General features: G+C 65.2%; 120 protein-coding genes, 2 tRNA genes and 1 riboswitch (1 of these 123 cut by a window edge). Of the genes, 83 read left to right on the top strand and 39 right to left on the bottom strand.

Annotated elements, in window-relative coordinates; all coding sequences use genetic code 11:
- From parE to QRO95_RS01805, 3 genes are all read left to right on the top strand, one after another.
- A protein-coding gene (gene parE / locus QRO95_RS01815) for a DNA topoisomerase IV subunit B (RefSeq protein WP_019338185.1) crosses the window boundary here: on the top strand, positions 1–351 show its 3' end. Its footprint begins 1,539 nt before the window's first position; the window shows 351 of its 1,890 coding nt (coding positions 1,540–1,890); its start codon lies beyond the left edge, outside the window; the stop codon is at positions 349–351.
- A gap of 147 nt (positions 352–498) precedes the next feature.
- Positions 499–1,077 (top strand): GNAT family N-acetyltransferase, encoded by a 579-nt coding sequence (locus tag QRO95_RS01810; RefSeq protein WP_285301538.1) that lies wholly within the window; start codon positions 499–501, stop codon positions 1,075–1,077.
- 109 nt (positions 1,078–1,186) lie between these two features.
- Positions 1,187–2,683 (top strand): S10 family peptidase, encoded by a 1,497-nt coding sequence (locus QRO95_RS01805; RefSeq protein ID WP_285301537.1) that lies wholly within the window; start codon positions 1,187–1,189, stop codon positions 2,681–2,683.
- Positions 2,684–3,058: 375 nt separating this feature from the next.
- On the opposite strand, the gene QRO95_RS01800 is transcribed toward QRO95_RS01805, so the two are convergent.
- Positions 3,059–4,180, bottom strand: a complete 1,122-nt coding sequence (locus QRO95_RS01800; RefSeq protein ID WP_049421504.1) for an inorganic phosphate transporter — start codon at positions 4,178–4,180, stop codon at positions 3,059–3,061.
- A gap of 13 nt (positions 4,181–4,193) precedes the next feature.
- Positions 4,194–4,820 carry a DUF47 domain-containing protein gene (locus tag QRO95_RS01795; RefSeq protein ID WP_004152833.1) on the bottom strand — a complete coding sequence of 209 codons (627 nt, stop codon included), beginning with the start codon at positions 4,818–4,820 and terminating at the stop codon, positions 4,194–4,196.
- Between the two features lie 292 nt (positions 4,821–5,112).
- Between QRO95_RS01795 and QRO95_RS01790 the strand changes: the two genes are divergently transcribed.
- Positions 5,113–6,417, top strand: a complete 1,305-nt coding sequence (locus QRO95_RS01790; RefSeq protein WP_253144642.1) for a hemolysin family protein — start codon at positions 5,113–5,115, stop codon at positions 6,415–6,417.
- Entirely contained in the window at positions 6,401–7,060 is a 660-nt protein-coding gene (locus QRO95_RS01785) for an exopolysaccharide biosynthesis protein (protein WP_032128944.1), read from the top strand. Before QRO95_RS01790 ends, QRO95_RS01785 begins: the two co-directional genes overlap by 17 nt.
- Positions 7,061–7,152: 92 nt before the next feature.
- Here QRO95_RS01785 and QRO95_RS01780 read toward each other — a convergent pair whose 3' ends face one another.
- The 4 genes from QRO95_RS01780 to QRO95_RS01765 form a co-directional block, all read right to left on the bottom strand.
- Complete coding sequence (locus tag QRO95_RS01780) at positions 7,153–7,650, bottom strand: pyridoxamine 5'-phosphate oxidase family protein (RefSeq protein WP_285301536.1); 498 nt, start codon at positions 7,648–7,650, stop codon at positions 7,153–7,155.
- Positions 7,651–7,718: 68 nt separating this feature from the next.
- Positions 7,719–8,714: an LLM class flavin-dependent oxidoreductase gene (locus QRO95_RS01775; protein ID WP_043402145.1), complete on the bottom strand. Its 996-nt coding sequence runs from the start codon at positions 8,712–8,714 to the stop codon at positions 7,719–7,721.
- Between the two features lie 172 nt (positions 8,715–8,886).
- Positions 8,887–9,654, bottom strand: a complete 768-nt coding sequence (locus QRO95_RS01770; protein WP_285301535.1) for a sulfurtransferase — start codon at positions 9,652–9,654, stop codon at positions 8,887–8,889.
- A 310-nt stretch (positions 9,655–9,964) separates the two neighbouring features.
- Positions 9,965–10,330: a DUF6164 family protein gene (locus QRO95_RS01765; RefSeq protein WP_132809777.1), complete on the bottom strand. Its 366-nt coding sequence runs from the start codon at positions 10,328–10,330 to the stop codon at positions 9,965–9,967.
- Between the two features lie 70 nt (positions 10,331–10,400).
- On the opposite strand from QRO95_RS01765, the gene QRO95_RS01760 reads away from it, so the two are divergent.
- Positions 10,401–10,835: an FKBP-type peptidyl-prolyl cis-trans isomerase gene (locus QRO95_RS01760; RefSeq protein WP_049421508.1), complete on the top strand. Its 435-nt coding sequence runs from the start codon at positions 10,401–10,403 to the stop codon at positions 10,833–10,835.
- Complete coding sequence (locus tag QRO95_RS01755; RefSeq protein WP_285301534.1) at positions 10,822–12,069, top strand: TIGR03862 family flavoprotein; 1,248 nt, start codon at positions 10,822–10,824, stop codon at positions 12,067–12,069. The genes QRO95_RS01760 and QRO95_RS01755 overlap by 14 nt, the downstream gene beginning before the upstream one ends.
- Positions 12,070–12,177: 108 nt before the next feature.
- Here the strand turns inward: QRO95_RS01755 and QRO95_RS01750 are convergent, their stop codons facing one another.
- The 4 genes from QRO95_RS01750 to QRO95_RS01735 form a co-directional block, all read right to left on the bottom strand.
- Positions 12,178–12,639 carry a GNAT family N-acetyltransferase gene (locus QRO95_RS01750; protein WP_285301533.1) on the bottom strand — a complete coding sequence of 154 codons (462 nt, stop codon included), beginning with the start codon at positions 12,637–12,639 and terminating at the stop codon, positions 12,178–12,180.
- Positions 12,640–12,799: 160 nt separating this feature from the next.
- Positions 12,800–14,422 (bottom strand): FMN-binding glutamate synthase family protein, encoded by a 1,623-nt coding sequence (locus tag QRO95_RS01745; protein ID WP_049420983.1) that lies wholly within the window; start codon positions 14,420–14,422, stop codon positions 12,800–12,802.
- A gap of 55 nt (positions 14,423–14,477) precedes the next feature.
- The gene (locus tag QRO95_RS01740; RefSeq protein WP_285301532.1) at positions 14,478–15,764 is read right to left on the bottom strand and encodes a nucleotide sugar dehydrogenase; all 1,287 of its coding nucleotides are present in this window, start codon (positions 15,762–15,764) and stop codon (positions 14,478–14,480) included.
- A gap of 142 nt (positions 15,765–15,906) precedes the next feature.
- Complete coding sequence (locus QRO95_RS01735; protein ID WP_032128935.1) at positions 15,907–16,341, bottom strand: BLUF domain-containing protein; 435 nt, start codon at positions 16,339–16,341, stop codon at positions 15,907–15,909.
- A 132-nt stretch (positions 16,342–16,473) separates the two neighbouring features.
- Here QRO95_RS01735 and QRO95_RS01730 point away from each other — a divergent pair.
- A tRNA-Leu gene (locus tag QRO95_RS01730) sits at positions 16,474–16,560 on the top strand.
- Between the two features lie 23 nt (positions 16,561–16,583).
- Here the strand turns inward: QRO95_RS01730 and hemN are convergent.
- Complete coding sequence (gene hemN, locus QRO95_RS01725; RefSeq protein ID WP_132809774.1) at positions 16,584–17,993, bottom strand: oxygen-independent coproporphyrinogen III oxidase; 1,410 nt, start codon at positions 17,991–17,993, stop codon at positions 16,584–16,586.
- A gap of 44 nt (positions 17,994–18,037) precedes the next feature.
- The gene (locus QRO95_RS01720) at positions 18,038–18,478 is read right to left on the bottom strand and encodes a group III truncated hemoglobin (protein ID WP_032128934.1); all 441 of its coding nucleotides are present in this window, start codon (positions 18,476–18,478) and stop codon (positions 18,038–18,040) included.
- Positions 18,479–18,657: 179 nt separating this feature from the next.
- On the opposite strand from QRO95_RS01720, the gene QRO95_RS01715 reads away from it, so the two are divergent.
- Together QRO95_RS01715 and QRO95_RS01710 are read left to right on the top strand one after the other, a co-directional pair.
- Positions 18,658–18,945, top strand: coding sequence for a hypothetical protein (locus QRO95_RS01715; RefSeq protein ID WP_010486039.1), 288 nt, complete (start codon positions 18,658–18,660; stop codon positions 18,943–18,945).
- The gene (locus QRO95_RS01710; protein ID WP_285301531.1) at positions 18,942–19,991 is read left to right on the top strand and encodes a 4Fe-4S dicluster domain-containing protein; all 1,050 of its coding nucleotides are present in this window, start codon (positions 18,942–18,944) and stop codon (positions 19,989–19,991) included. The genes QRO95_RS01715 and QRO95_RS01710 overlap by 4 nt, the downstream gene beginning before the upstream one ends.
- A 1-nt stretch (position 19,992) precedes the next feature.
- On the opposite strand, the gene QRO95_RS01705 is transcribed toward QRO95_RS01710, so the two are convergent.
- Positions 19,993–20,229, bottom strand: a complete 237-nt coding sequence (locus QRO95_RS01705; protein WP_032128931.1) for a hypothetical protein — start codon at positions 20,227–20,229, stop codon at positions 19,993–19,995.
- Between the two features lie 353 nt (positions 20,230–20,582).
- The gene (locus tag QRO95_RS01700; protein WP_032128930.1) at positions 20,583–20,792 is read right to left on the bottom strand and encodes a hypothetical protein; all 210 of its coding nucleotides are present in this window, start codon (positions 20,790–20,792) and stop codon (positions 20,583–20,585) included.
- A 111-nt stretch (positions 20,793–20,903) separates the two neighbouring features.
- On the opposite strand from QRO95_RS01700, the gene QRO95_RS01695 reads away from it, so the two are divergent.
- Together QRO95_RS01695 and crcB are read left to right on the top strand one after the other, a co-directional pair.
- Entirely contained in the window at positions 20,904–21,305 is a 402-nt protein-coding gene (locus tag QRO95_RS01695; protein ID WP_010486043.1) for a transcriptional regulator, read from the top strand.
- 22 nt (positions 21,306–21,327) lie between these two features.
- A riboswitch (Fluoride riboswitch) is annotated at positions 21,328–21,391 on the top strand.
- 82 nt (positions 21,392–21,473) lie between these two features.
- Positions 21,474–21,866, top strand: coding sequence for a fluoride efflux transporter CrcB (crcB, locus tag QRO95_RS01690; RefSeq protein ID WP_032128929.1), 393 nt, complete (start codon positions 21,474–21,476; stop codon positions 21,864–21,866).
- A gap of 3 nt (positions 21,867–21,869) precedes the next feature.
- On the opposite strand, the gene QRO95_RS01685 is transcribed toward crcB, so the two are convergent.
- Positions 21,870–22,703: an AraC family transcriptional regulator gene (locus QRO95_RS01685; RefSeq protein WP_285301530.1), complete on the bottom strand. Its 834-nt coding sequence runs from the start codon at positions 22,701–22,703 to the stop codon at positions 21,870–21,872.
- Positions 22,704–22,799: 96 nt separating this feature from the next.
- Entirely contained in the window at positions 22,800–23,312 is a 513-nt protein-coding gene (locus QRO95_RS01680; protein WP_285301529.1) for an ATP-binding protein, read from the bottom strand.
- Between the two features lie 261 nt (positions 23,313–23,573).
- Between QRO95_RS01680 and QRO95_RS01675 the strand changes: the two genes are divergently transcribed.
- The 3 genes from QRO95_RS01675 to QRO95_RS01665 all read left to right on the top strand — a co-directional run bounded on the left by QRO95_RS01675 (position 23,574) and on the right by QRO95_RS01665 (position 25,822).
- Positions 23,574–24,650: a S9 family peptidase gene (locus QRO95_RS01675; RefSeq protein ID WP_285301528.1), complete on the top strand. Its 1,077-nt coding sequence runs from the start codon at positions 23,574–23,576 to the stop codon at positions 24,648–24,650.
- A gap of 88 nt (positions 24,651–24,738) precedes the next feature.
- Positions 24,739–24,939 (top strand): hypothetical protein, encoded by a 201-nt coding sequence (locus QRO95_RS01670; protein ID WP_032128925.1) that lies wholly within the window; start codon positions 24,739–24,741, stop codon positions 24,937–24,939.
- Between the two features lie 118 nt (positions 24,940–25,057).
- Positions 25,058–25,822 (top strand): thioesterase family protein, encoded by a 765-nt coding sequence (locus QRO95_RS01665; protein ID WP_107432310.1) that lies wholly within the window; start codon positions 25,058–25,060, stop codon positions 25,820–25,822.
- 15 nt (positions 25,823–25,837) lie between these two features.
- Here QRO95_RS01665 and QRO95_RS01660 read toward each other — a convergent pair whose 3' ends face one another.
- A complete protein-coding gene (locus tag QRO95_RS01660) occupies positions 25,838–26,107 on the bottom strand; it encodes a hypothetical protein (RefSeq protein WP_032128923.1) in 270 nt (89 codons plus the stop codon).
- 123 nt (positions 26,108–26,230) lie between these two features.
- Positions 26,231–26,935: a helix-turn-helix transcriptional regulator gene (locus QRO95_RS01655; protein WP_049399948.1), complete on the bottom strand. Its 705-nt coding sequence runs from the start codon at positions 26,933–26,935 to the stop codon at positions 26,231–26,233.
- Positions 26,936–27,040: 105 nt separating this feature from the next.
- On the opposite strand from QRO95_RS01655, the gene QRO95_RS01650 reads away from it, so the two are divergent.
- Positions 27,041–27,682 carry a flavin reductase family protein gene (locus QRO95_RS01650; protein ID WP_049420990.1) on the top strand — a complete coding sequence of 214 codons (642 nt, stop codon included), beginning with the start codon at positions 27,041–27,043 and terminating at the stop codon, positions 27,680–27,682.
- Between the two features lie 10 nt (positions 27,683–27,692).
- On the opposite strand, the gene QRO95_RS01645 is transcribed toward QRO95_RS01650, so the two are convergent.
- The gene (locus tag QRO95_RS01645; protein WP_285301527.1) at positions 27,693–28,214 is read right to left on the bottom strand and encodes a GNAT family N-acetyltransferase; all 522 of its coding nucleotides are present in this window, start codon (positions 28,212–28,214) and stop codon (positions 27,693–27,695) included.
- 107 nt (positions 28,215–28,321) lie between these two features.
- On the opposite strand from QRO95_RS01645, the gene QRO95_RS01640 reads away from it, so the two are divergent.
- Positions 28,322–28,726 carry an NUDIX domain-containing protein gene (locus QRO95_RS01640; RefSeq protein ID WP_285301526.1) on the top strand — a complete coding sequence of 135 codons (405 nt, stop codon included), beginning with the start codon at positions 28,322–28,324 and terminating at the stop codon, positions 28,724–28,726.
- Positions 28,727–28,803: 77 nt separating this feature from the next.
- Here the strand turns inward: QRO95_RS01640 and QRO95_RS01635 are convergent.
- A tRNA-Cys gene (locus tag QRO95_RS01635) sits at positions 28,804–28,877 on the bottom strand.
- A 471-nt stretch (positions 28,878–29,348) separates the two neighbouring features.
- A complete protein-coding gene (locus tag QRO95_RS01630; protein ID WP_003098996.1) occupies positions 29,349–29,849 on the bottom strand; it encodes a DUF305 domain-containing protein in 501 nt (166 codons plus the stop codon).
- Positions 29,850–30,299: 450 nt separating this feature from the next.
- Here QRO95_RS01630 and QRO95_RS01625 point away from each other — a divergent pair, with 450 nt between their 5' ends.
- From QRO95_RS01625 to QRO95_RS01575, 11 genes are all read left to right on the top strand, one after another.
- Complete coding sequence (locus QRO95_RS01625; RefSeq protein WP_003098991.1) at positions 30,300–31,046, top strand: hypothetical protein; 747 nt, start codon at positions 30,300–30,302, stop codon at positions 31,044–31,046.
- 118 nt (positions 31,047–31,164) lie between these two features.
- Positions 31,165–31,377, top strand: coding sequence for an AlpA family transcriptional regulator (locus QRO95_RS01620; protein ID WP_003090093.1), 213 nt, complete (start codon positions 31,165–31,167; stop codon positions 31,375–31,377).
- Positions 31,378–31,419: 42 nt separating this feature from the next.
- Complete coding sequence (locus tag QRO95_RS01615) at positions 31,420–32,295, top strand: ParA family protein (RefSeq protein ID WP_003098988.1); 876 nt, start codon at positions 31,420–31,422, stop codon at positions 32,293–32,295.
- A complete protein-coding gene (locus QRO95_RS01610) occupies positions 32,279–32,548 on the top strand; it encodes a hypothetical protein (RefSeq protein WP_003050422.1) in 270 nt (89 codons plus the stop codon). Before QRO95_RS01615 ends, QRO95_RS01610 begins: the two co-directional genes overlap by 17 nt.
- Positions 32,541–34,220 (top strand): ParB family protein, encoded by a 1,680-nt coding sequence (locus tag QRO95_RS01605; RefSeq protein WP_003098985.1) that lies wholly within the window; start codon positions 32,541–32,543, stop codon positions 34,218–34,220. The genes QRO95_RS01610 and QRO95_RS01605 overlap by 8 nt, the downstream gene beginning before the upstream one ends.
- 14 nt (positions 34,221–34,234) lie before the next feature.
- Positions 34,235–34,795: a DUF2857 domain-containing protein gene (locus QRO95_RS01600; RefSeq protein ID WP_003090097.1), complete on the top strand. Its 561-nt coding sequence runs from the start codon at positions 34,235–34,237 to the stop codon at positions 34,793–34,795.
- Positions 34,796–34,798: 3 nt separating this feature from the next.
- Complete coding sequence (locus QRO95_RS01595; RefSeq protein WP_008264646.1) at positions 34,799–36,037, top strand: STY4528 family pathogenicity island replication protein; 1,239 nt, start codon at positions 34,799–34,801, stop codon at positions 36,035–36,037.
- 429 nt (positions 36,038–36,466) lie between these two features.
- The gene (locus tag QRO95_RS01590; protein ID WP_003098981.1) at positions 36,467–37,258 is read left to right on the top strand and encodes a PFL_4669 family integrating conjugative element protein; all 792 of its coding nucleotides are present in this window, start codon (positions 36,467–36,469) and stop codon (positions 37,256–37,258) included.
- The gene (locus QRO95_RS01585; RefSeq protein ID WP_003098978.1) at positions 37,255–37,782 is read left to right on the top strand and encodes a DUF3158 family protein; all 528 of its coding nucleotides are present in this window, start codon (positions 37,255–37,257) and stop codon (positions 37,780–37,782) included. The genes QRO95_RS01590 and QRO95_RS01585 overlap by 4 nt, the downstream gene beginning before the upstream one ends.
- 73 nt (positions 37,783–37,855) lie before the next feature.
- A complete protein-coding gene (locus tag QRO95_RS01580) occupies positions 37,856–38,296 on the top strand; it encodes a single-stranded DNA-binding protein (protein WP_003098976.1) in 441 nt (146 codons plus the stop codon).
- 283 nt (positions 38,297–38,579) lie between these two features.
- Complete coding sequence (locus tag QRO95_RS01575) at positions 38,580–40,610, top strand: DNA topoisomerase III (protein WP_003116834.1); 2,031 nt, start codon at positions 38,580–38,582, stop codon at positions 40,608–40,610.
- Positions 40,611–41,333: 723 nt separating this feature from the next.
- Here the strand turns inward: QRO95_RS01575 and QRO95_RS01570 are convergent.
- Entirely contained in the window at positions 41,334–41,969 is a 636-nt protein-coding gene (locus tag QRO95_RS01570) for a cation transporter (protein ID WP_003098972.1), read from the bottom strand.
- Positions 41,970–42,386: 417 nt separating this feature from the next.
- Between QRO95_RS01570 and QRO95_RS01565 the strand changes: the two genes are divergently transcribed.
- Positions 42,387–42,590 carry a hypothetical protein gene (locus tag QRO95_RS01565; RefSeq protein ID WP_023657334.1) on the top strand — a complete coding sequence of 68 codons (204 nt, stop codon included), beginning with the start codon at positions 42,387–42,389 and terminating at the stop codon, positions 42,588–42,590.
- A gap of 12 nt (positions 42,591–42,602) precedes the next feature.
- Positions 42,603–42,977: a DUF3703 domain-containing protein gene (locus QRO95_RS25355; protein WP_055312603.1), complete on the top strand. Its 375-nt coding sequence runs from the start codon at positions 42,603–42,605 to the stop codon at positions 42,975–42,977.
- A 67-nt stretch (positions 42,978–43,044) separates the two neighbouring features.
- On the opposite strand, the gene cadR is transcribed toward QRO95_RS25355, so the two are convergent.
- Positions 43,045–43,443 (bottom strand): Cd(II)/Pb(II)-responsive transcriptional regulator, encoded by a 399-nt coding sequence (gene cadR, locus QRO95_RS01560; protein ID WP_003098965.1) that lies wholly within the window; start codon positions 43,441–43,443, stop codon positions 43,045–43,047.
- Positions 43,444–43,534: 91 nt separating this feature from the next.
- On the opposite strand from cadR, the gene QRO95_RS01555 reads away from it, so the two are divergent.
- The 25 genes from QRO95_RS01555 to QRO95_RS01435 all read left to right on the top strand — a co-directional run bounded on the left by QRO95_RS01555 (position 43,535) and on the right by QRO95_RS01435 (position 65,690).
- The gene (locus QRO95_RS01555) at positions 43,535–46,447 is read left to right on the top strand and encodes a heavy metal translocating P-type ATPase (protein WP_003098961.1); all 2,913 of its coding nucleotides are present in this window, start codon (positions 43,535–43,537) and stop codon (positions 46,445–46,447) included.
- A gap of 3 nt (positions 46,448–46,450) precedes the next feature.
- The gene (gene lspA / locus QRO95_RS01550; protein ID WP_003098955.1) at positions 46,451–46,951 is read left to right on the top strand and encodes a signal peptidase II; all 501 of its coding nucleotides are present in this window, start codon (positions 46,451–46,453) and stop codon (positions 46,949–46,951) included.
- Positions 46,952–47,287: 336 nt separating this feature from the next.
- Positions 47,288–47,599 (top strand): hypothetical protein, encoded by a 312-nt coding sequence (locus QRO95_RS25350; RefSeq protein ID WP_003108988.1) that lies wholly within the window; start codon positions 47,288–47,290, stop codon positions 47,597–47,599.
- 298 nt (positions 47,600–47,897) lie between these two features.
- Positions 47,898–48,149, top strand: a complete 252-nt coding sequence (locus QRO95_RS01540) for a hypothetical protein (protein ID WP_005408894.1) — start codon at positions 47,898–47,900, stop codon at positions 48,147–48,149.
- A 21-nt stretch (positions 48,150–48,170) separates the two neighbouring features.
- A complete protein-coding gene (locus tag QRO95_RS01535) occupies positions 48,171–48,563 on the top strand; it encodes a hypothetical protein (RefSeq protein WP_003098949.1) in 393 nt (130 codons plus the stop codon).
- A gap of 213 nt (positions 48,564–48,776) precedes the next feature.
- Positions 48,777–49,514 (top strand): hypothetical protein, encoded by a 738-nt coding sequence (locus QRO95_RS01530; protein WP_003098947.1) that lies wholly within the window; start codon positions 48,777–48,779, stop codon positions 49,512–49,514.
- Positions 49,515–49,610: 96 nt separating this feature from the next.
- Positions 49,611–49,889 carry a hypothetical protein gene (locus QRO95_RS01525; RefSeq protein ID WP_003108989.1) on the top strand — a complete coding sequence of 93 codons (279 nt, stop codon included), beginning with the start codon at positions 49,611–49,613 and terminating at the stop codon, positions 49,887–49,889.
- A 287-nt stretch (positions 49,890–50,176) separates the two neighbouring features.
- Positions 50,177–50,989: a hypothetical protein gene (locus QRO95_RS01520; protein WP_006226009.1), complete on the top strand. Its 813-nt coding sequence runs from the start codon at positions 50,177–50,179 to the stop codon at positions 50,987–50,989.
- A 141-nt stretch (positions 50,990–51,130) separates the two neighbouring features.
- Positions 51,131–51,484, top strand: coding sequence for a DUF3085 domain-containing protein (locus tag QRO95_RS01515; RefSeq protein ID WP_006226010.1), 354 nt, complete (start codon positions 51,131–51,133; stop codon positions 51,482–51,484).
- A 366-nt stretch (positions 51,485–51,850) separates the two neighbouring features.
- Positions 51,851–52,780: a DUF3577 domain-containing protein gene (locus QRO95_RS01510; RefSeq protein WP_006226011.1), complete on the top strand. Its 930-nt coding sequence runs from the start codon at positions 51,851–51,853 to the stop codon at positions 52,778–52,780.
- Between the two features lie 58 nt (positions 52,781–52,838).
- Positions 52,839–53,528, top strand: coding sequence for a DUF3275 family protein (locus QRO95_RS01505; protein ID WP_006226012.1), 690 nt, complete (start codon positions 52,839–52,841; stop codon positions 53,526–53,528).
- Between the two features lie 94 nt (positions 53,529–53,622).
- Positions 53,623–53,949 (top strand): hypothetical protein, encoded by a 327-nt coding sequence (locus tag QRO95_RS01500; protein ID WP_006226013.1) that lies wholly within the window; start codon positions 53,623–53,625, stop codon positions 53,947–53,949.
- 102 nt (positions 53,950–54,051) lie between these two features.
- Entirely contained in the window at positions 54,052–54,393 is a 342-nt protein-coding gene (locus QRO95_RS01495) for a hypothetical protein (protein WP_006226014.1), read from the top strand.
- A 104-nt stretch (positions 54,394–54,497) separates the two neighbouring features.
- Entirely contained in the window at positions 54,498–55,148 is a 651-nt protein-coding gene (locus QRO95_RS01490; protein ID WP_008266552.1) for a hypothetical protein, read from the top strand.
- A 40-nt stretch (positions 55,149–55,188) separates the two neighbouring features.
- Positions 55,189–56,322: a DUF6094 domain-containing protein gene (locus tag QRO95_RS01485; RefSeq protein ID WP_285301542.1), complete on the top strand. Its 1,134-nt coding sequence runs from the start codon at positions 55,189–55,191 to the stop codon at positions 56,320–56,322.
- A gap of 50 nt (positions 56,323–56,372) precedes the next feature.
- Positions 56,373–56,693: a hypothetical protein gene (locus tag QRO95_RS01480; RefSeq protein ID WP_003116818.1), complete on the top strand. Its 321-nt coding sequence runs from the start codon at positions 56,373–56,375 to the stop codon at positions 56,691–56,693.
- Between the two features lie 89 nt (positions 56,694–56,782).
- Positions 56,783–57,088: a hypothetical protein gene (locus QRO95_RS01475; RefSeq protein ID WP_235646609.1), complete on the top strand. Its 306-nt coding sequence runs from the start codon at positions 56,783–56,785 to the stop codon at positions 57,086–57,088.
- A gap of 136 nt (positions 57,089–57,224) precedes the next feature.
- Complete coding sequence (locus QRO95_RS01470) at positions 57,225–59,504, top strand: helicase-related protein (protein ID WP_008268369.1); 2,280 nt, start codon at positions 57,225–57,227, stop codon at positions 59,502–59,504.
- 138 nt (positions 59,505–59,642) lie between these two features.
- Positions 59,643–60,242 (top strand): PilL N-terminal domain-containing protein, encoded by a 600-nt coding sequence (locus QRO95_RS01465; protein WP_003098890.1) that lies wholly within the window; start codon positions 59,643–59,645, stop codon positions 60,240–60,242.
- The gene (locus tag QRO95_RS01460) at positions 60,239–60,883 is read left to right on the top strand and encodes a hypothetical protein (RefSeq protein ID WP_003098888.1); all 645 of its coding nucleotides are present in this window, start codon (positions 60,239–60,241) and stop codon (positions 60,881–60,883) included. The genes QRO95_RS01465 and QRO95_RS01460 overlap by 4 nt, the downstream gene beginning before the upstream one ends.
- A 12-nt stretch (positions 60,884–60,895) precedes the next feature.
- Positions 60,896–61,633, top strand: a complete 738-nt coding sequence (locus QRO95_RS01455; RefSeq protein WP_003098886.1) for a TIGR03759 family integrating conjugative element protein — start codon at positions 60,896–60,898, stop codon at positions 61,631–61,633.
- A complete protein-coding gene (locus tag QRO95_RS01450) occupies positions 61,615–62,205 on the top strand; it encodes a transglycosylase SLT domain-containing protein (protein ID WP_003109780.1) in 591 nt (196 codons plus the stop codon). Before QRO95_RS01455 ends, QRO95_RS01450 begins: the two co-directional genes overlap by 19 nt.
- The gene (locus QRO95_RS01445; protein ID WP_285301525.1) at positions 62,202–62,750 is read left to right on the top strand and encodes an integrating conjugative element protein; all 549 of its coding nucleotides are present in this window, start codon (positions 62,202–62,204) and stop codon (positions 62,748–62,750) included. The genes QRO95_RS01450 and QRO95_RS01445 overlap by 4 nt, the downstream gene beginning before the upstream one ends.
- A gap of 4 nt (positions 62,751–62,754) precedes the next feature.
- Entirely contained in the window at positions 62,755–64,944 is a 2,190-nt protein-coding gene (traD, locus tag QRO95_RS01440; protein ID WP_004350569.1) for a type IV conjugative transfer system coupling protein TraD, read from the top strand.
- Positions 64,941–65,690, top strand: a complete 750-nt coding sequence (locus QRO95_RS01435) for a TIGR03747 family integrating conjugative element membrane protein (protein WP_003153644.1) — start codon at positions 64,941–64,943, stop codon at positions 65,688–65,690. The genes traD and QRO95_RS01435 overlap by 4 nt, the downstream gene beginning before the upstream one ends.
- A 40-nt stretch (positions 65,691–65,730) precedes the next feature.
- On the opposite strand, the gene QRO95_RS01430 is transcribed toward QRO95_RS01435, so the two are convergent.
- From QRO95_RS01430 to QRO95_RS01395, 8 genes are read right to left on the bottom strand one after another with little or no spacing between them, the layout of a single operon-like run.
- A complete protein-coding gene (locus tag QRO95_RS01430; protein WP_003153642.1) occupies positions 65,731–68,355 on the bottom strand; it encodes an AAA family ATPase in 2,625 nt (874 codons plus the stop codon).
- A 9-nt stretch (positions 68,356–68,364) separates the two neighbouring features.
- Complete coding sequence (gene nucC / locus QRO95_RS01425; protein WP_003050273.1) at positions 68,365–69,090, bottom strand: CBASS effector endonuclease NucC; 726 nt, start codon at positions 69,088–69,090, stop codon at positions 68,365–68,367.
- Positions 69,091–69,128: 38 nt separating this feature from the next.
- Positions 69,129–70,031 carry a CBASS oligonucleotide cyclase gene (locus QRO95_RS01420; protein WP_003153640.1) on the bottom strand — a complete coding sequence of 301 codons (903 nt, stop codon included), beginning with the start codon at positions 70,029–70,031 and terminating at the stop codon, positions 69,129–69,131.
- On the bottom strand, positions 70,031–70,531 hold the full coding sequence (cap7, locus tag QRO95_RS01415; protein WP_003090159.1) for a type III CBASS phage resistance system CD-NTase-associated protein Cap7: 501 nt from the start codon (positions 70,529–70,531) through the stop codon (positions 70,031–70,033). Before cap7 ends, QRO95_RS01420 begins: the two co-directional genes overlap by 1 nt.
- Positions 70,528–70,998: a type III CBASS phage resistance system CD-NTase-associated protein Cap8 gene (cap8, locus tag QRO95_RS01410; protein WP_003153638.1), complete on the bottom strand. Its 471-nt coding sequence runs from the start codon at positions 70,996–70,998 to the stop codon at positions 70,528–70,530. The genes cap7 and cap8 overlap by 4 nt, the downstream gene beginning before the upstream one ends.
- Positions 70,995–71,909 carry an AAA family ATPase gene (locus QRO95_RS01405; RefSeq protein ID WP_003050256.1) on the bottom strand — a complete coding sequence of 305 codons (915 nt, stop codon included), beginning with the start codon at positions 71,907–71,909 and terminating at the stop codon, positions 70,995–70,997. The genes cap8 and QRO95_RS01405 overlap by 4 nt, the downstream gene beginning before the upstream one ends.
- 17 nt (positions 71,910–71,926) lie before the next feature.
- The gene (locus tag QRO95_RS01400; RefSeq protein WP_003153636.1) at positions 71,927–72,502 is read right to left on the bottom strand and encodes a PIN domain-containing protein; all 576 of its coding nucleotides are present in this window, start codon (positions 72,500–72,502) and stop codon (positions 71,927–71,929) included.
- The gene (locus QRO95_RS01395) at positions 72,499–72,969 is read right to left on the bottom strand and encodes a helix-turn-helix domain-containing protein (protein WP_003050245.1); all 471 of its coding nucleotides are present in this window, start codon (positions 72,967–72,969) and stop codon (positions 72,499–72,501) included. Before QRO95_RS01395 ends, QRO95_RS01400 begins: the two co-directional genes overlap by 4 nt.
- A gap of 203 nt (positions 72,970–73,172) precedes the next feature.
- Here QRO95_RS01395 and QRO95_RS01390 point away from each other — a divergent pair, with 203 nt between their 5' ends.
- The 16 genes from QRO95_RS01390 to QRO95_RS01315 all read left to right on the top strand — a co-directional run bounded on the left by QRO95_RS01390 (position 73,173) and on the right by QRO95_RS01315 (position 87,227).
- The gene (locus tag QRO95_RS01390) at positions 73,173–73,556 is read left to right on the top strand and encodes an RAQPRD family integrative conjugative element protein (protein WP_003090167.1); all 384 of its coding nucleotides are present in this window, start codon (positions 73,173–73,175) and stop codon (positions 73,554–73,556) included.
- Entirely contained in the window at positions 73,553–73,786 is a 234-nt protein-coding gene (locus QRO95_RS01385) for a TIGR03758 family integrating conjugative element protein (protein WP_003050225.1), read from the top strand. Before QRO95_RS01390 ends, QRO95_RS01385 begins: the two co-directional genes overlap by 4 nt.
- Positions 73,787–73,802: 16 nt before the next feature.
- Positions 73,803–74,162: a TIGR03745 family integrating conjugative element membrane protein gene (locus tag QRO95_RS01380; protein WP_003153634.1), complete on the top strand. Its 360-nt coding sequence runs from the start codon at positions 73,803–73,805 to the stop codon at positions 74,160–74,162.
- Positions 74,163–74,174: 12 nt separating this feature from the next.
- Positions 74,175–74,573 carry a TIGR03750 family conjugal transfer protein gene (locus tag QRO95_RS01375; protein WP_003153632.1) on the top strand — a complete coding sequence of 133 codons (399 nt, stop codon included), beginning with the start codon at positions 74,175–74,177 and terminating at the stop codon, positions 74,571–74,573.
- Positions 74,570–75,262, top strand: coding sequence for a PFL_4703 family integrating conjugative element protein (locus QRO95_RS01370; RefSeq protein WP_004350603.1), 693 nt, complete (start codon positions 74,570–74,572; stop codon positions 75,260–75,262). Before QRO95_RS01375 ends, QRO95_RS01370 begins: the two co-directional genes overlap by 4 nt.
- On the top strand, positions 75,259–76,170 hold the full coding sequence (locus tag QRO95_RS01365; protein WP_004350604.1) for a TIGR03749 family integrating conjugative element protein: 912 nt from the start codon (positions 75,259–75,261) through the stop codon (positions 76,168–76,170). The genes QRO95_RS01370 and QRO95_RS01365 overlap by 4 nt, the downstream gene beginning before the upstream one ends.
- A complete protein-coding gene (locus QRO95_RS01360) occupies positions 76,160–77,578 on the top strand; it encodes a TIGR03752 family integrating conjugative element protein (RefSeq protein ID WP_004350605.1) in 1,419 nt (472 codons plus the stop codon). Before QRO95_RS01365 ends, QRO95_RS01360 begins: the two co-directional genes overlap by 11 nt.
- Positions 77,559–77,999, top strand: a complete 441-nt coding sequence (locus tag QRO95_RS01355; protein ID WP_003149753.1) for a TIGR03751 family conjugal transfer lipoprotein — start codon at positions 77,559–77,561, stop codon at positions 77,997–77,999. Before QRO95_RS01360 ends, QRO95_RS01355 begins: the two co-directional genes overlap by 20 nt.
- Positions 77,999–80,890: a conjugative transfer ATPase gene (locus QRO95_RS01350; protein ID WP_011516996.1), complete on the top strand. Its 2,892-nt coding sequence runs from the start codon at positions 77,999–78,001 to the stop codon at positions 80,888–80,890. The genes QRO95_RS01355 and QRO95_RS01350 overlap by 1 nt, the downstream gene beginning before the upstream one ends.
- A gap of 24 nt (positions 80,891–80,914) precedes the next feature.
- The gene (locus QRO95_RS01345; protein ID WP_003149757.1) at positions 80,915–81,679 is read left to right on the top strand and encodes a thioredoxin domain-containing protein; all 765 of its coding nucleotides are present in this window, start codon (positions 80,915–80,917) and stop codon (positions 81,677–81,679) included.
- Between the two features lie 175 nt (positions 81,680–81,854).
- The gene (radC, locus tag QRO95_RS01340) at positions 81,855–82,349 is read left to right on the top strand and encodes a DNA repair protein RadC (protein ID WP_003149760.1); all 495 of its coding nucleotides are present in this window, start codon (positions 81,855–81,857) and stop codon (positions 82,347–82,349) included.
- Positions 82,350–82,513: 164 nt separating this feature from the next.
- Positions 82,514–82,960, top strand: coding sequence for a TIGR03757 family integrating conjugative element protein (locus QRO95_RS01335; protein ID WP_004350615.1), 447 nt, complete (start codon positions 82,514–82,516; stop codon positions 82,958–82,960).
- A complete protein-coding gene (locus QRO95_RS01330) occupies positions 82,957–83,907 on the top strand; it encodes a TIGR03756 family integrating conjugative element protein (RefSeq protein ID WP_004350617.1) in 951 nt (316 codons plus the stop codon). The genes QRO95_RS01335 and QRO95_RS01330 overlap by 4 nt, the downstream gene beginning before the upstream one ends.
- 9 nt (positions 83,908–83,916) lie before the next feature.
- Entirely contained in the window at positions 83,917–85,311 is a 1,395-nt protein-coding gene (locus QRO95_RS01325) for an integrating conjugative element protein (protein ID WP_003149765.1), read from the top strand.
- Positions 85,308–85,664: a hypothetical protein gene (locus QRO95_RS01320; RefSeq protein ID WP_003149767.1), complete on the top strand. Its 357-nt coding sequence runs from the start codon at positions 85,308–85,310 to the stop codon at positions 85,662–85,664. Before QRO95_RS01325 ends, QRO95_RS01320 begins: the two co-directional genes overlap by 4 nt.
- A 15-nt stretch (positions 85,665–85,679) precedes the next feature.
- Entirely contained in the window at positions 85,680–87,227 is a 1,548-nt protein-coding gene (locus QRO95_RS01315) for a conjugal transfer protein TraG N-terminal domain-containing protein (RefSeq protein ID WP_004350620.1), read from the top strand.
- 15 nt (positions 87,228–87,242) lie between these two features.
- On the opposite strand, the gene QRO95_RS01310 is transcribed toward QRO95_RS01315, so the two are convergent.
- From QRO95_RS01310 to QRO95_RS01300, 3 genes are all read right to left on the bottom strand, one after another.
- Positions 87,243–87,602: a DUF3742 family protein gene (locus tag QRO95_RS01310; RefSeq protein WP_003149770.1), complete on the bottom strand. Its 360-nt coding sequence runs from the start codon at positions 87,600–87,602 to the stop codon at positions 87,243–87,245.
- Positions 87,603–87,675: 73 nt separating this feature from the next.
- Positions 87,676–88,308 (bottom strand): RES family NAD+ phosphorylase, encoded by a 633-nt coding sequence (locus QRO95_RS01305; RefSeq protein WP_003149772.1) that lies wholly within the window; start codon positions 88,306–88,308, stop codon positions 87,676–87,678.
- 12 nt (positions 88,309–88,320) lie between these two features.
- Positions 88,321–88,947, bottom strand: coding sequence for a hypothetical protein (locus QRO95_RS01300; protein WP_003149774.1), 627 nt, complete (start codon positions 88,945–88,947; stop codon positions 88,321–88,323).
- A 315-nt stretch (positions 88,948–89,262) separates the two neighbouring features.
- Here QRO95_RS01300 and mobH point away from each other — a divergent pair, with 315 nt between their 5' ends.
- The gene (gene mobH / locus QRO95_RS01295; protein ID WP_004350623.1) at positions 89,263–91,155 is read left to right on the top strand and encodes a MobH family relaxase; all 1,893 of its coding nucleotides are present in this window, start codon (positions 89,263–89,265) and stop codon (positions 91,153–91,155) included.
- 47 nt (positions 91,156–91,202) lie between these two features.
- Here mobH and QRO95_RS01290 read toward each other — a convergent pair whose 3' ends face one another.
- Positions 91,203–92,345 (bottom strand): AraC family transcriptional regulator, encoded by a 1,143-nt coding sequence (locus QRO95_RS01290; RefSeq protein ID WP_023120494.1) that lies wholly within the window; start codon positions 92,343–92,345, stop codon positions 91,203–91,205.
- Between the two features lie 264 nt (positions 92,346–92,609).
- Between QRO95_RS01290 and QRO95_RS01285 the strand changes: the two genes are divergently transcribed.
- Positions 92,610–93,404: a crotonase/enoyl-CoA hydratase family protein gene (locus QRO95_RS01285; RefSeq protein ID WP_004350627.1), complete on the top strand. Its 795-nt coding sequence runs from the start codon at positions 92,610–92,612 to the stop codon at positions 93,402–93,404.
- A 59-nt stretch (positions 93,405–93,463) separates the two neighbouring features.
- On the opposite strand, the gene QRO95_RS01280 is transcribed toward QRO95_RS01285, so the two are convergent.
- From QRO95_RS01280 to QRO95_RS01270, 3 genes are all read right to left on the bottom strand, one after another.
- Positions 93,464–93,835 carry a DsrE family protein gene (locus tag QRO95_RS01280; RefSeq protein ID WP_003149783.1) on the bottom strand — a complete coding sequence of 124 codons (372 nt, stop codon included), beginning with the start codon at positions 93,833–93,835 and terminating at the stop codon, positions 93,464–93,466.
- Between the two features lie 110 nt (positions 93,836–93,945).
- Complete coding sequence (locus tag QRO95_RS01275; RefSeq protein ID WP_004350630.1) at positions 93,946–94,323, bottom strand: carboxymuconolactone decarboxylase family protein; 378 nt, start codon at positions 94,321–94,323, stop codon at positions 93,946–93,948.
- A 76-nt stretch (positions 94,324–94,399) separates the two neighbouring features.
- Entirely contained in the window at positions 94,400–95,626 is a 1,227-nt protein-coding gene (locus QRO95_RS01270; protein WP_004350634.1) for an MFS transporter, read from the bottom strand.
- A 152-nt stretch (positions 95,627–95,778) separates the two neighbouring features.
- Here QRO95_RS01270 and QRO95_RS01265 point away from each other — a divergent pair, with 152 nt between their 5' ends.
- The 10 genes from QRO95_RS01265 to lnt all read left to right on the top strand — a co-directional run bounded on the left by QRO95_RS01265 (position 95,779) and on the right by lnt (position 107,893).
- Positions 95,779–96,087: a helix-turn-helix transcriptional regulator gene (locus tag QRO95_RS01265; RefSeq protein ID WP_227492951.1), complete on the top strand. Its 309-nt coding sequence runs from the start codon at positions 95,779–95,781 to the stop codon at positions 96,085–96,087.
- A gap of 22 nt (positions 96,088–96,109) precedes the next feature.
- On the top strand, positions 96,110–96,637 hold the full coding sequence (locus QRO95_RS01260; protein ID WP_004350638.1) for a rhodanese family protein: 528 nt from the start codon (positions 96,110–96,112) through the stop codon (positions 96,635–96,637).
- A gap of 187 nt (positions 96,638–96,824) precedes the next feature.
- Positions 96,825–97,703, top strand: a complete 879-nt coding sequence (locus QRO95_RS01255) for an MBL fold metallo-hydrolase (protein WP_003149790.1) — start codon at positions 96,825–96,827, stop codon at positions 97,701–97,703.
- A 48-nt stretch (positions 97,704–97,751) separates the two neighbouring features.
- Complete coding sequence (locus QRO95_RS01250) at positions 97,752–99,422, top strand: bifunctional protein tyrosine phosphatase family protein/NAD(P)/FAD-dependent oxidoreductase (protein ID WP_004350643.1); 1,671 nt, start codon at positions 97,752–97,754, stop codon at positions 99,420–99,422.
- A 518-nt stretch (positions 99,423–99,940) separates the two neighbouring features.
- Entirely contained in the window at positions 99,941–101,497 is a 1,557-nt protein-coding gene (locus QRO95_RS01245) for a cbb3-type cytochrome c oxidase subunit I (RefSeq protein ID WP_003149798.1), read from the top strand.
- Positions 101,494–102,135, top strand: coding sequence for a cbb3-type cytochrome c oxidase subunit II (locus QRO95_RS01240; RefSeq protein ID WP_003149800.1), 642 nt, complete (start codon positions 101,494–101,496; stop codon positions 102,133–102,135). The genes QRO95_RS01245 and QRO95_RS01240 overlap by 4 nt, the downstream gene beginning before the upstream one ends.
- 8 nt (positions 102,136–102,143) lie before the next feature.
- Positions 102,144–102,950: a cytochrome c gene (locus QRO95_RS01235; protein ID WP_023120493.1), complete on the top strand. Its 807-nt coding sequence runs from the start codon at positions 102,144–102,146 to the stop codon at positions 102,948–102,950.
- On the top strand, positions 102,934–104,031 hold the full coding sequence (locus QRO95_RS01230; protein WP_004350647.1) for a c-type cytochrome: 1,098 nt from the start codon (positions 102,934–102,936) through the stop codon (positions 104,029–104,031). Before QRO95_RS01235 ends, QRO95_RS01230 begins: the two co-directional genes overlap by 17 nt.
- Positions 104,012–106,270, top strand: coding sequence for a cation-translocating P-type ATPase (locus tag QRO95_RS01225; RefSeq protein WP_011517003.1), 2,259 nt, complete (start codon positions 104,012–104,014; stop codon positions 106,268–106,270). The genes QRO95_RS01230 and QRO95_RS01225 overlap by 20 nt, the downstream gene beginning before the upstream one ends.
- 87 nt (positions 106,271–106,357) lie before the next feature.
- A complete protein-coding gene (gene lnt / locus QRO95_RS01220) occupies positions 106,358–107,893 on the top strand; it encodes an apolipoprotein N-acyltransferase (RefSeq protein WP_023120491.1) in 1,536 nt (511 codons plus the stop codon).
- Positions 107,894–108,046: 153 nt separating this feature from the next.
- Here lnt and QRO95_RS01215 read toward each other — a convergent pair.
- The coding region (locus tag QRO95_RS01215; RefSeq protein WP_285301524.1) for an ATP-binding protein at positions 108,047–109,375 on the bottom strand (1,329 nt) is incomplete at its 5' end.

Here is a 109,375-nt window from a genome sequence, read left to right as displayed (position 1 = left end):
GATGCCGGCCACGTGTTCGTGGCGATGCCACCGCTGTTCCGCATCGATGTGGGCAAGCAGGTGTTCTATGCCCTGGACGAAGAAGAGAAGCGCTCGATGCTGGACAAGATCGAACGCGAGAAGATCAAGGGCGCGATCAACGTCACCCGCTTCAAGGGCCTGGGCGAGATGAATCCGCCACAGCTGCGTGAATCGACCATCCACCCCGACACCCGCCGCCTGGTGCAGCTGACCGTGGACGACGGCGAGCAGACCCGTTCGCTGATGGACATGCTGCTGGCCAAGAAGCGCGCCTCCGACCGCAAGGGCTGGCTGGAGAGCAAGGGCGATCTGGCTTCGCTGGAAGTCTGACCCGACGCGGGGCCGGATCCGTTTCCTGCAGGGAAACGGCTCCGGCCCCATCGCCCGGTAATGCCGGTTCATGTGCCCTTGGCATTACGCCCCCATCGGCAAACCCGGCGGCGCCATAATGCGCGTCCATCTGTGTGGACCATCGTATTGGCCAGCCACTCGCTGCTGTTCCCGGGCCTGCCGCTGCACAGCGCGCGCCTGGTCCTGAGCCCGATCCGCCGCGACGATGCGGCCGCCCTGTTCGCGATCCAGTCCGATCCGGACGTGATGCGGTTCTGGAACCACCCGGCGTGGACACGACAGGCCGAAGCGCGCGCGCAGATCGACGATGACCTGGCGGCACAGGCCACCGGCACCCAGCTCAAGCTGGCCGTGCGCGAAACACTGGATGGCCCGTTGCTGGGCATCTGCGTGGTGTTCGCCCTGGATCGCGATGCCGCTCGTGCCGAGATCGGCTACCTGCTGGCCCCCGACAGGCAAGGCCAGGGCTACATGCACGAAGCGCTGCAGCATCTGCTGGACTACCTGTTCCAGACTCTGCGCCTGCATCGCGTGGAAGCCGAAGTCGACCCGCGCAACCGGCCCTCGGCACACGTGCTTGAACGGCTGGGCTTCCACCTGGAGGGCGTGCTGCGGCAGCGCTGGCGCATCCAGGGCGAACTGTCCGATTCGGCGGTATACGGCCTGCTGGCCGACGACGAACTGCGCACCACCCTGCCCGCTTGACCCAATCTGGCCACTGGCGGCCTCGACGCGCGGCCATGCCTTTGGACACATACGACATGCCCTCCACCGGCCTAGCATCGGAACCCCCTTCCGCTGCCGATCCGGTGCCATGAAGTCCCTGCTGCACACTGCCGCGCTCTGCGTCGGCCTGCTCATCGCCCCAGCCAGCGTGCTGGCCGCGCCCGACGCCGAGGCCAAGCCCGATCCGAAAGACGACAAGACCGAAGCGCCCGCGCTGCCCGCCGATGCGTCAGCCCGCCAGAGCATGCGCCTGGCCGGCCGCACCCTGGACTACACCGCCACCGTCGGCACCCTGCCGGTGCGCGATGCCAAGGGCAAGGTGATCGCCGATGTGGTGTTCACCGCCTATACGATGCCGGGCAAGGACCGGCCGGTGACCTTCGCGCTCAATGGCGGCCCGGGTGCATCTTCGGTCTACCTCAACATGGGCGCGATCGGGCCCAAGGTGGTCACCTTTGGTTCGGAGGGTGACAGCGCATCGGCGCCGGCCACCCTGCACGACAACCCCGGCACCTGGCTGGACTTCACCGACCTGGTGTTCATCGACCCGGTCGGCACTGGCTTCAGCCGTGCACGCATCGGCGATGACGAAGCGAAGAAGCAGATGTACAACCCCAGCGCCGACATCGAATACCTGTCGCGCTCGATCTACGACTGGCTGCTGCGCAACCAGCGCATGGGTGCACGCAAGTACCTGACCGGCGAGAGCTACGGCGGCTACCGCGGCCCGCGCATCACCCACTTCCTGCAGACCCGCCTGGGCGTGGCGATGAACGGCCTGGTGCTGGTGTCGCCGTACCTGAGCCCGACCCTGGAAGACAACGCCGATGTCTCGCCGATGGCGTGGATGCAGACGCTGCCGTCGATCGCTGCAGCGCACCTGGAGCGCCAGGGCAAACTGACCGATGCGGCGATGCGCGACGTGGTGGAATACACCCGCGGCGACTACGCCACTGCGCTGATGAAGGGCCGCAGCGATCCGCAGGCGACCGAGGCGATGCTGCGCCGGGTGACCGAGCTGACCGGGCTGGACCCGCAGTTCGTGCGCCGCGCCGGTGGCCGACTGGAGACGCAGGCCTATCTGCGTGAGGTGTTCCGCGACAAGGGCACGCTGGGCAGCCGCTACGACTCCAACGTGACCGCGTTCGATCCGTTCCCGAATGATCCGGAACAGCGCGCCAACGATCCGCTGCTGGACAGCATCATCGCGCCGACCACCACGGCGATGGTCGACTTCGTGACGCGGGTGGTTGGCTGGAAGGTGGATGCACGCTACCAGGCGCTGAACTACGACGTGAACCGGCTGTGGGACCGCAACGGCGAGCTGCGCCAGGGCGCGGTGACCCAGCTGCGGCAGGCGGTGGCGATCGATCCGCATCTGCAGGTACTGATCGTGCATGGCTGGAATGATCTGTCGTGCCCGTTCATGGGGTCGATCCTGACGGTGGACCAGATGCCGGCGATGGGCAGCAATCCGGACCGGGTGCAGGTGCGCAGTTATCCGGGCGGGCACATGTTCTACAGCCGGGCGGACAGCCAGGCGGCGTTCCGCAGGGATGTGCAGGCGTTGTTCCAGCGCAACTGAGGGTGGTGGTGGTGGCCGGGCCTGCGGCCCGGCACCCGCTGGGGATCAACTGCCACTGCAACAGCAAGAGCTGGCATTCCGTGGGTTGGCGGGGTGGGATGGGCAGGCGGGGGACGGCAAAAACTGCTCCTGCGTGCCTCGTAGAGCGCCATCCATGGCGCTCTGCGCCCCCGCCTGCCCATCCCACCCCGCCTTCGACAGTTTCCGTGCGCTGTTGGTGGGTGCCGACCGTTGGTCGGCACGAGGGCGGATCCCTGTTTCTGCTCTGGTAGGTGTCGACCTTGGTCGACACGATGTGTCCGGAAGAATTCTCTGCCCATGAAAAAAGCCCGCCGGTATCCGGCGGGCTTTTTCGTGTGCACCTTGGCGCGGCGATCAGGTCCAGCCGAACAGCTCGAACAGCTTCAGGATCAGGTACGCGCAGCCGCCGGCGGCCGGGATGGTCAGGATCCAGGCCCAGACGATGCGTTCGATGACGCCGAACTTCAGCGAGCGCGGGTTCTTGGCGAAGCCGACGCCCATGATCGCGGTGGAGATGCTGTGCGTGGTCGAGACCGGCATGCCGAAGTGGGCGGCCAGGGTCAGGATGGTGGCCGAGCTGGTCTCCGCGGCGAAGCCGTGGATCGGGTGCAGCTTGACCATCTTGTGGCCCAGGGTCTTGATGATCTTCCAGCCGCCCGAGGCGGTACCGGCGGCCATCACCACCGCACAGGTCAGCACGATCCACATCGCGATGCCGTCACCGGCGCTGGCGTCCGGGTGCATGAAGGCCAGCCACGACGGCAGGTCATCCAGCGCACCGGTGGCCTCGGCACCGATCAGTGTCATCGCGATGATGCCCATGGTCTTCTGCGCGTCGTTGTGGCCGTGGGCGAAGCCCATGTAGGCCGCCGAGGCGATCTGCGCCTTGCCGAAGAAGGCGTTGACGATGCGCGGGCGGGCCAGACGACCGATGGCACCACCGATCCTGGCCAGCCCGGCGATCAGGCCCCACAGCAGCACCATCACCACGATGCCGAGCAGGAAACCGGCGATCGGCGAGGTGATCATCGGCACGAACACCTTCCACAGCAGGCCCTTGTTCTGCGCCCAGCTGCCCAGGCGCTCGGACCAGATCAGCGCGTCCCAGTTGTTGTGGGCAGCGGCCAGGCCGGCGCCGCAGAGGCCACCGATCAGGGCGTGCGAGGACGAAGACGGCAGCCCCTTCCACCAGGTGATCAGGTTCCAGATGATGCCGCCCAGCAGGGCGCACAGGATCACCTGCGGGGTGACGTCGACCACGTTGGTGTTGAGCAGGCCCGAAGCGATGGTCAGCGCCACCGCGGTACCGGTCAGTGCACCGATGAGGTTCATGAAGGCGGCCAGCATCACCGCCCAGCCGGGCGAGAGCACCTTGGTCGCCACCACGGTGGCAATGGAGTTGGCGGTGTCGTGGAAGCCGTTGATGAACTCGAAGACGAGCGCGGCCAGGATCACCACCAGGACAAGGGTCAACATGCGGCGGCGTCCGTCAGCTGTTCTTCAACACGATCTGGTACGCCACCACGCCGGCCTCGCGGCAGCGGTCGATGGCCTTTTCCAGGATCTCGAAGAATTCCTTCAGCAGGAACATCTGCAGGTTGTCCAGGCGGCCCGAGTAGATGTCGCGGTACAGCTCGAGCATCAGGCGGTCGGCCTCGTTCTCCAGCGAACGCAGCTTCTCGTTGAGCGCGGTCATCCGGTCCAGGTTCATGTGGCGCAGGTCGGCCACCATCTCCACCACCACGCCGGCAGCCTGTTCCAGCATCGCCGCGCGCGGCGCGAAGTCGATGTGCTCCAGGTGGGTCGTGGCCAGCGAATAGCGATCGGCGAACTTCTCGATCTGCTTCGGGATCTTGTACAGCGCCGAGCCCAGCGCTTCGATGTCTTCGCGCTCGATCGGGGTCATGAAGCTGTCCACCAGCGCCTGGCTGATCTTGTCCGAGGCCGCGCGTTCGCGCAGGCGGGCCAGCTTGAACGCGTCCAGCGCGGGCTGGCGGTCGGCCTCGCGCAGCATGGAATGCAGCGCCTTGGCGGCGTCGGAAGCCGCGACGGCAGCCTCATCGAGCAGGGTGTAGAACTGTTTGCCGGAACCGAAAATGGTCTGCAGAGAGAACATTGAGAAACCTGTCAGCCGTCGCGGGAAGGACGGCACCAGACGGAATTATGACGGCTAGATGACCATCACGGGTATCCCTGCCCCCTTCCGGGGCTCTGGAAGCCCCAACCTGAACAGGCGGTTGCCACCCTGCCACGCCCCTTTGCTAAGATGCCAGCGCGCCTTCGGGCGCACCTTATGGACGACGACCCTTACCCCCCTGCGCCGCGCCGGACCCTGTTCCTGAGCGCCAGCCGCCATCGCAAGCACCCGCCCTCCCTGCCACCAACCGGGGACGACGCCCGTGTTTGAAATGATCCTGATTGTCTTCGCGCTTGTTCTGCTGAACGGCTTCTTCGCCATGTCCGAGATGTCGGTCATGACCTCGCGCAAGAGCCGCCTGAAGCAGATGGCCGCCACCTCCAAGCGTGCCGCCAAGGCGCTGGAGCTGTCGGAGAAGCCGGAGAGCTTCCTGTCCACTGTGCAGATCGGCATCACCGTGATCGGCGTGCTGACCGGCTACCTCGGTGGTGAAGCACTGGGTGAAGCCTTCGCCGGCTGGATCCAGGGCCTGATGCCGGGCTTTGCCTACGCCGGCAACGTCGGTACCACGCTGGCGGTCAGCCTGATCACCTTCATCACGCTGATCTTCGGCGAACTGGTGCCCAAGCGCCTGGCACTGACCCGCTCGGAGGCCATTGCCGGCCTGGTGGCGATGCCGATGAGCTGGCTGGCCAAGCTGGCCCTGCCCTTCGTCTGGCTGCTGTCCAGGACCACCCAGCTGGTGCTGCGCCTGTTCGGCCTGGGCAAGGATGAAGTCGCCTCGGTGACTGAAGAAGAGATCCGCATGCTGGTGGCCGAGAGCCACGAGGCCGGTGTGATCGACGCCCACGAGCGCGACATGATGAACCGCGTCATGCGCCTGGGCGACCGCACCGCCGACAGCCTGATGACCCCGCGCAACCGCATCGCCTGGCTGGATACCCAGGCTGGGCTGGAGCGCAACCTGGAAATCATGGCCGAGCACGAGTTCTCGCGCTACCCGGTGCTGCGCGACAACGACATGGACGTGGTCGGCGTGCTGGAACTGAAATCGCTGGCCACACGCATGGCGCGTGGCGACAACGCGCTGTTCCAGACCCTGCGCGAACCACTGTACGTGTCTGAATCGACCCACGCGATGAAGCTGCTGGAGATCTTCCGCGAGGAACAGCAGTCGATGGCGCTGGTGGTGGACGAGTACGGCGAGATCCAGGGCCTGGTGACCATCAGCGACCTGATGGGCGCCGTGGTCGGCCGCCTGCAGGCAGTGGAAAATGCCGACGAAGATGCGCTGGTGGTGACCCGCGAGGACGGCTCGCTGCTGGTGGACGGCTCGCTGCCGATCGAGGACCTGCGCGAGCTGATCGGCAGCAACGATCTGCCCGATGCCGAGGATGGTGACTACTACACGCTGGCCGGCATGTGCATCCACTACTTCGGCCGCATCCCGCACGCGGGCGAGTACTTCGACTGGGCCGGCTGGCGCTTCGAGGTGGTCGACCTGGATGGTGCGCGGGTGGACAAGCTGCTGCTGCGCACGCTGTCCGACGAGCAGGCCGATGAGCTCACCGCCTGAGGCCGGCCAGGGTCCGGGCGTTGAGCGCCCGGCCTACCGTAACGAGGGCATCCGCACCCTGCTGGAGATGTTCGCCTCCGGCGACCCGGCCGAGCACATGCCGCTCGGCCAGATCCTGTGCAACCTGCAGCAGAGCGCGTTCGGCGTGTTCCTGTTCGTGGCGATCCTGCCGTCGTTCATCCCGATCCCGGGCATGGGCGGCGCGGTCAGCGGCCCGCTGGTGATCCTGATCGGCCTGCAGATGCTGTTCTGCCTGCGCCGGCCGTGGCTGCCTGGCTTCATCGCCCGCCGCGGGCCCAAGCGCGGCACCATGCACCGTTTCCTGGACCGCATCGACCGCCCGCTGCGGCGATTGGACAAGATGCTGAAACCGCGCCTGCCGCAGCTGCTGACACCGCTGCCGGCGCATGCCTTCAGCGGCCTGCTGCTGGTGTTGCTGGGCCTGCTGCTGTCGTTACCGATTCCGTTCACCAACTTCCTGTTCGGCTTCCAGCTGCTGCTGTTCTCGCTGGCACTGCTGGAACGCGATGGCGCGCTGATGCTGTTCAACTGGATCGCGGCGCTGGCGGCGATCGCGTTCTTCGGTTTCAGTTCGGGGCAGCTGGTGGGCTACACGGTGGAACTGTTCCAGCGCTGGTTCTGAGCCGGAATCCGGTAGAGCCGGCTGCTGGCCGGCTGCCACGTTTCCAGGTTTGCCGGCCAGCGGCCGGCACTACCAATACCGGACATCGGCCATCACCGAAGGTCGATGAATCCGTTGTCGGCCAACGCCGCCGGTTCGTCCTGCACGGCTGACAGCACGAAACTCAGCGCTGTGCCCAGCAGCGTGCCCGGTCCATCCCAGTACTCGGCCGAGTCGGCGCGCACCTGGATCAGGCGCAGGTTCGGGTCGTCCTTGCCGCCCGGGAAGAACAGCTTCATCGCTGGCGACCACAGTTCCTCGATCTTCGCGCGATCATCAACCACGCGCGCGCGCCCGGCCACCGACACATAGGTGTTCTTCGATGGCGAGGAATAGGCCACGTTGACGCGCGGGTCGAGCGCAATTTCGGCCACCTTCGGGCTGTCGGCAGTGATGACGAACCACAGATCACCGTCGAAGGTGACCTGCTGGGTGGCCAGCGGCCGGCTGTAGAGGCGGCCGTCGACGCCGGTGGTGGTAAACATCGCCACCTCCACGTCCTTGATCAGTTCTGCCAGTTGGGCAATGTGTTCGGCGCGGGTGTCGGCCATGTGGGGGCTCCTTCGATATGAGCCCCCATCAGACGCGGTTCGGCCGCAATGGGCCGTGACGCAATTGTTCAGCCCGCGTGGCGGGCGTGCCAGGCCTGCATCGCCAGTTCGAACGAGCGCAGGCGCGCACGGTGGTCATACAGGTTGGCGGTGAGCATCAGTTCGTCCGGCTTGTGGCGCTCGACAAACGCGGCGATGCCTTCCGCCACCTGCTGCGGATCCCCCAGCACGGTGCAGGCCAGTGCCCGCTCCACGCCCAGCTTTTCATGCGGCTCCCAGAAGGACTCGATGTCGTCGATAGGTGCCGGAATCTTGCCTGGCCGACCTCGACGCAGGTTCACGAAACTCTGCTGCTGGCTGGTGAACAGGCGCCGAGATTCGGCCTCGCTGTCGCTGGCGACAACGTTCAACGCCAACATCGCATGTGGCTGCTTCAGCGTGGCCGATGGGCGGAACTCGCGGCGGTACACCGCAAGGGCTTCGTCCATCACGTCGGGCGCGAAGTGCGAGGCGAATGCATACGGCAGGCCCATCGAGGCGGCCATGCGCGCACCGAACAGGCTGGAACCGAGGATCCAGGTCGGCACCCGCAGGCCACCACCCGGAACCGCCTGCACCGCCTGCCCGGGCTGTACCGGTTCGAAGTAATGCAGCAGCTCGCGCACGTCCTGCGGGAACTGGTCGGCGCTGTCGAAATAGCGGCGCAGTGCACGCGCGGTCGGCTGATCGGTGCCCGGTGCACGGCCCAGGCCGAGGTCGATGCGGTCCGGATACAGCGAGGCCAGCGTGCCGAACTGCTCGGCCACCTGCAGCGGCGCATGGTTGGGCAGCATGATGCCGCCGGCACCGACGCGGATGCGCTTTGTGCCACCTGCCACGTGACCGATCAGCACGGCGGTGGCCGCGCTGGCGATGCCGGGCATGTTGTGGTGTTCGGCCAGCCAGTAGCGGCGGTAGCCCAGCGCATCGGCGTGCTGGGCCAGTTCCAGCATGTTGGCGAAGGCAGCGGTGGTGTCACTGCCCTCGCAGACCGGGGCCAGGTCAAGGATCGACAACGGGATCATCAGCAGTTTTCCGTCACAGGATCCCCCATGCATGGGGTCGGTCGGGCGCGGCGGCCAGTGACGGTGGCGGGATGCTGATTCCCGTGGGGCAGGTGTAGAGCCGAGCCCATGCTCGGCTGCTGGTGGACCACGAAAGGCAGCCGAGCGTGGGCTCGGCTCTACAGGAAGCAGGTCAGAACGCGCTGGGGCGCGGCTCGGCCAGCGGCTGGTCGACCATCGGCTTCAGCTCGGCATCCAGCGCCACGCGCTCGTCGAACACGAAGCAGCGGCCTTCGTAACCTTCGCCGCCCACCTCCTCGAAGTAGCCGAGGATACCGCCGTCGAGCTGCAGCACATTGTCCATGCCATCGTTGACCATCCACAGCGCGGCCTTCTCGCAGCGGATGCCGCCGGTGCAGAAACTGACCACGGTGCTGTCCTTCAGCGCTTCGCGGTGCGGCGCCAATGCCTCGGGCAGGTCGGTGAACTTGTGGATGGGCAGCACCAGCGCATCCTTGAAGGTGCCGTACTCCACTTCCTGCAGATTGCGCGTATCGAGCATGACCACCGGCTTGCCGGCGTCATCATGCCCCTGCCGCAACCAGCGCTGCACGGTAGCCGGATCGACCGCCGGTGCACGCGGATACTCCAGCGGCTGGCCGTCATCACGGCGGAAGCTGATGATCTCGTCCTTCACCTTGGCCTTCAGCCGCGCGAACGGCTGATGCTCGCTCAGGCTGGTCTTGACCCGCATATCGGCAAAGCGCGCATCGGCATGCAGCGCGGCATAGAAACTTTCGACCGCCTCCGGCGCACCCGCCAGGAACAGGTTCAACCCCTCGCCCGCCACCAGGATCGTGCCGCGCAGCTGCGCCGCCTCGGCACGCGCCAGCAGCTGGTCGCACAGGGCCTGGGGGGCGTCGATGACGGCGAAATGATAGGCAGCGGTATTGGCGATCATCCCGCCATTTTAGCGCCTCCCGCCCACACAGACAGATTCAGGGGGTCAGAGCCCTCTGCGCGGCAGAGGAATCCGACCCCCGGCAGGTACCCAGAACTTGTCAGAGGCAGGGCGGTGTGGGCAGGCGGGACCGTTGGCGCCATGGATGGCGCCATCGAGCCCCCATGGACGGGTTTACGGCGTGTCCCGCCTGCCCACACCGCCCTGCCCACCACGGATTGCCTGCTGTTGCTGTTGCTGTTGCTTTTGCTGTTGCCGGCCAGCGGCCGGCACTAGCGGGTGCCGGGTGCAACCCGGCCAGAAGCCCCCCTTACCCCCGCAACAGCACGAACGGCAGCAGCACCAGCGCCGCCGCACCGGCCATCGCCACCAGCACCAGCACCACATATACCGGTCGGCGCCGGAACAGGCTACCGAAGGTCTCCGCCGTCCCCTCCCGCAACGCCTGCTCGCGCTCGGCACGGATGCGCGGCCCGCGTTCGGCCTGGTACTCGGCCATCAGCGCCTTCGCACGCGGATGATCGGCGTCCTCGCGCAGCCACAGGCCGCCGTTGGAAATGCCCCAGGGGCTGGGTTCGGTGCGATACCAGGCGATGCCGTGCTGGTCGAGCAGCGTGCAGACATCGGCGTATTCGTCGTCGCCGACATTGCGCAGATTGAGCAGGAGTTTTGCCATGCCCCCATGATACCCGGCGCCGATGCGCTACCCTTGCCGCCCTCGCCCTGCGCCCTTCCGGAGTCGCCCGATGCGCCGCCTGCTGCTTCCCCTGCTGCTGTCCCTCGCCGCCGTTGGCTGCTCGACCGAACCGTCCGGCCCGCCGCCGGGTGGCACTCTGACCACCTTCGAGCGCATCGATACCGTCCCGGGTACCGGCGCCGAAGCCGTTGCCGGCAACAAGGTCACCGTGCACTACACCGGCTGGATCTACGACAACCGCACCGAAACCAAGCACGGCAAGACCTTCGACAGCTCGGTCAGCCGTGGCGAACCGTTCACCTTTGCGCTCGGCGCCGGCCAGGTCATCCGCGGCTGGGATGAGGGCGTGGCCGGCATGAAGGTCGGCGGCAAGCGCACGCTGATGATCCCGCCGGACTACGGCTACGGCGACCGCCGGGTTGGCCCGATCCCGGCCGGCTCGTCGCTGGTGTTCGATGTCGAGCTGCTCGATGTCAAACCGTAATACCGCAACGCCTCCACGGGTCGCCGTCATCGGCGGCGGCCCGGCCGGCCTGTTCGCCGCCGAGCGCCTGCGCGCCGCTGGGTTGCAGGTGGACCTGTACGAGGCCAAGGGTTCGCCCGGCCGCAAGTTCCTGATCGCCGGCAAGGGTGGGCTCAACCTCACCCATTCCGATCCGCGGCCGCTGTTCGACAGCCGCTACCGCGAGCAGGCCTCTACCGTGGGACGCTGGCTGGACGGCTTCGACGCGCAGGCGCTGCGCGACTGGGCTGCCGGCTTTGGCGTGGAGACCTATGTGGGCAGCTCCGGCCGCGTGTTCCCGGTCGACCGCAAGGCAGCCCCACTGCTGCGCGGCTGGGTGCGCCGCCTGAAAGAACAGGGTGTGCGCCTGCACGCCAACCACTGCTGGATCGGATGGAGCGACGACGGCGCCCTGCGATTTGAAACCGAAGACGGCGCCGTTGAAGTGCATGCCGATGCTACCGTGCTGGCCATGGGCGGCGGCAGCTGGCCGCAGCTGGGCAGCGACGGCGCCTGGGTCTCGCCACTGCAGGCACGTGGCGTGGACATCGCACCGCTGCAGTCGGCCAACTGCGGTTTCGACGTGGACTGGACGCCGTTCTTCGCCCAGCGCAATGCCGGCGCACCGTTGAAGCCGGTGATCGCGCACTGGGTCGACCTGGCCGGACAGCCGCAGTCGCTGCAGGGCGAATGCGTGGCCAGCGAGTACGGCATCGAAGGCAGCCTGATCTACGCATTGGCCGCAGACCTGCGTGAGACCATCAACCGCGATGGCCACGCGATGCTGTGGCTGGACCTGGTGCCGGGCCGCGATGAAGCACGCCTGCTGGCCGACCTGTCACGCCCGCGCAAGGGTCGCAGCTTCGGCGAGCACCTGCGCCGCCAGGTCGGCCTGGATGCAGTGAAAGCCGCACTGGTGTTCGAGATGCTGGGCAAGGAAGCGGGCAACGACCTGCCTGCCGTGGCAGCTACGCTCAAGCGCCTGCCCCTGCGCCTGCTGCGCCCCCGGCCGATGGCCGAGGTGATCAGCACCGCCGGTGGCGTGCGCCTGGATGCGCTGGATGATGGCCTGATGCTGCGGGCAGTGCCCGGCGTGTTCTGTGCCGGCGAGATGCTGGACTGGGAGGCGCCGACAGGTGGCTACCTGCTGACCGCGTGCTACGCCAGTGGCCTGCGTGCTGCGGAAGGCGTGATCGGGTGGCTGGCGGCGCGTTGACACCTGCGTTGTAGAGTCGAGCCATGCTCGACTGCTTTTGATTCAGGCGATAGAGCAGTCGAGCATGGCTCGACTCTACAAAAAACATCGAGCAAACTCGACGCTACATCACCACGGCCGGCGCATGCTCACCGAGGCCAGCGCCACGCCGCTGGGATGCGGGTAAGTCTCTTCGCGCACGCTGACAAAGCCCTGCCGTTGATAGAACGGCACGGCGTTGAGCGAGGCCGACAGCACTACCTCACGATCACGATCGGCCATCGCCAGCAGGCGCTGCATCAGCGCCTGGCCGATGCCCTTGCCGCCGCGATCCGGATCGACAAACAACGCATCAACCTCGTTGGCATCGGTATCAAACACGCCGAACCCGAGCAGGACACCCTGCCCGTCCTCGGCCACCACGCAGCCCCCCTGCGACAACAGCCGCGCGTACTGCGACGGTGGCGGCGAGGCAGACCAGGGCGCGATGACCTCGGGAGGGTAATGGCTGCTGCAGATCTCGCGCACGCAGCGCGTACGCAGGGCCCACAGCCTGGCCACATCATCCATGGTGCCGGTCCTGAACTGCATGACGCCTCCTTGTAGAGCCGAGCCCATGCTCGGCTGTTCTTCGTTCCAACATCGCGATGTCTGATTGAAAGGCAGTCGAGCAAGACTCGACTCTACAGAATCGTTAATCTCGACGCCTGATCGAAAGGCAATCGAGCATGGCTCGACGCTACAGCAACGGTTACCGCGACTTGCTGGCGCGCAGCGCCTGGATCTTCGGCGGCGGCTGGAACGAGTCGCTGCGTGCATCGGCCCAGAACGCATGGAACACCGCATGGTCGGGCACCTTGTGCAGCAGTTCGCCTGGTTCCAGGTAGCGGTACAGCGAGGCCAGTGAACGGATTTCCACCGGTGAGACGCGGCGCAGGATGTGCTCCGGCCCCAGCTCGGCCGGATCGTTCAGGCCCGCCGCACACAGCAGCTCCTTCAGGGCGTGCAGCGTGTGCTCGTGGTAGCTGTACACACGGGTGGCCTTGTCCGGTGCATCCAGATGCTTCCAGCGTGCAGGGTCCTGGGTCGCGATGCCGGTCGGGCACTTGTCGGTATGGCAGCTCAGTGATTGGATGCAGCCCAGCGCGAACATGAAGCCTCGGCCGGCATTGCACCAGTCAGCCCCCAGCGCGATGGTCCGCGCGATGTCGAACGCGCTGGTGATCTTGCCGGCCGCACCGATGCGGATGCGATCGCGCAGATCCAGGCCGACCAGAGTGTTGTGCACCAACAGCAGCGCTTCGTGCATCGGCACGCCGACATGGTCGACGAACTCCGCCGGTGCCGCACCCGTGCCACCCTCGGCGCCGTCGACCACGATGAAGTCCGGTAGCAGCCCGGTTTCCTGCATCGCCTTGGCAATGCCGAACCACTCCCACGGGTGGCCGATGGCCAGCTTGAAACCGACCGGCTTGCCACCGGACAGCTCGCGCAGGCGTGCAACGAACTGCAGCAGCTCGACCGGCGTCGAGAACGCCGAGTGACGCGACGGCGACACGCAGTCCACACCCATCGGCACGCCACGCGTCACCGAGATCTCGGCGGTCACCTTCGGCGCCGGCAGCACGCCACCGTGGCCGGGCTTGGCGCCCTGCGACAGCTTGATCTCGATCATCTTGACCTGATCATGGGTGGCATTGGCAACGAAGCGTTCCTCGCTGAAACCGCCCTTCTCGTCACGGCAACCGAAGTAGCCCGAGCCGATCTCCCACACCAGGTCGCCGCCCATCTCGCGGTGGTAGGGCGAGATCGAACCTTCGCCGGTGTCGTGATAGAAGCCACCGCGGCGTGCGCCTTCGTTCAGCGCGCGGATGGCATTGGCCGACAGCGAACCGAAGCTCATCGCCGAGATGTTGAACACGCTGGCCGAATAAGGCTTGGCACAGTTCGGGCCGATCAACACACGGAAGTCATGCTTGGCGATGGCGGTCGGTGCCAGCGAATGGTTGATCCACTCGTAATCCACCGCATAGGTGCTGCGCAGGGTGCCGAACGGCACCGTGTCCATCTCGTTCTTGGCGCGCTGGTAGATCAGTGCACGCTGCTGGCGCGAGAACGGCACGTCTTCCAGGTCGCTCTGCACGAAGTACTGGCGGATCTCCGGGCCGATCGATTCCAGCCCGTAGCGGAAGTGCGCCATCACCGGATAGTTGCGGCGCAGCGTGCTGCGTTTCTGCAGCAGGTCCCAGGTCCCCAGCGCCACCATCGCGGCAGTCAGGCCGACGCCCCAGTACCAGGCCGGCCAGATCGTGGCCAGCCACAGGCATATCGGGAACATCAGGATGGCGAGCAGGTAGACGATATACCGGTGCATGGCTTTCCTCGGTTGCAACTGCCCCCGAGTCTACCGCGCCGCCCGCTGCCAAGGCTTACAAGCGATCGTCAACCACGTTGCGCGGCCAGGCCGATTTCACGTCGTAGACCAGGCCTCCCGGCGCCAGCAGGCCCCGGATTGCGGATTCATCCATCGCCTTGAAACGGGCGTGGGCCACCGCCAGCACCACCGCGTCATAACACCCCGCCCCGGGATCGGCCAGCCAATCCAGGCCCTCGCCGGTCAGCGCCGCCGGGCCGACCCAGGGGTCGCTGACCTCCACCTGCGCACCGGCATCGCGCAGGCGTTGCGCCAGCTCCAGCGCGCGGCTGTTGCGCAGGTCCGGGCAATCCTCCTTGAAGGTCACGCCCAGTACCAGGATGCGTGCGTCCGCCGGCGCACGGCCACGCTCGGCCAGCATCGCCAGCACCCGCGCCGCCACGTGCTCGCCGACGCGGTTGTTGACCTGTCGTGCGGTGTGGATCAGGTCCGGGTGATAGCCCACGCTCTCGGACTTGTGCAGCAGATAGTACGGGTCCACGCCGATGCAGTGGCCGCCGACCAGCCCCGGCCGGAACGGCAGGAAATTCCACTTGCTGCCGGCGGCGTCCAGTACGTCCTGGGTATCGATGCCCAGCCTGTCGAAGATCAGGGCCAGCTCGTTGACCAGCGCAATGTTGACGTCGCGCTGGATGTTCTCGACCACCTTGGCCGCTTCGGCCACCCGCATCGACGGTGCCGGGAAGGTACCGGCGGCGATGATGCGCTGGTACAGACCATCAATCACCGCGGCAACTTTCGGTGTCGAGCCGGAAGTGATCTTGCGGATGTCGGCCAGGCGCCGCTGGCGGTCGCCGGGGCTGACCCGTTCCGGGCTGTAGCCGCAATAGAAATCTTCGTTGAAGCACAGGCCGGAGCCCTGCTCCAGCAGCGGCACGCACACTTCCTCGGTGGTACCGGGGTAGACCGTGGACTCGTAGATCACCAGGTCGCCGGCGCGAAGATGACTGGCAATCAGCCGTGTCGCCGAACGCAGGGGCTCCAGGTCGGGCTGCTCGTAAGCATCGATCGGGGTCGGCACGGTGACGATGTAGACGTTGCAGGCATCGAGCAGTGCAGGATCGCTGCCGTACTGCAGCAGCTGCGCACTGGCCAGCTCGTCGGATTCCATTTCCAGCGTGTGGTCCTGGCCGTTGCGCAGCTCGGCGATGCGACCGGCATCGATATCGAAACCCAACGTCGGCCACTGCCGGCCAAACGCCACCGCCAACGGCAGGCCGACGTAGCCCAGGCCGATCACCGCAAACAGGGGTGCGCTGGCCGCCGCTACCGGCGCACTCATCGGCACATCCCGCGCAACGGATGCGATCGCACATACGCTGCCATGGCCTCGGCCAACACACTCATCTGCTGCACCACTCCGGAAAACCTGCGCCAGAAAGGCTACAGCCTACCGGCCCCGGCGCCCTGCCGCCAAGGCGGGCTCAGGACCCCAACGCCACCGCGGCCGGTTCCAGTTCGCCGTCGGCGCCGGTCCAGGCCTGCAGCAGGCGCTCGAATCCACCGCTGCCAAGCAGGAAGCCGGGCCACGCGGCGTCGACGATCTGTGCCAGCAGCTCCGGTTCGATCCGCCGCGTGCCCATCGACCAGCGCGGAAATGCGCGCTGCACTACGGGGGCACGGCACAACACTTTCAGCTGCCCGTGGCTGCGCGCATTGAGGATGCGCTGGAACACCGAATCGATGCCGTCCTCCGGGCCCTCGAGATACTGCAGGAAGCGCGCTCCGTCGAACATCAGCACACCGGTGACACCGGCTACACGATTGAATGCCGTGGCGTCGGCCAGCAGGCGGTCAAGATCGGTTGTCTGCAGATCGGCGCGGGCCTCACTGGCATAGGCAATCGCGTGCAGCGACATCAGGTGGCTCCCCCCCCTGGGAACGATGGCAGGGACTATGACATGAATGCGATCGACAGTTAAGCACGCCGCGGCCATGATGCAATCCGGTTGCGGAACCGCAGGTGGGCTACAATCGGCGCCGCGCTGCAGGCCCGGATGGCGAAACTGGTAGACGCATCGGACTTAAAATCCGCCGGGGGCAACCCCATGCCGGTTCGATTCCGGCTCCGGGCACCACACGCACGCAGCACATCCCGCTTTCAGATCGCCCGCGAATAACGTGGTTGCTCGTGCGCGGCACGCAGATACGGGTCAAAGCACATCGCAAGCAACCGCAGCAGCGGTCGCCCGGGTTCACTGGCACGCACCACGCCATCGCGGTATTCGGCCAGGCCGTCTTCCTGCAGCCGCTGTACCGAACGCAGGTCCTCGGCGAAGTACTGCTCGAAATCCACGCCGTGACGCTGCCCCAGCAGCACGCCATCCACCTCGCCCTGGCACATCAGCTGCTGGATCAGTTCCGCGCGCAACTGGTCGTCGGCACTCAACGCCACGCCGCGCCAGACCGGCAGCTGGCCCTGGTCCACCGCGTCCTCCCACGACGGCAGGTCGCGCGGATTCTGGCTGTAGGTGGCACCGATGTGGCTGATCGCACTCACGCCCAGGCCGAGCAGATCGGTATCGGCATGGGTGGTATAGCCCATGAAGTTGCGATGCAGCTGGCCGGCGCGCTGCGCACGCGACAGATCCTCTTCCGGCAACGCAAAGTGATCCATGCCGATGTACTGGTAGCCCGCCGCGGAGAGCTTCTCCACCGCCAGGCCCAGCAGCGCCAGCTTGTCTTCCGGTGACGGCAAGCGGCTTTCGTCGATCTGCTTCTGCGCGCGGAACAGATGCGGCAGATGCGCGTAGCCGTAGACCGCCAGGCGGTCCGGGCGCAGCGCCAGCACCAGCTCGAGGGTGCGACCGAAGCCTTCCAGGCTCTGTCCCGGCAACCCATAGATCAGATCGACGTTGACCGAACGCATGCCGCTGTCGCGGCAGGCACGCAGGATGTCCAGCGTCTGTTGCACGCCCTGCACGCGGTTGATCGATTCCTGCACCTGCGGATCGAAATCCTGTACGCCCAGGCTGGCCCGGTTGAACCCCAGCCGCGCCAGCATGGCGACGTCGCGGGTGTCGATGAAGCGCGGATCGAGTTCGATCGAGAAATCGCGCTGCGGCGAATCACTGAAATCGAAGCGCCGGCGCAACCCTTCCACCAGCGTGGTCATCGCTTCGGCATCGAGGAAGTTCGGCGTACCACCACCCAGGTGCAGCTGGATCACCTCGCGGCCGTCATCGAACTGCGGCGCCAGCAGGTCGGCCTCGGCCAGCACGCGTGAGACGTAGCTGTGGCCACGACCGCGATCACGGGTGATCACCCGGTTGCAGCCGCAGTAGAAGCAGGGACTGGAACAGAACGGCACATGCACGTACAGCGACAGCGCACGGGCCAGCTGGTTGCTGTCGGCGATCGCCTGGCGCAGCGCCGGCGCGTCGAAGCCATCATGGAAATGCGGCGCGGTCGGGTACGAGGTGTAGCGCGGGCCCGGCCGGTCGTGCCGGCGCAGAAGATCGGGGTCGAAGGTCCAGGCCAGGCCACCAGCGGCGGGAGAGAACGTGTCCATGCCGCCAGCATCGCGCCGGGCGGCCTGCGCCGCCTTGACCCAGATCAATCCTTGGCAGGGATGCCCAGCACCGGCAGGCCGACCTGCGGCCAGCGCAGCATCTGGTAGCGCTTCCAGAAGGTGTCACCGATGCGCGCGGCCACGTCGTTGGCCAGCTCCTGCATCGGCGGGTTGTTGCATTCGGCGGTGGTGATCCGGAACAGCACCAGCCAGCGGTCGAACAGGTCCTTGTCCAGCTCGATGGCCATGTGCTTGGACATCGGCGAGCCCTTGAACCGGCGGGTGCCGCGCAACATCGCCGACCAGAAGTCGACCAGCTGCGCCAGGTGCTCGGGCCAATCGTGGACGTGCGCGCCGAACACCGGCCCCAGCCGCTCTTCCTCGCGCACGCGCGCATAGAAGTCGTGAACCAGGCGGGTCACTTCCTGCTCGGTGCACAACTCGGGCGAGGCGACGGGGAGGACAGGCGGCGGTGTTGCGTTCATCGGGGTACCCAAAGCGTGCCGGCAGTGTGCCGCAGCCGGCCATCACCACCGTTGATCCAGATCAATGTCGGCGCAGTCCGCTGCGCCTAGGCTGGCACGCTTGCAGGAAGCATGCCCTGCGGATGCGGCGCCGACCCTGGCGAAGTATACGCGCCGCCCACTTTTCGATCCGGGACAGCATGAACAGACCTTCTCCCAACCGCCGCCAGCGGCTGATCCAGCAGTGGGGCGCCATCCTCTGGCCCAGCTTCATCGCCGCCGGCGTGGCCAGCGTAGTGTTCTTCGCCTTCGTCGATCCATTGCGCCTGCAGGCCATCAGTTTCCCGGGCACCGCAATCAGCCGCGAACTGGGTTACACGGCGGGATTCTTCATGTTCTGGTCGGTGACGGCACTGTCCAGCGCGGTCACCTGGTACCTGCAGCGGCCCATGCCGAGCGATGACGACGACGAGCTGCCGCTGGGATGAGCACGTCATGTACCCGGACTCCCCGTCCCTGGCACTGGCGCGGCACGCTCAGCGCCGCCCTGCTGGCGCTGTTCTACGCACTGCCGTGGCTGCGCTGGGAGGGCCGCCAGGCGCTGCTGCTGGACATCAACGCGCGGCGATTCGACCTGTTCGGCTGGACCCTGTGGCCCGGCGACGTCGGCGTACTGATCGGCCTGCTGGCGGTACTGGCCGTCGGCCTGGCGCTGCTTACCCACCTCGCCGGACGCATCTGGTGCGGCCATGCCTGCCCGCAGACGCTGTGGCGGCGCGCCTTCGACTGGATCGCCCGCAGCGCGGCCCGCATGCTGCCGGCACCTGCTGTACGCCCGGTCACCCAGCTGGCCTGGGGGCTGCTGTCAGTGTGGACCGGCATTACCTTCGTCGGCCTGTTCAGCCCGATCACCGGCTTGCTGGCCGCCGCGCCAAACGCTGGCTGGAGCGGCTGGGAAACGTTCTGGGTACTGTTCTATTCCGCTGCCACCTGGGGAAACGCCGGTTTCCTGCGCGAGCAGGTCTGCCGTTCGCTGTGCCCGTTCGCACGCATGCAGCCACTGCTGACCGATCCGCATACGCCGCGCATGCTGTACGACGCCCGTCGCGGTGAGCCGCGCGGGCCACGTCCATCCGGGCTCGGCGGGGTGCTGGGCCGTGGCCGCGGCCTGCTCGACCCGACCACTGCGCAGGACTACGTATTCCGCGCCGCGCATCCGCTGCTGGCTGGACCGATGCCGACCTTCAGCGCCGACCGTCTGGGTGATTGCACCGATTGCGCGGCCTGCGTCATTGCCTGCCCGATGCAACTGGACATCCGACAGGGACCGCAAGCCGATTGCCTGGCCTGCGGTGCCTGCCTGGAGGCCTGCGCACAACAGCAGCACCGGGCCGGTTTCGGTCCGGCGCTGGTGCGCTACTGCAGTCCGCAGGCAATGGCCGGACAACCGAAGCGCCTGTGGCGACCCCGGACGTTGGCGCTGCTGTCCTTGTTGCTGGCGCTGCTTGCCTGCGGCGCCTGGCGCCTGCTCTGAATCAACGCGACCCGCTGGCGTGCGGCGGCACAAGCTGCGCACGCCGGACGATGCCCAGCTGTTCGATGATCAGCGCCATTTCGTTGGTGACTTCGGTACGCTCGGTCCCCTGCGGGACCAGACGGTCCAGCACCTGCTGGTAGGTATCCCAGAACGCCGGACCGCATCCGTGTTTGTGGTAACTGGCTTCCAGTTCGCGGCGTACCCGTTCAGCCAAGCCATGCATGCCGTATTCCATACGACCTCCGTTGGACTTGTTCTGCATTGTTGACGGTCTACCGACTCACTTGCGTGCTACTGAAAGACTCCCAGGCTTCACGCTTGGTTGACTCCAATTAGTCATAGATTTCACGACAGGTCAATTACATGCAGCGACTTTCGTGATTGAAATTATTAATCGTTCACGAAACTACATACGGGACCCCGGGGCCCCCGGATGGGGTGAAGCCGACAGGCCGCGGGAACCATGGACCGATGACTCCAGTAGATGGCGCCGATTGTGACCCTCAGATCGATCGATCTTGCCTATTTTGCTAAGCATACTTAGCAAATTGCGCTTAGCGTGCTAAATGCGACAAAAGGCGGCGCAAGTCAGATGGATTCGCCCGCCGACGCTTCTGTCGTGGGGAACAGGTTCGGATAGCGCTGATGCAGGATGTACTGCCGCAGGGCCGGAATCGGGAAATCCTTCGGCCATTGCGACACTGCGGAACGGCTGATGCCAAAGAAGCGGGCCAGTTCGGCATCGGTCTGGAATCCCAGCCGGGTGCGCACCTGCCGCTTGCTCCAGAATTCGGTCACGGTCGGTCCTTCTGTTAACCAGACTGATTCTTGCGACAAGGCTTCTTCGCAATCCACGCGTTAAGCTGGCTTGCATAGATGAATACTCTCGGCCAACGACTCGCGGCAGCCATGAAGAAAGCCGGGCACCCACGCCCGGCCGATCTGGCACGCGCCGCCAAATCAACGACAGCAACCATCAGCAACTGGCTCAACGACCACGTGAGCGCCTCGCACGTGAAAGCCGAACAGCTGTTCCGCATCGCCGATGCGGCCAAGCTGGACGCACGCGAGCTGCTGTACGGGGTCAGCGGGCTCGGCGTCGGTGAGCCTGGCAGTGCCTACATCCCCAGCCAGGCCCATCTGGATGTCTGGCAGGACGCCTACGAGCTGGTCAGTCACCTGGTGGCCGAGAACGGGCTGGAGATCGACCATCGCCGCCATGCCGCGTTGGATCTGCTCGCGTTCGAACTGCTGATGGATGGCTTCAGCCGCAGCAAGGTCGCCCGCGTGCTGACGACCTCGATGACGTGAATGCACCGCCGCTGGTAGCATGGACCGCGATGGGGATGGGGCTCCCCCGATAACCGCCTGAGAAGGCTGATGGCTCCTGCCAGGACGAACCCGGTGTTCGTCGACGGCAGGTCGTGCCTGCCCTCGGCGTTCGCCATTGACCCTGCGAACCCGCATTCGAGGCACGCCATGCAAACACTGAACAATTATTTCCTGGTCTTCGTCGGAGGCGGCATCGGTGCCTGCCTGCGCCATGCCTGCAACCTGATCGGCGCGCGGGTGGCCGTCGGCAGTCCCTGGCCCTGGTCGACCTTCCTGATCAACGTCAGCGGCGCCCTGCTGATGGGCGTGGTGGTCGAGGTCTTCGCGATGCGCAATGGCGCCTCGCCGCAGCTGCGCCTGCTGCTGGCCACCGGCATCCTCGGCGGCTACACCACGTTTTCCACCTATGCGCTGGAGATCGGCCTGCTGCTGCAGCGTGGCCAGCATGGGCTGGCGGCACTGTATGCCGGCGGCTCGGTGGCACTGGGCCTGGCCGGCCTGTTCGGTGGGATGAAGCTGGCCCGGCTGGTGCTCGGCTGACGCTCAGGCCGCACTGGCACGGGCCTGTCCCCGCCATTCCCGCGGCGACTGCCCGGTGTGCGCCTTGAACGCGCGCGACAGCGCCGCTTCGCTGCCATAGCCCACATCATCGGCAATCCGCTTCAGCGGCCGCCCCTGGCGCAGTGCCTGCTGCGCCAACCCCACCCGCCAGCCCTGCAGGTACTGGCCCGGCGTGGTGCCCATCGCCTCGCGGAAGCTGGCGGCGAACACGCTGCGTGACATGCCGGCCACTTCGGCCAGGTCCTCCAGCGTCCACGCCTGCGCCGGCGCTTCATGCATCGCCACCAGCGCCAACCGCAGCCGCGGATGACCCAGCCCGGCGAACAGGCCGCCACGCATCTCGCCGCCTTCCATCAGCTGGCGCAGCACCTGGATCATCACCACCTCGAACAGCCGGTTGACCATCGCCGCCCGCCCGCAACGCTGCTCGAACGCTTCTTCGAACAGCAGTTCCAGCGCCGCGTTGCCGCCATACAGATCGGCCAGCGGCAGGCAGATGAAATCCGGCAGTGCCGCGCTGATCGGATTGAGCGGGCCACCTTCGAAATGCAGGTTGGCGCAGGCCATGTCGGCGCCGTGCTGCGGGTCGGTACTGAAGCGGTGCGGCATCGGCCGCGGATACAGCAGCAGGCTGGGCACCTCGACCTGCACAGTCTGCTGGCCATGACTGACCTGCAGCGGGCCGCGCCGCACCAGATGCAACTGGCCGGCCTCATCCTCCCCCTGCAGGGTGTTGATGCCGCACAGCGCGCCGGCATGGAACACCGAGGCGGTGACCGCGAAGCGTTCGAGCAGGATGGCGAGACGATCGACCATGACGGGACTCCGGGTCAAGCGAGGCGAGCTCAATGCGACAGATCGTATCGGAATCGCCACCTTAATGGTCGACTGAACGGCGCCCTCTCCGCGCCCTCAAGCATCTTGTGCATGACGGATCACCACGAAGCCCTCCTCCGGCGCAGGTGCCACGAAGTGGCGGGTGATCTGATCGAAGGCTTCGTCGCTGGCCTGGAACGGGTGCTCGCCGCGCGCGTTGCGGGCATGCAGCCGCGCCTTGCAGATGGCGTCGGCAACATCGAGAAAATGCAGCTGGTGGGCAACACCGGCCGACTCGAACAGTTCTCGGCCCCATGCACGGGCGGCCCGCGTATTGAACGGAACGTCGAGCACGACCGAAACGCCGACCTGCAGGATTGCGCATACATGCTGCATCAGCGCTCCGCGCAGCGCGGCCGCGCGCTGCAGGTAATCGGCAACGGAGTGGATCTGGTCGGGATACAGCGCGGCCAGCCAGGCGTCCTCGCTGATCAGCACATGACGTGGCTGCGCCGCCAGCTGCTGCGACAGGGTGGATTTGCCGGCACCGATCTTGCCGCACACCAGGTGCAGGGTCGGCGCATTGTCGGTCGATGAAAGATGATGCATCTGCGTTCTCCTTGATGGATTCCAGTACCCGGGAGAGCGCCGCATGCAACCCGCCTTCCCGGGCGGGTTGCATGGCCGTGGCGACCGCGCGCTATCCCGCCTTCCCGTGGGGAATGCGGATAATCGACGCGGTGCTGTGCAGGACCATGCCACCAGCGTAGAGCGCAGCCTGGCCGGCGGGCAATCCCCTGCGGCAGTGCAGCGCGCGCAAGGTTTTGCGGGGATCTATGCTCGGCGCCATTCCCGCATGGAATGACCACGATGCGACCCTTGCTTCGATGCGCCCTCGCCCTCGGCCTTCTGCTGCCTGCGGCATCGCTGCTGGCCGCGCCACCCACGGCACCACGCATGCTCAGCGGCGAGCTGCAGGGCGCCCCCTGGCGGCTGGACGTGCCGGCTGACTGGAACGGCGACCTGGTGATGCTGGCGCACGGCTACGAGCCGGTGGGCGTGCCACGCACTACGCCGATGACCGCCAATGACAGCACCGCAACGCTGCTGTCCGCAGGCTACGCCGTCGCGCAGAGTGCCTACGCCAGCCAGGGCTGGGCAGTGGCCGATGCGATCACCGACATGGAGCGCCTGCGCCAGCACGCGCTGGGCGAACTCAAGCGCGTGCGCCACACCTGGCTGCTCGGATTCTCGATGGGCGGCGCGGTGACACTCGCCAGCCTCGAGCGCTTCCCGCAGCACTACACCGGCGGCGTCTCGCTGTGCGGTGCCAATCTCAGTGGCGAACAGATCGCCGCAGATCTGCTGACCACGCTGGTCGCCTTCGATTACTTTTTCCCCAACGCTGCAGGCCTGCCGGCCACCGGACTGGCTTCGCATGAAGCGGCCGTGCTGCCGCAGGGAGTGCTCTATCAGGGCATCGCCGACGCGCTGCAACGGAATCCCCAGCATGCCGACATGCTCGCCAAGCGACTGCAGGTCGCTCCGGATGCACTGGCCGGGACAATCAGCCTGCACACGCTGGTCCTGCATGAACTGGCCACGCGCAGCGGTGGCATGCCGGCCGGCAACCTTGGTGTGGTGTACAGCGGATTCGGTGACGACGCCGCGTTCAATGCCGGAGTGCAGCGCATCGCTCCCGTGCCTGCGGCACAGGCCGATGTCCGCGCGAAGCTGGCACTGAGCGGCGCGTTGAAGCGACCGCTGGTGGTCCAGTTCAACAACAACGATCCCACCATCGTGCCGCACATGCAGGCGATGTATCCGCAGATGGCCGCACAGGGCGGCGCGCGACCATTGCCGCGCGTGCTCCCGCCGGTGGGCGAAGGGCATTGTGGCTTCTCTGAAGCACAGGTTGTCGACGCCTTGAAGGCAATCCAGCGTTGAGCTCAACGTGTCGCAGCGCATCAGGGGCGCACCATAAGGACTGCTATGGTGGCCGGGCCCATTGACGGGCACACAAAGGACTGACGTGATGATCAAGACGACCTTGAAGACCGTGATGTTCCTTGGCATGGCCGTGACCGGGCTGGCCTTCGCCGCAGGCCCCTGTGAATTCTGCAGCCAGCAGTACGAATATTGTCTGCGCGCGACCTCAGGCCCACTGGCCAAGACACCCGCAGAATGCCTGGCCCAGTACAAGATGTGCCGCGAAATGGATTGCCAGTCCTCCTGACCGGCATCCGGCCGGCTCCTGCGGGAGCCGGCTCAGCCGGCCACGCTGCCAAACGCTTACGATGCAGGGACCCGCGCAGCATCTGCCGCCGCCCCTCCCTGCTGACACAACGCATACGATGGCCTTCTTCGAACGACTGAGCGACACCCGCTACCTGCCGACCGAACACACGGGCGGCGCCTGGAACATCCGCGAACAACACATCGCACCTGCGATCGGGCTGCTGGCGCACCACCTGGAACGCGACGCCGCAGCGCGTGGGCACGGTTTTCTGATCGCGCGCCTGTCCTACGACATCCTCGGCACCATTCCGATCGAAGCGATGGAGGCCCACGTACAGGTGCTGCGCGGTGGTCGCACCATCGAACTGGTCGAAGCCACGCTGCGCCATGACGATCGCCCGGCGCTGCGCGTGCGTGCATGGCTGATGCGCCCGAACGATACGCAGGCCATCGCCGGCACGCCGATCACCGGCATTGCTCCGCCGGAATCAATGCCCGCGTGGGACCCAGGTACGGTCTGGCCAGGTGGTTTCATCAAGAGCGTGGAGATCCGCCGACATGATCAGGGGCCCGGCCGTGCCACCTACTGGGCGCGCGCGAAGCACGCGCTGCTGGACGGCGAGCCGGTCAGTCCGCTGGCCCGTGCCGCCACCCTGTTCGATCTGTCCAATGGCATGGCCGTGCGCGCCGATCCGAAGGAGGTCGCCTTCCCCAACCTCGATCTGACCGCGCACCTGTTCGGCATGCCCGAAGGCGAGTGGCTGGGCTTCGACACGTCGGTGTCGTTTGGCCACCAGGGTCTCGGCTTGACCAGCACCGTGCTGCACGATGCGCGCGGTCCGATCGGCATGCTCGGCCAGGCACTGACCGTACGCCCGTGACCCCAAAGGGCGGCGTCAGCCGCCCAGCGTACCCATGGTGAAGGTGTAGCCGGAGCTCATCAGGAATTCGCGCATGCGCATCTCCGCGCGCCGCGGTGAGGCGAGGTTGGCCGGTGCATACAGCGCGTAGACCACGCCCGCGCCTTCGATGGCTTCACGCCGCACGCCACAGTGGCGGGTCTCCGAAGCAATCACCCATCCATCCTTCAGCCGATCCGGTCCGATCGACTGGCCGTTCATCAGGCGGAACGTCAGCCAACGTACTTCCACAGAAGATTTGCTCATTGCCGGCATACCGCCAGCGTGCCGCGATCGTTCATGTCCTTGCTCGCCATTGCAGCTCCCTAAGACTTGGAACTCGACCATAGCGCCTTGCCATGTCGTGGGCGAATGAGACTGGAGGGGCCCTTATGTCGCCAGGCCGAACCGCGTCCACAGCGCTTCGCGCCCCGGCTGCGTCAGGCGCAGTTCGCGTCGACCCTCAACCCGCCGAAGCCAATCGTTCTTCACGAAGCTGTCCAGCATCGCCTCGCCGACCAGTCCAGCCAGATGCGGGCGCCGCTCGGTGCAGTCCAGGCATCCTCGGCAGTAGCGCGCAGGCTTGACCGTCACGGGAAGCCGCAGCAGCTCTGCCAGCGGCTGGCCGAGCTCCTGCAGGAACGCTGCGCCCTCCACACTCACTTGCCAATGCGCCTGGTGCGGGACCAGGTGTCCTGCCTGCAACAAGCGGTCGGTGATCGCCACCGCATGCACACCGGCCAGATGCCGGTAGCAGGAACGCGCCTGGCGCAACGCCGGCATGCTGCGTGATGCCTCAGCGGTGCAGGACGGCGTGCGGTCCGCAACGCGCAGGATGCCCTCCAGCATGTCGGCGACTTCGTGCGAGGCCAGCCGGTGATAGCGATGGCGCCCCTGCGCGACAGCGACCAGCAGGTCGCCCTCGACCAGCCTGCGCAGATGCGTGCTCGCCGTCTGCGGTGTTACCCCAGCCACGCGTGCCAGCTCCGTCGCGGTATACGCACGCCCATCCATCAACTGCAGCAGCATGGATGCGCGCGCCTGGTCGCCAACCAGGGCACCGACGCTGACAAGGGAACCGGAGGTGTGGACCATGCCCGCATTGTGGCACGCCGTTGCAGGCCGACAGTTCGATGCAGGCCGAAGCGTCGGCACCCGCTGCCACGGCACAGTGGCCACCCCGATAGTGCAAGGCCTGCCGTGAAAACCGCTCCGATTCCCCGCCGCCGCATCACCCCTTCGGTCCTGTACCCGGGCACGCCTGTGTTGCTGATGACCACGCTGAACGACGACGGCAGCAGCAACATCAGTCCGTTGTCTTCGTTCTGGGCCCTGGGCAACCGGGTAGTGCTGGGCCTCGGCGTGCAGGGTCAGGGCTATCGCAACCTGCAGCTGCGCAACGAGTGCGTACTGAACTTCCCATCCTCCGCGCAGGCCGCACAGGTCGAGGCCATCGCGCGCGCGACAGGCTGCGACCCGGTGCCCACTGCCAAACAGGCGATGGGCTACGTGCACGTCCGCGACAAGTTCGCGCTGGGGGGCTTCAGTGCGGTCGCCTCGACGCACGTCGCGCCAGAGGCGATTGCCGAGTGCCCGCTGCAGGTGGAAGTCAGCGAGATGGCGATGCACCCGCCCGGCGAGGATGACGGTCAGGGCTTCGTGATCGTCGAAGGACGGATCCGTTGCGTGCATGCGCACGAAGCGATCACCGTGGCTGGCACCCAGCACATCGATGTCGCCCACTGGAAACCGTTGATCTATCTGTTCCGCCACTACCTGAGCGTGGGTGAACCAGTCGGGCGCAACTTCCGCGCGCAGACGCCGGTCCACGATCCGGCGTAGAGCGGGTGATTCAAGGTGCCGGCGATGGTGGGTGGCTGGTCACTGAAATCCAGTACGACACCATGTCCACATAGCGGCCGTCGCGCTTCACCGCGCGCGGCTCGACGCCGGATTCGGTGAAACCCAGCGATTCATACAGCGCTCGCGCGGCGGCGTTGTCCGCCAGCACCGTGAGAGTGAGCGATTCGATGCCTTCCGCGCGCGCAGCCGCGAACGCGGCAAGAAGAAGCTGACGGGCGATACCCTGGCCTCGATGGCCAGCACCCACATGGACACTGTGCACTTCCGCCGTATGCCGTCGCGCCATCCGCACCGGGCGTACGTAACGCAGGAAACCCACCAGCATGCCGTCCACGAACGTGCCGAAGTAGCGCGTACCAGGATCGCCAAGCTGGGCGCGCATCACGTCCGCCGAGTCATTCTGCGCCTCGGCCAGCGTGGACAGGAACGCCGCAGGCGACTCGCGAAGGGCCTGCAACCGTGCTTGCCAGAGAATATCGGCGTCGTCAGCGCCGAGTTGCCGGAGAAGCATGCGACACACCTGTGAGCTTGTTGATGCACAGGTGCCCAGCCTAGCGCGGGTTCGCCTGATACGGCGTGCATGCAAGAATGAAGACAGCTCCTTCTTCACTCTCCGCCATGACTGAACTTCAGATTCCCCGCGTTGGATGCGGCGCCGTCGTCCGTGATGCCGACGGCCGCATCCTGCTGATCCAGCGCGGACGCGATCCGGAGCGCGGGCACTGGGGCCTGCCCGGCGGCAAAGTCGACTGGATGGAAACGGTGGAGGCTGCCGTGGTCCGCGAAACTCGCGAGGAGACGGCGTTGGAAGTGACGCTGCTGCGCCTGCTGTGCGTGGCCGATCATTTCGAGCCGGCGCTTGCGCAGCACTGGGTCGCGCCGATCTTCGAGGCTCGGGCACCTGCCGGTGCCGAGGCCTCCATCCAGGAGCCGGGTGTGCAGACCGGCCTGGGCTGGTTCGCGCGGGATGCCCTGCCCCAGCCGCTGACCCAGGCCACGGTGCAGGCGCTGGCCAGGCTGTAGCGGATATCGATCCGGACGCAGGTTAGCTGGCATCCAGACAAACAAAAAAGCCCTGACCGGAGTCAGGGCTTTTCAATTGGAGGCCTCAAGCGGAATCGAACCGCTGTAAACGGATTTGCAATCCGGTGCATAGCCACTCTGCCATGAGGCCAACGTACTGCGCGCCAGGAACGGAGCCCTGACAAGACAAAACCCCATGATGGGGCCTGTCGGAACATGGAGCGGGAAACGAGTCATGCACTAGAGCGCTAAGTCTCTGTTTCCCAATCACTTTCTCCACTGTGGTGATCAGCGAAGAACTCAATTATAGCCTTGTTTTTCGCCCTCGGCAACAAAGTTCATCCAACCACTTCCACCAGCGTCCAAGGATGATCCATCCACCCGTCGTTACGCCTGATGCGTCCAGCTGCTGAGCGGGTTCGCTATCGAACTCCAACTTGCGACGATCATGACTTGCGCTCGCTCCGCAGGCAGCGCGGGGTGGTGTCGCGTGGACTACCTGGCACCTGGACGGCTGTAGGACACAACCGCCGGCATCGGAACACCGCAAGTACTCATCTTTACATCGCTGCGGCTAACTTCGCCGGAGCGCAACGCGGCGCCAGTGTAGTGGCAGCCAGCCTCAACGAAGGCGTGCAGCAATCCGGTTCATCTGCTCGATCTCCGCGCGCTGGCCATCGGAAATCGCTTGGCATAGGTTGACGAGTTCCGGATCTGAGAGCTGCGCCTCGCGGCACATGAGGATCGCTCCCGAATGGTGCGGGACCATAGACGCGATGAACTGTCGATCGCCGATTCCGGTTTGAGCACGGGTAGCGGCAAAAGAACCGAGTGTGAGAACGGCAAACAAGCCGTACAGCACGAGATTGAGCCGCCGGTTTGGAAACATGCCGGGCATTGTCGCTAGCATGAAGATGCCCATTGGCGCCCACATAGTGACCGCCATGTAGAGCATGTTGAGATTGTTTCTGAAGTCCCTGGCGCCGTCGATCATGCTGAACATTACGAAGTACATGACGACGAGGCCCAACACCATGTTCACCCAGAACTTGGCGTATGGTCGGCCGTGCTTACCCATCTGACCGGATGTGTGATGTTGATGTTCATGGGAATGTTCAGCCATCTCCGTCTCCTATGTGCTGGGGCAACCTGGCAGGGTCACTGGTACTGCGGCAGATACTTTGTCGATATATCAGCATGTGGAGCGATGCATCACTAACCGCTGATTTCCAGTCCCCAACTGGACGTAGGGGCGTCGAACGCTTCAACTCGCTGGTCTTGAACCGTCTGGATATCAGACCATACCAAATCGGTCTTGATGGGCTTTGCGCCACCTATGACGCTGGTACCGTGAGCGCCAATATCGAGCTTGCGTCCTCATCGCTCGATGGGCCGGCAACTGATCGATTCTTGCATATCAAGCAAGACAAGGCCACCTGCGGCGGACGCCAATGGCCTCCTCCGCCTTCGCTTAGGGCATCGCCTCAAGCGTCCGTCGCAGGCCATAACGACACAACAGCCCTTGGGCAAGAAAGGAGCCGGTGATGTAGCGCACCCGAAAGGAGACGAAGACATGCACAAGGACATTTCAACATCAAAGGTGTTCTATCGTCCCATCGAGGCGGCCATCCGATGGGCTGGGTTGCTGCGGTATCTCCCGATGATCCTGGCCACGATCGCGTCACCGCGTGTCCTGCCTCGGTCGCTGAACTGCCCTCGATGGAATGAGTGCCGGCTGCACTCGGAACGTATCTATGACGGCATCCTCAACGGAGAGCTGCCCTACGGCAAGAACGGGATCACGCTCAATGATCCGAACCTGCTCAATTCTCTGGATCTGACTGTTCGCCATGTCGATCTAAAACGCTGGATGCGCACCCACTATCCCGAGCACCGGCCAGGATTTCTGTTCAGCCGTGGCGAACGCATGGCGCATCCTTTCATCACCATGGAAACAGGACAGGCGATCCTCGTGGAGCGGCTGGCCCTTCAGGCCGCGCTTGAACAAGCCCGACGTGAGATGCGAGAACTGCAGGAGCAGCACGACACGCTACTCAAGCAATCCTCGGTGCTGTTGGCATCCAAGCAATGCGAGATCAGCGAACGGGCGGAAACGACCTATCTCAACATCATTGGAGGGATGTTGACGCTGATGCTGAGCCAGTCGCCTTCAGGCGTGCCCTATTCCAGCTTCAAAACGCAGGAGGCCCTTGTCTCTGCATTGGTCGCCCACTACGGCGGCACCATGGGCATCACTGAGCGCACCTTAAACGGAAAGTTCGCCAACGCTAAGAGGTACGTTCGTAGCGCAAGCGCATGAGGTTATCCAGCTTGTATGTGCAATCGCGGAGATTGCATTTGCAATGTCTTTCCGCAGCCAGGTCTATTGAATAGAGGTCACGCCAACAAACGCCACCGAGCGTTCAGGAGTGACCGCCATGTCGCAGACCCCTGTACTCCCGCCGAACGAGCGCCGCATCCTGCGGCTCGATGAAGTCGAAGCGAAGTCCGGCTTCAAACGCGCCCACATCTACAACCTGATGAAGAAGCGCCAGTTCCCTCAGGCGCTGCGCCTGGGCGTGCGCGCTGTCGGCTGGGATTCGATCGAAATCGACCAGTGGATCGCCGAGCGCCTCAACCACCGGACCTGACCCGCTCTCCCGCGGACTTCCCATTCCCAGCCGGAGAGCGCCATGCAGGTCGTGTCCATCATTTCAACGAAGGGCGGCGTCGGCAAGACCACGACGGCCGCCAACCTGGGCGGGCTCGCCGCGGACGCGGGCCTGCGCGTGCTGCTGCTCGATCTCGACGTGCAGCCCACCTTGTCCTCCTACTACGAACTGACCCAGCGCGCGCCGGGCGGCATCTATGAGCTGTTGGCCTTCAACGAGCGCGACCTTGGCCAGCTCGTGTCCCGCACGATCATCGCGGGCCTGGACCTGGTGCTGTCCGACGACCACCGGGGCGAGCTGAACACGTTGTTGCTGCATGCGCCGGATGGCCGCCTGCGGTTGCGGCATCTGCTGCCAGCACTTGCTCCCCTCTACGACCTGGTGCTGATCGACACCCAGGGCGCGCGTTCCGTGCTGCTGGAGATGGCGGTGCTCGCCTCCGATCTCGCGCTGTCGCCCGTCACGCCGGAGATCCTCGCGGCACGCGAGCTGCGGCGCGGCACCATGCAGTTGCTCGAAGACATTGCGCCGTACCGGCACCTGGGCATCGAACCGCCGCCGCTGCACTTGCTCATCAACCGCGTCCACCCGGTGTCCGCCAACGCACGGCTGATCCAGCAGGCCTTGCGCGACCTGTTCCAGGACAGCGCCGGCATCCGCGTGCTCGCCACCGACGTGCCGGCCATAGAAGCGTATCCACGTGCCGCAACGCGCGGCCTGCCGGTGCATCGGGTCGAGCACCGCCAGCCGCCCGGCAGAGTCGCCCCTGCCGCGCTCGACACGATGCGCGCGCTCGCCAGCGAGTTGTTCCCGCAATGGCAGGACCGACTGGCTCAAGTATCCGGCCGCCCGCAGCGACCTCTTGATCCTGGGAGGCCCCATGGCGAACGCACATGAGCTGGCCCGCGGCCACAAGCGGCTGCGCGCCCTGATCGAGTTCGCGGTCGGTGAGGGCTGGCACGTCAAGCGCACGCCGGGCGGGCACCTCAAGTTCACCAAGGCCGGCTGCGCGGCGATCTACACGAGTTCGACAGCGAGTGACCACCGGGCCGAATTGAACGCCCGTGCGCAGATCCGCCGCGCCGAGCGAGAGGCCCGCATGGCGCCGGCCGGCGGTCGTGGGGACTGCGAGGGGTGCGGCCATGGCTGACATGACCTCGCAGGACATGGCAGGCAAGCTGCTCGCGGCCGGCTTCGAGCGCAGCGGCCCAGCGGCTACGGCCTTGAGCGACCCGATCGCGGACACGCCCATGGTCGTGACGCTGGACCAGTTGCGGCCCTACGACCATGACCCGCGCATGAAGCGCAACCCGGCTTACGAGGAAATCAAGGCATCCATCCGCGAGCGCGGCCTGGACGCGGCGCCGGCCATCACGCGCAGGCCCGGCGAGGACCACTACATCATCCGCAACGGCGGCAACACGCGACTGGCGATCCTGCGCGAACTCTGGTCGGAGACCAAGGAAGAACGCTTCTTCCGCATATCGTGCCTGTTCCGACCATGGCCGGAGCGCGGTGAAATCGTCGCGCTGACCGGGCATCTTGCCGAGAACGAACTGCGCGGCGGCCTCACGTTCATCGAGCGCGCGCTCGGCGTCGAGAAAGCACGGGAGTTCTACGAGCAGGAGAGCGGCGCCGCCCTGAGCCAGTCGGAACTGGCCCGCCGCCTGGCGGCCGATGGCTTCCCCGTCCAGCGGTCGCACATCACCCGCATGGCCGACGCGGTGCGCTACCTGCTGCCCGCCATTCCCACTGTGCTCTATGGCGGCCTGGGGCGCCACCAGGTCGAGCGGCTGTCGGTCATGCGCACGGCCTGCAAACGCACCTGGGAGCACTACGCCAAGGACCGTTCGCTGCCGCTGGACTTCGACAGTTTCTTTCAGGAGGTGCTGGCGCAGTTCGACACGCAGGGCGACGAGTTCGCGCCGCAGCGCGTGCAAGACGAGCTGATCGGCCAGATGTCCGAGCTGCTGGGCATCGGCTACGACGTGCTGGCGCTGGACCTGACCGAATCGGAAAGCCGCCACCGGGCGCTGGTCAGTGACCCGACGCCACCTGCGGCGCAGCCGGCGTTGCCTTCGCCCACCGCCGGCACGCCGACTCCGCCGGGCGCAGCATCGTCCATCGCCACGCCTGCAGCGGCGGCCGGTCCTCCACCCGCCAGCCCTCCGGCGTCCGAGCCCACCTTGCGCCACGACGACACGGCGGTTGGCGAAGCGGCCACGGGAAGCCAGCCGGCCGCACCGGGCGATCTGCTTCGCGAGCACATCGTCTCGCCAGCACCGACGACAGAACGGCTCCAATCGATCCAGCGCATGGTCGCCGACCAGTTGGGCGATGCGCTGCCGCCCGACTTCTCGGCGAGCGTGCTGCAGTCCATCCCGGTGCAACTCGGCGGACTCTATCCGATCTCCGACGTCTGGTACATCGACGCCGGCCTGGACACGCCCGATCGGCTGCGCATCCACATCGCGCAGTTCGCGCGCGAGATCGCCGGGGAGGCAGGCCTGGACGAGTGCATCGAGGATCGCGCCGATGGCATCGGGTTTGCGTGCCGCGCCCGCGGCCAAGCCCCGTCGCCGCTCGGCCGCGCGGTGCTGACGCTGCTCACTTCCCTGACGGGTCAGCCCGTCGCCGAAGCGGGCCTGGACGGCGCGCAGCTCGCCGCCGACCTGCCGACCCTGTTGCACGGCCAGAGCCAAGGCCATGGCAGCGGCGCAAGGCGCTTGAGCGACACGGCGTTGGTCAAGCTCTTTCGGCTGCTGCGCCTCGCCCGGCGTCTGCTGGACCTGGAAGCCGGCACCACGGCGCCCGGGACGTGAGCGAGGGAGGCCGCATGTCCACATCGCATCCGCTCAACCAGGCCGTGATTGCCCAGGCGCTGTATGACCTTCGCAACGGCCAACTGCGCCGCTGCAAGGCCATGGGCTTCGGCGAGGCCGAGCTGGATGCGCTCAAGCACCCCGCGCTGATCAGCGTGCTGGCCAACGCCAGCGTCTCGTGGTGCTCGGTCACGGTCAACCGCGAAGTGCTGCAGCGCCTGCTCAACCAGGCACAGGACGTGGAGAAGGAAATCGCCACGGTCGATCGCATGCTGCGGCTGGGGGCCAGCACGGAGATGGTCAGCCGCTTCTATGGCCTGACCCATCAGGAAGTCGCCCTGCGGCGGGAGATCCTCGGCCTGCCCAAGCGCAAGGGGCGCCACCCCGTCCTGGACGAGACCCAGGACACCGAACTGTGGCGGCAATGGAAAGCCGTGACCAGCAGCAGGAACGTCGATCTGGAGGACGAGACCTCGATTCTCGATGCGGCCATGGACCTGGCCGAGGGCATGTCGCTGCCGCTCTCGGTGGTCTGGGCCGCGATCAGGAACTGGGTCGATCAGGGATTGGGCTAGGCCATGGCCGTGGACGACACCGCCCCACGAGCCCAGCGCCCTGGCCCCATCGCACTCGCCGACCTGTTCGACGCTGCGCTGAAGGACCTCGCGCCCAAGTCCAGCTCTGGCGCTCCCGCGTCCCTGCCTGCTCCAACGCCCACGCCTCCTACGTCCGGCGACGCCTTCCTGTTCAGTGGCAATCGGCACGGGAGCGTGCCGCGGCGGCTGTTCCTCGACCGCCGCCTGACACCGCTGGAGCGCAACGCCTGGCAGGTGTTCCGATTGATGCTCAACGACGATGGCGTCACGGCATTTCCCACCTATGAGCAGTTGCGCCCCTGGCTGGCGTCGATGCCCTGCGCAGGCCAGGCCTCCCATGAGACCGTGGCGCGGGCGCTGACGCTGCTGCGCCTGACGCGCTGGCTGAGCCTCGTGCGACGACGGCGCGACCCCAAGACCGGTCGCATCCTCGGCAACCTCTACGTCCTGCACGACGAACCGCTGACGCCGTTCGAGGCGATGCAACTCGACGCCGACTACCTGGCCCTGGTCAGCCAGTCGCTGGGGCATTCGGCCAAGGCCGTCCAGGTGGTGGGACTCAACACCCTCCAGGAGATCGCGGACGACCCGATGCTGTCCGGACGCACCTTGCCGTCGCGGCTGCAAGTGCTCGCCGAGCGCCTGGCCGACCAGGGCATCACCGCCTCCGAAAGTTATCCACAGGAGGATGCGGTCCACGATTCCGAAGAAGGGCCCGCGAGCCTTCTTCGGAATGGCGATCGCCCATCTTCGGAATCCGAAGCAGGGCCGAAACCCGCGCCAGACGGCGCTCTTCGGAATTCGAAGCAGGACCGTACAGTACGTAGTAGTCGTATTGATGAAGTACGTACTACCGCGCAGGCGCGTGCGCTGGGCGACCTGCAATGGCCCAAGCGCTTCGCGGAACTGAAGGCGGAACAGCAGGCCGGAGCCAAGATGGCGTTGCAGCAGGTGGACGCTGCCCTGCGGCAGGCCGTGCTGGACGAATGGGCCGCACGGTGCGGCAAGCATGGCATCCGCAACCCCGCCGGTTATCTGTTCGGCATCATCCAGCGCGCCATGCGCGGCGAGTTCAATGCCTGGGCCAAGCAGACCGGCCCGGCACCGCCAACACCATCGGCGGCGCGAGCGCCACCAACCGAGCCGCCGCGCAACGTCGTGCCGCCCGAGGTGGCCCGGCAGCACATCGAGCGCCTGCGCGATCTGCTGCGCAAATCCTGAGCACAGGGCTTGTCAAAGCCGTGAAGTAGATCTCCATGGCGGTCGGCAGAAACGGTCCCCTGGGGACGGCTGTGCGGTGAAGCGCCGGGCGACGGCGCGACATGCTGCGCAAAACCTGAGTAGAGCGCATGCAAGACCATGAAGCAGACCTCCATGGCGCTCAACGGAACGGTCCCCTGGGGACGGCTGCGCGGCGAAGGATCGTGTCGAACGGCAGCGCGACGTGCGGTGCAGCACGCATACCGTCAACAACCGAGGACGGGAACGCCGATGTGAGTGCCCATCTGCGGAGCGGTCCCCAGGGGACCGTTGCGCGCTGCGCCGCCAGCGCGCACAGAACCGGGGGTCGGCTCATTTCGGTTTGTTGACTGACTGCCTTCCGCTGCATGCGGATGCTGGCGGCTCCCTGTCCACCAGCGAGCGATCACCATGGCAACCAGCAACGAACCATTGCAACTCAACCTCGGCTCCCTGCGCAGCGCGATGTCGCTGACGCTGCACACCCACCACGCCTCGCGCATCTGGCATGGCCGCGCCGCCGCCGAGGGGCGACCGGGCATCGTCGGCCTGAACGGCTACATCGCCGTCATGAACAAGATGAAGCGCGGCTCGGAGCAGGACGACCCATACAGCGACTGGTGGATGCTTCGCATCGAAGACAAGCTCGACCAGACCAGGACCACGCTGCAGACGCTGCGCGACCAGGTGGACCAGGCCCTGGCCGGCGTGCCCGCCGCGTTGACCCTGGGCGAGAACCTCAACGTGCAGCCCGTCAAGCTTCCGCTGTTCGTCAATGCGCAGTTGGGCTTTGCCGCCGTCTATCTCCTGGCCGACTACGACGACATCGCGCGCAAGCTGATCCTCGCCCACCACACCGCGCTGATCGATCGCTCGACGTTGGAGCGCTGGCTCAACGAAGGTGCCCACGCGCTGCGCAGCCTGTTCAGCCTGGCCCAGCAATACCGCTACTCGGGCTGCACCCGCGACGACTTCGCGGCCAAGAACGCCGCAGCTCGGGCAGCATTGGAGAAGTTCGGCGAACTGCCGCAGGACGTGCTCGAAGGCATGCGCCGCTCGAAGTTTGCGCCGCCCGTCGTGCGCCGTGGTCTGCAACAGCGTGGTGATAGCGCTGCCGCAGCCGCATCTCCCACCGACGAAGGCGCTGCCGCCGATTCGGCCGAGGCCAAGTCCACAGCCGCCGGCGAGGACGAACCGGCATGAGCGACCCGAACCGCGAACCGCGCTACTTCCGTCGTCTGGAACAGCCAGCCTTCATGCGGCTGGAACACGCGGCCTCTCTAAAAGGCCTTTTAAAGCCTTTTAAAGGTAAAGGGGACTTCGAGGCCTGGGCCAGCCAGTGCTTCGCCATGCGCGACGAGTTGATTGCCCTGGCGCAGCGACAGGTGCTGCCACAGGCGTGCGGGCATCCCTTCCACCTGCTTCCCGTCGAGCTGGCCCAGCAGACCACTGGCGCAGGCACGACCTTTCTTCGCTGGCGCAAGCACGATCGATCGGCCATGGGCGTGGCGTTGTGGCAGGAGCTGATGGCGAGCCCCAGCACGCCGGTCAACCTGCTGCACGACCTGCACGAGATCGAACTGCAGCGCGTCATGCTGAACATGCAGATCAGCCTGCTGCACACCCTGGGCAGGCAAGCACAGGAATGCGCCAGCAAGGCCGCGCAGGCGGACAACACCTACCTGCGCCGGCTCGCGTCCGTTCCTGCCGCAGTGCGCGATCGGTGATTGCGCCTGCCATCCGAGCACGCGCCCGAGCCCAACGAGGCACGGGTATTTCAACCACCACGGAGATTCCAACATGAGCACACAATTCATCGGCGAGGGCAACATCGGATCGCCTCCCGAGTACCGCGAATTCCCCAATGGCAACGACGATCCTCGCCGGTTGCTCCGGCTGAACGTGTACTTCGACAACCCCGTCCCCACCAAGGGCGGCGAGTTCGAGGACCGCGGCGGCTTCTGGGCGCCGGTGGAACTCTGGCACCACGACGCCGACCGCTGGCAGCAGCTCTACCAGAAGGGCATGCGGGTGCTGGTCGTCGGCCGCATGGAGCGCGACCCCTGGACGGACAACGAAGATCAGCCGCGTGAGACTTGGCAGGTCAACGCGCGCAGTGTCGGCATCCTGCCGTACCGCATCGAGTCTGTGGCCCTCAGCCCGAAGCCACAGGAGGCAGAGCCGAAGCCCCAGGCCACCCAGGAATCGACGGCGCCGAAAGAGACCAAGCGCAGGAAGTGATCGGGCATGGAGGGCGGCTGCCGCAGTGCTTCGCCGCCCTCCATGCGCTGCGAATTATCCCCAGGGGATAGCTCCACCAACGTCCACCGAGTTCCACGCGCGCTCCCGGAAATCGCGGCTCTCGGCCCGCACACTTCCGGCCACGCACCTTCCCCGCACTCGCCATTTCATCGGCGTGAAAGCGGTCGCTGCCGCATGCGGCTTGTTTGCTGCTGCCAGGGGCTGCGCTCGGCATCCTCGATCCCAGCAACTCCATGAACAACAGGAATCGGGATGGACGGATATGCGGCTGTTCTTGTGCGAGAAGCCCTCCCAGGGCAAAGACATTGGCCGGATTCTCGGCGCCACGCAGCGCGGTGAAGGCTGCCTCAACGGTTCCGGCGTCACGGTCACCTGGTGCATCGGCCATCTCGTGGAGGCGGCGCCGCCCGAGGCCTACGACGAGCAGCTCAAACGATGGTCCGTTGAGCAGTTGCCCATCATTCCCCAGCACTGGCGGGTCGAGGTCAAACCGAAGACCGCCACGCAATTCAAGGTCGTCAAGGCGCTCTTGGCGAAGGCGACTCACCTGGTTATCGCCACCGATGCCGACCGCGAGGGCGAATTGATCGCCCGCGAGATCGTGGAGCTTTGCGGCTACCGCGGCCCCATCGAACGCCTGTGGCTGTCGGCGCTCAACGATGCGTCCATTCGGGCGGCACTGGGCAAGCTGCGGCCTTCGGCCGAGACGCTTTCGATGTACCACTCGGCGCTGGCGCGCTCCCGTGCGGATTGGCTCGTGGGCATGAACCTGAGCCGGCTGTTCACGGTGCTGGGGCGACAGGCGGGTTACGACGGCGTGCTGTCGGTCGGCCGCGTACAGACCCCGACGCTCAAGCTCGTTGTGGACCGCGACCGCGAGATCGCGCGCTTCGTGTCCGTACCATACTGGGCCATCGCCGTGTCCCTGTTCGCAGGCGGTTCGACTTTCGCCGCGCAATGGGTTCCACCCGATGCGTGCACCGACGACGCAGGCCGCTGCCTGCGGCAGCCGGTCGCACAGCAGACCATGCAGCAGATCCGCGCTGCGGGCAGTGCCCACGTCGTGTCGGTGGAGACTGAGCGTGTCCGCGAAGGCCCGCCGCTGCCGTTCGACCTGGGCACCTTGCAGGAAGTGTGTTCCAAGCAGCTTGGGCTGGACGTGCAGGAAACCTTGGAGATTGCCCAAGCCCTGTACGAGACGCACAAGGCCACGACGTACCCCCGCTCGGACTCCGGCTACCTGCCCGAGAGCATGTTTGCCGAAGTGCCCACCGTTCTCGACAGCCTGCTCAAGACCGATCCCTCGCTGCGCTCGATCATGGGCCAGCTCGACCGCTCGCAGCGCTCGCGCGCCTGGAACGATGGCAAGGTCACGGCGCACCACGGCATCATCCCGACGCTCGAACCGGCGAAGCTCTCCGCCATGAGCGAGAAGGAACTGGCCGTGTACAGGCTCATCCGGTCGCATTACCTGGCGCAGTTCCTCCCTCACCACGAGTTCGACCGCACTGTGGCCAAGTTTTCGTGCGGGGGGCAGAACCTGGCGGCCACGGGCAAGCAGGTTGTCATCCCGGGTTGGCGCCAGGTGCTCGCCGAGCCGCAGGCCGAAGACGGTGATGGCGAGGGCGATACTGCGGTCCGCGCCCAGGTGCTGCCCGCGCTGCCGAAACTGTATGAGGGCCTGGCATGCCAGGTGGCCGACGTCGATCTCAAGGCACTCAAGACGCTGCCGCCCAAACCGTACACGCAAGGCGAGTTGGTCAAGTCCATGAAAGGCGTCGCCAAGCTGGTGTCCGATCCCCGCCTGAAGCAGAAGCTCAAGGATACGGTTGGCATCGGCACCGAAGCGACGCGGGCCAACATCATCGGCGGCCTGATCGCTCGCGGCTACCTCGTGAAGAAGGGGCGCGCCATCCGCGCCTCGGATGCGGCTTTCACTTTGATCGATGCCGTGCCTGCGGCGATTGCCGACCCTGGCACCACCGCCGTCTGGGAACAGGCGCTCGACATGATCGAGGCCGGACAGCTCACCCTGGACGTGTTCATCGGCAAGCAGGCCGCGTGGATTTCGCAGTTGATTGCGCAGTACGGCAGCGCCTCCCTGTCCATCAAGGTTCCCCAAGGGCCGGCATGCCCGCAGTGCGGCGCACCCACGCGCCAGCGCAGCGGCAAGAGCGGCCCGTTCTGGTCGTGCAGCCGCTACCCGGACTGCAAAGGCACGCTGCCAGTCGAATCCGGCAGCTCCAAGCGCGGCGCCTCGCGCCCGCGCCGTAGCGGCCGCAAAGGCTCCTGACCGCCCCCGTTCCCCGTGAGCCGTGCCCGCCTTCGGCGGCGTGGCCCCTGTCCCGCACTCCGCCGCATGCCCTGCGGGACGCCCAGCGCGCAACGCCTTCTTGATCCGTGTGCGCGTCCCGCCCAGCCGTCCCCGGCCGCGGGACCTGAAGGTAGCTTCTCTGCGAGCCGCACCACGCGCGTTCTGTTGATCTGCGTTTCTTCCGCCCTCTGCGAAGGGTCTCCCGGTGGCTTGCCAGGCTGCACGAGCCACCGGGAGACCCTTCGTGGTCAGCGGTAATCGGTGCCGGTGCCCGCCGGTGCAAAAACGGGCTCCCTTTGTGCGCGGATGTGCGCCAGACGATGCCGGCCCCAGCCACGACATGGGCCGGGTGTGATTGCTTGATGAGCAGACGGTTCTAGCGACGACCGGGCCTGCCAATCAGCCCACGGGTGGTTCCTCTTTTCTCCCGAGCCGAAGGCCGTTGGGCCTTCGGCGCCATTCTCCTGCCCATCAACGTCCCGGCCCGGCCATTGGCCTGGGCCACACGAACAGGAGAGACGACATGCACCCTCAACCTTGCGCACCGCTGCTGTACGGCAGACGGAGGTCGAGAACGGCATGCCCGCCTATCGCGCGGCCATCGCCAATGGTACGCTCGGCTGCAGCCGAGGCCGTAGCCCAAAGGCTGGACTACCTCTTTTGCAGAGGTAAACCTCGGGATGAACTGGGCGAAAACATGCCTTATGTGCCCGCCTTACGGCGAGCTGTTTCCGATGCTTCGCGCAGGATTTCCCGCCCCCCATTCGCTGCGATTGCGGCCACGATGACGCCCAGCACCAGATCCGGGATGTTCGACCCGAACCCCATCACCAGCACCCCGGACAGCACAATCGCACCATTGACGATGGAGTCGTTGCTGGTAAAGATCGCTGACGCCTTGAAGTTCACATCTTCCCCGCGATGGCGGCGCAGTAGTCTGAGGCACACTAGGTTCAAAGCCGCGTTCAGCGCGGCCATGGCCATCATGGCTGGGCCGACAGGCTCTTCCCCTCCAGCGAAGCGGCGTAGGACTTCCAACAGCAGCAGCGCGGCCAGGCCGATTAGCAAGAAACCCGACAAGCGGGCCGCGCCCACCTTGACCGTTGCCGCACGACCGACGGCATACAGGCTAACCGCATAGACCGACGCATCGGCGAGGTTGTCCAACCCGGCGCCCATCAGCGCCGTAGAGCCAGCCCAGATGCCAAGGGCAATGCCGGCGGCGGACTGCGTCAGGTTGATCAGCAACACAGTCAGAAGAATCTTTCGGTCCTTCGCATCGCTCGCATCTAGGCGGCCCAACTCGTCGTTTTCGTGATTTCTGTGGTTTTCAGCCATGCATTGTTCCTTCCAAATCGATGGATGCTGAAGCCTGTAGCGGCTGGAGAGTCAAGGCGCAGATGCAACGAACTTGCCACAGGGTCTTCCCGGACGCCCTTGACTCTACCGTAGCTAGAAGGTTTTCCAATCCAGTCAGAGCTTTAGGACAGAACAGATGAGCACCAATGCGCCCCCTTCATTGCGACTGTCATCCGGTATGGCTGCTATCCACTGATCCGTGGCGCCACTGCGGTTGTGCTCTTCGGCGAGCTCGCGACCGGCCGGCCGTCTTTTCCGACGGAGCTACTCACAGTGATCGTCGCGCTCGCTTGTGCCGCCTTGCTAGAGGGCGGGCGGCCTTTCCACTCCCCGTTGAGCCAGTAGCGGCGTTCCAAGCTGTGGTTGGCCGTCGGCGCATGGCTCGGCTTCTTGGTCGTGCATCTGGCCTTCCAGCACTCCAATCTGGGATACCGGGTCGGGCCGTTGGGATTGTTGATCGGGGTGGCTGAAGCCCATCGCTGGCATCACAAGCGTGAGCACGAAGACGCCCAAGTCAACTACGGCGATTTCTGGATGCCCGGGGGCCACTTGTTCAGCGCTTTCCGGTCGCAAAAGCACACGCTGGGCGCCAAAGAGTGACACTCAAGAAAGATGGACTTTCCAATGGACTACGGCCCGCAGCTTGTCTATCCCTTCCGGAGCCGGCCAGCAGCGGCAAACGCTTGCGCTGCTGGCTATACGATCTTGCCCACGTCGCATTCTTGCGCGAGTCGGGCCTTGCGGCTTCTTGCGAAGCGATCGCGAGTTGCGTGGCGTGCCCATGAGTCGGGCCGCGTCGTGGCGCACTGCTACCTTGGCCTGCACCTGCACCTGCGCAGCCACGCCGCGATGCTCGGTCTGGCCTGGAGAACCCGTAAGGTGGCGGAGATTGCGGCGCGCAGGTCGTCCGGCTCGCGCTGGCTCCTGTGGGCCACGCCCTCGGTCGCACGCCGTCTCAAAACGTCAGAACCGCGCGCTTTCGCATGATGGAGCGCGGCACGTGGCTCTCAGAACTGGACCCGATCACTTCCAGCACCGATGACACGCTCGAGCTTCAGGCGGGCTCGGCCAAGCTGTTGAGAATGCCGCACTCGCGCGAGGTTCGGGCGCTATCGCAGGAGCGTCGCAGATCCATTAACTCGCGCTCCAAGGCGCGCAATTCCTTCATCTTGGTCCGCACTTGCGCGATATGAGCGTCGACCAGCGCGTTCACCTCGCCGCAGCCCAACTCTGGCCGATCCCGTAAGTTCAGCAGTTGACGGATCTCATCCAGCGTCATGTCCTTCGCCCGGCAGCGGCGGATGAACAGCAAGCGCTGCAAATGGACTTCGTCATAGAGCCTGAAGTTGCCCTCGCTACGTGCAGGCTCGGGCAGCAAGCCTTCTGACTCGTAAAAGCGCACGGTCTGCACCAAGCAATCTGCCTTCTTGCCCAGTTCACCGATCCGCATCATGGTTGCTTCCTATAAAAAACTTGACTCTATATCTACTAGAGGTTTTCTAATGATGGCATCCGGGGAAAACCTTGTCAATGAAGAGCGATCTATGAACAAAGAACCTTCCAGCCCATGCGCCTGCTCCGGCGGCAATGGCCAACAGACGGCGTGCGCCAGTGAGCAGGCCAGCACTGAAACCACCGTTTTCCACGTGAGCAACATGGATTGCCGCAATGAGGAAGCACTGGTGCGGCGAACGCTGGAGGGCATGCCCGGTGTCGAGCGGCTCCTGTTCGATCTTCCGCAGCGTTTGTTGACCATTTCGCACCGCGAAGTCTCGGCCGATGCCTTGGAGCAAGCGCTGAATTCGGTGGGCATGAAGGCTCAGGCTGTCCGAGACGCCGCCGTGTCGACCACCTACCGCATCGAGAACATGGACTGCCCGAGCGAGGAGAAACTCATCCGCTCGCACCTCGGGGCAGTCGAGGGAATTCAGGACCTCGACTTCGACCTCGCTGAGCGCACCCTGTCGGTGAAACACCTCGCTCAGGCACGCGCGCAGATGGAGCAGGTCCTGGCCTCGATCGGCATGCGCGCCAAGGAGCAGACCTTCGGCCACACGGGGCCGATCGAAGCCGCGGCTGTGATCCCATCCTCGGCCCTGCAGCAGCAACCAACCGCTGCCGTTTCCGCGCCGCCGATCGGCGAGCGGGTGACGTACCGGATCGAGAACATGGATTGCCCGACGGAAGAAGCGCTGATCCGCGACCGGCTGGGCAAGCTGCCGGGTGTGACCGCGCTCGACTTCAATCTGATGCAGCGTGTGCTGGGAGTCCAGCACACGCTGGCGACCTCAGCGCCGATCGAGAAGGCGCTTGCTTCCATTGGAATGCAGGCTGCGCGGCAGGACATGCAGACAGCCACCACGGTACTTCGCATCGCGAAGATGGACTGTCCGACCGAGGAAAGTCTGATCCGCGGCAAGCTGCAAGGCATGCCGGGCGTGCAGGGAATGGATTTCAACCTGATGCAGCGCACGCTCACGGTTCGGCACACACCCGACGCGATCAAGCCGGCAGTCGAAGCCATCGAATCGCTGGGCATGGAAGCCGAGGTCCAGAGGACTGATGAGCCGCGCGATGCCCCGGTGGCCGCGCACAAGACCAATTGGTGGCCGATGGCGGTTTCGGGCGTTGCGGCGGTGGCCGCCGAAGGCGTGTACTGGGTCAACGACGGCAATCATTGGGCCGTGATCGTGCTGGCACTGGTTTCGATCTTCACCGGCGGCCTCAGCACCTACAAGAAGGGCTGGATCGCGCTGAAGAACCTCAACCTGAACATGAACGCCCTGATGGCCATCGCGGTCACCGGCGGCATGGCGATCGGCCACTGGCCGGAGGCCGCCATGGTCATGTTCCTGTTCGCGTTGGCGGAAGTGATCGAGGCGAAGTCGCTGGACCGCGCCCGCAACGCCATTCGGGGGCTGATGGACTTGGCGCCCGAGACCGCGACCGTGCGGCAGGCCGATGGCTCATGGACAGAGCTGCCGGCCAAGGAGGTCGCAAAGGGCGCGGTGGTCCGCGTGCGTCCTGGCGAGCGCATCGCACTGGACGGCCTGATCACCTCGGGTCGATCGGCCATCAACCAGGCGCCCATCACCGGCGAGAGCCTGCCCGTCGAGAAGGCCGAAGGTGACCAGGTCTTCGCCGGAACCATCAATGAGACCGGCTCTTTCGAATACAAGGTGACCGCAGGCGCCAGCGACTCGACGCTCGCGCGCATCATCCATGCCGTGGAGTCCGCGCAGGGCAGCCGTGCGCCCACGCAGCGCTTCGTCGACCAGTTCGCCCGCGTCTACACGCCGGCGGTGTTCGCGGTGTCCGTGCTGGTTGCCGTCGTGCCGCCGCTCGCCTTCGGCGGCGCATGGTTTGACTGGGTCTACAAGGCCCTGGTACTGCTGGTGATCGCCTGCCCCTGCGCTCTGGTCATCTCCACGCCGGTCACCATCGTCAGCGGCTTGGCCGCTGCCGCCCGACGCGGCATCCTGATCAAGGGTGGCGTCTACCTGGAGGGCGGGCGCAAGCTCAAGGCGTTGGCCCTGGACAAGACCGGCACACTCACACATGGCAAGCCCGAGCAGACCGACTTCGTGCCGCTGATCGGCGAGGCGCAGGAAGTTGCCGCCTGGGCCGCAAGCCTCGCGGCACGCTCGGACCATCCTGTGTCTCAGGCCATCGCCCGCAAGGCGAACCGTGACGGCATCGCGCTGCACGAGGTCGACGACTTCGCGGCGCTGCCTGGCCGCGGCGTGCGCGGCCGCGTCGCCGGGCGCATGTTGCACATGGGCAACCACAGGCTCGCCCAGGAGCTGGGCCTGAGCGAAGCGACGCTCCAGGCTCGGCTGGAGACCCTGGAGCGCCAAGGCAAGACAGCGATCCTGCTGATGGACGATGCGACCGTGCTCGGCATTTTTGCAGTGGCCGACACCGTGAAGGAAACCAGCCGTGAGGCGGTGGCCGACCTGCAGGCGCTGGGTGTGCGCACGCTGATGCTGACGGGGGACAACCAGCACACGGCCGCGGCCATCGCTGCCCAGGTCGGAATCTCTGAAGCCCGTGGTGACCAACTGCCCGAAGACAAGCTCAAGACCATCGAAAGCCTGGTCGGCGGCGAGGGCCAGGTGGGCATGGTGGGCGACGGCATCAACGATTCGCCCGCGCTCGCCCGTGCCGACATCGGCTTCGCCATGGGCGCGGCCGGCACCGACACCGCGATCGAAACAGCCGACGTCGCCCTGATGGACGACGACCTGCGCAAGATCCCCGCCTTCATCCGGCTGTCGCGTAGCACTGCGGCGATCCTCACGCAGAACATCGTTCTGGCCCTTGGCATCAAGGCGGTGTTCCTTGCGTTGACGTTCACAGGGCATGCCACCATGTGGATGGCTGTGTTCGCTGACATGGGGGCAAGTCTTTTGGTTGTCGTCAATGGGCTGCGCCTCCTGAAGTTCAAGGCGGCATGAACAATGGATGAACCATCTCTTCGCAAGACGCAGTGGTACTCACTCGCGATCGTTATATTCGCCGGCGATCAGGCAGCTAAGAGCTACATTGACGCGACAACTCCCTTGGGTTGGTCGCACGAGGTGGCGTCATTCTTCAACCTAGTTCACGCTCTCAATCCCGGCGCGGCGTTCAGCTTCCTTGCTGGCGCGGGCGGCTGGCAGCGGTGGTTTTTTCTGGCGATCGCGTTCGCAATATCGGCATGGCTCGCATGGCTGCTCTCCCGGCCGCTGCGCAAAACGGAAGGCCTTTCGTACAGCCTCATTCTGGGCGGCGCATTGGGCAACGCGTTCGACCGCGCCACGCGCGGGCACGTTATCGACTACATCGACTTTCACCTGCACGGCTGGCACTGGCCCGCCTTCAACATCGCTGACATGGCCATCGTGGGCGGGGCGATCGCGCTGGTGGCCCAGTCGTTCATGAGCGTGGAGAACCCGGCCGCCACAAAGGAGTCCCAGTGACATTGGGACGATCCGGAAATTCGCAATGCACACGGTGCAGGACACCAATCTGAAGAGAACGGCCCCCAGCATGAGCGGCCGCGGCTTGGCCCTCATGCTAGCGCCCACCGCCGCTTTTGCTGCAACGCCCTGTTGCGATGGCGGCGATTGCTGCAACGACGTCGCAATGCCTTGCTGTGAATAAACAGCACGCAAGCCAGTTGACCTGGCAATTATGAAAGTCCATCACGGCGATGCTGGCATTTTTCGTTCCAATGAGCCGTCACGGAGAGGTGATGATGAAGCTATGCCGGGATCCTGCAAGCTTTAGGACGGTCTTCTTTACCGCATAGCGATATGCTGATGTCACCCGTTCGCCTCGCCTGGCAAGTACAAGTAGTTCGTCGCGGTTTTCTGGCCGTGTCCGCCCGCTTCGCTGGCCCTTTTGCCCCAAACAAGCGCAATCATGCCTGCGTTACCACCAAAGTTCGCCCCCGCCAGTTGCTGTTCCTAAAGGGCATCAAGCTCAACGCCATCGCCGACCGGCCAGCGTATTTCGCATCGCTGCGTGCCCGTCGGGGCCAGCCCATCGTCATCCTCGCAGAGCTGGGACCGGACGAGGCATTCGCCCTGTGGAAGCAGCATGTACTGGGCGACAGGCCTCGCTGACCCAGTTTCGCCTCATCCTCCTGACAGCCCCGCACTTATTGCGGGGCTTTCTTTTTTCCGCGTTCGCCAATCGGGGCTGTTGCAAATGCCGATTTCCGGCTGACGCGGCTCGCCTCGCGCATGAAGCTGCCCGCATGTGTCGCTGATTCGTCAGCACCATGCCAGCAGCCAGAGTTTCCAGGCTGCCGCGGATTCTTTCCGCGCTACCCGCCAGTCCGCCATCGCATCGAGTCTGCGGACGCGCGTCACCCGTGACGCCGATGCTTTTTTCTCAACCGCGTGCGGGAGCTGCCATCCCGTGAGGGACGAGGCCCCGCTTTTTCCAAGGAGCCCGTCCACGTCCCAGCAAGCCTCTTTCGGCCAGTTGGCCTTGATCCATTGCGGCAAGTTCCTGCCGCTCGAAATCCTGCATAGCGCCGCCGGCCACTACATCGGCACGCGCGATACAGAAGGTCCCGTTTCGCGGGAATCCTGCCAGTACTTCCGCAGCTATGCCGCGGCTCAACGTGCCCTCGAAAGAGGCGGCGGGTCCCAGCTCGCCACACCCTGATCCAACTGGAGGAACCACGTCATGAACCAGCTTTTGCCCCAGGAAGTCGTCGATCAGATCATGCGGGAAGAGCAGCATTTCGCCGCCGCGCCCCAAGCCTTCTTCGAGGTCTGGAAGCGCGGCGTCGAGATCGCAGGCCCGCAATGGTTTGGCGACGGCACGCGCGAAGGCCTGAACCAGGCAAAGAGCAAGTGGGATCTGCGTCCCGACATGCTGCGTGCCAACGACGCACTCGGCGTCCTGAGCAGCGGGGAACGCATGTTCCTGTCCGCCATGTTCAGCTTCTACAACGCGCGCGAGGGCGGTGCCATGCTCAAGCGCTGCCACTTCCAAGGACTGTCGGACTTCGATGGTCTCGATCTGCAACGCCGCAAGGTCATCGCCGATCTGTTGGTGAACTACAGCGGTTGGTGAGCCGGTCTGCGGCATACCACCGTCTTTTTGTTCACTGCCCATGAGGGACATGCGTCCACGCGGCCATGTCCCTCGATTTTTCTTCCGTCAGCCTGCGCCGATTGGCCCAAAGCCCTCGATCAGTGCCGCCTGACGCTTTTTCCACTTTCAACCCACCGGGGTTCAATTCCCGGTGGCGGGAATTGGCTCCATTATTCAATCTGGAGAAATTCCATGACCCAGAATCCCAATCCCTTTGTACGCGGCTACTGGAATCTGAGAGTCGTCCGAACGCTGTGCATCTGCTACGGGGACGGAAGCCCGCATGTCTGGCGATCCATCCACACGAGCCAAGCGCATCTTTCCGACAACGACCTGATCTCATCGCCTTGCATCGTCACCAGCGACTTCGCGTTGATCAAAAGCGGCACTGACGCCATCAGCGACGAGCTGATTGCTGAATGTGATGCTGTTGAAGGCATCAACGGCGAAGGCGTGGTGGGCGCCGTGGTCTATGCCATCCATGGCGACGACCTCGACGGCCGCCCGGTCCATGTCGGTGATACCTATTCGGCCGAAGCCGCGCGAGACGTGGTGCAGCGGTTGAGTTTCGAGACCGGCTATTACAGCCGGTGCTGGGAAGTCAGCAGCGCGCACATCTGCCAGGAAACCGGCCAGTACCTCGCCAACCTGGCAGACCTCGCCACGCCGGAGGCTTTTCTGTTCATCGCCTTTCGGGTTCCGTACAGCCCGGCGATTGGCGTCAAGCTGATCTCCACGCCCTGGACAGACAAGAACCTGGAATATGCCGAGGGCATCAGTGCTGAGCAGCTTCGACAGGAGCACCGCGACAAGGGCATGCCTGACGACCTGGCGAACATCCTTGAACTGGCCGGCCAGGCAGATGTGCGCATCCTCATCCTCGATGCCGACGCACCCGCGCTACTGGGCTTGCCACTGGCCGAGACCTAGCAGACACGCGACGCGCAAGCCTTCCCCTTTATCCCCCATATGCCAGCCCGCCTCCCACCAGGAGCCGGGCTGGTTCAATTCCATAGGAGCAATCTCATGTTCCCCGATCTCATCTTGCCCACGCCCGACTTCGAGAATCAGCTTGGAGCCTGCGTCAACGCCATGAGCCAGGACGACGCCATCGGCCAGATCCTGGTGTTCGAGCGCATGAGCGGTACGCTGCACATGCGCCATATCGACAGCGCCGATCTGGTGGACACCGACATTGACGACTACGAAATGGTCGTATTCGACGGTGGCAACACAAGCGGCGACACGTGGAAGCACGTGTTCTTCCCGCGTCAGCGAGAACACTACTTCGTGTACGAAGCCTGACCCCCAAGCCCCTTTCGAGGGGCTTTTTCTCGCCCGCAGCGCTGGAAAGCGGGTGCGATGGGGTGCCGTTTCCTGCAAGCGGGCCGCTTACTCCCGGGCCATTCTTGCCCCATGTTCGTCGGCGTTGCCGACACATGCCCAGGCAGCCAAGACCTTCAAGGCTGCAAGCACGGGAAGCCGTGCTGGTCGATGTTTTCCACGGACGTACCGCGTCCATCCACACCACCCACAAGGGACCTCTCCCTTGCGGGCGGGGAATCCCTTGTTTCTTCCTCAAGGAGATTCCCATGGACCGTTCCCTCATCAAATCCATGATGCCTTCGCTAGTCGCAGGCCACGTGCCCCGCAACGTGCGGTCGTTCAAGTACCGCGTGTTCGACGATCAGCCGCAATCTTCGACATTGGGCTTCGCCGTCGACCCCCAGCCCTTCGACGGGAAGGTAGTCGCCATCACCGACGATGCCATCGTCGTCAAGCTCAAGCCGAGCGAGTTCGCTGTGCTCGATTCCAAGCTGGTGACCACCGTCCCCGACGAAGGCGCCAAGGTGCATGTCCAACCCTACGCACGGCGCCGTTTCGATGGGCTGCGGGCGGACACGCCGGAAGAGCGCACCGAGATGACGTCCGACGGCATTCCCTACACCGTCAAGACGCACATCCTCGGCTCCGCGCCGGCCAAGCTGCCCATTCCCGAGCCGCAGTGCATGGAGCTGGGTCAGCTCATCCAGCAGTTGGAGGAAATGCCGGCGCCCGATGGCTTCCGGCGCATCACCCACATGCTGGTCGATGCGGGTGCCCGGGATTTCACCTGGGTCGATCCGACGCCGTCCAAGATCATCGAGACGCCTCCGGCGATCAGCTTCACGGTCTCGACCGCGAAGTTCGAGGGCCGGGTGACGGTGCTGTACGACCGAGGCGGCGACACCTACGTGGTGGAGCTGCATCGCGACGGCGAATTGGTCGATCGGCATGACGAGGTGTATTTCGACATGCTCGGCGAAGTGCTGGAGCGACTCATCGACGACGGACGTTGGCGCCTGATCGATGTGAGCGTGATCGACGCCAAGGCTACCCGGCAGCGCCAGGCGGTGCCGGCATGACGCCGGAAACTGAATCCTGCCGGTTCTACGGCTGACCCGTGGGTCCCGCCACGAAGTTTCGCCCATGGGCCATGTGCCCACAGGCCCTCCATCCATGCGGATGGAGGGCCTTTTCTCTATTCCACATAGGAGATTTCAACCATGTCACTGCGATTCAAAGGCTCCGACCTGCGCCCCGTGCTGACCGAGGCCATCGCCAGCCAATGCCGCGTCATCCTGGTCAAGGACCAGGGCGTGTACTTCCTCGCCGAGCAGGGAGAGCGCCGCCCGGATGGGCGTGTGAAGCTGCTGGCCTATGCCGTCGGCTGCAACCCGGATACCGACCCGTTCGACGACTGGTGGGAACTGGCGCGCGCCGAACTGGGCGGCGACGACTTCGGGGAGTACTTCGACCCGAAGGACGGCGTATTCACGCGCATCCTGCACACCGAAGACGACCTGATGCTGTCGGCCACCGCCACACATCTGTCGCTGGAGGTGGTGCCTCCCGCATAGCGCGGCAACCGCCACTCGACTCTCGCAGCCCCCCACACCGGGGGCTTTCTTTTGCGCTGAGCCGGGCTGCGTGGACAAAGGGAAACGCGCGGGTGCCAATTGATTGCTGTCGCGCGCGCGAGGCCCGGCCATGCTGACCCCATGCCTGCTGACGCTGTCAGCGACATGCCAGGCAACCATCGGTCCTCGAGGTTGCGGCGCAGTTTCCACTGCGTGACCGAGCCAGCTCGCACCGCATCCATCCGCGAGCGGCCACCAGTCCCTGGTGGCGGATGCTTTCGCCTTATCAACCCACCGCGGGGTTACGCACCTTTCCCCGCATGCGTGGGCTCGGTGTGTCTCCGCTTTTCCCTATGGAGATTCACCATGAACACCACTTCCAACGAGAAATCGTATTTCGACCTCCACACCTCGGGCATCGGCTACCTCCAGCGTGTCCGTGAGGTGCCCGTCAGGGGCGGCCGCCGTGCGCAGCCCTTCCTGGCCTGCACCATCGCCGCGCTGGTCGGCCCCGCCAGGGACCCGAGCTACCGCTACTTCGACGTCAAGGTCTCGGGTGCCGAGGCCAAGAAGCTCGTTCAGCGCTACATCGGCGTTGACGATTCCAAGCAGCGACCGCTGGTGCGCTTTCGCCTCGGCGACCTCTGGGGCGATGCCTACATCCGCGACAAGGGCGAACAGAAAGGCCAGGCCGCCGCATCCCTCAAGGCGCGACTGCTCAAGGCCGAGCTGATCGAGCGGGCCGAACTGGCTTCGATCGAGCAGCACGAGTTGATCACCCGTGGCATCGGCTACCTCAACCGTCCGAAGGACGTCACCCCCAAGGATGGTGACCCGTTCCTGTCGTGCTCCATCGCCGCGCTGGCCGGACCTGTCGATGAACCGGAATATCGGTACTTCGACACGATCGTCGCCACCCCTGAAGCCGAGCATCTGGTTCGCCGATGCGTGCAGGCCATCGAAGGGGATCGCAAGGTGCTGATCGCCTTTCGTCTGAACGACATGAAGATCGATCCGTACATCCGCACCAAGGGCGAGCACGCTGGGGAACCGGCCGCAAGCCTGGAATCGACGCTGGTCCACATCGGTCTGATCAAGATCGACGGCACCCAGGTCTATCCGACGAGCCAGGCGCATGCCGAGGCAGCGCCAGCGGAGGACGCACCCGCGTCCGAAGCCGCCAACGCCATCGACACTGCCGCCGACGCCGTTTCCTACCAATCTGCCGAGCCCGCCGAGCGCGAGCCCGAATGTGCAGTCGAGGAGCAGGAGCCGGCATTGGCTGCTTCGTTCTGATCCGGCACGGCCCCTCACGGGGCCTTGCCTTTTTCCTATTCGTCCAAGGAGAACCATCATGGCAGCCACATCGGCACCTACGAGATCAGCCCTACCCATCGTCGTCCCGGGCCAGCTCACGTTGCGGACCATCCGGGGCAAGAACGGCCCGTTCACGGTTGGGCGCCTTTCTACCCCCATCGGCGAGTTCGCGGTTAAAGACGCGGAGTTGGAGCAGTACCCCGAAGGAAAGTACGACGGGGATTTCGTCATTCGCTACATCTTCGCGAAGTCCTATCCGGTCGCGGGCGGCGCGCGGTTTGAAGTGCGCGCAAACCTCGACGGCATGACGCTCAACGGCATCGACAAACTGAGTCGTGATGAGGCCCGCAGCTTCGCCACCCAGGAAGTCGATCCACTCGATGAAGAGCTGGGGACGCAGCCTGCGGAAACGCCGGCCAAGCCCGCCAAGGCCTCCAGACCCGCCAAGCCCGCACCCGTGCAGGCCTCGGCGGACCCGCTGGTCGATACCACGCCCTTCGGTGTGGATGCACCGACGCCCGCTGCGGCGGCTGCCCCTGGCAGCACCGAAGAGGGCGACGTTGCTTTGTTCGGCTTGCTCTGGCCGCTGGGCGATTCCGTGAAATTGGATTCGACCATCGACCGCCGCGCCCTGCGCGCGCAGATCGCCCGCCTGGGCGATCTGGGCTACGCGCTGGACTTCAAAACGCAGGAGTGGAGCCGCCAGGCCGAACTGCAACCTGCGTGATCGCAGACACCGCATGCGCGGTGTTCTTCATCCACCCGCCGGGGCTCTTTCCCTATGCGGGGAGGCCCCCGGCTTTCTTCTGGAGGTCTCCATCATGTCCACCATCGATTGCGATACACCCCGTTCTTCGCTGGGTGAACCCGCGTGGCGAGCTGTTTGCAAGACAGCCGCCGAGCACGCCCAGCGTGGTTGTGGCCTGTCCTGGGACCACTGGGTCACGCTTTTCAGTTCGGAGATCGACGCGCAAGCCAGTCGATTGCCGGAAGAGCAACGCGCACAGGCGCTGCAGATCGCACAGGAATGGGGCTACGCCACACCGGCCGAAAGGCAGGAAACCCAGGACTGGAACGCCGAAAACGGCTACTGCTCGCACGGAATCGAACTGGGTTATTGCCCGTCCGGTTGCGATTCGGACTATTGAGGTCCGGCACACGTCATCGCCGCTTGCGCGGCTTTTCTCCACCCCTTGGGGCAGCACCTGCCTCAGGGGCGGTGCTGTTTCCGATTCACCGAGGACATCACCATGAGTCGGCACTACTTCGACACCGTTCACAAGGGCTTTCCCATCACCGTCGTACTGGGCTGGGACCGGCCGGCAAATTACTTCTTCCTATTCATCGAAAAGCCGGCCGAGCTGATCGACGATACCGCGAAGGTCGAGAGCGACGACTTCTTGTACAGCAACCTGCACGAGAGCGACCCGTTCAACCACTACCTGGACTACTACCGAGTGGTCCTGCGCCATTTCCACATCGACGTGCCCGAAAGCATGTTCACCGAAGTCCAACAGGACTGCGAGGGCAACGTTGGCAACCGTGTAGTCAAGCATCAGGCCGACGGCTCGTTCACCGAACAGACGTTCTGAACGCCCAAGCGGATCGAACACCTTATCCGCATTCCTTCATCCCTAACGGGGCATTCGCTGCCCCTGCGGGCGGTGCTGCCCCTCATTTCATCGAGGACACCACCATGCACGCACACACTTCATCCACCACGCTGTTCCACATCGACGAATGCCCGGACGTTATGGCCGACGCTTGCGTCGGCGATGACCAGGGCAACCTGATCTTCCTGTCCATCTGGGCGCGCGACACCGCCGTCCAGCAGTTCCTTGCACGCCTGACCCTCGGGCGCGACGAGCAGGGACTGGACCAGTTCCACGTCATCACCGACCAGGGCGGCAGCGTCCCGGTATTCATCGGCAACGTCGATCGCCTGGAAAAGCGCATCACGCGCGCCTACCGGCGAACGCTGTTCGGTTCGCTGTCCAACGTGTGGCTGTTCGACCGGCGCTGCGTCAAGCCCGACAAGGCCAACGCCAGCGCATTGGCACTGCTGCCACGTGACAGCGCCCACCGGCTTGACCGCCTGTGGATGCTGGTGCGGGACACCTGCCCGTTGCCGCTGCTCGACCACTGGCGCGAGACCGTGCTGGAACTGCTGCAAAGCCGCGAGATGCTGGCCCGCCTTCCGTCCGCCCTCGGGCCGCTGGAAGGCCATCGGCTCGCCATCGACGTGCCGGCGCTGAGCTTGGCGCTGGGCTCCCTGATCCGCAGTGACGCGCTCACCGCCTATCCCTATCCGGCCAAGATTTGGACGCCGGAAGCGGTGGCGGCTTGACCCACCCTCGGAGGCACGCCTTGGCGTGCTTCCGTCATTCATCCCCGCCAACCAGGAGACTTCCATGGCTCTCATGTTCCCGCGGCTCGCCCGCAATTTCGCCAAAAATGGGTACTACCCGACCGACGAACCCACGCTCGAAAGAGCCCTCAACGCACTGATGCCCAGCGACGGGCCGATGTGCATCCTCGATCCCTGCGCCGGTGAAGGCGTGGCAATCGCCGAAGCCTCTCATGCCCTCGGGCGCGAACAGGCCAAGGCGTTCGCCGTCGAATTCGACGCCGAGCGGGCGCGCCATGCCCGCGGCCTGGTCGATCACTGCCTGCACGCGGACCTGATGGACACGATGATCTCCAAGCAGTCCTTCGGACTACTGTGGCTGAATCCACCGTATGGCGACCTGTCCAAGGACGTCAACGGCAACATCGGCTATCAGGGCCAGGGCCGTGCCCGCCTCGAAAAGCTGTTCTATCAGCGTTCGCTGTCGCTGTTGCAATACAGCGGCGTGCTGGTCTTCATCGTCCCCGGCTACGTGCTCGACGCGGAGCTGGTCGGCTGGTTGACGCGCCACTACACCGATCTGCGTATCTACCGAGCGGTGGAAACGCAGTTCAAGCAGGTGGTGATCTTCGGACGCCGGGTGCGCCAGCGCGAGCAGGTGCCCGATGGCGTCAAGGCCGTGCGCAATCTGCTGTTGCAGGTAGGGCAAGGCGAAGTCGAAGCCGAGGAACTGCCGAGCGAGTGGCCGTTCCTGCCGTACATCGTCCCCGCCAGCCCGGCCGAGCCAGAGCATTTCTTCCGCGTGACGATGGAGCCCGAGCAGTTCGCCGATGAGGTTGGCAGGCTGCAAGGCTTGTGGCCATCGCAGGACACGCACCTGGGGGCTGCGCAGCAATCGCTGCGTCCACCGGCGCGGGCCTTGTCCCGCTGGCATCTCGCCCTGGCTCTGGCCGCGGGTGCGATCTCGGGGGTTGTGCGCTCCAAGACCGGGCGCGTGCTCGTCGTCAAAGGTGACACCCACAAGGACAAGACGCTCCAGCGGGAGTTCACCGAACGCGAAGACGGCTCCATCGCCGAGACCCGCATCCTCACCGACAAGTTCGTTCCCGTCATCCGCGCGTGGGACATGACACCTGGCTCCGCGACACGGGGCGAGGTGTTGACCATTCGCTGATCCACCGGACGCGCTGCCGTCCTGCTGTACCAACTCGAAGGAGAAACACCATGATCCCCAATCCGTTCAAGCGGCCTGCGCCGCACAAGCAACCGTTGTTCGCACCGAGTACGTTGAAGTTGAGCGAGAAGGTGCATTGGCTGGCCCGGCGAGGCCTGATCGACCCCTTGGCCTATGTCCAGCGCCATGTGCGCGGGGACTGGGGCGAGATCGATGAGGCCACACGCCAAGCCAACGACGTGGCGATCCAACAGGACAACCTAATGATCTCGCAGTTCAGGATCACGCCGGACCTGGCGCTGATCGTCAAGACCAGCGAGGACCACCAGACCACGGTGGTCCAGCTTCCCGAAGAGCGGGACCTGATCTGAGGCCCCACATCGTCATCCTCATCCACCTGACGGAGCCACTTCACTCCGGCAGGGGTGTCGTGGCTCAATGACTCATCAAGGAGGAGCCCATGGCATCGCATCGCATCGAAACCTACTGCCAGCGGCTGGCGTTCCCCATCGGGGCGCTCATCTTCAGCAGAGGTGTAGACCGCCTGGTCCGCGCGGGTCGCCTGGACCCGATCCCGTACTTCAGGCGCCACACCCGTGGCGACTGGGGCGACGTCAACATCCAGCAATGGCAGACGAACAGCAGCGCGCTTCAATCGGGCGCGTCGCTGGAATCGCACTACGTGATCCATCCGGGGCTCGCCATTCGCATCATCACCGATGCGGGGCGCAGCGTCACTGCCATCGTGCTGCCGTCCGAAGACTGAGCACGGTTCACCCGCAGGCCACTCAGGCCAGCATCTTCAACCACCTTCGGCCGCGCGCCGATTTCCTTCCCACCACGGGGCATGCCATTGCCCCGCTGGGGGTGGTGCATGCCCCATTTTTCATTGGAGCATCACAATGTCCTTCGATCTCGAAACCACTGCCGCTGACGCCGCGCCCGTACAGGGCGAACTGCTCGACGCGGAATCATCCCCTCTGACCCTGAGCCTTCAGGATTTCGTCGGCGAGTTCGGCGACGAACTGCTCGACGCCCTCAACAGCGCCAACCCGCCTGTCTATACCGGCCAACCGCAGGCGCACCGGCAGCTCATCGTCGCCAGCCTCAAACGCAAGCTGTTCCCGGCCCAGGCCGAAGTCGTCCATGCCGCAGCCGAGCTGCTGGTCGATCAAGGCGAACGCGCTGCGATCGTCAATGGCGAAATGGGCTGCGGCAAGACGACCGTCGGCATCGCCACGGCCGCCGTGCTCAACGCCGAAGGCTACCGCCGCACTCTGGTCCTGTCGCCACCGCACTTGGTTTACAAGTGGCGGCGGGAGATCCAGGAGACGGTGGCCGGCGCCAAGGTATGGGTGCTCAATGGGCCGGATACGCTCGTCAAGCTCCTCAAGCTGCGTGAGCAGTTGGGCGTGCAGCCCACGGGCCAGGAGTTTTTCATCCTGGGGCGCGTCAGGATGCGGATGGGGTTCCACTGGAAGCCGGTCTTCACCCAGCGGCGCACCCGCCACGGCGACGTGGCAGCCTGCCCGGACTGCGGCACACTCATCACCGACCTCGACGGCGAGCCGGTCAACCCGGTCGCGCTCGAAGCCGAGGAGTCCCGCAGGAAGTGCAGCCACTGCGCCGCGCCCCTGTGGACGCTGATCCGCCCGCGTAGCCTGTCCGGCAGCGACCAGTCCTCGGTCGTCCTCAAAGCCTTGAAGCGCATACCGACCATCGGGGAAGTCACCGCACAGAAGCTGATGCAGAAGTTCGGTGACGGCTTCCTGGCCTCGATGCTGGGCGACAACATCCATGAGTTCATCAACCTCATGGATGGCAACGGCGAGCTGGTGTTTTCCGACCGTCAGGCCACGCGCATGGAACGTGCGATGGCCAACATGGAGTTTGGCTTTGGCGAAGGCGGCTACCAACCGTCCGAGTTCATCAAACGCTACCTACCGCAAGGCACGTTCGACCTGCTCATCGCCGACGAGGCGCACGAGTACAAGAACGGTGGCAGTGCCCAGGGCCAGGCCATGGGCGTGCTGGCGGCGAAGGCTCGCAAGACCTTGCTGCTGACCGGCACGCTGATGGGCGGCTACGGCGATGATCTGTTCTACCTGCTGTTCCGGGCACTGCCCGGACGGATGATCGAAGACGGCTACCGCCCGACCACGAGCGGCAGCATGACCTCGGCTGCGATGGCATTCATGCGCGATCACGGCGTCCTCAAGGACATCTACTCCGAGAGCGCCGGCACGGCGCACAAGACAGCCAAGGGCACCAAGGTATCGGTGCGCACGGTCAAGGCTCCCGGCTTCGGCCCGAAAGGCGTCTTGCGCTGCATCCTGCCGTTTACGATTTTCCTCAAGCTCAAGGACATCGGTGGCAACGTCCTGCCGCCGTATGACGAGGAGTTTCGTGAAGTCCAGATGGACGTGGCGCAAGCTGCGGCCTACCGCGATCTGGCGGGTCGGCTGACCGCAGAACTGAAACAGGCTCTGGCGCGACGCGATACGACCTTGCTGGGGGTGGTGCTCAACGTGCTGCTGGCCTGGCCGGATTGCTGCTTCCGGTCGGAGACCGTGGTGCATCCGCGCACGCGCAACACCTTGGCGTTTGTCCCGGCTCAGTTCAATGAGTTCGAGATCAGCCCCAAGGAGCGTGAGCTGATCGAGATCTGCAAAGCGGAGAAGGAACAGGGCCGCAAGGTTCTGGCCTACACGGTCTATACCGGCACGCGAGACACCACGTCGCGTCTGAAGGGGCTGCTGGAGCAGGAAGGCTTCAAGGTGGCAGTGCTGCGCGCAAGCGTGGATGCCAGCCGCCGAGAAGACTGGATCGCCGAGCAACTGGACCGTGGCATCGACGTGCTCGTCACCAATCCCGAGCTGGTCAAGACGGGGCTGGACTTGCTGGAGTTTCCGACGATCGTGTTCATGCAGAGTGGCTACAACGTGTATTCGCTCCAGCAGGCGGCACGCCGCTCCTGGCGCATCGGGCAGAAGCAGCCCGTGCGTGTGATCTACCTCGGCTACGCCGGTTCCTCGCAGATGACCTGCCTGGAGCTGATGGCCAAGAAGATCATGGTCTCGCAGTCCACCTCGGGCGACGTGCCCGAATCCGGGCTCGATGTCCTGAACCAGGACGGTGATTCCGTCGAGGTCGCACTGGCCCGGCAGCTTGTCGCCGCATGACACGTTCCACTTACGGCCCTTCGGGGCCGTTTTTTTTGCCGCTCCCGGTAAATCGGACGCTGCCTGGTTCGCATTGTTTGCTGCCGCTCGCGGCCTGAGCGGCGATGGTGAGGGCTGGATGTTTCAGGACGCCGAGCTATGTGCCCCTCTCCACCGTGGTTTCACTATCCCGAACGCCGCCTTCTGGCGGGATTTCTCGGCCTGCTGTGGTCGGTGCTGGCCGGTGGCTGCGCGACGACGACTGCGCCGGTCGCGCCCGACACCATCGCGGAAGTCTTGGCCGCGCCTGAACCCGAGGCTTCCGAGTACATCCCGGTCGTGCGCTACGCCCGCTACACACTGGTCGAACTGGCACCCATGGCGGCGCAGCGCGACCTGTTGTTGCAGACCATCGACGTGTCCATGCCCGAGGATGCCCGCGCCACGGTCGGGGATGGGCTTCGGCACGTGCTCAAACGCAGCGGCTATGGCCTGTGCCAGACCGCGCATGCCGTGATCGAGCTGTACGCGCTGCCGTTGCCGGCGGTACACCTGCACCTCGGCCCCATGACCTTGCGCGATGCGCTGCTCACGCTGGCTGGCCCGGCCTGGGAACTGCACGCGGATGACCGCGCACGGCAAATCTGCTTCGAGCGGCCCGGCGATCGCGCGGTCGCCGAGTCCCCATCCGAGCCACCCGCCACCGAGGCGGTGCAGACGTTCCCGCTGGCACCCATGGTTTCGGGAGGCCAGCCATGAACGCCCCGCAACCTGCCCAGCGATCGACCGCCGCCGTGGTGGTGCAGAGCCTGATGTGGCTCTGGTTGATCTTCCTCAGCGTCTTGGCGGCCCTGGGCTACCAGGCCCTCAGCGACCAGGCCGACCAGGAGCGGCTGGATTCCCGCCTGCAACGCCTGGAAGCGCAGGCAACTGGCTTGGCCGAGACGATCGAGGCCATCCAGCAGCGCCCGGCCGTCGCGACGGACGCTGACCTCAAAGACACCCGCCAGATTCTGGAAGCACGCGCGGCCCAGGTCGAGAAATCTCTCAGTGGCTACGCAGCGGCCGACGACCTCCAGGCGCTGCGCGCGGAGGTCGAGCAGATCAAGGCGCGCCAAGCCGCCGCGCGTGCCACCGCACCCGCCCAGCGGCGCGCATCGCGCACGTCCGCCGCCTCCAAGACCGAGCTGCCGCCGCTGCCATTCCGCGTCGTCGGCGCCGAACTGCGCGCCGGCCAGCGCAGCGTGTCCGTCGCGCCGAGCATCGGGGACTTCACGCCCGCCCAACTTCAGGTGCTGCTGCCCGGGGATGCGGTCGGCCCGTGGCGCCTGCAGGCGATCGAGGGCAACACCGCAGTGTTCCAGGCCGGCAACCAGACCCGCCGCGTGGCGATTCCCTGACCGGAGCACCCCATGAAGCCGTCGATCCTCCTTTTCGCGGTCCTGGTGGCGTCGTCGCAATGGCCCGCCTGGGCGCAGCAGCCCGCAACGACCTCGGCGCGCAACGCACAGAGCCAGGAGCGCCCGCTGGCCGCCCGCGTGCTGGACGACCGGGTGGCAACCGAATGGGGCTTGCAGCCACAAGAATGGGCACGCTACCGCGAGCTGATGGATGGGCCGCTGGGTATCTACTCGCCCAACCTGGACCCGCTGTCCGCCCTGGGCATCGAAGCTCGCACGGACGAAGAACGGCGCCGCTATGCGGAACTGCAGGTGCAGGTGGAAGCGCGCCGCGTCGAGAAGCTGCTCGCCTACCAGCGCGCCTACGACGAGGCCTGGCAGCGCCTGAATCCGGGGATGCAGCGCGTGAACCTGCCCGACGACAAGCCGGGCGCCGGCCCATCCAGCAGTCCCTTGCGCGGCAGCGGCCGCATGGCGGTGTTCGTCAAGGACGGCTGCGCAGCCTGCGGACAGCTCGTGCAGCGCCTGCAATCCTCGGGCGCGGAGTTCGACCTGTACATGGTGGGCAGCCGCCAGGATGACGCGCGCATCCGCGACTGGGCCAAGCGCGCGCAGATCGACCCGGCGCGCGTGCGCGCCGGCAGCATCACGCTCAACCACGACGGCGGCCGCTGGCTGTCACTGGGCCTGCCCGGCGATCTGCCCGCCGCCGTGCGCGAAGTGAACGGCCAATGGCAGCGCCAGCCGTAGCCATGCCCCTGCGCGCACTGGTGCTCACTGCCGGCCTGTATGCCGTTGCCGCCCTGGCCCAGGAGGTTCCGCCACCGGCTTACCAGCTTGCCGCCCAGCGCGCAGGCATCCCCTCGACCGTGCTCTACGCCGTGGCCTTGCAGGAGAGCGGCATCCGGCGCAACGGGCGCCTGGTGCCGTGGCCGTGGTCCCTCAACGTCGCCGGCCAGTCGCGCCGCTTCGCCACGCGCGCCGACGCCTGCGCTGGCCTGCAGCAGGCGATGCGCGCCACGCCGCACACGCGCATTGATGCGGGCCTGGGCCAGATCAACCTCGGCTACCACAAGCACCGCTTTACCGGCGCGTGCGACCTGCTGGATCCGTATCGCAACCTGGCCGTTGCCGCCGAGATCCTGAAGGAGCAGCACACCCCCGGCGAGGACTGGCTGCTGGCGATCGGCCGCTACCACCGCCCCGCAGGCGGCGAGCCCGCCGCCCGCTATCGGCGCAGCGTGTCGCGCCACCTTGCCCGCGTGCAGGGCACGCGACCAGCCGCCGCGGTCCTCGCGGCGCGCCAGGAGACCTCCCCATGACGAAACCCCATCCCGCCCATCTCGCGTTCACGGGCCTACTCATGCTGCTGTCAGGCCTGCCGCTGGCCTCGCGTGCCGGCGAGCCACTGATCGTTGTCGAGGACCGTGGCGGCACGTCGGCATTGCCGTACTACGAAGCCCTGAATCTCCAGCCGCGCGCCAACGCACCGGCGCGGCCGTCCATCCCGACGCCCCAGGTTCCTGCCACACGGGCGGACGAAGCCGCGATGCTGCCGGTGCGCAGCGCCAAGCTCACGCCCGGCACCGTCGCGCGACGGGTGATCGAAGCGCCCGGCCTGCGGCCGTTCGTGGTCATCGGCGACGCCGAGGCTTCCCGGGCCTGGTTGCAGCGCCGCGCCGCCGCTTTGCGCGAACGTGGCGCGGTCGGCCTGGTCGTCAACGTCGAGACCGCGCAGGGCCTGGCGCGGCTGCGCGCCCTGGTGCCGGGCGTGCCGCTCGCGCCCGTGGCCGGCGACGACCTGGCCGATCGCCTGGGCCTGCGGCACTACCCGGCGCTGATCACGGCCACCGGCATCGAGCAATGAAGCCATGTCGGGCAAACAGCCGGTCGAGGTTCTGCTACGCCCAGCGGTGGAGCTATACACCGTCGCGGCGTGTGCAGGCGCCGCGTTTCTGTGCCTGGTGGCCCCATGGTCGCTCGCGCTGAGCCCGGCCATGGGCATCGGCAGCGCCTTGGCGTTCGGCGCCTACGGCGCGATCCGCTACCGCGATGCCCGCATCATCCTGCGCTACCGGCGCAACATCCGCCGTCTGCCGCGTTACGTGATGACCAGCAAGGACGTGCCGGTCAGCCAGCAGCGCCTATTCGTGGGGCGCGGCTTTCTCTGGGAGCAGAAGCACACGCATCGGCTGATGCAGACGTACCGGCCCGAGTTCCGCCGCTACGTCGAGCCGACGCCGGCCTACCGGCTGACCAGGCGCCTGGAGGAACGGCTGGAGTTCGCGCCATTGCCGCTCTCGCGCCTGCCGAAGCTCACCGGCTGGGACGCGCCTTTCAACCCCGTGCGCCCGTTGCCGCCTGTCGGCGGCCTGCCAAGGCTGCACGGCATCGAGCCCGACGAAGTGGACGTCAGCCTGCCGCTGGGCGAGCGCGTCGGGCACTCGCTGGTGCTGGGCACCACGCGGGTGGGCAAGACGCGCCTGGCCGAGTTGTTCGTCACGCAGGACATCCGCCGCAGGAATGCTGCCGGCGAGCATGAGGTCGTCATCGTCATCGACCCCAAGGGGGATGCCGATCTCTTGAAACGGATGTACGTCGAAGCCCAGCGCGCTGGCCGCGAAGGCGAGTTCTACATCTTCCACTTGGGCTGGCCGGAAATCAGCGCCCGCTACAACGCCGTGGGCCGCTTCGGTCGGATCTCGGAAGTGGCGACACGCATCGCGGGGCAGCTCTCCGGCGAAGGCAACAGCGCGGCGTTCCGCGAGTTCGCATGGCGCTTCGTGAACATCATCGCCCGCGCCCTGGTGGAACTGGGGCAGCGCCCGGACTACATGCTGATCCAGCGCCACGTCATCAACATCGACGCGCTGTTCATTGAGTACGCCCAGCACTACTTTGCCAAGACGGAGCCCAAGGCCTGGGAGGTGATCGTCCAGATCGAGGCCAAGCTCAACGAGAAGAACATCCCAAGGAACATGATCGGGCGCGAGAAGCGTGTGGTGGCGCTGGAGCAATACCTCTCCCAGGCGCGCAACTACGACCCTGTGCTCGATGGCCTGCGCTCGGCGGTGCGCTACGACAAGACCTACTTCGACAAGATCGTTGCATCGCTGCTGCCGCTGCTGGAAAAACTCACGAGCGGCAAGATCGCCCAGCTCCTGGCGCCGAACTACTCCGACCTGGCCGACCCGCGCCCGATCTTCGACTGGATGCAGGTGATCAGGAAGCGCGCCGTCGTCTATGTCGGCTTGGACGCGCTGTCCGATGCGGAGGTCGCCGCAGCGGTCGGCAACTCGATGTTCAGCGATCTCGTCTCGGTGGCTGGGCACATCTACAAGCACGGAATCGACGATGGCCTGCCGGGCGCATCGGCTGGTGCGCGCGTGCCGATCAACGTGCATGCGGACGAGTTCAATGAATTGATGGGTGACGAGTTCATTCCGCTCATCAACAAGGGCGGTGGCGCGGGCCTGCAAGTCACCGCCTACACGCAAACGCTTTCGGACATCGAGGCCCGCATCGGCAACCGCGCGAAGGCCGGCCAAGTGATCGGGAATTTCAACAATTTATTCATGTTGCGCGTGCGCGAGACGGCCACCGCGGAACTGCTGACGAGGCAGTTGCCGAAGGTCGAGGTCTATACGACCACCATCGTCTCGGGCGCGACGGACAGCTCAGACATCCGCGGCGCGACGGACTTCACGTCGAACACCCAGGACCGCATCAGCATGGCCAGCGTGCCGATGATCGAGCCGTCACACGTCGTCGGTCTGCCCAAGGGCCAATGCTTCGCGCTGCTGCAGGGCGGCCAGCTTTGGAAGGTGCGCATGCCGCTTCCGGCGCCAGACCCCGATGAAGTGATGCCGACGGACTTGCAGCAACTGGCCGGGTATATGCGCCAGAGCTACAGCGAGGCCACGCAGTGGTGGGAGTTCACCAGTTCCGCAGCCTTGCCGCATGCAGCCTTGCCCGACGACCTGCTGGATGACGCCGCTCCAGCCGAGCCTGACGCGGTGGCCACCGGCGCCGACGACAGCACCGGCGAGGCCGCACCATGAAGGATGCCGCCTCGACCGCGCAGCGGGAGCAGAACCAGCGCCAGGGGCTGATCGTCGGCACCATCACCTTGCCGTTCCGGCTGCTCGGGGTGCTCATCGGCTCGCTGCTGTTCTCGATCGTGGTGGAGTGCGTCGGCATGCACCTGTTCTGGAAGGACCAGGGCTGGCGCCACTCCCAGCAGATGCTGCAGTACGAACTCGGGCACCTGTCCAACCACTTCACGCGCAGCGTGGTGGTGCAGGAGCCCGGGCGCACGGCGCACGAGCTGGTGGATACCGGGTACGAGTGGGTGTTCGTGCGCTCGGGGTTGCTGGAGCGCATGAGCCAGACCGCCGAGCGCGCCCGCGCGGCCAGCCACGGGCAGAGCCGCAACTTCCGCTACTACATCAGCCAAGTCTATGTCTGGGCCGAAAGCTACCTGATCGCTGCGGCCTTCACGACGCTCACCTTCCTGGTGCGCCTGCTGGTCCTGGTACTCACGCTGCCGCTGATCCTCACTGCAGCATTCGTCGGCCTGATCGACGGCCTGGTGCGACGGGATGTGCGCCGGTTCGGCGCGGGCCGCGAATCCGGCTTCATCTACCACCGCGCGAAGGCCAGCCTGATGCCGTTGGCCGTGCTGCCTTGGGTCACCTATCTCGCACTGCCCATAGCGGTGCATCCTCTGGTCATCCTGCTGCCCAGCGCGGCGTTGCTGGGGATGGCAGTCAGCCTGACCGCAGGCAGCTTCAAGAAGTACTTATGAGGTGACACGGGCGGCACTGCTCTGCAAAGCCGTGTGCCGTTCATCGGTTCTGCAGGGTATCAAGAGCAGCATCCAACGCCGTAACCGCCTCGACGACCGTTCTTACCGTCGCCCGATCGAACTCATGATCGCGCTGAGCGTCGTGCACACCGCTATTGAGGTAACCCCATTCAATACTCGTACCGCTGACATTGAGCAGCCTGACCAACGCCCCTACGGCATCCGGCGCACCCGCATGTTGCGCCGCGATACGCTCGACGGCCGACCGCAACTTGGTGCATTTATTGTTCAGCTCCCAAGGCGCGCGGGGCCCGCTCAGCTTGATGTCGATCCGGCCGTCCGCCCGCCGACCCAGCCACGTCCACAGGCGGTCCGTCAGACTCTCCAGCGCCGGCCGGGCCTGGCGCAGTGCCTCGCGTTTCTCGTCAGCCGCCAACGCCTGCTGGGCCAGAAGAACATAGTTCTTCGCTGGCGGGTCGCTGTCGACCCGCAGTTCGTGCTCTCCCTGATGCGGGAGAAACTTGTAGCGCTTGATGGCCGCGGCGCGGCGCACGCCCAACTCCTGCTGGATGCGGTGCAGGAACTCCTCTGCGTGCGAGGTGAGGATAACCTGCTTGCCGTGGAGCAAACCGTCCTCGAAGAAGGTACGCCAGATGCCATCGCGATGGTCGTCGTCTATCGCATTGACGACGTCATCGAAGATGACCACGGGGCAGCCCTGCGCGAGGTTCTTGGCAAGCAGAATCGCCAGACCCAAGCATTTGATGTGCCCTTCGCTGAAGACGATCAACGCGTCGTAGCGCACGCCCGGCTCGCCGGCGAACTCCACCTCGATCTTGCCGTTCTCGGCCACGGGCAACCACAGCGCGTGCAGCAGATCGCCGGGCGGATCGGCCCGGTTGAATGCGTTGTAGAGATGGCGGGCTTGGTCTCCCAGCCCCTGTAGCAGAACCCCCGGCAGAGCGGTCAGGTATGCCTGAATCTCGGGTAGGAAGCCGTCGTAGGCGGCCTTGACCCGCTGATGGTGCACCACCACCGGCATTTCGTCCGTGGCCGCCTGGATCAGGCCGCGGTTCGCGTCGTCGAATTGGGCCACGGTTTGGCGGGCGGCCGCCAGCTCCTGATCCGCAGTCGTGCGCATGGTCCGCAGCCGTTCGATCTCCAGCTGATGCTGTTGCAGGCGGTCCCGCTCCTGGGCCATCGCGCCGCGCTGGGCATGCACGTCGCGCGCCTGCGCGTCGAAGCCTTCGATGATCTGTGCGATCCGTAAGAGGGCTTGCCAGGCGCGCTGGTCCCCATTCACCCAGCCGCCGAGCCAATTGCCCGCCGACGTGGGAGGCAGCAGTGGCAGGCCCGCGGCCTGCGATTCGGCAGGACAAGCGACCCCAGCCGCCGCCACCACGCGGCGCATTTCGTCCCACAGCGCTCGGACCGCCTCGCTCAACTGCGTCCGATGCCCGGCCTCTTGCTGCTGCAGGACGGCCAGTTGCGCGAGCTGCTCCAGGCCCATTCGCGCCCTGGCGAACGGGTCCTGTGCCACAGCGGCCAGTCCGGTTCCACATGCCGGACACGCGGTCGCCCCGTCCGCCAACGCTTGCACGGCCTCGTAGAGCTTCGCGTACGACACCTCGCCCGCGCGGGCCGCGAGTTGCGCGGAAGACGCTTGCCACAGTCCCTGGACGCGGTAGGCCTCTGCCAGCAACGCTTGCAGGCGGGCCTGGGTCACCTCGTGAATGGCAGGCGGGTTGGCGTCCAGCTGAGCCTGGACATACGGTAGCCGTCCTTGCTGCTGCGGCGTACCCAGCAGCCAGTCCACGCAGGCTTGATAGGTCGCGCCAGGTGACATGCGCTGCGCCAAAGCTTGTTCCAGGCCCTCGACCGCTGCGATCTTCTGCGGGTAGGCGGCGATGGTCTGTTCGGAGTTCGCCAACCGCAGGCGACGCTGCGCCAGCTGCGCCGCCTGCACGCCGGCAAGCATCAGGTCCTGATCGAGCGAGGGGTTGAAGCCGCGCACGAACTCGCTGAACTGGTCCACGCCGAACAGGGTGGCGATGAGCTGGCGCTGATCGCTCGGGGTCCGCGCGGCGATTCGGGCGAAATCGTCGAGGCGGTTCTTCTCGATGAAGCAGAAGCGATACTCAGCTTCGTCGGGCTGGACGGCCTGCGCTTCGCCCGCCGCCGTAGACGACAGGACTGGCGCGACGTGGCGGCGCAGGCGAGCGTTGTTGCAGTACGTCCGCTGGTCGACCCGCTTGGCCTGCGCTTCGCTGATCGAACCGAGCATCGCCACTTCCAAGGCTTCGCAGAAGCTGCTCTTGCCGGTGCCGTTGGCACCGTAGACCAAGGTGATGTCATGGCTGAGGTCGAACGTCTCCTGCCGCATGAATCCTCGAAACGGCCCGACTTCGAGCTGGTGCAGTCGCCCGAGCGCCGGCCCGTTTTCGGGGCCGCGCGCGTCCCCGTCGTAGGCGACAGGCATCTGCGCCAGATGCGCGATGGCCAGCGGCGCCAAGCGCGTGGAGCGCCCCCGGCGTGCAGCACCGACCTCGGCCAGTGGCTGCAGGTGATCGAGCACCAGGTGCGCCAGCCGGCGCACGTCGTCGTGCACGTGCCGCTGCGCCAAGTGCGCCAGGAACCGGTGGTACTCCGAACGTATGCTTGCCACAGCGCCCCCTCACTTGGTCAACCACTGACCGTAAGCCTCCACATCGATCATGGGGACCGTTCCACTGAACTGAAGCTGCGCGATCAGCTTGAAAAGAAACGCGGTCGCCGGCTTGTTTTCGTTGGTGTAGCTGTACGCGCCGCTGGCTTGGTCATAGAAAAAGTGCCCGTGGGCGGCAACGCATCCGATGTCCAGACGCCCCTCGGTGAGGTTTGCGTTCAGCGCCTTGTCCATGGATGGACCCAATGCAGGACTCCATTCGCTCTCGAAGGTGAGCAAGCCACCCAGAATCGGAATCAACGGCTTCGCTGGGTAGGTCCCGCCAGCGTGCGGGATCGGCAGGCTCGTGCGGTGCAGCCTGCGCACACTGGCGACCTTCTCCTGGGCATAGGCCACAAGCCCCGCGTCAGCCGTCTGCTTGGCCTCGAAAACGGCGTACACGCTTTCGGCTGGAATGATCGTCTCGTTCTCGTAGGTGAAGATAAAAGGCGAATATTGCCGATCAAACACCACCACATCGATCTGCTGGCTGAAGTTCCCCAGGCTGTCCACCACATGCGCCTTGGCCGCCTGGTACCGTTTGGGCAGATAGGTATCCAGCATGTCGATCCAGACGTTCTCGCTCGCATCCCCCTTCGTACCCGGGTGACCGAAGGTCTTGCGTACTACGGACAAGCGCTGCTGGATGTCCTCATGCAGGGACGACAGGAGCTGGGAAAGCGACCACTGGGACATGCTGTACCTCGATGGGACGTGTATGGAAGCCGATGGAATCAGGACAGTGGGAACTTGGGGCCAAACAGTGCGCGCCAGGCGCGAAGCGCTTCGATATTGCGACCACGACGCGCGTGGTCGATGGCGATGCTTGCGTCTTGGCTCGCCTGGAACAGCAGCTGCTGCGCGCGCTGCTTGCGCGCGGCATCCATATCGTTGCTGATCGCCGGGCCAAGTCCGGCGGGATCCGGCCACTCGTCATGAACTCGATCGGCAAGCGTGGCAAAGAACGACTGGATCTCGCGATCGAACGATCCTCCCCAGCCGCCGTAAAGACACTCAAGGGCCATTACCTCGATCAGGAACGAGGGCTTCACCGGCTTCAGATCGCCGTGCTTGGGATTGTTGTTCCAGTACTTCACCATGCGCACGAGACCTTTCCACTCATTGCCATAGGCTTGGTGCGCTGCGGTCGCCTTGTCCTTATGGATCTCCGGGTCCGTCTTGATCCACTTTCCGGACGCCGTATCGGGGATCTCATACTGGTCGCCGGTATCGAATGCGGGCACCGCATCCACGCTGACCACCCGGTAGTCCGTGTTGTCCTCCGCGTCGATGTGAACACCGAAATCCACGTTGATCGAGCGCGCCTGTTTGCGCACGGCCGCCGAACCGTATTTCTCCACCAATGCAGAGTGGAAATCATCCAGCACTACCGATGCGGCCTTGCCGTGGTAATGCTTCTCCGAGTCCTTCAGCACGAAGAAGATGTCGATATCCTTGAGCGGCTTCGTCTTCGTGTATCGAGCATAGGAACCGGTCAGGAAGCTGCGCGCAATGCCGAACTTGGTCTGCAGGTAGTCCCGCACTTCGTTCTGGCGTTGCGAGGCATTCTTCTGTTCGCGTTCGTTGAGTTCCAGACGCGACTTGAACTTGCGAAAAGCTTCATCGATCGACAGCATCAGCGTTGCCTCCAATATCCGGCCTGACCCGCCAGGCCGCTGTGTTCGACAGTCGAGCCTAGGCTCTGCTTGACCATTCCATCCGTCGAGCGATAACTTCCTTTGCTCCATCCCTCCACATCAGGTCGCCCTGGCTTTGTATCGAGCATTAACTTGTACTTGGCCTGCGATGGCAGCAGCCCAGCTTTCTTGATCGCGTACTTCAACTGCTCGGTATCTGTCCAGAAGCTGCCGTCGCCATCGGACCACCCATACACGATGTCGATATCCCATCGGGTCACGAGCTTGTCGGTTGCCGGGTTGTAGATCTCCAGAATCACCTTGCGCAGATCACCGGTCCCGAGCCACGTCTTGATGGCTCGGGTATTGCTCTCCCAGCGATCCGCAAAGTGCTCAGGGTCCAGCCCACTGAGCAGGATGATGTCTTTCAAGCTCTTGAGGATGTTGTCGGTCACATAGGTAACCGAGTGCGTGTACGAGTAGGTGGCGACGGTGCTCATGACTTGAGGAAACCTCCGAGGTCGAGCGACAGCGCTTGCCCAGCATCGGCCTGCGCCTGCGTGGCAATTCCTTGGCTCAAGTCCCGTGCAATGATGCGAGAACTGTGCTTTTTGAGCGCGCTTTGCACCCAGCCGAGCTGCTCCTTCGGACACGGCAGCGAGACTCCCCAGTCTCCCTTCAACGGCTCGAACCCCAAGACTTCTTCGTTGGCATCATCACCATAGATCGCGTCTTCGTCGAAGAGGCAGTAGATCCTGGTCCGTGGTCCATCGCATGTCGCAACGATGGGCGCGCTCTTGGGTGCCTGGTCGGCGATCAAGCTGGCGGCCACGCCCGTCACGGCCCTGAGTTCAGAGCGAGCCGTGCCGTCCTTGCCCTGAGTGAGCAGTTCGACAATGGCATCCCATGTCTGCAACGCATCGCGGTGCGGCGAGCTGCGAAACGTCCGGCTGACAACGGTGGTCATTTTTGCTTCCCTCCTTGAAGGCGCATTTGCTTTGCCTGTCGTATCGCACTGCGCAAGTGCTCTACGGAAAGCTTGTTCGGATCGATAGCCACTTGCGGGTCGGCCGCGAGGGCGTTGGCTACGACCTTGCGAATGGCCCGACCATCCAATCCGACGCACTCGCCAGCGCACGCGTCGAACTGGTGAGCCGAGGAAAGCTTGCCAATCCCCGGAAATGTCTTTGCCAGGCCATTCAGGCAGTCCACTAGGATCTGCTTGCAGGCATCCTTGCCGGGCAGTGGCACCTCCATCACCATGTCGCAACGAGATAGGAAGGCACTGTCGACGGCCTGTGGGAAGTTGCTGGTGGCCACGAACAGCAGATGCGGGTTGCGTTCGGCCAACATGTCCAACTGCACCAACACCGCGTCGGTGGCCCGGTGCACATCAACCGGGTTGGCTTCCAGGCTGAGCTTCGCTCGATCAGCCGCAAGCGTTTCGACCTCGTCCAGAAGGACGATCGTCGGGCCCGCCGCTGCGGATTCTGCGATCGATTGCGAGAACAGGTCTGCCACGGCGCGTTGAGTCTTTCCCATTGCAGAGCTCGTCAGCGTGTGAGGCTCCACTTCCAGCAATCGAAACTTCGCAGAAGAAAAAGATTCGGCCACACGATGCGCCAAGCCCCGTGCCAAGGAGGTCTTCCCAGTCCCCGGCGGGCCGACCAACAAGATCACGCCGTGCAGGGGGAGTACCGTGCGCTCCACCTTGGGGCGCACCGTGAAGTTGACGATCGCTTGTGACAGCAACTGTTTTTTGATGGCTTCGTCCATCACGATCGAATCCCACAAGTCACCCAGCGACTTATCCGGCAGCTTCCAGCTTCGATGGATGCCTTTCGGCAAAGTGGCGTCTGATGAAGGATTCTTGGTCATCCGTGGCTCTCGGCGGGTCAGAGAATGGTGCGATAGGTCGCCAGCACCTTGGTCGTTTGCACAAGGCCTTGGCGCAGCAGGATTTCGAGATAGCGGTCCACATCGATCGGCGGATGCTTGAGTTGGGCACGCTGGCGCTGCGCAGCCGACACTACGGCGGCCGCATCCAGATCCAGCAGGTTGTCCACAAACTCATCGGGGTGCTGCGATTCGATGCCGTACGGAGCCAGCAGATCGTTCGGGAAATCACGTTCGTTGAACGTCACAATCACGCTCGCACCGCAGCGAATCGCCGCAGCCAGGACGTGCCGATCGTTCGGATCGGGTAATGTCAGGCCTGCCACGAGCGCTTCGTAGCCCTCCACCAAGCCGTCCGGAATGGCCCTGTCCATGAGATCCGACGTCCTGTCGACCTGAACCCGGGTGAGATCGGGGCGGTTGATCAACAGATTGCGTTTCCACTCCTCATGAATGGCTTGGCTCCACCGCGCCCGGAAGCGGCCAGACAGGCCGAGCCACATCAGGAAATCCCGCAGTGGCGCGGGATATAGAACGCACGCGTCGTAGACGGCGGTGAATGGGGAATGCCTCATTCGTATCCCATTCCCAACTCTTGCGACTGCTGAGCGAGTTCGGCCATCGCCTGCTCACTGGCGCGCTCGCGCGCTTCCTTGTACTGCATCAGATCGGCGAACCTCACCCTGCGGTGCTTGCCGGTGCGATGAAATGCCAACACCCCATCTTCTAGCAGCTTGACGAAATGGGGACGGGACACGTTGAGCAAGTCCGCCGCCTCTTGGGTCGTCAGCTCTGCATGGACGGGCACCACCTTTACTGCATTGCCATCGGCCAACTCGGCCAGGATGTCGACCAGCAGGCGTAAAGCCGAGGTAGGCAGTTCCACCTGATGAGCCTGTTTGTGGTCATCAAAGATCTGGATGTGCTGCGTCTCGAACTGGGTTGCGAGGTAAGCCGCCAAGGCACGTTGACCCTGGACGGCTGCCTTAACCTCTCCCGCGGCGGGAAGGGTCATCTTGGATTGGGCAGTGGCGGTGGTCATGGGTAGCTCCTAAGCGAAAACGGTTGCAGAGCCGATCATATTCGAAACACTCGAAAAACGCAATAATCGAAACTCCACCCGGGCTTTTGTAGGTTCGCTCGCGGTATGCCCAATCCGGTCGTCCGCCAGTTCCTATTGTTTGCGGCCTAAAACAGCCCTGATCTCCACGATCACCCCATTGCTGATCACACAGGAATGGCGCGATGGTGGCTTCGATCTGGCTGCGCGCCGCGCATCGCGGCGTGCCCACTTTTCTCGTGACGGCCCTCCTGCTGGGTCAGTCCCAGATGGCCTTGGCCGAGTCTCCGGCACAGCGCCAGGAGCTGGTCGCCGCACTGCGCCAGCTCGACGCGCTGGAGCGCACCGTCGCGGACAGCGCCGCGCATGCCCCCATCCAGCCGGGCGAGCGCTACCACTTCGACTACCCGCGGCTGCTGGCTGACCTGGCGCGCGTTCGCGCCGGCATCCAGTTTCACCTGACGCCATCGCGCGCTCAGCCGCGCGACCCCTCCGAACTGGCCGGCGACTACCGCACCGAGCGGGCGGCCGAGCCGCTGCCGGCGACGACTGCGGGGGGCAAGCAATGAACGGCGCCCAGGTCTCGGCATTTCAAGCCAACAGCGGCATCGCGCCTTCCGCAATGGCGACCGTCCTGGTCGGCGTCGTGTTCGCGGTCCTGCTCGTGTGGGGCGTCTGGGCCATCCGAACGGCCTACGTGGGGTGGTCCGAGAGCCGCCTCAACCAGCGCCAGTTCCTCGGCGTCTGCATCCGCTTCGTCGCGATGTACCTCGTCCTGAGTTTCTTCCTTCTGTCCTGACCTGAAAGGCCCGACCATGCACAACCGCATCCTCACTTCCCGTCTCGCCCAGCGCGCCGCCATGGCCCTGGGCGCCGCCGCGCTGCCCGCGCTGTCGTTCGCGCAAGGCCTGCCGCAGTTGGAGAACCCGACGCGCGGCACCGGCAACGGCATCATGGAGACGATCCGCAACTACGGCTACGACATCATCATGCTCGTGGCCCTGCTGGTGGTGGCGTCGATGTTCATCGGCGTCTGCTACCACGCCTACGGAACCTACGCGGAGATCCACACCGGCCGCAAGACGTGGGGCCAATTCGGCCTCACGGTCGCCATCGGCGCCGTGTTGCTCGTGATCGGCATCTGGCTGCTCACCGAAGCCACGGGCATCCTGTAAGGCGAGGCCGGTATGTCCGAGCAGCAGCACGTCCGTGCGGACGGGACGGTCACGTTCCTTCCGCACCGGCTCAACCGCCATCCCGTTGTCGTGCGCGGCCTCACCGCCGACGAGCTGTGGATCTGCTGCGGCCTGTCCGGCGCCGCCGGCCTGCTGGTCGGCGCGCCGCTTTCGTGGGTGTTCCGCACGATCGCCATCGCACCGACGTTCGTTGTCCTGGGCGTGGCCTTGGGCGTGTTCATCGGCGGCGGCATCCTGCGCCGCCTCAAGCGTGGGCGCCCCGACACCTGGCTTTATCGGCAGTTGCAGTGGCGCATCGCAACGGGCCATCCGCTGATGGCCGGCTGGGTGGGCGGCCACGTGCTGATCTCGCGCTCGGGCTTCTGGTCCACCCGCAGGAGCATGCGATGAGTCGCTTCAAGAACGAGATCGCCCACCTGCAGGCGCACATCAAGACCTTGCGCCTGGGCGCGGGCGCGCTGGTCATTGTCGCCCTGGTCATGGGCGGCGGCTGGTGGAGCGCGCCGCGCGACCTGACCATCCACGTCCCGCCCGACCTGCGCTCTGGCAGTACCCGCAAGTGGTGGGAAGTGCCGCCCGAATCGGTCTATGCGTTCACGTTCTACGTGTTCCAGACGCTGAACCGCTGGCCGACCAATGGCGAAGAAGACTACTCGCGCAACCTCCACACGCTCTCGCCGTACCTCACCCCGTCCTGCCAGGCCTTCCTTCGCGCGGACTACGACTACCGCCGCTCCACCGGCGAGCTACGCCAGCGCGTGCGCGGCATCTACGAGATTCCCGGCCGCGGCTATGGCGACGACCCCACGGCGCGCGTGCGCACCGTGTCCGATCGCGACTGGGTGGTGACGCTGGACATCACGGCGGACGAGTACTACGGCGCCGAGCAGGTCAAGCGCGCCCTGGTGCGTTATCCGATCAAGGTCACGCGGGTGGACGTCGATCCCGCCCGCAACCCGTTCGGCCTGGCGCTGGACTGCTACGAAGGCGCGCCCCAGCGCATCAGTGCACCGGAGCCGGCGCGCCCGGCGTCGAGTGGCCTGTCTCCGCAAGCGCCTCAAGGAGGAAACACCCCATGAAGCATCCTGTACTCGCGCTGCTGGGGCTACTGGCCGTGGCCGCGGCACCCGTCGCCCAGGCGGTGGAGATCCTGCGTTGGGAACGCATGCCACTGGCAGTGCCGCTGAAGGTCGGTCAGGAACGCATCGTGTTCATCGACCGGAACGTGCGCGTGGGCGTGCCCGCGGGCGTGGGCGAACGCCTGCGCGTGCAGAGTGCGGGTGGCGCGGTGTACCTGCGCGCCAGCGAGCCGATCGAGCCCACGCGGTTGCAACTGCAGGACGCCGACACGGGCGCGCTGATCCTGCTGGACATCGCAGCCGAACCGCCCAAGGACGGGGAAGCCGAGCTGGAGCCGGTGCGCATCGTCGAGGGTGACAGCGCACCGGGACGCTATGGCGAGCAGGCCGACAGTGCCGAGGCCCCGGCACGCGCCCAGGGCCAGGCAGGTGCGCGGACCGCGCGGCGCGAAACTCCGGTCCCTGTCGTGCTGACGCGCTTCGCCGCGCAGAACCTCTACGCACCGCTGCGCACCGTCGAGCCGCTTCCGGGCGTCATGCGGGTCAACCTGCCCCGCGACCTCGACCTGGACACACTGATGCCAACGCTGCCGGTGCGCGCGGTCGCGCTCGCGTCGTGGCGCCTGGAAGACCAATGGGTGACTGCCGTGCGCCTTACCAACACCGGCGCCGACTGGGTCGCGCTCGACCCGCGCGTGCTGCAAGGCGATTTCCTCACCGCCACCTTCCAGCACGAGGCGCTGGGCCCGCGCGGCACGCCCGAGGACACGACCGTCCTCTACCTGGTCACGGGCGGCCGCGGCCTCGCGCAGTCGCTGCTGCCGGCGATTCACCGCTTCGACCCTGCCGTGCATCTGCCGCAGCCGGACGGCGACGAGAACGCCAAGGAGGCCCGCCATGCGCAGTAACGGCCTGCTCAAGTGGCTGATGATCCCTGTCGCCATCCTGGTGCTGTTCGTCGGTATCCGGCTGTTCTCGGGTGGAGGCAGCACGGCGCCACCCGCGGCGGACAACGGCGCCCAGCTCACGCCCGAGGAAATGAAGGCGCTGGGCATCGAAGGCGACACCCCGCGCGACACCGTGGCGACGCTCGTTGCCCAAGTGAAGCAGTTGCGCACCGAGCTTCAGACCGCGCTCTCGGACAACAAGTCGCAGCGTGAAGAGAACCAGCGACTGCGCCAGCGCGAGAACTCCATCGACCAGCGCATCAACTCGGCGCTCGAATCCGAGCGGTCCAACCTGCGCCGCGACCAGGAGCAGGCGGCCAGCGCGCGCCAGCAGACCGAAGGGCTGCTCGCCGACCTGCAGCGGCGCCTGGACAGCATCGGCGGGCGCGGCGGCGGCCATGCGGACCTGCCCGTGGGCCTGGGGCTGCAGGGCGGCGACGAGGCCGGCATGGAGGGCGGCGTGCGGTGGGTCGAGCCGGACGACGCAAAGCCCGCCGAGGGGCGCAACGGCGGTCGTGGCGCGAGCGGCGGAATGAGCTTCCCCACGAGCTTCGGCCCGGCGCAGAGCACGCTCGAAACCACCGCGGAAACCGTGGCCAACGCGGGCGCCCGCGCCTCTGGGGTCAAGAGTGCCAAGCCGGTCTATACCGTGCCGACCAACTCCACGCTCATGGGTTCGGTCGCCATGACCGCGCTGATCGGCCGCGTGCCGATCGACGGCACGGTCAACGATCCCTATCCGTTCAAAGTCCTGGTCGGGCCGGACAACCTGACCGCCAATGGCATCGACATTCCCGACGTGGCCGGCGCCGTGTTCAGCGGCACCGCATCGGGCGACTGGACGCTTTCGTGCGTGCGCGGCCAGGTGCGCAGCATCACGTTCGTCTTCAACGACGGCACGATCCGCACGATCCCCGAAGACCGCGAGGGCAACCAGCAGAACAACCAGCAACGCGACGGCTTGGGCTGGATCAGCGACCCGCACGGCATCCCCTGCGTCAGCGGCGAGCGGCGCAGCAACGCCCAGCAGTACCTCGGCTCGCAGGCCCTGATCACCGCGGCCGGTGCCGGCGTGGCCTCGCTCATCGAGAGCGACAGCGGCCGCATGTCCTATGTCGGCTCGGACGGCTCCATCGGCACCGTGGGCATCACCGGCCAGGAAGCGGTCGGCCAGATTCTCGCGGGCGGTGTCCGGGACATGTCGGCCTGGGTCAACAAGCTCTACGGCCAGGCGTTCGCCGCCGTCTATGTGCAGCCCGGCGCCAAGGTCGCCGTCCACCTCGAAAAACCGCTCGCCATCGACTTCGATCCCGAAGGCCGCAAGGTCGATCACCGCGCAGGAGAAAGCCATGCTCTCGAACTCGATTAAGGGCCTGGTGCTGGCCCTCGCCGTCGCGGTGCTCGGCGGCTGCGCCACCAGCAAGGAAAAGCTGCTGACCCACGGTGACCGCACGATGATGGACATCTGGCAGCAGGAGGCCGGCGACGGCGGTGGCGCAGCCGGACGGAACGCCGGCCGCCAGCTGCTCGATGCGCGCCAGAGCCTGCGTCGGCCCCTGACCGACGCCGACGTGCAGGCCGCACCTGTCGAGCAGATGCGCTACACGCGCACCGCGCGCAATGAGGTCCACCGCCAGTTCCAGCGCCTGCCCAATCCCGATCTCGTGATGTACGTGTACCCGCATCTGGCCGGCACCGATCCCGTGCCGGTGCCCGGCTACACGACCGTCTTCCCGCTCTACCAGCGCATCCAGTACGCGATGCCGGGCGAGCGCGTGGAGGACTACTGATGCGGTGGAAACTCCCATGGCCGAAGCTGGCCGGCGCCGGCTCCAGTAGCCCGGCTAGCGATGAGCAGCCGGACAGCTGGCAGCGCCACGTCGAGGCCTTGCGCCAGGCCGGCATCCCCGAACCCGGTTCGGCAGTCCACGGCCGCAAGCCAGCGACCGTGGCCGACGAGCAGGCGCTGTACGACGTTGCGCCGTCCTTCGTGGAACTGCTGCCCTGGGTGGAGTTCTTGCCCGGGTCGAAATCGATGCTCCTGGAGGATGGCCAATCGGTGGCGGCGTTCTACGAACTGGTGCCGCTGGGCACCGAAGGCCGGGAACCCGGCTGGCTCGCGCATGCCCGCGACGCCCTGGAAAACGCGCTTCAGGACAGTTTCGATGAACTGGACGAGAACCCGTGGGTGCTCCAGCTCTATGCCCAGGACGAACCGAGCTTCGACCAGTACATGCAGACCTTGCGCGATTACGTGCAGCCACGTGCGCGCGGCTCGGCGTTCACCGAGTTCTACTTGCGCTTCTTCGGCCACCACCTGCGCGCTGTGGCCAAGCCCGGCGGCCTGTTCGAGGACACGGTGGTTACGCGGCTGCGCTGGCGCGGGCAGACGCGGCGTGTGCGCATGGTGGTGTACCGCCGCGCGAGCGGACAGGGACAGGCAAACCGCCGCGGCCAGACACCCGAGCAGATGCTGGGCATCGTCTGCGACCGCCTATGCGGCGGCCTGGCGAACGCCGGCATCCAGGCCCGGCGCATGGTTGCAGCGGACGTTCACGACTGGCTGCTGCGATGGTTCAACCCGCGCCCCACGCTGCTCGGCCCTGGGGTGGAGGACCGGGAGCGCTTCTACGCGTTGGCGCGCTATCCGGACAGTACCGAGGAAAGCGAGGCCGGCGAGATCGAGTTGGCGAGCGGGCGGGATTTCAGCCAGCGGCTGTTCTTTGGGCAGCCGCGCTCGGACGTGGCGCAAGGGGCCTGGTACTTCGACGGCATGCCGCACCGCGTGCTGATCACCGACCGGCTGCGCATGCCGCCCGGCACCGGGCACCTGACCGGCGAGACCCGCAAGGGAGACGCGATCAACACGCTATTCGATCAGATGCCCGAGGACACCTTGATGTGTCTCACCATGGTGGCCACGCCGCAGGACGTCCTCGAATCGGACCTCAACCATCTGGCGAAGAAAGCTGTGGGCGAGACGCTGGCGTCGGAGCAGACGCTCAAGGACGTGCATGAAGCCCGCTCCCTGATCGGCAGCGCGCACAAGCTCTACCGGGGCACTCTGGCGTTCTACCTACGCGGGCGCGACGAGGCGGAACTGGATCGGCGCGGCCTGGACCTCGCGAACGTGATGCTCAACGCCGGCCTGCAGCCGGTGCGCGAGGACGACGAGGTGGCGCCGCTCAACAGCTACCTGCGCTGGCTGCCGTGCTGCTACAACCCCGGCAAGGACCGGCGCCGGTGGTACACGCAACTGATGTTCGCCCAGCACGCGGCGAACCTGTCGCCGGTGTGGGGCCGCGCCCAGGGCACGGGGCACCCCGGCATCACGATGTTCAATCGCGGAGGCGGCCCGATTACGTTTGACCCCTTGAACAGGTTGGATCGGCAGATGAATGCCCATCTGTTCCTGTTCGGTCCCACGGGCTCGGGCAAGAGCGCCACGCTCAACAACCTGCTGAACCAGGTCACCGCGATCTATCGGCCGCGCCTCTTCATCGTGGAAGCCGGCAACAGCTTCGGCTTGTTCAGCGACTTCGCCAGGCGCCTGGGGCTGACCGTGAACCGGGTCAAGCTGGCACCCGGCTCGGGCATCAGCCTGGCGCCGTTCGCCGACGCACGCCGGCTGATCGAAACGCCCAGCGACGTGCAGACGCTCGATGCCGATGCACTGGACGAAGACCTGCCACCGGATGCCTCGGCCATGGAGGCGGACGAGCAGCGCGACGTGCTGGGCGAGCTGGAGATCACGGCACGGCTGATGATCACGGGCGGCGAAGACAAGGAAGAAGCGCGGATGACGCGGGCCGACCGCTCGCTGATCCGCCAGTGCATCCTCGACGCGGCCGAACATTGCGTGGCAGAGAAGCGCACTGTGCTCACGCGCGATGTGCGCAATGCGCTGCGCACCCGCGGCCAGGACCCGACGTTGCCCGAGATGCGGCGCGTGCGGCTGCTGGAGATGGCGGACGCGATGGACATGTTCTGCCAAGGCACGGACGGCGAGATGTTCGACCGCGACGGCACGCCGTGGCCCGAGGCCGACATCACGCTGGTCGATCTGGCGACCTACGCCCGCGAGGGCTACAACGCGCAGCTCTCGATCGCGTACATCAGCCTCATCAGCACGGTGAACAACATCGCGGAGCGTGACCAGTATCTCGGCCGCCCGATCATCAACGTGACCGACGAAGGCCACGTGATCACCAAGAACCCGCTGCTCGCGCCGTATACCGTGAAAATTACAAAAATGTGGCGCAAGCTGGGGGCCTGGTACTGGCTAGCTACACAAAATATTGACGACCTACCGCGCGCCGCGGAGCCGATGCTCAACATGATCGAGTGGTGGATCTGCCTGTCGATGCCCCCCGATGAAGTGGAGAAGATCGCGCGGTTCCGCGAACTGAGCCAAGCGCAGAAAGCGCTGATGCTCTCGGCACGCAAGGAAGCGGGCAAGTTCACCGAGGGCGTCATCCTCTCCAAGAGCATGGAGGTGCTCTTCCGCGCCGTGCCGCCGAGCCTGTATCTCGCGCTCGCGCAGACCGAACCCGAAGAGAAGGCCGAGCGCTACCAGCTCATGCAGCAGCACGGCGTCAGCGAGTTGGATGCCGCCTTCAAGGTGGCCGAGAAGATCGACCGGGCACGCGGCATCGAGTCGCCGGCCCTGGACCTGCCCTGAATCTGCCGTACACCGGAGAACGCCATGGAACAGAAACGCCCATCCATTCCGATGCAGGTCCAGGCGTTCCGTCGTCGGCGCTGGCAGTTCCGCTGGCCCTGGGCATTGGCCGCGGTGCTGGTTGCGCTGCTGCTGATCTGGCTCGTGTCACGTTCGCCAGGCGGGTCCACACCTCAGACTTCGGCGCCAGTCAGCGACACGCAGGTGGCTGGGCCTCCGTGGCAGATGGGCAATCCGGAAGGGCGTTTCACGCTGACGCTCTACGCGGACCTCGAATGCCCGTTCTGCCGGTCCTATTTTCCAGTGCTCAAGCGTTGGGTGGCCGGCAATGCGGACGTGACCTTGCAATGGCACCACCTGCCGTTGGCCGCGCATGAGCCAGCCGCGTCCGCCGAAGCGCGCCTGGCGGAATGCGCGGGCGAAGCCGGCAGCCATGCCGCCTTTTGGCAGGCCGTCGAATGGGTCTATGCCCACACGCGGAGCGACGGCCAGGGCTTGCCTGAAGGGCTGCGCTACCCCGACCTCACTCCAGCGATCGAGCAGTGTCTGGCGAGCGAGCGGCCCGATGCACCGATCCGCGCCCAGACGGCGGAAGCCACGAACAGCGGCGTGATCGCCACGCCATCGCTGCGGCTGCACGATCGCGAAACCGGCAAGGCGATCCTGCTGCAGGGCCCGATCGAGGGCGATGCCTTGCTGTCGGCCATGGACATGCTCGCGGCCGGCGATCCCGCCGCCATACCCACATCGGAAATGCCTGCCGACGTCGTCGGCGACATGCCCAGGTAGCCCCGGTCTTCAAGGCTACGGCGCAGTCCGCTGCGCTGACCGCAACCCGTTCGCCTCGCATCCTGGCCGCGAACGATCACCGCCACCGCGGTGATGGATGCACCTTGTTCGTTCCCCAGGAGGGCTTGCCCTCCCCGGGCGCGCGCCCTCCGATCTCACCATTTGGAGGTTCGCCATGTCTTTCGTCGTCAATGACTCCTGCCTGGAGTCGCTTTCCGCCATCGCTGCCCAGCACGAGGACTGGATCATCCAGCAAGCCATTGCGCTGCTGGAGAAGCGGGTTTTCAAAGCGGGTCCGAAACTCCTCGACCCCACGGCCGTGCGCGACTACCTGCGCGTGAAGCTGGTGGCCGAGCCCAACGAAATATTCGTCGCTGTGTTCCTGGACAGCATGCACCAGGTACTGGCCTACGAGCCGCTGTTCAGGGGCACGATCAACGCGACTTCGGTCTATCCGCGTGTCGTTGTGCAGCGTGTTCTGCAGTTGAATGCGGCCGCGGTGGTCTTCGCGCACCAGCACCCCTCGGGCATTTCCGAGCCGTCGAGCGCGGATCGCATGCTGACCCAGCAACTGCAGGCCGCGCTGGCGCTCATCGATGTGCGGGTACTGGACCACATCATCGTCGGCCAGGGTGCCCCGTTCTCCTTTGCGGAGTCCGGCCTGCTGTAAGGGTTGTACTGCTTCGTTGATCAGCGCGGAGGCTTCGGCCTCCGCATTTTTCTGCGCGGCGACACAAGCAGGTATGCGGGGTGGCCGCGATGCGCATTGTTTGTTGGGGCCGCATGGGGTTCGGCGTTTGACTATGGCCCTGATCAACTTCCGGGGTGCAAGACATGCCAGGAGCTTTTACCCGGTTCGCACCAGGCTGGCGAACCCTTGGCCTGGCCATCGTGCTGCCGGCGTCGTTCGCGGCATTCAGCCCGGCCGCGTTCGCCGCCGACGTGGTGGTCGTCACCGACAGCCGCCACCCGGTCAAGACCATGGGCGGCGAGCGGCTGATCGAGCTGGACCGGGCATCCGGGCTCGAAGCAGAGCTTTCCGCAGATCTGCCAGCCGACCCCGAGCGCGCAGCAGCCATCGTCCGGCAACGCCTGAACCAAGGCGGCACCGACCTTCAGCGCCGCATTGGCACCGCCTACCAGGGCATCACCGACGCATGGAGTTTGGGTGTCACGACCATCCCGGCCGTCGTGGTGGACCAACGCTATGTGGTCTATGGCGAGCCTGACGTGGCCCGGGCCGTGTCCTGCATCGAGCAGCACCGGAGGAGGCAACCGTGACCTATCGCCCATTCGACCTGCTGCGCCGCCTGCGCGTCGCCGTGGCCTCGCTGCTGCTGGTCAGCGCCACGGGCAGCTACGCCCTGAACACCGTCACCATCGTGTCCTCCGTCATGTCGCCGGACTGCCTGGAGTACCGGGTGGTGGGCATCTGCTACTGGCTGTATTGCACCTATGGCGGCTGCTCGGTGCGCACGTCCACCAAGGTCCGGCACTACGTCCCCGATGCGGTCGTCTCCAGCTACAGCAACACCGGAGAGAACCCCTGGGTCGAAGTGCGAGCGATGAGCATGCCGAACGCCTCGGCCCAGGCAGGCGGCGACGGCACCACCAACGAAGACCACGAAAACAACCTCGCCAAATTCAAGAACGCCGATGTCATCGGCCATCCCGGCGGCGAGGTGTTCAACCAGTTCGCCTCGTCCTCGGGCTATTTTTGCCAAGGCGCGGGAACGGCCTTCATGCCGTATCTGCTCAGCACCTTGGACACGCTGGCCTGGCGCTACAACGTGCCCGAGATGGCCTACCCGGAGGCGCTGATCCCGGGCCGGCGCGAGGTCGGTGCGCGCACCACGATGAACCTCTGGGGCAATGTCTATCCGCGCGGCGGCTTCCTGCACCAGACCGACGACCACAAATCCGGGGCGGTCGTGGCTCAGCGCGCCGGTGACGTCGTCACGCGGCGCGGGCAGTTGCACGTGTACCAGCCGCTGCTCGCCAACGCGCGTGATGGCTACTGGCCGGCCGGCGCGCTGATGGAAGGTGATGCCTCGACCGGCAAGTGGCAGGAACTGACGCCGCGCCTGTCGAACACCTGCGTGGTGTTCCCCCACAGCGGCACGCTGACCCAAGCCCAGCAAGGCGACTACGCGTGGGCGCTGTGGCGTCCGTATGCGTGCTGCGAACGCCGGGGCCAGGTGTTCCTCGGCAGCGTCGATTTCCTCTGAGGTGCCACGATGAAGCGTCCTGAACCGAAGAACCTGTCCACCAAGGCGTGCCGCCTGCTGCGCCCGACGGCACTGGCCGGCACGCTCGCCCTGGTCTGCGGCCTGGCGTGGGCACAGGTCGGATACCAGAACAGCGGCCCCGTCATTGGCGATGACGTCATGTACTCGATCGGCGGCGGCAGCGCGGTGTCCATGGGCCGCGCGGCCGGCATGCGCTCCATCGGGGTCGGTGTGGGGTGGAACAGCAACCTGATCTGCGGCGACATGAGCATCCAGACCACGCTGCGCAATCAGCTCAACGGCATCACGAACGGCTTTCAGCAGATCATGAGCAACGTAATCCAGAGCGCCACCAGCGCGGTAGCGTCCCTGCCGGCGCTGATCATTCAGCGCGCCGATCCGGGCCTGTACAACCTGCTGACCAACGGCGTGCTGCAGGCGCGGCTGGACTTCGACCGCTCCAAGCTGACGTGCCGCGCCATGGCGGAGAAGATGGCCGAGACAGCGGGTGGCCAGCTTGGCTGGAGCCAGATGGCCGAAGGCATGGCCTTGCGTGACGCGGTTGGCAGCAACGATGCCGTGTCGGCCGTCGAGCAGGCCGAGACGCGCCGCGGCAACGACGGCGTGCCCTGGGTGGGTGGCAGCAATGCTGGTGGCGCAGGCCAGTCCGCCATCCGGGTGGTCGGCGACGTCACCCGCGCGGGCTACAACCTGGTCAACGGTCGTGGCGTGACGGACACATCCTCCATCGCGTCCGCCAGTTGTGCGAGCCTGTCCTGCCAGACCTGGACGTCGCCGCAGCAGGCGACCGAATGGGCCACGCGGGTCCTCGGAGAGCAGGTGCAGCGCACCTGCGACTCCTGCACCAAGACCGAGACGGTGCCCGGCGTCGGGCTGACGCCGCTGATCCAGGAAGAGTACGAGGCGAAGCTGGAGGTCCTTCAGGAGCTGGTTTCCGGCACGCGCACTACCACCTTTGAGAACCTGCGCGAGGCTGGCAGCACGTCGCTGCCAATCACGCGTGGCGTGATCGAGGCGCTGCGCGACGAGCCGGACCAGGACCTTCTGGCGCGGCGCCTCGCGTCGGAGGTGGCGCTGTCGTCGGTGCTGGAAAAAGCGCTGCTGCTCCAGCGCACGCTGCTCACGGGCAAGAAGGAGCCCAACGTCGCAGCCAACGAACTCGCGGTCAAGGCCGTGAACCACGAGAGCGACACGCTCGACCGGGAGATCCGCAACCTGAAGACGGAGCTGGAGCTTCGGCGCGAGCTGGCAAACAACTCACCGATGGCCATCATCCAGCGGCACGGTACGCGCGCGGCAGGCTCGCGCGGCATCTACGAGGGTGATCCGGTACCCGACCGCCTCGACCAGTTGCAGAAGGGCAATCCAGGAGCCAGGCCATGAGCGCGGCGCGCATGACTTGGCGCCCCTTGCGCTGGCTGTTCAGCCGGCGCGCGGCGAAGGCGCTGCTGTGGACGGTGCTGATCGTTGCCGCCGCGGTCGCGGCCAACATCGCCGGCATCTACCTGGTCGGCAGCGTTGCCGGCTGGGAGCGGTGGCTCGCCGCCGCTGCGGGTTACTTATTCGTGTGGCGGCTGTGTCTATACGGGGCGACGGTGTACGGGTGGATCTGGATGCGCCGCCGGCTGCTGGTACGTGAGGACGACGCCCAGGCGCGGCACCGCCTGGTGCGCACCGAGATCGCAGGCGTCGTCGCCATCGTGGCGCTGGAAGCCAGCCTGTTGATGCAGGGCTGAGAGGAGATTCGGGCCATGACTCTGTTCACGACCGACTACCTGGAGTATTACCTTACGCTGGTGTCCTGGATCGTCAACAACGGCATCTGGGCCGTGCTGGTATCCAGCGGCGTCTTCGCGCTGCCTTTCGTGGCGATCATCGTGCAGGAGTGGTTGAAGGCCCGTGCAGAAGGCGCCGACGAGGGCAATAAAGGCGTGCTGAGCGCCGCCCGCATCGAGAACCGGGTCTTCGTCGCCATCGTGGTGGTGATGTTCGCGGGCATCCCGTTCATCGACGTGGACCTCAACACCATCCAGTACGACAGCTCGCGCTCGGCGCAATGCCAGGTCAGTGTGCCGCAGCCCTCGAATACCGGCTGGTCGCAATCTTTCAGCACCATCAACAACCAGTCGGCGAAGGTGCCGGTGTGGTGGGCGTTCATGCACGCGCTCTCGCGCGCCGTCACGGGCGCTTCAGTGGCAGCGATCCCGTGCGGCACGGACCTGCGGCAGATGCGCATGGAGATCGACGCGACTCGCATTGACGACCCAGTGTTGGCTCAGGAAGTAGCGGATTTCTCGCGGGATTGCTATGGGGCTGCGCGGGCGAAATTGTTCATGCAGCGGCCTCAACTCGATGAGCAGCAGCTGCACGACGTAACCTGGATCGGCTCACGCTTCTTCACGGACACGAACGGCTACTACGACACATACCGTTCCAGCACCCCGCGCGAGGACTGGCCCTATGACAGCACGCGCGACGCAGGGCTTGCGCAGGTGGCCAGCGGCGGCGGCTATCCGACCTGCAGGCAATGGTGGGCCGATGGCAGCAATGGACTGCGGGCACGCTTGCTGGGTCAGGTGGACCCGAGCCTGCTCAATCGCCTGGCGGGCTGGGCTGGCTTCCTGAGCCGTGCCGAGGTGGACGATTCGGTGATCCGCGCGATCGCGTCACCGCGACAGCAGAAGCTGAACCAAGGCAGCGTCTATACGGACTACGGTGGCCAGATCGAAATGACCGACCCAAACATCATCACCCGGGCGGCGGCCGACGTAGGACTGGCGGTAGGCTCGCTGGGCTACTTCCCCTCCATGGATGCAATGCGCCAGGCTCTTCCGATGGTGCTGGCGCTCTTGAAGATGGCGCTGGTTGTCTGCATTCCGGTGGTGCTCATGGTTAGCACCTACAACCTGAAAACACTCGTGACGGTCAGCGTGGTGCAGTTTGCGCTGTTCTTCGTGGATTTCTGGTTCCAACTCGCGCGCTGGATCGACAGCACCATTCTGGACGCGCTCTACGGATGGGGCTGGGGATGGAACCGGCCGCATACGAATTTCGATCCGGTCATGGGCCTCAACAATGCCTTCGGAGACATGCTGTTGAATTTCGTCATGGCGACGATGTTCATCGTGCTGCCCTTGTTCTGGGTAACCGCCTTGGGATGGGCGGGCTACGCCGTGGGGGGCATGTTGCAAGGGCTTGCTGCTGGTACGGCAGGCGCCAAAGCGGCCGGCGGCAAAGCCGCCGACATGGCCTTTGGCGGCGCTATGAAGTGGGCATCGACACCCAGCAAGAGGAAGTAGTGCCTTGCTTCTTCGCTAGGTCTCATCAGATGGATCATGTGAATCTATCCGATACTCATCGTGGGTATAGAGGCCAAAACCGGCGTGCCCGTGCCGCCACTCTGGTTCGGGCGGCTCCCATTCGACGGTATCGTGCCCCCGGGCCACAAACACCAGCGCGACCAGCAGCAACGCCAGCCAGAAAGCAACGTAGAGCAGCAGCCCCAGGACAGCCAGTTTGCCGGCCCACAGCAGCGCGGCGGCGGCAGCCAACGGCACACCCTTGGACACCAACCAGTTCGACGCCCGACGTTCGCTGCGCGCATAGGCGCGCCACCCGCGGCCAAGGGCGCGGCCGAGGCGTTCCGCAGTGCTGATGCGGGTCGTGGTGCTCATGGTCGTCTCCTGCTACTGAGGGATGCCTATTCCAATTTGGTCCATTTCATTCTGCTGCGGGCTTCAAAGTGCTTCATGACGCTTCGTCATCCGGTTCCACCGGGCCGGGGTCAGGCTCCACGTCGACGCGATACGTGGCAACGAAGTGCGGCCAGTCCACATGGTCCACCAGGTCGATGTCATCGACAACGCCTACCTTTGCTGCCGCACGCTCGAACAGGGCGATGCTCTTGGCGGGATAGTTGTTGCGCGACGGATAGAGCACCCCGTCGAACAGCGCTTGGCCGTCGTCTCCGAGAATTGCATGCACCTGGGCGGACACTTGCTGCGTGTGCGTGTAGTCGCGGCTGGCCAACTGCTCCAGGTTCAGGCCGAAGTAGCCCGCCATGACGCCCGGCGCCGTGAGGTCGGCCAAGAGCACATCGTCCATCACGCCTACTGCGCGCACCATCCGGGCCTGGACTTCTTTCAGCGCGATCGAGCGCTTCGTGTCCGCAAGCCACTGGTGCTTATGAAACACCGACTCCATCAGCGCCGTGGGCAGGTCGCGCCCCAGGTAGAGCACGCCGTAGGCCCGCGCCGGGTCATCGTAGCGATTGGTGCTGCTGCGGCCATAGTACAGCGGGCTGCCCCGATAGACGACGCGGCTCACATGCTGGAGCAGTTCACCGGCATCGATCAGGAACGAAGGCAGCTCGTGGCTCATGGCGATCTCGCTTCAATGCACCTGAACGCCCAGTACGTTGAACACGGCATCGGCCACGTCATCGATCGTGCTGTGCGTCACCGCATCCACCGGCGAGCGGCCGCCCAAGCCTTCGAGCGGTTCGGACAGCGCGCGGTAGATCGTCCAGGGGTCGATGCCCTCGACCTCCTGAAGCACGGTTTGGGTCAACTGCTGCTTTACCGGGTCGAGCTGCCAGTCGGGCAGCTTCTGACCGCGCGGCCCCACGTTCAGCGCCAACAGCCGACGGGCGAGGATGTCCTTGTAGATCTGCTGGCGCGACTTGTCCGCCAGCTTGGCGTACTCGGGGATCGGCAGGTTATGCGGCTGGTTGAAGGCTTCCAGCAACACGGCGCGGCCTCGCTGGACGTCGGTTTCAGTCGGTGCCCAGCGCGTTTCGGTGCGCAGCGCGGCCGCCTTGCGTGCCAGGGCCTGCCCCACCGTCTCTCCGTCCAAGTTGGCGGGCAGCTTCACCGCCTCCACGCGCTCGTGAATGAAAGCCTGCAACTCGGCCGCGAAAGCCGGCGCATCCCGGATTTCGACGGTATCCGCGAAGCGGCGCACATCCTCCACCGTGACGCGCGGCAGGCGATCGGCAATGAATTCAATGGCATTGGGCATGGTGATCTCCCAGGCAGGTTTGAGACAGGATTCACTCTAGTCTCTATTGTCGCTTTTGTCAACTTTGTCGCCTTTCGAGAACCTGCCCGGCGGAAGCGGCGTCCACTCAGCATAGAGCGCGACCAGCACCGGCTCGCCGTCCAATCCATTCCACCGAGTTCCCCATTGACGCTGGAATCGCATCCCGTGCCCCGCTATACCGAAACGGTGAAAGGCCAGAGGGCCGAAATGGCAAGGGAACGGGGTGCAAGGGGAAAGGCCCTACCTCGAAAAGGCCAAAAGGCCTCCCGATCGGCCCGTCATCAGGACACCCACATGCTTTCCCTGTTCCAGCGAAAACGGCCCGCGGTCGCTACCGCTCCAACGCCACCACCCGCATCCGACCTCCCGAAAGGGTTGATGCGGCCCGAGTCGGCCGCATCGCTGCTGGCCACCCCGCGTCGGCAGAAGCTGCTGGAGCACATCTGGCAGCGCACGTCTCTGTCGCGCAAGCAGTTCGCCGTCCTGTACCGCGCGCCGCTGGAGCGCTACGCCGAACTGGTTCAGGCCTTCCCGGCTTCCGAATCGCATCATCATGCGTACCCGGGCGGGATGCTCGACCATGGCCTGGAGATCGTTGCCTATGCCCTCAAGCTGCGGCAGTCCCATCTGCTTCCCATCGGCGCAAGCCCCGAGGACCAAGCTGCGCAGGCTGAAGCCTGGACTGCTGCGGTCGCCTATGCCGCGTTGTTGCACGACATCGGCAAGATCGCCGTCGATCTGCACGTCGAACTGGCCGATGGCTCGCTGTGGCACCCGTGGTACGGTCCGCTGCACCAGCCGTACCGCTTCCGCTACCGCGACGATCGCGAATACCGCCTGCACAGCGCGGCGACGGGCTTGCTCTACCGCCAACTGCTGGACACCCAACTCCTGGACTGGCTCAGTGACTATCGCGACCTGTGGGGACCGCTGCTCTACGTCCTGGCCGGCCAGTACGAGCATGCCGGTGTGCTGGGCGAACTCGTGGTGCAGGCCGACCGCGCCTCCGTGGCCCAGGAACTGGGCGGCGATCCGGCGCGCGCCATGGCCGCGCCCAAGCACGCGCTGCAACGCAAGCTGCTTGACGGGTTGCGCTACCTGCTCAAGGAAGAGTTGAAGTTGAATCAGCCCGAGGCCTCCGATGGCTGGCTCACCGAGGATGCCTTGTGGCTGGTGAGCAAGACGGTCTCGGACAAGCTGCGCGCGCACCTGTTATCGCAGGGCATCGATGGCATCCCTGCGAACAACACCGCCGTCTTCAACGTGCTGCAGGACCACGGCATGTTGCAGCCCACACTGGACGGGAAGGCGGTCTGGCGGGCGACCGTGACCAGCAACGCCGGCTGGACCCACTCATTCACGCTGCTGCGCCTCGCACCTGCGCTGATCTGGGAGGCTGGCGAGCGACCGGCGCCGTTCGCCGGGACGGTAGCGATCGACACGTCACCTGTCGAGAAGCACGCCGCTGCGGCATCGTCGCCGGAGGTCGCGGCGAAACCGACCCCAGGAGGTCAGGAATCGCCGCCATGGGAAGGCGGCAGCGCTGCTGACCCAATTATCGCCCCCCTGGCTGAGGCCATGCCCGACGTCATGGAGGATCTGCTGACGATGGTAGGAATGGGCGATTCGTCCGCCACACAGCAGGATGAGTCAACCATCCCCACCGAACTCTCTGCCACACGCCCTGAAGCACCACCACCATCGATCGTGGCATCTTCACCCTCATCACCGGCGCCCGCGGCCACACCAGCAGCGACAACGGTGCAGCCATCTGGCGAGCACTTCATGGCATGGCTGAAACAGGGGATTGCCTCGCGTCGGCTCATCATCAATGACGCGAAGGCACTCGTGCATACCGTCAGCGATACCGCATACTTGGTCAGCCCAGGAGTGTTCCAGCGATACGCTCAAGAGCATCCGCAGTTGGCAGCCATTGCCCGCCAGGAAAAACTGGAGCCGTGGCAGTGGGCACAAAAGCGCTTCGAGAAGCTGGCCGCGCACCGCAAGCAGGCCAGCGGCCTGAACATCTGGACTTGTCACGTCTCAGGGCCGCGCAAATCGCGGCAGTTGCACGGCTACCTGTTGACGCAGCCCGGTGCGTTGTTCGAGCGAGTGCCGCCCAACAACCCCTACTTGTGCCTCTTCAACGAGGAGGCGGGGCGTGAAGTCTCGCTGGCTGCGAAATGAGGATATCCAGTGGGCGCGGTCCGGATGCCCGCTCTTCGGTGCACAGGTCAGAGCGTAACCCCATGGGAAATGCCCTGCTGCGCCGCCCGGTATCGTCCGGGGGTCATACCCGTCCAGTGGCGGAACGCGCGGTGGAAGACGGCAGGGGCACTGAAGCCCAAAGCATCGGATATCTCCTCCAGTGAGCTGTCGTTGCGCACAAGGTGGAGGATGGCCAGATCCCTGCGCAACTCATCCTTGATGCCCTGGAACGACAGCCCTTCCTGCTGCAGCTTGCGCATCAATGTCCGCGAGGACATGTGCAGCCGGCTGGAAACATCGTCCAGCGTCCGTCCGAGATCCACATGCAGCAGCTCACGCACCTTCAGCCGGAGGGCGTGCTGGTGGTAGGAGGTGAAAATCCAGTCGCGCGGCGCCCGCTCCAGGAAGCTGCGCGCGTCGGACGCGCTGCGTTTCGGCCGGACCTTTGCGAGTTCGGCGTGAAAGGTGATCTGAGAGAGGGGTCCGCAGAAATCGATCGGGGCCGGAAACAGGATCGAATAGTCGGCTGCAAATGATGGGCGTGGAAAAGCGAAGGCCACACTGCGCACCGGGACCTCTCGGCCGGCGAGCCATGACACGATGCCGTGCGTCAGCTTCAGCATCAGTGCGTGCCCGAATCGGTTCCCCCCCGCTTTGGAAGACCGCGGGACAAGTTCCAAGCGCAAGGAGGCGTCTGCCTTCGTGAGACTCAGCCTGTAGTCGTCCAGCAGCAGGTTCCAGACCTGCGTGAAGCGATACAGCGCTACCTCGATGCTTGGCGCGTCCATGACCGCTCGGACGATGTACTTCAAAGCGCCGGTCCGTATGGGCCGGCTCCACAGTCCCATCATTTCATCGCCGGTGGCAGCGGCGCTTCGTCGGTACAGCCCGACCAGTTGATCGTGCGTCAGACGCGAGCCGGGGTGGCTGATGAATGCCTTCACGATGCCGGCCTGCTGCAGGCAGCGATCCAGGGCCTGGTCCGAGCACAGCGAGCGCAGGCTGCGCAGCAGGTCCTCCACCAGATCGCATGAGACCGTGGCCGCCGCGACGGCATTTGGGCTCGCAGGAAGTCCTCTTGGCGGCCTGACGAGATTGTCAGTTTTTGCAAATTTCACGGCGCTATTGGCAATTGAGCCCAGCATCCCCGGTAAGTAATCTACGGGCATGGAAAAGGTAAAGGCCCCTCAATAGTATCGGCTGCGAGGTTCGACCGCGATTCCGGCGGTCTCTCTGCACTTCGCGCCCAGGCCAGGCTCAGTGCGCAAGAATTGGCAACATTGGCATAGATCCTCGGCCTTGAACGGATGGTCCGCTTCAGTGCGGGCCATGCCGTCACCGCAGCGGCGAGGCGGCCGATGCCTGCCGGACCGAGCATATCGACCTGCCCGCCGCAGACCACCATGTTCATGACCCACTGCAAGGAGAACTTCATGTCCGAGCCCATTCTGCTGACCTCCGAACAAGACAACATCGGCATCGTCACGCTCAACATGGCGCACAAGCGCAACGCGCTCAATGAGGAAGCGATCGCCGCCATCGACGCCTATTTCTCAGCGGTGCCCAGCCACATCCGGGCCATCCTCCTGACGGCCAAGGGCGATCACTTCTGTGCCGGCCTGGACCTCAAGGAACATCACGACAAGGCACGCAGCGGCGTCGAGTTCATGCGCGTCTGCCAGGGCTGGCACCGCGCGTTCGACAAGATCCAGCATGGCGGCATTCCCGTGGTCGCCTGCCTGCAGGGAGCGGTCGTGGGCGGCGGGCTGGAACTGGCCAGCGCAGCCCACGTGCGCGTTGCCGACAGCCGCACCTTCTTCGCACTGCCCGAGGGCACCCGAGGCATCTTCACGGGCGGCGGCGCCACGGTGCGCACTGCGCGGATCATCTCCGCCCCTCGCATGGTGGAGATGATGCTCACCGGACGGGTCCTCGATGCGCGGGAGGGCCGCGAACTGGGTTTGGCCCACTACGTATGCGACATCGCGAAAGGCGACACGCCCGCACCCGAGTTCGCCCTGACCCTCGCAAAGAAGATCGCGGGCAATGCGCCCCTTTCAAACTACGCCATCGTCAGCGCCATCAGCCGCATCGCCGACATGTCGGCCACGGACGGGCTGTTCACCGAGGGGCTGGTGATGGCCATGATCCAGCAGGGTGACGATGTGCAGGAGCGCCTGGGCGATTTCGTGAACAAGAAGGCGCACAAGGTCCAACTGAATGCTTGATCTTCAAGACGCGCGCTACCGGCCTCGGCCAGCGATGCGCGACCGCGTCATGGCTGGGCTCAGGTCACTTGCAAGGACCCCCTGGCGCCCATCAGCAACTCCACCACATCGGGTGCGTTGATGACGCTAAAACGCGGGTCCATCTGCGCGGCGGTCATACCGTTGTGGATCATGCACGAGCCGCAGATGGCAATGCGACCTCCCTTTTCCAAGAATTTCTCCAGCAGATCGGCAACGGGTTCGAAAGGCTTGCCGATGTCCAATCCAGCGGCCGCGCCGGGTTGTCCCAGTTCCACGGCTTCCACCATCAGGATGATGGTCGCCGTATGTCCCTTGAGCAGCGCGTTGAGCGCCATGATGAAGGTCACGGTCACCTTGTTGGGATTGCTTCTTCCGTCAAAAATGGTCGCAACGAAGTCGGTGGTCTGCATGGCTAGGTCCTTGTGATAAACAGCGACTGTGGGGATGCGAGTTGGAGGGTGCAAAGCTCTGGCACCGGATGCAGGCGGTCCGCGGCGCCGCACGACGGACCGGGCCCAGGCTACGGGGCGCTGGCCGGCGCGCCCGGAATGCTGGACAGCGCCGCGAACTCGTTGAAGGCGGCCACCGCGTTCGATGCGTACATCGCCGACGGACCCCCTCCCATATAGATGGCCACGCCCAGGGCCTCATGGACCTCCGCAGCCGTCGCGCCGAGCTTGACCAATGCCTTGGCATGAAAGCCGATGCAGCCATCGCACCGCGCGGCCACGCCGATCGCCAACGCGATCAGCTCTTTCGTCTTGGCGTCGAGTGCGCCGTCGGCGATCGCTGCCTTGCCCATCTCACCAAAACTCTTCATGACCTGCGGCACTCCCTTGTGCAGGGGCGCCAGGTGAGCCACCACGTCCTGCGTCAGTTGCCGGTAACTTGTCGTCATCGCGAACTCCTCATGGTTTTGGAACATCGAATATGAAACCGGGTTGACCCGCACGCTCGACCGGACCCAGACGGCTTCATGGCGCAGCGGCCGCCGCCGACTGCCGGCGGTTGCGCCAAGCCAGCCAACCCAGCAGGGCCAGCACGAGCGCGATGAGGGGCAGCATCAGGCCGTTGATGGTTTCCCAGCCCGAGGTGTTCAGCAGCCGGCCCGACCCGAACGAGGCGACGGCCACGGTGCCGAACACCAGGAAATCGTTGAGTGCCTGCACCTTGGCGCGCTCGGGCGCGGTGTAGCAGTCGGTCACCAGCGCCGTGGCGCCGATGAAGCCGAAATTCCAGCCCACGCCCAGCAGGATCAGCGAGCCCCAGAAGTGCAGAAGTTCGAGGCCGGCCAGGGCCAGCAGGCCAGAGGTGCCGATCAACACCAGTCCGCACGCCGTGATGGCGGTCTTGCCGAAACGCGCGATCAGGTGGCCGGTGAAGAAGCTCGGCGCAAACATGGCGAGCACGTGCCACTGGATGCCCAGCGCCGCCTCGCCCACGGTGTGGCCGCAACCCACCATGGCCATCGGCGCGGCCGTCATGATGAAAGCCATCAGGCCGTAGGACACGATGCCCGCCGTGACGGCCACGACGAAGCCTGGACTGCGCGCGATCACTGCCAGCGGGCGCGCCGCGCCCACGACGGCGGACGCCTGGGGCGGCGGCATGCGCAGCATCAGCAGCAGCGGCAAGGCCAGCAGCGCCAGGCCCGCCTGCCCGAGGAAGCTGCCAGCGAACGGCGCCATGGGCCAGGCGTCGCGCGTCCAGATGACGACCTGCGGGCCGATGACCGCGGCGATCAGGCCGCCGATCATGATGCGCGAGATGACGGTGGCGCGCTGCGGCGGCGGCACCGCATCGCTGGCCGCGAAGCGGTAGCTCTGCACGCACGCGCCGTAGAAGCCAGCCATCGCCGTGCCCACGCAGAAGGTCTCGAAACTGCCCCACAGGACGCCCAATGCGGCGATGAGCCCGGACACCGAACCCAGCAGCGCCCCCAACGCATAGGCCGCGCGCCGGCCCAGACGACGCATCAGCAGGGCCGCAGGGATGGTCGACAGCGCCAGCCCCAGGTTGTAGAGGCTGACCGGCAGTGTGGCCAGCGAAGGGTTGCTGGCCAGCATCTGACCCACGATGCCGCCCAGCGAAATGATGATGGGTGGCGCGGCGCCGCCCAGCGATTGGGCGGCCATCAGCAGGCCCACATTGCGGCGGGCATCTGTCGCAGCGGGCGGTGGCAGCGAAGCAGGTGGCGTCATGAACGAATCAGGAATGAGGTGTCAGGCGAACCCACGCCGCAGCATGAGAACACCGGCAGGAAGACCTGCCGCACTTCCTGCCTTCGAGGAAGTGCCTTGATATTTTATTAGCTTATGCTAAATTAGATACATGTTAAATACAAGCTGCCATGATGGTTGACAAGAAAGACCAGTCGTTTCTACAGGACGGCGCGGCCAAGGCTGCGGCCATGCTGCGGACGGTCGGCAATGAGCATCGCCTGCTCGTTCTCTGCCTGCTGATCGAGCATGGCGAGATGACCGTCGGTGCCCTGCACGAAAACGTGGCGCTGAGCCAGTCCGCCTTGTCCCAGCACCTGGCCAAGATGCGCGAGGAAGGCCTGGTGACCTATCGGCGAGAGTCGCAGACCCTGCACTACCGTATCGACAACCCCGACGTGGCCAAGCTCATCGCCACGCTCAAGGCCATCTTCTGTCCCTGATCCACCCTCGGAGGCCATTGCCATGTCCCTGAAATCCATCTCGCCCCAAGCTGCCAGCGAACTCATGAACCAGGGTGCCGTTCTGGTGGACATCCGTGCGGCGGACGAACATGCCCGTGAGCGCATCGCGCAGGCACGCCATGTGCCGATGGACCGCTTGCGAAGCGGCGGCCTGCCGCTCGACGGCGCTTCGGCAATCATCTTCCACTGCCGCTCGGGCAACCGGACGCGGGTGAACGCCCCGACGCTGGGGGCATGCACGGCCTGCGAGGCCTACGTGCTTGAAGGCGGGCTGGACGCCTGGAAGAAGGCCGGCCTGCCCGTCGTGGCGGACGCCTCTCAACCCCTGGAGCTGCAACGGCAGGTGCAGATTGTTGCGGGGTCCTTGATCGTGCTGGGTGCCGTGCTGGGCGCCACGATTTCGCCATGGTTCCATGTGCTTTCGGGCTTCGTGGGCGCGGGGCTGGTCTTCGCCGGTGTCTCGGGGTTCTGTGGGCTCGCGCGCGTGCTGATGCGCATGCCCTGGAACCGCCGCGCGCTGGCCGGCTGAGTCTACGGGTGGGGAAGCGATTTCTTCACTCGGCCGCCGGTCGGCAAGAACATGCGACGGCAAGTTTTTAATTTTGAGTTAATTCGACCCGGACACCATCTGGCATGTGAGAACGACCCACAAACATCCGATCAAGGGAGCTTGGGCGACAACAGACGGGTCATACATTCAGCGAGGCAAAGACACCGTGAAGATCGAACCCTTCTTTGACGAGGACACCAGCACCTTCAGCTACATCGTGCTGGACACGAAAAGCGGTCAGTGCGCCATCATCGACAGCGTGCTCGGCTACGATCCTAAATCCGGCCGCACCTCGCGCGCCGGCGCGGACCGCATGGCCGAGCGCGTGCGGGAACTGGGGGCGAGCGTCCAGTGGATTCTGGAGACGCATGTGCACGCAGATCACCTGAGCGCCGCGCCGTATCTCCATTCGTGCCTGGGCGGCCGAACCGGCATTGGGGCGAACATCCGTACCGTACAGCAGGTGTTCGGCCAGCTCTTCAACGCCGAGCCGGCCTTCGCGCGTGACGGCCGGCAGTTTGATCGTCTGTTCGACGACGGCGAGACCTTCATGCTCGGCACGCTGCAGGTGCGGGCCATGCATACCCCCGGCCATACGCCCGCTTGCATGACCTATCTGGTCCAGGACAACGCCACACCTGAAGCGCCTGCCGCAGCCTTCGTGGGCGACACGCTGTTCATGCCCGACTATGGCACGGCGCGTTGCGACTTTCCGGGTGGCGACGCGCGCACACTGTTCCGCTCGATCGGCCGCGTGCTGTCGCTGCCGCCGGAGACCGTGCTCTACATGTGCCACGACTACCGCCCCGGGGGGCGCGAGCTTCAATGGAAGACCACCGTGGCCGAGGAGCGTGCGCACAACATCCATGTGCGTGACGGCATCAGCGAGGATGACTTCGCGGCCACGCGCGAGCAGCGCGACGCCACGCTGGCGATGCCCGTGCTTCTGCTGCCCTCCGTGCAGGTGAACATGCGGGCCGGCGAGTTGCCGCCTGCCGAATCCAACGGCGTCCACTACCTCAAGATTCCCATCGATGCCCTCTGAGAGCGGCACCGACCGGCTGAAAGGACAATTTCCGGGCAGGAGACCCTCATGGACATCAAAGCCTTGGACCAGGGACTGGCCGTCAGCGGCCAGATCGCTGCCACCGACCTGCAGGCCATCGCCGAGGCTGGCTACCGCTCGGTGATCTGCAATCGGCCCGATGGAGAAGCGGGCGATCAGCCCGGCTTCAGCGAAATCGAGCAGGCCGCCCAGTCACTGGGTATGGCGGCGACCTACCTGCCCGTCGAGTCCGGCAAAGTGACCGACCAGCAGGCCCAGGCCTTCGGGACGCTGATGACGCAACTGCCCGGCCCGGTGTTCGCCTACTGCCGCACCGGCACGCGCTCGGCCACGCTGTGGGCGCTGAGCCAGGCGCAGCGTCAGCCGTTGGCCTCCATCCTCGAAGCCGCGCGCGGTGCCGGCTACGACCTGTCCGGCGTGGCCCGGCGCATCGCCAACGGCGGGCGCACACCCACCGAAGTCGTGGACGCCACGCATGACATCGTGATCGTCGGCGCGGGCGCGGCGGGCATCGCGGTGGCGTCCAGCCTGCTCGCGCGCAAGCCGGACGCGGACATCGCCGTCATCGACCCGGCGGATGTGCACTACTACCAGCCGGGGTGGACGATGGTGGGCGCGGGCATCTTTCCGCCTGCGCACACGGCGCGCACGATGGCGAGCGTGCTTCCGCGCGGCGTCAAGTGGATCAAGATGGCCGTCGCCGCGTTCGAGCCCGAGCGCGACGCCCTCGTGCTCGATGGCTGCCGCGTCGTCAAGTACCAGCAGCTCGTGGTCTGCCCGGGCCTGAAACTCGACTGGAACGGCATCGAGGGCCTACCTGAAACACTGGGCCGCAACGGCGTCACCTCCAACTACCGCTACGACCTCGCGCCCTACACCTGGGAACTGGTGCAGAACCTCAAGAGCGGCCAGGCCCTGTTCACGCAGCCGCCCATGCCCATCAAATGCGCGGGTGCGCCGCAGAAGGCGATGTACCTCTCGGCCGATCACTGGAAGCGGCAGGGCGTGCTCAAGAACATCCACATCGAGTTCTGCAACGCGGGAGGCGTGCTCTTCGGCGTGCCGGACTACGTGCCCGCGCTCATGGAGTACGTGAAGGCTTATGGCATCGATCTGCAATTCAGCAACCAGCTCGTGGCCGTCGATGGCGCAGCGCATGAAGCCACCTTCATCCGCACGAACGCCGACGGCACCAAGGAGCGCGTCACCCGTCCATTTGACCTGCTGCACGCCGTGCCGCCACAGAAGGCGCCGGACTTCATCCGAGTGAGCCCGCTGGCGGACGCTGCGGGCTGGGTGGACGTGGACCCGTCGAGCCTGCGCCACAAGAAGTACGCCAACGTCTTCGCACTCGGCGACTGCACCAACACCACCAATGCCAAGACTGCTGCGGCCGCACGCAAGCAGGCGCCGGTGGTCGCGCACAACCTGCTCGCCGCCCGGAGCGGGTCCACGCGCCTGGCCAGCTATGACGGCTATGGCTCCTGCCCGCTCACTGTCGAGCGCGGCAAGATCGTGCTGGCGGAATTTGCCTACGGCGGCAAGCTGGCGCCTTCGTTTCCGAAATGGTTCATCGACGGCAAGCGGCCGTCATCGCTGGCGTGGCTGCTGAAGGAACGCATCCTGCCGCCGGTCTATTGGGACGGCATGCTCAAGGGCCGCGAATGGCTCGCGCATCCTGTCCTCTCGGACGGGTGAGCCGCCGCATGCGTCATCGCCGGGACATGGGAAACCGACGCTCATAGTGCGGGCGAAAGGAGGAGCGGCATTCGGCCCTCCGAGCCTCAACAGCGGCTATCCCTGCCAGGGGAGACTGTCCTTCGGGATGCGGGTGGTTATAACGGATACGTGCGTCCACTGTGATTTCCTGGCACTAGGCGAACAAGCGATCGTCCCGCCCCCTGCCGATGCTGACCCCAGGCGCAGCGCCGGTGTCTGCCGCGAGGCGGCCGAGACCTTCGCGTCACGACGATTCGAATATCCGGGCCGACTGTATTTGGATCTCGCCATCCAGACAGTCCACGGTCAAAGAGCGCGGGGCACCTCGAAAAACACTCTTAACTTTCGCTTAATCGAGGCTGACCATCATTCCCGTGATTCACATGCGACATTCATAAAAACAATGCTGAGGCAAGCCCTGATGGAACACTATCGCCAACACCAGTGGTTGGCATCGGAACCAATTCGGATGGTTGCGCGCCATTTCTGGAGCGCCCATGAATGAAAGCCTAGGGTTTCTCCTTGCTCTGAGCTTTATCGTCTCGCTGGCGGCTCTGGGCGCGTTGATCTGGTCCATCGTGACGCGCCAGATCCATGCGGGAAAGAAGGAGGCTTCGACCATATTTCTGGAGGGCGAGGCCGGCTCCCCGGATGATCCATCTTCATTCGATGAAGGGGCGGCCGAGCATCGATTCGACGCCTTGCGTGCCGGCGTCGACGCCCCGGGTCGGAACGTCGTACTGGTCCTGTCCATCGCTTCCTTCCTGTTCCTGATCGTTGGCTCGCTGTTCGGGATGATCGCCTCGCTGAAGTTGCACTGGCCCGACTGGCTGGCGAGTCAGGCGTTCACCACCTTCGGGCGCGCGCGCACCGTCCATCTGAATCTGGTCGCGTACGGCTGGCTGTCCACAGGGGGCATAGCGGTCGCGCTCTGGATCATCCCTCGCATGTTTCATACGCCCCTGCGAAGGCCCGCAATGGCGATGGTGGGCGCGGTGCTGTGGGCCCTCGGCGTGGCGGCCGGTGCCATTGCCATTGCCAATGGATGGAGCGACGGCCTGGAGTGGCTCGAAATCCCATGGCAGATCGACATCGTCCTGGCCCTCGGCGGCTTCTTCATCGCATGGTCCGCCATCGCGACGACCCGAAAACGCAACGTTCACCACATCTACGTCAGCGGCTGGTACTACCTCGCGGGACTGGCATGGTTCCCCATTCTGTTCTTCATCGCGAATATCCCGGGCCTGCATTCAGGCGTGCAGCAAGCCACCACCAACTGGTGGTTCGCGCATAACGTGCTTGGCCTCTGGCTGACACCGCTGGGGCTGGGTGCTGCCTATTACCTGATTCCCAAGATCATCGGCAAGCCGATCTATTCGTATAGCGTTTCGCTGCTGGGCTTCTGGGGCCTTGCCTTGTTCTACAGCCAGGTGGGTATTCATCACCTGATCGGTGGGCCCGTGCCGACGTGGGTGGTCACGCTGTCGATCGTGCACAGCGTCATGATGTTCATTCCTGTCATCGCGGTGGCGATCAATCAGCACGTGACGGTCGCGCAGAATTTCTGGGCGTTCAAGGAGTCCATGGCGCTGCGCTTCGTGTCCACGGGCGCATTGATGTACACGGCCGCATCCTTCCAGGGATCGCTGGAGGCTGTACGGGCCATCAACTCGATCACCCACTTCACGCACTACACGGTGGGGCATGCGCACCTGGGAGCTTACGCATTCGTCTCCATCGTGCTGTTCGGCGCCTTCTACTATCTCTTGCCCTACCTGACGGGCAAGAACTGGCCCTGTCCGCGACTCATCGCCATCCACTATTGGCTGACGGTCCTGGGTTTTCTGATCTATTTCCTGTCATTGACCATCGGCGGTTTCCTGCAAGGCATGTCGCTGCTCGATCCACAGACCAGTTTCGCTGACATCACCCGCAACATCGTGCCGTATCTCGAAGGTCGATCGGTGGGCGGCGGCATGATGACGCTGGGACACTTCGTCTTTGCCTTCCATGCGATGGCCCTACTCTGGTCGAAACGGCGAGGTGACGCATGAACCGGCTGATTCCATTGTTCGTCGGCGCTGTCGGAATCTTGGTGTTCGCGACCGTCATGCTCGTGGTGCTCCCCGGCCTGCAGGTCCGTACGGTCCAGGCACCTGCGCAGTTGCAGAACTACACGATCGAACAGCTAAGAGGCCGTGCGCAGTACGTGGCCAATGGCTGTGTCTACTGTCACAGCCAGCAGCCTCGTTCGAGTGGCCAGACGCTGGCGGATCAGGCCCGGGGCTGGGGAAGGCCGTCCACGCCGGGCGACTACGCCTACGACGCTCCCCAACTGCTCGGGACGATGCGCACCGGCCCCGATTTGCTGAATGTCGGGGTGCGCCTGCCGAGCCGGGACTGGCAATTGACCCACCTGTACCAGCCCAGGGCCATCTTCGACTGGAGCATCATGCCTTCGTACCCCTTCCTCTTCGAGGTCAAGGAGAAGGCCGCGCCCGGCGAGGTCGTGGTCAAGTTGCCGCAGGAGTACCGTCCCGCGGACGGGAAAGTGGTGGTGGCCCGACAGGAGGCGCTCGACCTGGTCGCGTACCTGTTGAGCCTGGACCGTTCCTACCCCGTCAGCGCCAAAGAGGCGACATTGCGTGATCGTGGCTACGATCCGAAAACTCAGAAGGGCCCGCGTCAATGAGGGGCGAGATGAAATCCGAGCTGAGCGGCAAGGGGCGTCGTGTTCAAGACGTAGACCCGACATTCGACCCCTGGGAGCAATCGCGTCCCATTCCCTTGTTTGTGCTGGCCATCTTCCTGGCGCTGGCGATCTGGGGCGCTTTGAGCTACATCGCCGACCTGGCGCCGAATCGCGGGGCGGCGATTGGCGGGACCGTTGCGCCGAAGCAGCAGGCGCCCGCAGTTCCCGATGACGCGCCGGTGCTCGTCTTTCAGGGCAACGACATCGTCTGGGCCTGCGCGTCATGTCACGGCGACCACGGTGCTGGCGCGGGGCTGACGCCCGCGCTGGCCGGCCTGTCCGAAGCCTACATCGCGAAGCAACTCCACGACTTCGCTACCGGAAGCCGCCCCAACGAGTCCATGCGGTACGTGGCCAGTGCAATGAGCGCCGAGGAGATCGGGCAAGTCTCGGCCTATTACGCTGCGCTGCCGCACGTTGCCGGGCCGCCCGTCGATCTGGGCGGAGACGCGGCGCGTGGAGAGGCACTGAGCCGAACGGGCGACTGGAAAAAGGATATCCCGGCGTGCGTGACCTGTCATGGCCAGCAGGGTGAGGGTGTCGGCGGCCATTTCCCTGCGCTGGCGGGTCAGCAGCCCGAGTACATCTTCCACCAGTTGGTCTCATGGAAAGGCGGCCATCGCCACAATTCGCCGCAATCCTTGATGGATGACATCGCGTCGCGCATGTCGGACCAAGACATGCGCGATGTGGCTCAGTATTTCGGATCTTTGCGTCCGGGCAGCAAAGGAGGCAATCATGACGAACAACGGTGATCGCCGCTCTGCGCACACGGGGACACTCCGGCGTGCCGGTTATGCTGCGGCGCTGGGTCTCCTGCTGTTTTCGGCAGGTTACGGCGTCTACGAGAGCGGCGTGATGGGGTATCTGTACAGCGCGATCAGCGGCAAAACGGTCACGATTCCTTCGGCCGCGCCCTATTCGAGAGCAGATATGGAAGCTGCTCGCAAGGCCTACGCAAAAGACGCCAAGGCGTCTCCGCCCGGTATGCCCGTCGGTGCGGACGGCTACTACCTCCCGCCTGCGGAGGATGACATTCCGAAAGGACCCTATGGCGATGCCATCCGGCGAGGAATGAAAATCTTCACCGACACTGGCGCCATGGTCAAAGACCACGTGGGCAATTCGCTGGCCTGCGCGAACTGCCACCTCGACTCGGGACGGCGAGAGAATGCCGCACCGATGTGGGCGGCCTATGCGTCCTACCCCGCTTTTCGCAGCAAGACCGGGACCATCAGCACGCTCGAAGACCGGATCATGGGCTGTTTCACCTATTCGATGAACGCCCAGGCGTCGTCCTCCGGGAAACCGCCGCCCGCTGGCAGCGATGTGTACCGCGATCTCATGACCTATATGGCCTGGATGGCCGATGGGCTGCCCGCCGGCAACAAGCCGCGCGGAGCGCTCTATCCCAAGGTGCCGAAACCAAAGGACGACTACGACGTGGGCCGAGGTCTGGCGGTCTATCAACAAAATTGCGCACTGTGCCATGGTCCTGATGGACAGGGCACGCGGGAGGAAAACGGCAAGATGAGATTTCCCCCGCTTTGGGGACCCGAGTCGTACAACTGGGGCGCCGGCATGGCCCGCATCGATACTGCAGCGGGCTTTATCTGGGCGAACATGCCGCTTGGAAAGCCATACAGTCTGACAGAACAGGAGGCCTGGGACGTGGCGGCATTCATCAACAGCCACGAACGCCCCAAGGACACACGCCAGACCGGAACCGTGGCTGAGGCGCTGGAGAAATACCACGAAGGTGAGCAAAGCTACTACGGGAAGGTCGTGGGCGGAAAACTGCTTGGGGTTGGAACGGATGCCAAGAGCGGACCGTAGTTCCGGTGGGGATTTCGACTATGAGCAGGCCCGTGTGGCGGGCCGGATGGTGTTTTTCGTAGACGGGCTTTGGTGCGTGAGCTGTGCGATGGCCTTGCAGCGCGTCCTGCAGCGTGTGCCCGGCGTGGTCTCGGCGACGGTGAATTTCACCTCCGGTTCGGCGCTGGTGACCTGGGTCCCGGAGTCGATCGACTTCCCCTTGCTGCTGCGAAAGGCCGAGGGTCTGGGCTACGCACTGTCCCCGTTGAAAGGCAGCGACGAGCTGGAAGCGGCCCTGCAGCGGCAGGCCAGGAAGATCCGCTTGCAGTTGACCGTCGCGGTCGTCTTCGGGATGTGGAGCATGCTGGGCTCATGGGTGCTTTACCTGAACGCCGACGAGGCGGCGGCGCTCGTCATCGCCTGGGCCAGCGTCGTAGCAAGCCTTCCCGTCGTCGGATATTCGGCGTGGGATTTCTACCGCGCCGCCGCCCGTTCGCTGCGCGCCGGGATCGCAGGGATGGACGTCTTTGCCTCTGTTGCTGTCCTTGGCTCCCTCTTTGTGTCGGTCGGGTCCCTGGCCATGGGGTCCGTGGCGATTTACACCGACGCCGCCACCATGTTGATCACTTTTCTGCTGATCGGAAGATTGATCGAAATCCATGCCCGGCAGGAGAGCGGACTTGCCGTACAAGCATTGCGCAGCCTTGCGCCGGAAACCGCGACGAAGCTGACTTCTGCCGGCGGCGAAAAGGCCGAGAGCACCGTCCTGCTGGCAGAGCTCGCGCCCGGTGATACCGTTTTGATACGCGCCAACGAGCGCATCGCGGTCGATGGCATCGTCGTAGCGGGACAGTCGGCCGTCGATCTCTCGCTGCTGCAAGGCGAGTCCGCGCCTCGCAGCGTTCAGCCTGGCGAACGGGTCTTCGCCGGGTCCGTGAACCTGCGCGGACCTCTGACGGTCCACGTGACCGCCGGTGCGGGGGACCGACGATTGGACGTGCTCGGCCTGCGCATGCTTGAGCTGTTTGGCGCTCGTTCGTCGTTGTCCGAGACGGCCGAGCGCTTCGTCCGGATACTGCTCCCGGTCGTGGTGACGGCATCTCTGCTCGCCTTCGTCCATTACCTGTGGAACGGCTCAAGCGCAGACCAGGCGTTGCTCGGTGCGCTGAGCCTTCTGGTCGCAGCCTGCCCTTGCGCGGTCGGTCTGGCGATGCCGCTGGCCTACGCCTTTACCTGCCGCGAGGCCGCGCGGCGCGGCGTCCTCCTGAGAGACTCCGCGAGCGTCGAAGCGCTCGCCAGGGCAAGGATCATGGCGTTCGACAAGACCGGCACATTGACGTGCGGTCAGATGCGTATCGTCAGCATCCAGACGCGGCACGGGGGGGCCGAACAGGACCTCATCGACCTTGCGGCAAGGGCCGAGGCCGGCGTCGCGCACCCCATTGCACACGCGGTGGTCCTCGCGGCCCGGCAGTCTGGAATGAGCAGCGCGTGCGAGCCCGACGGATGCCAGGTGACGGCGTGCGCGAAAGGCGTGACGATGCATGTCCCCGGCGGCGAGACCGTGTGGGTGGGTGAAAGGCATTGGCTGCTCGCCGCGGGAGTCGAGGGCATGCCGCCGGAAGATGGCCTGCCAGGGCTGGTACACGTAGCCAATGGCCGGGATTGGCTCGGCTCCTTGCGTCTGCAGGATGCCCCTCGCGACGACGCCCGTTCGTCACTGCAGCGGTTACGTGCGCAGGGATTGAAACTCTGGTTGCTGACCGGGGATTCCAGCGCAGCGTCCGAACGCCTGACGGCTGACCTGGGCATAGACTTCGACCGGGTCGAGGCCGATTGCTCTCCGGAAGAAAAAGCCGACATCGTGGCAAAGAGCCCAGCGCCTGTCGCATTCGTGGGCGACGGCGCCAACGATGGCCTGGTCCTGGCCCAGGCAGCCTGCGGAATCGCCATCCCAGGATCGAGTTCCGTGGCTGTTTCCGCAGCCGGGGTGGTGATCGCGCACGGCAGCGTGGGCGCTGTCGTCGAGACCCGTGAGTTGGCTCGCAAGTTTGATCGCATCGTCCGGCAGAATCTCGCATTTTCCGTCGTGTACAACCTCGCCGTGATTGTCGTGCTGTTCGAAGCAGGCGTGACGCCCTTTGCCGCCGCGCTCGCCATGCTGGCCAGCAGCGCGTCGGTGCTCCTGAACACCTGCAGGCTGCTGCAGGGCCGCGTCGTCTGTGACAAGTCGATGCAGGCCAAGCCGGCTGCGTCCTGAAAGGAGCACTGGAATGCTCAGGCTGTGAGCAGGCTTGCGCGGTGGCGAAATGCCGCGACCTTGGCGTTTGCCGGTAGCGCACATGCGTTGACGTTCGCCCCGGATCCGTTGCCCCAGTGGTCGCTGCCCATCGTTCAAATCCTCGCGCTGGCGGTGCTGGCACGCGCCAGCTTTGCCGCCGAGCGCGGCCGGCAGGCATTCCTTCGCGGATGGGCGTTCGGCTTCGTCAATTTTGCGGTCGGCTTGTACTGGCTGTTCATCAGCATCCATGACTACGGTGGTTTGTCCGCGCCACTGGCCGGTGCGAGCGTCGTGGCGCTGTCTGCCTTTCTCGCGCTGTTTCCCGCTCTTGCCTGCGCGATCAGCAAGTGGCTGCAGTCTCGCACTCGGCGGGGAGCAGCGCTGTCACAAGTGCTGGTCTGGTCAGCTGTCTGGGCCGCCTCGGAATGGCTGCGCGGCGTGCTGTTCTCGGGCTTTCCGTGGCTGAACATTGGCTACGCCCATGTGGACAGCCCCTTGGTCGGCTGGGCGCCGTTGCTGGGCGTGCATGGCGTCGCGCTGCTCGCGGCGTGCGCCTCGGGGACCGTGGCGTTCCTGTCGCGTCCGGCCGCGGCTTCCATGCGCTCGAACGTGTCTTTGCTGGCGACGGTGCTGATCCTGATCGCCACGGGATGGACACTTACTCGCCTCGATTGGTCGACGGCCGAAGGCGAGCCGCTGCATCTGAGGCTAGTGCAGGGAAACATCGATCAATCGCAGAAGTTCGACCCGACCCTGCTTGAAGACGGCATCGCCAGTCACTTGCGGCTGGCCGCACAGCCACCGGGCCCCGGAGAGCCGCATCCGGACCTGATCGTCTTGCCAGAGACCGTCGTGCCCGTATTCCAAGACCAGCTCGACCCGATGATTTGGAAAACCTGGCTCGACGTAGCGGCGAACCAGCGCAGCACGATCGCGATGGGCGTCCCTTTGCACAGCATGGCGGCCGACGGCAGTTCGCGCTACACCAACAGCGCCATCGGCTTCGACTCCGGCACGCCGTTGCAGCAGCTTGTCGACGCCTCCGTGCCGCTACGCTACGACAAGCACCACCTCGTGCCCTGGGGCGAATATGTACCGGCTGGGTTCGAGTGGTTCACGCGGATGCTGAAAATGCCGCTGGGTGACTTCGATCGTGGAGCCCCGGTCCAGAGACCATTCTCGGTGAATGATCAGCATTTGGCGTTCAACATTTGCTACGAGGATGTTTTCGGTTCCGAGCTGCTCCCGTCGCTCCTGCCGACCCCAGGCGCAGGACCCGGCGCGAGCGTGCTCGTGAACTTGAGCAACCTCGCTTGGTTCGGCCAGACCTGGGCGCTTCGCCAGCATCTGCAGATCGGGCGGTTGCGCAGCATCGAGACCGCTCGGCCTATGGTGACCTCCACGAATACAGGCATCACGGCCTCGATCGATCCGAAAGGACGGGTCGTTGCCGCTCTGCCGCCACATCGGCCGGGCGTGTTGTCCGCGACCGTACAAGGCATGAGCGGCCTGACGCCGTATGTTCGCTATGGCGACCAGCCGGTCCTGTTGCTGGTAGGGATAGTATTGGCTGCTCTCGTACGGCGCCCGACCCCACGGTAGTCGCAAGAGCGGCAGCCGCACGAGCACCGCCATGCGCCTGATCCCTGGCGGATGCCTACTCCGAAGTCAGGCGCTGGATCGAACGAAGGCGAACCACATCAGCACGCCTGCGTCCATTGGCTGTGACCGCGCTATCCCTGGCAGGGTCCGAACCTACGGTTTTGAATCCAAGCCACGCCCTGCAGGCCTAGCTTGACCTTTTTTGGGTGCGGGGTCGGTGGGCACGAGAAATTTCGCAACCAGGCCTCCGCCTTCCCGGGGTTCGAGATTCAGGGCCCCACCAAATCTCTCTGCAATGGCCCGAACGATCGAAATGCCCAGGCCCGCCCCGTCCTTGCTCTTTCGGCCCTGATCACCGCGCCAGAAACGTTGGCCAATTTGGCATGCCTGCTCGGCAGTCAGCCCGGGGCCACGGTCCGACACGCTAATCACACACTGCTGTGCATTCGGATCCAGGAACACGCCCACCTCGATGGCCGTATCTCGCGGCGAATAGCGCATCGCGTTGTCAACCAGATTGCGAACCGCCGTTTCCAGCATCGACTTGGGCACCGGGGTTCCGATGTCCTCGCCGCTGACGTTCAACGACAAGCGCTCTTTTTCTGCGGCCTTCCACTGTTCCAGCACGCCGCCGACGGAAGCGACCACCGAAGTGCAACCATCCGCCTTGTCGGCAGACGTCTCGGCGCGGGCCAGTATCATCATCTGGTCCAAGGTGCGCCTCAGCCGCTTCACGCCTTCCTCTGCACTGGAAAGAGAGGACGCCACCTCGTCGCCTTCACTGATCCGGGCCACCTGCAGGTGCGTATCGATCACGGTCAACGGCGTGCGCAGCTCGTGCGCCGCGGCGTCGGTGAATGCCCGTTGGCTGGCGAGTGTCCGTGCCAGGCGCTTGAGAAGCCCATTCATTGCGTCCAGAACCGGGCGCAGTTCCGAGGGTGAATGGTTGACGGCGATCGGGGACGTGTCGTCCGCGTGTTTGTCGCGCAATTGCTGCGACAGAGCCTCCAGGGGGGCGAGCCCCCGTCCGATGCCGATCCAAAGGGCAGCCAGGCCGCCCAGGAAGGCAATCAAGAAGGGCACGCCAGCCACGCTTAGCAATTCGTTGATCAGCATATCCCGCTGATCCACGCGATCCGCCGTCGTGATCTGGTAGCCATTGGCACGAAGAACGTAGACCCTCCACTGATGTCCCAAAACGTCCCGCGTGCTGAAGCCGGCCGGCAGTGACTCGAACTCCGAGTGAGGTCCGGTGGTCGTTCGTGCCAGGATCTCTCCCTGCAAAGACCGGATTTCGCATGCGATGCCCTCCTTGCCGCTGACGCGCACCGCCTCGGTGAAGTCGTTGGACGCTGCATTCGGAGCCAGCGCGGCGCGTTCAAGAAGCCCCGACACCATGCGTGCCGACATGGCAAGACGACCGTCGAGGGTCCGGTCGAGATTGGAATGAACGCCGCGCATCATCCAGCCGGCGGCAGCGCC

The organism is Stenotrophomonas maltophilia group sp. Smal13, assembly GCF_030236855.1.
Lineage (GTDB): Bacteria > Pseudomonadota > Gammaproteobacteria > Xanthomonadales > Xanthomonadaceae > Stenotrophomonas > Stenotrophomonas maltophilia_A.
This window is presented reverse-complemented; position numbering and strand designations above follow the sequence as displayed.

What these genes read in the sequence shown, in the direction of transcription:
- QRO95_RS01325 (WP_003149765.1), top strand. Translation starts at nt 83,917, where the DNA reads ATGAAGCGTCCTGAACCGAAGAACCTGTCCACCAAGGCGTGCCGCCTG.
- QRO95_RS01805 (WP_285301537.1), top strand. Translation starts at nt 1,187, where the DNA reads ATGAAGTCCCTGCTGCACACTGCCGCGCTCTGCGTCGGCCTGCTCATC.
- QRO95_RS01515 (WP_006226010.1), top strand. Translation starts at nt 51,131, where the DNA reads ATGTCACTGCGATTCAAAGGCTCCGACCTGCGCCCCGTGCTGACCGAG.
- QRO95_RS01610 (WP_003050422.1), top strand. Translation starts at nt 32,279, where the DNA reads ATGGCGAACGCACATGAGCTGGCCCGCGGCCACAAGCGGCTGCGCGCC.
- QRO95_RS01615 (WP_003098988.1), top strand. Translation starts at nt 31,420, where the DNA reads ATGCAGGTCGTGTCCATCATTTCAACGAAGGGCGGCGTCGGCAAGACC.
- traD (WP_004350569.1), top strand. Translation starts at nt 62,755, where the DNA reads ATGTCGGGCAAACAGCCGGTCGAGGTTCTGCTACGCCCAGCGGTGGAG.
- QRO95_RS01505 (WP_006226012.1), top strand. Translation starts at nt 52,839, where the DNA reads ATGGCAGCCACATCGGCACCTACGAGATCAGCCCTACCCATCGTCGTC.
- cadR (WP_003098965.1), bottom strand. Translation starts at nt 43,443, where the DNA reads ATGATGCGGATCGGTGAACTGGGCAAGAAGGCAGATTGCTTGGTGCAG.
- cap8 (WP_003153638.1), bottom strand. Translation starts at nt 70,998, where the DNA reads ATGACCACCGTTGTCAGCCGGACGTTTCGCAGCTCGCCGCACCGCGAT.
- mobH (WP_004350623.1), top strand. Translation starts at nt 89,263, where the DNA reads ATGCTTTCCCTGTTCCAGCGAAAACGGCCCGCGGTCGCTACCGCTCCA.
- QRO95_RS01765 (WP_132809777.1), bottom strand. Translation starts at nt 10,330, where the DNA reads ATGGCAAAACTCCTGCTCAATCTGCGCAATGTCGGCGACGACGAATAC.
- QRO95_RS01595 (WP_008264646.1), top strand. Translation starts at nt 34,799, where the DNA reads ATGGCCGTGGACGACACCGCCCCACGAGCCCAGCGCCCTGGCCCCATC.
- QRO95_RS01250 (WP_004350643.1), top strand. Translation starts at nt 97,752, where the DNA reads ATGGACATCAAAGCCTTGGACCAGGGACTGGCCGTCAGCGGCCAGATC.
- QRO95_RS01755 (WP_285301534.1), top strand. Translation starts at nt 10,822, where the DNA reads ATGTCAAACCGTAATACCGCAACGCCTCCACGGGTCGCCGTCATCGGC.
- QRO95_RS01470 (WP_008268369.1), top strand. Translation starts at nt 57,225, where the DNA reads ATGTCCTTCGATCTCGAAACCACTGCCGCTGACGCCGCGCCCGTACAG.
- QRO95_RS01580 (WP_003098976.1), top strand. Translation starts at nt 37,856, where the DNA reads ATGAGCACACAATTCATCGGCGAGGGCAACATCGGATCGCCTCCCGAG.
- QRO95_RS01480 (WP_003116818.1), top strand. Translation starts at nt 56,373, where the DNA reads ATGATCCCCAATCCGTTCAAGCGGCCTGCGCCGCACAAGCAACCGTTG.
- QRO95_RS01785 (WP_032128944.1), top strand. Translation starts at nt 6,401, where the DNA reads ATGAGCTCACCGCCTGAGGCCGGCCAGGGTCCGGGCGTTGAGCGCCCG.
- QRO95_RS01390 (WP_003090167.1), top strand. Translation starts at nt 73,173, where the DNA reads ATGGTGGCTTCGATCTGGCTGCGCGCCGCGCATCGCGGCGTGCCCACT.
- QRO95_RS01555 (WP_003098961.1), top strand. Translation starts at nt 43,535, where the DNA reads ATGAACAAAGAACCTTCCAGCCCATGCGCCTGCTCCGGCGGCAATGGC.
- QRO95_RS01585 (WP_003098978.1), top strand. Translation starts at nt 37,255, where the DNA reads ATGAGCGACCCGAACCGCGAACCGCGCTACTTCCGTCGTCTGGAACAG.
- QRO95_RS01460 (WP_003098888.1), top strand. Translation starts at nt 60,239, where the DNA reads ATGAACGCCCCGCAACCTGCCCAGCGATCGACCGCCGCCGTGGTGGTG.
- QRO95_RS01600 (WP_003090097.1), top strand. Translation starts at nt 34,235, where the DNA reads ATGTCCACATCGCATCCGCTCAACCAGGCCGTGATTGCCCAGGCGCTG.
- QRO95_RS01370 (WP_004350603.1), top strand. Translation starts at nt 74,570, where the DNA reads ATGAGTCGCTTCAAGAACGAGATCGCCCACCTGCAGGCGCACATCAAG.
- QRO95_RS01245 (WP_003149798.1), top strand. Translation starts at nt 99,941, where the DNA reads ATGAATGAAAGCCTAGGGTTTCTCCTTGCTCTGAGCTTTATCGTCTCG.
- QRO95_RS01720 (WP_032128934.1), bottom strand. Translation starts at nt 18,478, where the DNA reads ATGAACGCAACACCGCCGCCTGTCCTCCCCGTCGCCTCGCCCGAGTTG.
- QRO95_RS01375 (WP_003153632.1), top strand. Translation starts at nt 74,175, where the DNA reads ATGTCCGAGCAGCAGCACGTCCGTGCGGACGGGACGGTCACGTTCCTT.
- QRO95_RS01280 (WP_003149783.1), bottom strand. Translation starts at nt 93,835, where the DNA reads ATGCAGACCACCGACTTCGTTGCGACCATTTTTGACGGAAGAAGCAAT.
- QRO95_RS01665 (WP_107432310.1), top strand. Translation starts at nt 25,058, where the DNA reads ATGGCCTTCTTCGAACGACTGAGCGACACCCGCTACCTGCCGACCGAA.
- QRO95_RS01760 (WP_049421508.1), top strand. Translation starts at nt 10,401, where the DNA reads ATGCGCCGCCTGCTGCTTCCCCTGCTGCTGTCCCTCGCCGCCGTTGGC.
- QRO95_RS01530 (WP_003098947.1), top strand. Translation starts at nt 48,777, where the DNA reads ATGACCCAGAATCCCAATCCCTTTGTACGCGGCTACTGGAATCTGAGA.
- QRO95_RS01345 (WP_003149757.1), top strand. Translation starts at nt 80,915, where the DNA reads ATGGAACAGAAACGCCCATCCATTCCGATGCAGGTCCAGGCGTTCCGT.
- QRO95_RS01535 (WP_003098949.1), top strand. Translation starts at nt 48,171, where the DNA reads ATGAACCAGCTTTTGCCCCAGGAAGTCGTCGATCAGATCATGCGGGAA.
- QRO95_RS01605 (WP_003098985.1), top strand. Translation starts at nt 32,541, where the DNA reads ATGGCTGACATGACCTCGCAGGACATGGCAGGCAAGCTGCTCGCGGCC.
- QRO95_RS01705 (WP_032128931.1), bottom strand. Translation starts at nt 20,229, where the DNA reads ATGGAATACGGCATGCATGGCTTGGCTGAACGGGTACGCCGCGAACTG.
- QRO95_RS01465 (WP_003098890.1), top strand. Translation starts at nt 59,643, where the DNA reads ATGTGCCCCTCTCCACCGTGGTTTCACTATCCCGAACGCCGCCTTCTG.
- QRO95_RS01265 (WP_227492951.1), top strand. Translation starts at nt 95,779, where the DNA reads ATGGTTGACAAGAAAGACCAGTCGTTTCTACAGGACGGCGCGGCCAAG.
- QRO95_RS01260 (WP_004350638.1), top strand. Translation starts at nt 96,110, where the DNA reads ATGTCCCTGAAATCCATCTCGCCCCAAGCTGCCAGCGAACTCATGAAC.
- QRO95_RS01630 (WP_003098996.1), bottom strand. Translation starts at nt 29,849, where the DNA reads ATGGCTGAACATTCCCATGAACATCAACATCACACATCCGGTCAGATG.
- QRO95_RS01475 (WP_235646609.1), top strand. Translation starts at nt 56,783, where the DNA reads ATGGCATCGCATCGCATCGAAACCTACTGCCAGCGGCTGGCGTTCCCC.
- QRO95_RS01750 (WP_285301533.1), bottom strand. Translation starts at nt 12,639, where the DNA reads ATGCAGTTCAGGACCGGCACCATGGATGATGTGGCCAGGCTGTGGGCC.
- QRO95_RS01420 (WP_003153640.1), bottom strand. Translation starts at nt 70,031, where the DNA reads ATGCTGTCGATCGATGAAGCTTTTCGCAAGTTCAAGTCGCGTCTGGAA.
- QRO95_RS01450 (WP_003109780.1), top strand. Translation starts at nt 61,615, where the DNA reads ATGGCAGCGCCAGCCGTAGCCATGCCCCTGCGCGCACTGGTGCTCACT.
- QRO95_RS01495 (WP_006226014.1), top strand. Translation starts at nt 54,052, where the DNA reads ATGAGTCGGCACTACTTCGACACCGTTCACAAGGGCTTTCCCATCACC.
- QRO95_RS01350 (WP_011516996.1), top strand. Translation starts at nt 77,999, where the DNA reads ATGCGGTGGAAACTCCCATGGCCGAAGCTGGCCGGCGCCGGCTCCAGT.
- QRO95_RS01500 (WP_006226013.1), top strand. Translation starts at nt 53,623, where the DNA reads ATGTCCACCATCGATTGCGATACACCCCGTTCTTCGCTGGGTGAACCC.
- QRO95_RS01675 (WP_285301528.1), top strand. Translation starts at nt 23,574, where the DNA reads ATGCGACCCTTGCTTCGATGCGCCCTCGCCCTCGGCCTTCTGCTGCCT.
- QRO95_RS01240 (WP_003149800.1), top strand. Translation starts at nt 101,494, where the DNA reads ATGAACCGGCTGATTCCATTGTTCGTCGGCGCTGTCGGAATCTTGGTG.
- QRO95_RS01455 (WP_003098886.1), top strand. Translation starts at nt 60,896, where the DNA reads ATGAAGCCGTCGATCCTCCTTTTCGCGGTCCTGGTGGCGTCGTCGCAA.
- QRO95_RS01775 (WP_043402145.1), bottom strand. Translation starts at nt 8,714, where the DNA reads ATGATCCCGTTGTCGATCCTTGACCTGGCCCCGGTCTGCGAGGGCAGT.
- QRO95_RS01655 (WP_049399948.1), bottom strand. Translation starts at nt 26,935, where the DNA reads ATGGTCCACACCTCCGGTTCCCTTGTCAGCGTCGGTGCCCTGGTTGGC.
- QRO95_RS01525 (WP_003108989.1), top strand. Translation starts at nt 49,611, where the DNA reads ATGTTCCCCGATCTCATCTTGCCCACGCCCGACTTCGAGAATCAGCTT.
- QRO95_RS01360 (WP_004350605.1), top strand. Translation starts at nt 76,160, where the DNA reads ATGCGCAGTAACGGCCTGCTCAAGTGGCTGATGATCCCTGTCGCCATC.
- QRO95_RS01395 (WP_003050245.1), bottom strand. Translation starts at nt 72,969, where the DNA reads ATGACCACCGCCACTGCCCAATCCAAGATGACCCTTCCCGCCGCGGGA.
- QRO95_RS01695 (WP_010486043.1), top strand. Translation starts at nt 20,904, where the DNA reads ATGAAGAAAGCCGGGCACCCACGCCCGGCCGATCTGGCACGCGCCGCC.
- nucC (WP_003050273.1), bottom strand. Translation starts at nt 69,090, where the DNA reads ATGTCCCAGTGGTCGCTTTCCCAGCTCCTGTCGTCCCTGCATGAGGAC.
- QRO95_RS01490 (WP_008266552.1), top strand. Translation starts at nt 54,498, where the DNA reads ATGCACGCACACACTTCATCCACCACGCTGTTCCACATCGACGAATGC.
- QRO95_RS01445 (WP_285301525.1), top strand. Translation starts at nt 62,202, where the DNA reads ATGACGAAACCCCATCCCGCCCATCTCGCGTTCACGGGCCTACTCATG.
- QRO95_RS01795 (WP_004152833.1), bottom strand. Translation starts at nt 4,820, where the DNA reads ATGTTCTCTCTGCAGACCATTTTCGGTTCCGGCAAACAGTTCTACACC.
- QRO95_RS01235 (WP_023120493.1), top strand. Translation starts at nt 102,144, where the DNA reads ATGAAATCCGAGCTGAGCGGCAAGGGGCGTCGTGTTCAAGACGTAGAC.
- QRO95_RS01645 (WP_285301527.1), bottom strand. Translation starts at nt 28,214, where the DNA reads ATGCTTCTCCGGCAACTCGGCGCTGACGACGCCGATATTCTCTGGCAA.
- hemN (WP_132809774.1), bottom strand. Translation starts at nt 17,993, where the DNA reads ATGGACACGTTCTCTCCCGCCGCTGGTGGCCTGGCCTGGACCTTCGAC.
- QRO95_RS01780 (WP_285301536.1), bottom strand. Translation starts at nt 7,650, where the DNA reads ATGGCCGACACCCGCGCCGAACACATTGCCCAACTGGCAGAACTGATC.
- QRO95_RS01270 (WP_004350634.1), bottom strand. Translation starts at nt 95,626, where the DNA reads ATGACGCCACCTGCTTCGCTGCCACCGCCCGCTGCGACAGATGCCCGC.
- QRO95_RS01790 (WP_253144642.1), top strand. Translation starts at nt 5,113, where the DNA reads ATGATCCTGATTGTCTTCGCGCTTGTTCTGCTGAACGGCTTCTTCGCC.
- QRO95_RS01575 (WP_003116834.1), top strand. Translation starts at nt 38,580, where the DNA reads ATGCGGCTGTTCTTGTGCGAGAAGCCCTCCCAGGGCAAAGACATTGGC.
- lspA (WP_003098955.1), top strand. Translation starts at nt 46,451, where the DNA reads ATGGATGAACCATCTCTTCGCAAGACGCAGTGGTACTCACTCGCGATC.
- crcB (WP_032128929.1), top strand. Translation starts at nt 21,474, where the DNA reads ATGCAAACACTGAACAATTATTTCCTGGTCTTCGTCGGAGGCGGCATC.
- QRO95_RS01625 (WP_003098991.1), top strand. Translation starts at nt 30,300, where the DNA reads ATGCACAAGGACATTTCAACATCAAAGGTGTTCTATCGTCCCATCGAG.
- QRO95_RS01435 (WP_003153644.1), top strand. Translation starts at nt 64,941, where the DNA reads ATGAAGGATGCCGCCTCGACCGCGCAGCGGGAGCAGAACCAGCGCCAG.
- QRO95_RS01275 (WP_004350630.1), bottom strand. Translation starts at nt 94,323, where the DNA reads ATGACGACAAGTTACCGGCAACTGACGCAGGACGTGGTGGCTCACCTG.
- QRO95_RS01380 (WP_003153634.1), top strand. Translation starts at nt 73,803, where the DNA reads ATGCACAACCGCATCCTCACTTCCCGTCTCGCCCAGCGCGCCGCCATG.
- QRO95_RS01365 (WP_004350604.1), top strand. Translation starts at nt 75,259, where the DNA reads ATGAAGCATCCTGTACTCGCGCTGCTGGGGCTACTGGCCGTGGCCGCG.
- cap7 (WP_003090159.1), bottom strand. Translation starts at nt 70,531, where the DNA reads ATGAGCACCGTCGCCACCTACTCGTACACGCACTCGGTTACCTATGTG.
- QRO95_RS01715 (WP_010486039.1), top strand. Translation starts at nt 18,658, where the DNA reads ATGAACAGACCTTCTCCCAACCGCCGCCAGCGGCTGATCCAGCAGTGG.
- QRO95_RS01310 (WP_003149770.1), bottom strand. Translation starts at nt 87,602, where the DNA reads ATGAGCACCACGACCCGCATCAGCACTGCGGAACGCCTCGGCCGCGCC.
- QRO95_RS01355 (WP_003149753.1), top strand. Translation starts at nt 77,559, where the DNA reads ATGCTCTCGAACTCGATTAAGGGCCTGGTGCTGGCCCTCGCCGTCGCG.
- QRO95_RS01670 (WP_032128925.1), top strand. Translation starts at nt 24,739, where the DNA reads ATGATCAAGACGACCTTGAAGACCGTGATGTTCCTTGGCATGGCCGTG.
- QRO95_RS01735 (WP_032128935.1), bottom strand. Translation starts at nt 16,341, where the DNA reads ATGTCGCTGCACGCGATTGCCTATGCCAGTGAGGCCCGCGCCGATCTG.
- QRO95_RS01770 (WP_285301535.1), bottom strand. Translation starts at nt 9,654, where the DNA reads ATGATCGCCAATACCGCTGCCTATCATTTCGCCGTCATCGACGCCCCC.
- QRO95_RS01405 (WP_003050256.1), bottom strand. Translation starts at nt 71,909, where the DNA reads ATGACCAAGAATCCTTCATCAGACGCCACTTTGCCGAAAGGCATCCAT.
- QRO95_RS01620 (WP_003090093.1), top strand. Translation starts at nt 31,165, where the DNA reads ATGTCGCAGACCCCTGTACTCCCGCCGAACGAGCGCCGCATCCTGCGG.
- QRO95_RS01740 (WP_285301532.1), bottom strand. Translation starts at nt 15,764, where the DNA reads ATGAGTGCGCCGGTAGCGGCGGCCAGCGCACCCCTGTTTGCGGTGATC.
- QRO95_RS01230 (WP_004350647.1), top strand. Translation starts at nt 102,934, where the DNA reads ATGACGAACAACGGTGATCGCCGCTCTGCGCACACGGGGACACTCCGG.
- QRO95_RS25350 (WP_003108988.1), top strand. Translation starts at nt 47,288, where the DNA reads ATGCTGATGTCACCCGTTCGCCTCGCCTGGCAAGTACAAGTAGTTCGT.
- QRO95_RS01290 (WP_023120494.1), bottom strand. Translation starts at nt 92,345, where the DNA reads ATGCCCGTAGATTACTTACCGGGGATGCTGGGCTCAATTGCCAATAGC.
- QRO95_RS01285 (WP_004350627.1), top strand. Translation starts at nt 92,610, where the DNA reads ATGTCCGAGCCCATTCTGCTGACCTCCGAACAAGACAACATCGGCATC.
- QRO95_RS01745 (WP_049420983.1), bottom strand. Translation starts at nt 14,422, where the DNA reads ATGCACCGGTATATCGTCTACCTGCTCGCCATCCTGATGTTCCCGATA.
- QRO95_RS01400 (WP_003153636.1), bottom strand. Translation starts at nt 72,502, where the DNA reads ATGAGGCATTCCCCATTCACCGCCGTCTACGACGCGTGCGTTCTATAT.
- radC (WP_003149760.1), top strand. Translation starts at nt 81,855, where the DNA reads ATGTCTTTCGTCGTCAATGACTCCTGCCTGGAGTCGCTTTCCGCCATC.
- QRO95_RS01710 (WP_285301531.1), top strand. Translation starts at nt 18,942, where the DNA reads ATGAGCACGTCATGTACCCGGACTCCCCGTCCCTGGCACTGGCGCGGC.
- QRO95_RS01510 (WP_006226011.1), top strand. Translation starts at nt 51,851, where the DNA reads ATGAACACCACTTCCAACGAGAAATCGTATTTCGACCTCCACACCTCG.
- QRO95_RS01520 (WP_006226009.1), top strand. Translation starts at nt 50,177, where the DNA reads ATGGACCGTTCCCTCATCAAATCCATGATGCCTTCGCTAGTCGCAGGC.
- QRO95_RS01300 (WP_003149774.1), bottom strand. Translation starts at nt 88,947, where the DNA reads ATGCCCAATGCCATTGAATTCATTGCCGATCGCCTGCCGCGCGTCACG.
- QRO95_RS01385 (WP_003050225.1), top strand. Translation starts at nt 73,553, where the DNA reads ATGAACGGCGCCCAGGTCTCGGCATTTCAAGCCAACAGCGGCATCGCG.
- QRO95_RS01305 (WP_003149772.1), bottom strand. Translation starts at nt 88,308, where the DNA reads ATGAGCCACGAGCTGCCTTCGTTCCTGATCGATGCCGGTGAACTGCTC.
- QRO95_RS25355 (WP_055312603.1), top strand. Translation starts at nt 42,603, where the DNA reads ATGGACTTTCCAATGGACTACGGCCCGCAGCTTGTCTATCCCTTCCGG.
- QRO95_RS01570 (WP_003098972.1), bottom strand. Translation starts at nt 41,969, where the DNA reads ATGGCTGAAAACCACAGAAATCACGAAAACGACGAGTTGGGCCGCCTA.
- QRO95_RS01680 (WP_285301529.1), bottom strand. Translation starts at nt 23,312, where the DNA reads ATGCATCATCTTTCATCGACCGACAATGCGCCGACCCTGCACCTGGTG.
- QRO95_RS01660 (WP_032128923.1), bottom strand. Translation starts at nt 26,107, where the DNA reads ATGAGCAAATCTTCTGTGGAAGTACGTTGGCTGACGTTCCGCCTGATG.
- QRO95_RS01800 (WP_049421504.1), bottom strand. Translation starts at nt 4,180, where the DNA reads ATGTTGACCCTTGTCCTGGTGGTGATCCTGGCCGCGCTCGTCTTCGAG.
- QRO95_RS01335 (WP_004350615.1), top strand. Translation starts at nt 82,514, where the DNA reads ATGCCAGGAGCTTTTACCCGGTTCGCACCAGGCTGGCGAACCCTTGGC.
- QRO95_RS01685 (WP_285301530.1), bottom strand. Translation starts at nt 22,703, where the DNA reads ATGGTCGATCGTCTCGCCATCCTGCTCGAACGCTTCGCGGTCACCGCC.
- QRO95_RS01315 (WP_004350620.1), top strand. Translation starts at nt 85,680, where the DNA reads ATGACTCTGTTCACGACCGACTACCTGGAGTATTACCTTACGCTGGTG.
- QRO95_RS01320 (WP_003149767.1), top strand. Translation starts at nt 85,308, where the DNA reads ATGAGCGCGGCGCGCATGACTTGGCGCCCCTTGCGCTGGCTGTTCAGC.
- QRO95_RS01640 (WP_285301526.1), top strand. Translation starts at nt 28,322, where the DNA reads ATGACTGAACTTCAGATTCCCCGCGTTGGATGCGGCGCCGTCGTCCGT.
- QRO95_RS01225 (WP_011517003.1), top strand. Translation starts at nt 104,012, where the DNA reads ATGCCAAGAGCGGACCGTAGTTCCGGTGGGGATTTCGACTATGAGCAG.
- QRO95_RS01590 (WP_003098981.1), top strand. Translation starts at nt 36,467, where the DNA reads ATGGCAACCAGCAACGAACCATTGCAACTCAACCTCGGCTCCCTGCGC.